The organism is Spartobacteria bacterium UBA695, from assembly GCA_002298145.1.
In the GTDB taxonomy this organism is placed as follows: Bacteria; Verrucomicrobiota; Verrucomicrobiia; order Chthoniobacterales; family Chthoniobacteraceae; genus UBA695.
On the sequence record DBMP01000013.1, the window covers coordinates 513,164 to 599,470 of the forward strand.

Consider the following 86,307-nt stretch of genomic DNA (forward strand, 5'->3'; position numbering starts at 1 on the left):
CCAGACCACCGAGCCGCGCAGCCTTAACCGCTTTCAGCAGCTCAACTCGGCGCGCATCCAGGGGGTAATCCCGCCCGGGGTCCCGCTCGACCGCGCGCTCAAGCTCATCGAGGAGAAGGCCGCGAAGATCCTGCCCAAGGGCTTCACGATCGACTACGCGGGCGAGGCCCGGCAGCTTCGCGTGGAGGGGAACAAAATGAACGTTACCCTGGGGCTGGCGCTGATCCTGATTTTCCTGGTGCTCGCGGCGCAGTTTGAGAGCTTCCGCGATCCGTTCATCATTCTGCTCGGGTCGGTGCCGCTGGCGCTTTCGGCCTCGCTGCTCTTTACGTTCCTCGGGTTCACCTCGATCAATATTTATAGCCAGATCGGGCTCATTACGCTCGTGGGGCTGATTGCGAAGAACGGTATCCTGATCGTGGAATTCGCCAACGCGCTCCAGGAGGAGGGCCGGACGAAGCTTGAGGCGATTGTCGAAGGGGCTGCGACGCGGTTGCGGCCGATTTTGATGACCTCGACGGCGACGGTTGTGGGCCACTTGCCGCTGGTGTTTGCCAAGGGCCCCGGCGCGGGTTCCCGCAACAGTATCGGCATCGTGCTGGTCTCCGGCATGTTGATCGGGACGGTTTTCACGCTCTTCGTGGTGCCCGCCATCTATATGCTCCTGGCCAAGAACCGCAAGGGGCGCCCCGCCGACGCGGAGCGCGACGAGAAGCCGGAGAGCGATCTGGAGCTGGCGGAGGTCTAACGCCGGTCGTGCGCCTTCGGCAAGAAGGGAAACGAAGTTTCCAGCAAGAGGTGCAGGAGGCGAAGCCTCTTGCCGGAGGGTTTGGGAGGCAGCGCCTCCCTTCTCTGGTGGTAAGGCGGGTTTCACCCCTCATCGCAGAGCGGCGCTTCCCGCTTCACTGCCGTGCTTTATTTGCGAAAATCCCGCCTTGCCGCCCCGAAAAGAGCGCAGCGATTTTTCGGGGACGGGCCACCCCAAGACGTAGCGGGACCGTGATACTGGCTTCCATCGCCAGTCATCTTATCTGCCAGTAATATTTGCCAAAACTTGCGCCGCCTCGGCCGGTATATGTTTGTCCTCCGAGGATGTGGGAACCAACTTGGCGCTTGCGTTCTTTGGCAATTCGATGCCCGTGGGAGTCACCTTGCTTTCGGTCAGTATTTCCCCGACAAGATTCTTCGTGTCCCATAGTTTTGGGAATACGATGCGGTGGTAGAATTTCAGGATGTCACCTTTTTCCCAACCGTAGGTAATGGTCAGAACACCGCGGTTGTCGCGGTCTGATTCGTAGGCGGGATAAACTGCCTTCAGAGCGCTATCGACAATCGGCAATGTCATTACATCCGGCAGACACTTGTCATCCATCGTCCGATCATATTTGGGGTTGCGAACCGCACCGTGGGCGGTAATGACGCTTCCGTCACGCAACGATAATACCCACACATTCCATGCGTAATGGCCGTAATGGTTATCGACAGCCACATATTTACCCGACGGACTCCAGTAAACCGAGCTGAAGTAGCTTTCGAATGGATAGCGGGCAATTTCTTTGCCGCGCCGCCTGAGTATCAGCCACTGCTTGTCAGCCCAGGACACCGTTGCCGAAAGCGTATAATTGCCTGAAGGAGACCTCTTCGTGGAATATTCACCTTCCGCAGCGATGGCATCGGCGCGTTGGTCGGCGAGGCGGTCGGCGCGTGCGGTGATGCCGTTTGCGAGCAATATTGCAAACAGACAAGCCTTCATCTTTTTGCCGAATCTCATAAATTTAATAAATCCACGGCGCTCATACTACTGCCAGAGCACCATATCGACTGGGATTACCCATTTGGCTTCCTGCCCCACGGTTGTCCAGGGATTGGGGTTCGCCATTTCCTGGTCGTTCCATAATTTTTCAAATTTGAACAGGCGCGGGTTCGAAATTGATCCCAATGGCTTCAGAGGGGAAGTAAATTTTGAGCCAATACTGGTGGCCGGAAGGTCGGTGATCGACTCGGGGGATGTTCACCGCACTGTCGGAACCGGTGTATTCCGTAATGGTAATCTGGCCCGGCTTGTGTTCGCCTTGCCGCCCCGAAAAGAGCGCAGCGATTTTTCGGGGCTCCGGGGGTTCTTGGATAAGCGCCTGAGGCGCTTGGCGGATTCGCTTCGCGCTCCATACGGGGGCAAGGCGGGCGTGGATGCTTTTTGGGAAGCTTCGGATTTTTTGGGGCCCGCTTTGCCGATGGTTTTGGATTCCGGGGCTCCGCCCCAGTCCCCGGCAAGGGGCTTGCGCCTTGCATCCCGTGGAAACTGCGTTTCCTTTAAAAGGTATACCAGTGCTTTAGGGGAAAACCCGGGGCTTGATCCCGGAGGCCAAAGGGCCCACATTTGATCCTTATGCGTATTAACCGATTTTTGGCTTCGGCGGGGCTCGGCTCGCGGCGGAGTTGTGAAGAGCTGATCCTCGCCGGGCAGGTGACGATCAACGGAGTGGCGTGCGAAAGCCTCGCCACGACGGTCGAGCCATCCGATGTGGTCAAGGTCGGTAATCGCGTGCTGCACACCTCCGCGCCGATGACGATTGTCATCAACAAGCCGCCGGGAGTCCTCTGCACGGCCTCGGATACCCACGCTCGCCAGACGGTGTTCGATCTGCTCCCGCCCCGTACGCCGCGCCTTTTTCACGTGGGCCGTCTCGACATGGAGAGCGAGGGGCTCCTTATTCTGACCAACGACGGCGATCTTTCCCTCAAGCTGACCCACCCGCGCTACAAAGTTTCCAAGGAATACGAGGTGGTGCTTAATCACCCTTTCGACGTTGAACTGGTGCCCAAGCTGCTCCATGGCATGAGCCTGGAGGAGGGCTGGGCCAAGGCGGAGGCGGTCTACAAGCTCGCGCCGAACAAGGTCAAGGTGGTGCTGCGCCAGGGGCTCAAGCGCCAGATTCGCAACATGTTTTACACGCTCGGTTACGAAGTCGTCAAACTGGTGCGCACGCGCATCGGGCCGCTCACCCTCGGCGACATGCCACCGGGCGCCTTCCGGGCGGTGACGCATGCGGAGATCGACGCTTTGCTCGAAGAGGGGGCCAAGACGGCTGCCGAAACTCCGGAACGCCCACGGCGCGCTTACAAGCCGCGTCCGGCTTATGGGCACGGAGGAAAGGGGGGCCCAGGAGGCCATGGACGCGAAGAACGGCCTTCTAAAGAGCGCCGTTTCTCGGATGAGCGGCCTCTCCGTCATGAATCGCGGGAACCGGAACGCTCCGGCGAAAGAAGGCCCTTCGGGGCGCGCCCCGGTGCTTCGCGCGGAGGGAAGGCGAAGGTGGAGGAAATTCCATTCGTGCCCCGGTCCCGGCGTGCTGATGCGAAGCCGGAGGGGGACGCCTGGGAGCGCAAGCCCCGGACGGTCGAGCACAAGCCTTGGCTTAAGAAGAAGCATACGGGCGCTGAACACGGCGGCCCCAAAGCTGCCCACGGGCCCAAGAAGCCCCATCCGTTTGCGAAGTTCGCGCGGCGGGAGCGGGATTTCTAGAGGGGGCGCTTGTTGTCGACAGAAGGGTGAAGTTCAACTTCCCCCCCTCGTTACAAATCTCCAGATTCGTAACGTTCTTGTCTGGGAATCTCTGATTCCATAGCCGTACGGAACGAATCAGGAGATTCGCAGACAGCTTTGCATTCCCAATCTGGAGATTGGGAACGAGGCAAAACGAGTCAAATGAGCCTGGTGTGCACCGCTGGCTTTGCTGTGGGCTACAGCGTTCCCTTGGTGCTGGGGACGCCCTGGACGCGTGGGTCGATCTGGACGGCTTGGTCGATGGCTTTGGCCAAGGCCTTGAAGATGGCCTCGGACATGTGGTGGGCGTCGCGACCGTAGAGGATCTCCGCGTGCAGGTTCACTCCGGCGTGGACGGAGAAGGCGCGCAGGAATTCTTCCACCAGTTGGAAGGGGAAGTGGCCGATCGGGTCCACGCTCTTGGGCACGCGGTATTCCAGGAACGGCCGTCCGCTGAAGTCGATGACGACTCGGGCGAGGGTCTCGTCCATGGGGAGGTAGGCCCAGCCGTAGCGCCGGATGCCCCGTTTGTCCCCCAGCGCCTGGGTAAAGGCTTTGCCCAGGCTGATGCCGACGTCTTCCACTGTGTGGTGGTAATCCACCTCGATGTCGCCATCCGCCTGTACCGTCAGGTCCACCAGGCTGTGGCGCGCGAAGAGCGTCAGCATGTGGTCGAAGAACGGGATCTTGGTCGAGCACGTGCTTTCCCCGTGCCCATCCACGTTGAGCTGGATGGAGATGCGGGTTTCGGCGGTGTTGCGTTCGACGGTGGCGGTGCGGCTCATGGTTGAGGTGTGAGGAAGGTTATTTTTTGCCCTTTTTATCTTTGCCGTCCTGCTCGGGGCTGGCCGCGGGCGTTGGGGTGGGAGTGGGTTTGGGCTTTTTCAGCAGGGCTACCTGGGCGCTCAGTTCCCGGGCCTTTTCGTTGGCGGGCCAGAGTTTCCCGGCTTCGTTGAGCTTGGAGGCGGCGTCATTGAGTTTCTTGTCGGAGACGGCCGTTTCGGCTTCCTGGGTGAGGTTGATGCTGGAGCGCATGTTGGCCAAGGGGAGGGCGGCGAGGCGGGTCTTTTCGGCGCTGTAGGTGGACTTGAAGGCTTCGAAGCTCTTGGGGGCTTTGTCCAGAAGCGGCTTCCATTTGAGGGCGTCGTTCTTGGAGGCGGCGGCCAGCGCTTGTTCGGCGGCGGCGACCTGGCTCTTCCAGGCCTGGATCATCTGGCTCTTCTGCGGCTCGGGGACGTAGTTGATGTTGGCGTTGAACTGCGCTTCCTGGTTTTTCCCGACGGCTTGCAGGCGGTCGGCCTCGGCGGCGGCGGCGGGCAGGGTGTTCTGGGCGAGTTCGACGGCTTCGGGGTAGACCTGGGCGCCGGGGTAGTCTTTTTCAAGAAGGGCGAAGGTGTTGAGCGCGCCGATGAAGTCGCGGCGGGCGGCCTGCGCTTTCATCTGGCCCAGGCGCATCGCCGCGCCGAGCTGATATTTGTTTTTCTCGGCTTCCTCGGCGGTGTACCAGCGGTTATCCCACTTGAGCTCGCCCGCTTTGACGCGCTCTTCCTCGGCTTTGAGCGTGTCGAGCATGGTCTGGACGGCTGGGGCGTGTTCGCTGGAGGCGTGTTCGCGCAGGAAGGCTTCGAGCGGTTTCTCAAGAGCCGGGTAGGCGCTGGCGGCGAAGGAATACGGACCTACGCTGTAGGATTTGAGGGTTTCGAAAAGCTGCGAGTCGGCTGTGGTCTTGGAAAAGCTTTCCAGGTCGGCCTTGGCAAAGGTCTTTTCGTCGGTGATGCCGGCGGCCACGATAACGTCCATGACGACTTCGGTGTCACTTTCCCGAAGGATTTTGCCGCTGTAAGACTCGCCGGATTTCAGCTTGACCGTGTCGGCCAAGGTGGAGGAGAGAAGCGCTCCGGCGGTAATAAGTACGAGGAGGGTGGGGGAAGATACCTTCATAAAGCTGGGCAATTAAAGCGAACTTGGGCTTCGGGCGCAAGCATAGTTCCAGTCAGGGGGGAGGGGTGAGAAAATGAATCCTTTGCTTTGAAATGGATAATAGCTTAAGTTCCCCCTCCGCGTGAAAATCGATCCCTCACTTCACCAGGCCCGGAAACCTGACTGGCTCAAAGTCCGGTTTCCTTCCAGCCCCGTCTTTCATTCCACCAAGAACTTGGTTGCTGATCTGCACCTTACCACGGTGTGCGAGGAGGCCCAGTGTCCCAACCGATGGGAGTGTTGGAGCGCGGGTACGGCGACCTTCATGATCGCGGGGGAACGGTGTACGCGCGCCTGCGGGTTCTGCGCGGTGGATACGGCGAAGCCTTTTCCGCTCGATCCCGATGAGCCTCGCCGGGTGGCGGAGGCGATTTCCCGGCTTAAGCTGCGGCACATTGTGGTGACTTCCGTGACGCGCGATGACCTGGAGGACGGCGCGGCGGAACATTTTGCCCAGACGATCCGGGCCGTGCGGGCGGTGGACCCGGCGATTATTATCGAGGTGCTCACGCCGGACTTCAACGGCCGCGAGGCGTCGCTCCAGACCGTGGCCGACGCTGCACCGAACGTTTTTAATCACAACCTGGAGACCGTTGAGCGGCTTACCCCGCTGGTGCGCTCCCGGGCCCAGTACCGCCTTTCTCTGGAGGTGCTGCGGCGCTTCCGCGAGATCGCCCCCGGCATCCCGACCAAGAGCGGCTTGATGCTCGGTCTGGGGGAGGAGGAGCCGGAGATCCTCGCCGCTCTGGATGACCTGCGCGCGGCGGGGGTGGAAATTCTGACGCTGGGCCAGTACCTGCGCCCCTCGCCCAAACATCTTCCCGTGGTGGCCTATATTCACCCGGATAAATTTAAGGAGTACAAGGAGATCGCTTTCCAGAAGGGGTTCGTCCATGTCTCTAGCGGCCCGCTGGTTCGCAGTTCCTACCATGCGGCCGAGTTCAACCCGAAAACCCCACAATCGTAAGCCTCGAACCTTGCCGCTCCGAATGTCGTCTGAAGATCCAAAAATCGCCGCTTTAATTCCCGCATTCCGCGAAGGCCGCCACATTGGCGAAGTCGTCCAACGGGTCCTCGCTTTGCTTAATACGGTGCTGGTGGTCGATGACGGCTCTCCAGATGATACCGCGCGCGCGGCCCGGGAGGCCGGGGCCGAGGTGATCGTGCATGAAAAGAATGCCGGGAAGGGGGCTGCGATCAAGACCGGCTTTAAGGTGCTGATGGAGAGGGGTTTCGATTACGTGATCATCCTGGATGGCGACGGCCAGCATTTGCCCGAGGAGATCGGGCGCTTCGTGACGGCTGCCAGGGGGGGCTGGGAGCTCTATGTCGGCAACCGGATGCAGGAGACTAAGCGGATGCCTCTGGTGCGCAAGCTGACGAATGTTTTCATGTCATGGGGGATCAGCCGCCTCTGCAGGCAGCCCATACCGGATACTCAGTGCGGTTTCCGGATGGTTCACCGGACGCTGATTCCGAGCCTCTTCTGCGAGAGTAATGCCTACGATTACGAGACGGAGATGCTCCTCATCGCGGCTCGCAAGGGGTGCCGGATCGGGAATGTGCCGGTTTCGACGGTTTACGCGGATGAGACCAGCAAGATCCATCCGCTGCGCGATGGGTTGCGGTTTTTGAGGCTGCTGACCCGGCAGCCGTAGATCTGAGTAATACGCTTTACACAGACAAAAGGCATTAAGGTTCACGCAAAGACGCAAAGGCGCAAAGAAGAGACGCACCTGCTTTCTTTGACGTAAGGGGCCTGGGGATTTCTCGGTTCCCTCCACGGTTGCGAACACACTGGCGTTCCCAATCTGGAGATTGGGAACGAGGAGGGAGGCGGCGCGCCAGTTTAGGCTTCCGCTTTGGGCTGCTTCGGCTTGGGGCGGTAGAAGACGGCGACGTGGCCGACGATTTGGAGCAGGGCGCTGCCGGTGGTTTCGGCGATTTTGGCCGCGAGCTCTTTTTTCTCCTCTTTGAAGTCGGAGAACTTGATTTTGATGAGCTCGCGCAGGGCCAGTTCGCGGTCTACTTCGGCCAGGAAGGATGCGGAGAGGCCTTGGTGGCCTACTTTGAGGGTGGCTTCAAGGCGTTGGGCCGTCCCTTTCAGGCGGCGACGGTCGGCGGGTGTGAGTGTCGGTTCCAAAGGTGTTATTTTTTGTTGAGCGACTGCTCGAATTTCGGGTCGGGGCGCATCCCGAGGTCGAGTGCTTCGCGGTAATGTTTGAAGGCGGCGTCTTTGTCCGCCGGTTGGGCGGTGGAGAGGAGGACGGCCAGGTTGTAGTGGGCGTCGGCGTAGGAGGGGTTCAGTTGGAGGGCGCTCTCCAGTTCTTTCCGGGCGGCTTCGGCCCAGCCTTTTTTCCCTGCGGCGACTCCCAGGAAGTTATGGGCGGAGGCGCTCATCGGGTTGGCTTTGACGGCCTGGGTGAGTGTGGTGACGGCTTCGTCGTAGCGTCCCTGTCCATAATAGATGATGCCCAGGGTGGTCTGCGCGAAGGCGTCGTTGGGGGCGATGGTGTTGACTTTTTTAAGGGTCTCCTCGGCCTGTTTCAGATGCCCGGCGCGGAAGTGGGCTACGCCGAGGTTGGAGAGGGCGTAGACGTTGGAGGGGGCTTTGCTGACGATTTTTTCGTAGAGCCGGACGCTTTCGAGGTATTTCTTCTGGTTGAAGGCGTCCTTGGCCAGGCGGGCGGTCTCCTGGAATTCGGCCGGGACGGGGGCTTTTGCCTCGGTGGCGACCTGCGGGGTGTTCGGCTTGGCATCCAGCGCGCCGCTGGGGGCGGTGGGCAGGCCGCCCTGGGTGGGCAGGGAGCTTTCGGCGGCGTTTGAGCTGCCGGAGCCGGAGGCGGGGGCGGCGATGGAGATGGACATGGCCCCGGGGGTGTTGTCGATGATTTCCATCTGCGGGGTCTTGAAGAGGGCGCGCTCGGCTTCGGTGAGCTGTACGGCGGGCTGGCCCAGGAGGCTGATCTGGTCGACGAGGGCCTGGGAGCGGACTTTCATCCGGTCGAGCTCTGAGAGGACGAGTTTGCGGGATTGTTCGCGGCGGGCCTGGTCTTTCAGCTCGCGCAGGACGATGCCGCGAAGGAGGTCGTTTTCCTGGCTGAGCTTTTTCTGGTCCTCGGTGACGGGGGGCTGCTCTTTGGCGGTGGCTGTGGCGGTGTCGAGCTGCTTCTGGAGGTCGGCGATGGTCGATTTGTTCGTTTCGCCTTCCTTGCGGGCGGCGTCGAGCTGTTCCTGGACGCCCGCGAGCTGTTTCTGGAGCCCGGCGATCTGCTGCTCTTTGCCGGGAAGGGTGGCATTCAGGGTGGCGATGGTTTTCTGCGCTTCGTCGAGCTGTTTCTGGAGGTTGGCGTTCTCGGCGAGGAGTTTGTCGGCCTTGCCTTTCTCCTCCTGGGCTTTGGCGAGCTGGGCGAGGGCGGTGTCGCGCTCGGCGGTGACGCTCTGGATCTGTTTCTGGGATTCGGCCAGTTTCTGGCTCGCGGTGGCGGCTTCGGCGCGGGCGGCTTCGCGCTCCTGGGCGGCGGCGACGAGCTTTTTCTCGGCTTCGGCGAGGTTGTTGGAAAGTTGGGTGGCCTTGGCGGTGGCTTCGTCGCGCTCCTGGGTGAGCTTGAGGGCGCGCTGGTGGATGAGCTCGCCCTGTTCTTCGGCGACTTCGCGGTCGGCCTTGGCGTCTTCAAGCGCGTTGCGGAGCGCCTGCATTTGCTTTTCGATTTCCTTGGCCTTGGCTTCGGCGGCTTCGTCTTTTTGCTTTTGCTGGGTTTCGAGCTGCTGGCCGGCGGCTTTCAGCTGGGCTTCGAGGTCGGTTTCGTTGGTCTTGGCCCGGGTGAGCTGCTCTTTGGCCTTGGCGGCTTCGACCTTGGCTTGCTCGAGCTGGGCCTGGAGGGCTTTCTGGGCGCCGGTGTTGGCCTTGGCGGCGGCTTCGTTGGCGGCGGCGCGCTCGGCTTGTTGCTTGAGGGCGACTTCGGTTTGGCGAAGTTTTTCGGCCTGGTCCTGCGAGAGGGTGGAGGCTTGGTCGAGCTTGTTGGTGGTCTCCTGGAGCTGGCGGGCGAGGCGGGCTTTCTCTTGCTGGACGCTTTCGAGCTGCTGGCGGGAGGCTTCGAGCTGCGCTTTGATGTTGGCCATCTGGGCGCGCATTTCCCGGGCGGCGCGGTCGAAGGCGTCGCCGCCGCCGGTGCTGCCGCTGTCGGCATCCGGGCTGGTGGCTCCGCCGCGCGGGGCGGGGGAGATGTTGGGGTTGATGCCGGGGACGAGGCTGGTATCCAGGCCGGGGGTGGGCGTTGCCACGGGCGGGGCCTCGGCGGCGATGCGCTCTTGGAGGTTCGTGATGGCGTCGGCGACCTTCTTTTTACGGAACTGGAGGACCGGGGGGTTCCAGCCGGGGTTGCGGGCTTCCAACTGGTCCAAGACGCTTCCGGCGAAGCGGTATTTGGCAAGCGCGCCCTTGAAGTTCCCCTGGCTTTCCAGCTTTTCGGCGGCCTGGCAGCTCATATAGGCGCTCAGGAAAATCTGGTCGGGATCGCTCGGCTCCGCAGCGGGCGCGACGGAGGCGGTGGCGACGCAAGCCGCCAAGGGCAGAAACAGGTAGGGGGACCGCAACATAGGTGGTAAATCTTTAGGGGGCTATATTTCCTAGTGGAAAAACTAGGTACATGCAACCCCTGTGCCGCAGAAAGGCACGGGAATTCCATTTTTCTGCCCTCTAGATAAAAATCCGCTTTCCCCCAGGCCAGCGGCACTCTTTAATGCGCGGGTTAATTTTCCATTTTTTCTATGCCTAAAAATCCTATTAAAGTCGCCGTGACCGGAGCCGCCGGTCAAATCGGGTACTCGCTTCTCATTCGCATCGCTTCGGGGGCCATGTTCGGGCCGGACCAGCCCGTTGAACTGCACCTCATCGAGATCGAGCCCGCTCTCCCCGCTCTCCAGGGCGTGGTGATGGAGCTGCAAGACTGTGCCTTCCCGCTTCTCTCCGGCATCGTGCCGACAGCCGACCTCGCCGAAGGGTTCCGTGGTGTGAACTGGGCGCTGCTCGTTGGTTCCGTGCCTCGCAAGGCGGGTATGGAGCGCGGCGATCTGCTCGGCATCAACGGCAAGATCTTTACCGGCCAGGGCAAGGCGATCGAAGCCAACGCCGCCAGCGACGTGCGCGTCCTCGTCGTGGGCAACCCGTGTAACACGAACTGCCTCATCGCGCAGAACAACGCCAAGGGCATCCCGGCCAACCGCTGGTTCGCCATGACCCGCCTGGACGAAAACCGCGCCAAGGCTCAGCTCGCCGCGAAGGCTGGCGTGCACGTTACGGAAGTTTCCAACGTCGCCATCTGGGGCAACCACTCCGCCACCCAGTACCCTGACTTCTACAACGCCAAGATCGCTGGCAAACCGGCCACGGAAGTCATCACCGACGAAGCCTGGCTCAAGGACACCTTCATCCCGACCGTTCAACAGCGCGGCGCGGCCATCATCAAGGCCCGCGGCCTTTCTTCCGCCGCCAGCGCCGCCAATGGCGTGGTCGACACGGTGCGTTCGCTCATCACGCCGACCCCGGCTGGTGACTGGAACAGCGTGGCGGTCTACTCCGACGGTTCCTACGGCATCGACAAGGGGCTCATCGCTTCCTTCCCGATCCGCAGCAACGGCACCGATTACGAGATCGTGCAGGGTGTGCCGGTGAATGAATTCTCCCGCGGCCGCATCGACAAGAGCGTGGAAGAACTCCGCGAGGAAAAATCCCTCGTTGCGAACCTGCTCTAGTTTTAGGCAGTAGCCTCAGGGCTTGATTTGAATGCGGAGCGTCTTTCCAAAGGCGCTCCGCTTTTTTTGGCCCTGAAACGTGGAGGGGCGGTCTAGAACTTCACGTTGAGGTCCACTTGCAGGACCTGGATGGAATTGGCGTCGGCCAGCTTGGCTCCCCGCGTGGCCTGGCCACCGATGAGGTCCTTGCGGAGGTTATCGGCGGTGCTGCCGATGATCGAGCCCGTGACGGCGTCGGTGAAGTTGTAGGTGAGGCTGGCCCTCCAGCCTTTCATATTCAGTCGGCTGAGCGCCCAGTCGGAGTCGTTCAGGTTGGGGTCGATGGAGGCGAGGCCGACTTGCCGGTAATTGACGAGGATCGACCAGTCGCCCTTCTTGATGTTGTCGCCCAGCTGCAGGCCGACGAGCCAGGCGAAATCGTCCTTGGCCGCGTGGGTGCGCACCGGGTCGTAGTCAATGATGTTGCCTTTGTTGTCGTAATTGGGAACCACGTAGATGTCGTTTTCGCGTTTCGCTCCGTCGGTGTTGTAGGCGCCATCCCAGTAGAGCTTGATCTTCTGTTTGCAGAGGGTAAAGGAGATGTCGCCCGGGAGCTGGATAATGGATAGATCGCGCGTTTCGCCCCAGCCCAGAGGCAGGAGGTCGGAGCCGGTGTCGTTGATGACTTGGGCGAAGCCTTGCTGGTTCCAGACGTTGTTGATCTGCGCGGAATTGTACGTCAGGTAGGCCGGGGCGATGGTCAGTTTGACGTCCTTTGTAAATTCGTAGGTGAAGATGAGCTGCTCGACGAAGAGGTAGGCATCGGTGTTGTACCCGGCGGGGCTATACTCAAGGTTATCGTCGAAAATGAACTGGCCCGCCACGAGCGAGAGCGTCCAGGGGCAGGGGATCGGGTCGCATTTGACGGAGAGAACGGTCTTGCCGTCGTTGGCGTATTCGATGGTCTGCTGCTCGCCGCAGCTGAAGAGTTTGTGGAATTTGATGTTCTCCACGAGGCCCGAGGGGTTGATGTCCGGGTCCCAGACGAGGTCTGTGGTGTAGAACGGGTTGGGCTGCTTGCCCGCGATGAGGGTCAGCCAATCCGTGGCGTTCCATCCGACAAAGGCGCGGCTGACGTAGATGGGGTAATTCTGGAACCCGCCGTCAAAAGTCTGGTTGGAGCTGTCGGAGTAGCGGTTGAGCTGTAACTGGACGCCGCCAAACCAGTTGTCGGAAAGCTGAAAATCGGCCCCCAGCCGGAGTCGGAAGCGCCAGCGATCGCGTTGATCGCCGTGGCCGGGATCGTCGGCGTAGGTGCGGGTGGTGGAATTCCATTTCCCAACCTGGGGATCGACGTTGTCATACTGAAAGCGCATGCGGGTATCGCCGTAGAGCTTCAGTTCTTTGACGGGGCTGGTGATTACAATTTTCTCGGCGGAGGATTTCTCCCGTTTTTTTGCGCGCTCAGCCCGCTCCTTTTTCAGCGCCTCGGCTTCCTTTTTGGTGATGATTTTTTTGCCAACCAGGAGGTCGAGCAAATCGTTATCATCCTCGGCGGCGGCAAACCCGGGCACAACGGGGCCAAACAGCACAACCGTTGCCAGCCCTGCCGCAAAAAGGGAGGTCTTTTTCATTGGGAGAGTCTTTCGACTACCCGTTCGCAGGATGGACGAGATTTGAGCGCAGAAAAAATTGCCTGCGAAACCGTGGCTGCGGCTGTTTTTCCTGCTTCCTTTTTGGGAAACGCTTTTTTAAGGTCACGGTTCCGCATTCTCACAAGATGCCGATGTGGCGAAATGGCAGACGCACCGGACTTAAAATCCGTTGGGATTCACCTCCCGTGCCGGTTCGAGTCCGGCCATCGGCACTCTTGAAATGCTCTGAAGGTGGCTGGGCAAGGGATTTCAGAGCGGTTGGGACGAAAAATCGTTCGCTTTTATGCCTGCGCATGTTTCGTCAAAATTGCCGGTTTGCGCGGAGAGTTTTGGCGCTTGTTTGGCACTTGCTCGGGGAGGCCAATGCCTGAAAGATCGCTGAGGCGATCGCCGGATTATGCTACAGGCGAGGACTTTTCGCCCGCTGGGGCTTTGACAAGCGCCACTGGCTGGACTCGCAAAAAGCCCAGGACCGGGTGGGGGGTTACTTCGGCGTCGATGTAGTAAACGGTGCGGAGGCGTTCGGGGGTGAAAACCTCGACCGGCGTGCCGTGCGCTGCGACTGCGCCGTGGTCAAGCATGAGGACGTGGTCGGCATATCGCGCGGCAAGGTTCAGGTCGTGGATGACCATGAGGGTGATCCGCTCAGCCTGTCGCGTCCATGCTTGCAGGTAGTCCAGCATTTCGAATTGGTGGTGAAGGTCGAGGCTGTTGAGCGGTTCGTCGAGGAGCAGGATTTCGGGCTCTTTGATGATGGCTTGTGCCAATGCGACCATTTGCCGTTGACCGCCACTTAGTTCGTCGACCCGTCGGAAGGCGAGATGCTCCATTTCGAAGTCTCTCAGTACGCGCCAGACGGTTTCGGTTTCTTGCTCTCCGACGTGAAGTTGTAGCGTGTCGAGCAATCCGAGCAGGACCATTTCAAATACGGTCAAGCCGCCCGCTTCTGTTGCGAATTGTGGAAGATAGGCCAGTTTTTCCCGCAGAGTTGAGGGGCTGGACGATTTCCCTGAGGGGCATTCAAGCCAGATTGGCGCTTTGATGGGAAGGATTCCCGCAAGGCATTGGATGAGGGTGGATTTTCCTGCGCCGTTGGGACCGACGATGGCGGTGATGCCCGGAGGAAAGCTTGCGGAGAGGTTCTGGAGCACTTCTTCGCGGCCGTAGCTGAAGTGGAGCTGATGGACGGATAGATTCATGAGGTCCTCCGTTTCATGATAATGGCAATGAGAAAGGGCAGCCCGATAAAGGTGGTGGCTATGCCGATGGGGAATACGGCTCCGGGGATCAGCGTCTTGCTTAAAATGGAGGCAAACGAGAGGAGGATGCCGCCCCACAAGGCCGAAGCCCCGGTATAAAAGCGCTGGTCTTCGCCGACAAAATGCCGTGCGAAATGCGGGGCGACCAGGCCGATAAATCCGATGGTTCCCGTGAAGCAAACGGGGATGGCTGTGACGAGCGCGATGAAGATGGAGACTTTAAGCCGCAGCCGCCCGACGTTGACGCCCATGCTGCGCGCCTTGGCATCCCCCAGCCGCAATGCCGTGAGGTTCCATGCCTCGGCTAGTAGAAGCAGTAGCACACCCAGTAATATGACGCCAACTAGCATAGCCCGCGCCCACGTGGCCCCCTGCAAACTCCCAAACATCCAGAATACGATGACGGCTAGCTGGTTTTCTTTGGCGGTGAACTCCATGAATGAAACCATGGAGCTGAACAAAAAGCCGAGGGCGATCCCCGCCAGGATGAGCGTATGGGAGCCGCCTTTGCGGGCTTTTGCAAAGACTAGGATGAGCAGCGATGAAAGGAGTGAAAAAAGAAAGGCGCTCAGCGGAACGGCGTAATCCCGCCCGATGGGCAGCGGCAGCCAGCCGGTGACGATTTCCAAGGCGGCGCCAAACGCTGCGGCCGCCGAAACCCCAAGCGTGTAGGGGCTGGCCAGGGGGTTGTTGAGGATGGTTTGCATTTGCGAGCCTGCCGTCCCAAGCGAAGCGCCGACCAGCACGGCCATGACGGCCACGGGCAGACGCAGCTGCAGGACAATGACGCGCACGCCCTCCGGGCACGAGGCTAGGGGGGTGAGGGCGGAGAGGATTTCGCTCAGCCGGAGCCCCGAGGGACCTGTGCCGAGGTCGACCAGGAAGAGTGCTGCCAAAAACGCCAGTGAGCCTAAAAGAAACAGAAGTTTCTTTCGCACCAAAGCGGCGTAAAGATCCCGGTGAGAAACTACAGCCCCGGGCTCTGCCACGCTCATGCCACCGCCTCCAGCTGGATGCGCTTAAAGCATTCATCCATGGTCTGCAGCGTAACTCCCATCTTCAGCCAGCGGTTTAGGGTGGCCTCTCGGGCGGATTCCATTCCTTCGGGGGCGTCGACGCCATCGTTGGAGCAGAGGCAATCGGATAAGATCGTTACCCGCCCGCCAGCTTGCACAACGCCATTCACCGCGGCGTTGATGCAGCATTCCACGCCGTTGCCGAAGAGAATCCATTCATCGGCTGCCAGTTCACGCACCAGGGCCGCTGCGTTGCCGTTGTCATAAAACATATCGAAGGCGCGGCAGATGGTGTTTTTCTGGGGATCGCCATAGGTTCGTTTTTCCAAGTAGATGAGGCGGTGGTTTGCCAAGCCGTTTTTCCACTCGGTTTGATTGCTATCCAGCGGAACAAAGAGGATGTCTTTGCGCCATTCCGGGCGGAGCAGGGAACCCGAACAGCACGTAGTAAATACCATCGGGTAACCGCTTTCCCGGATGTGGCTGTAAAGGAGATTGAGCCGGTCGCGCATTGGTTTGACGCGCGGACGCAAGTGAAAGGTGCCGTCCGGGGAGGTTTCCAGGCAATCGATGTCGAAGAAAGTAAAACGGATTGGCATAAGTCTAGTTTTGGTTTTCGGTGGGTAGCATCCATACGCCCCGCAGGGGAATCGGCAGGTATTGATCGTGAAAGGCTTTGAAGTCAGCTTCGGGATGTAAGTCCTGGAACGCGGCGGGATAGAAATCCTTGGCGAGGGCTTCGATGCAAACGAATCCAAAAAAGTGCATGGAGAAATTGTGATATATGCCGAAGACTTTCTGCTCGCGGCAGGCGCGGAGATTTGACCAGCCGGGGCGGGTTTGCATTTGGCCGAGCTTGCGCAGTCCAGGCTCAGCGGCGGCGCCGTAGCCCAGGTGCAATGTGCCCGGGTCTTCCCAGCTTTGGCCCGTGATGACGATGATTTGCGGATCGGCTTTCAAGATGAATTCGGGATGCAGCTTTCCCATGTCGGTAACGATCCCATCGGCGATATTTTGCACCCGCAGGCGATGCAGGATCGCCCCCCAGCCTGAGTACCGGGGCGGATGGCCTTCGCCTCCGTAGGTGACGCCGAATTGCGTGGGCGAGCCGCTGGTTTCGAGATAGACCGAAGGGCCCGGCGCGGGGAGCGCTTCGATCCTTGCCAATACGGTGGCGAGCCGCTGGTCAATATCCGAGACGATGGCGTGGGCTCGGCTTTCGGCGTCTTTTCCCAAGACTTTCCCCAGCAGGAGGAGGCTGCGCTGTGGGCCGGAGAAGGGGTCGTCCGAAAGATCCATGCAAAGCAGGGGGAGCCCGGCGGCCTCGATTTGGGCAAGGCACTTGTAGCCGCGCTCAATCATAAATTTGTCCGCAAGCACGAGGTCGGGGCGCAAGTTGACGATCTGCTCCGGGTTGACGGCGTCCTTGAAAATATCGCCCGCTTCGGGGAGCGATGCGAGCGACGGGTATTTTGCGATAAAGGCTTGATAGCCATCGCGGTCGAAGCGGCGCAAATCGGCTCCGATGGCGACGAGCCGGTTGGGAAGCTCGTCGCCCAGCAGCGCTGCCAATTCGTAGATATCCCGCCCCCGGAGAAGCACGATGCGGTGGGCATCGCGCGTGATTTTCACCGGGCGATTCGCCAAATCCGTCAGCGTCTGCCCCGTGGCGTCGGCTTCCTCCGGGAGGCGCGGCTCGGCTCCACGCCTCCCGGCATGCAGCAACCAGGCTGGCAGCAGCGCCAAAACGGCAAGAAGAATCATCCACTTTTGGCGTTGCAACATAGGTCCTTGAGTTACTGCGTAATATTAAAAATTTGCGATGACTAGAACCGGATTTCAGCCGAGCAAATGTAGGTGCGGGGATCGCCCACGTAGACTCGGCCGCCTTGCCAGGTGGTCCAGTACGCTTTGTCGGTGACGTTGGTGACGTTGAAACGGAAGGTCACATCATTGCCGTAGATTTTGCATTGATAACGCGCTCCCACATCGCCCATTACCACGTAGGGAATGGAGAGGGTATTAGTGTTGGCCCCGTCCACCCATTGGCTGCCCACGTAGGAAATGCCGCCGGTCAGCGTCAGCCTGCGATAAAACGGCAGGTTGTATTCGCTGTAGATTCTGGCGATCTGCTGGGGCACGGCGTCCGGGGTTTTTCCGTCGGTTTCATCAATGGAATGGATGGTGGCGTCCTGGAAGGTGAACCCGCCGACGAGCGTCAGGTCTTGGGTCAGTTTGCCGCTGGCCGTCAAGGAGCACCCGTTATGAAGTTCGCGCCCGTTGGCCTTGAACACGTTGTCGCTGGGGTCGGTATAGGCAAAGTTCTTTTCGATATGGAACAGCGCGAGGTTGAGGTTCATGTTCCATAGGGTTGACTTGGCTCCGACCTCCACCTGCCGGGCAATGTAGGGGTCGAGCACTCGATTCGCATTGGCCGCGTCGCTGGGGGCGGTTTCGCCTTCGGTCAACCCTTCCGTGTAGGCCACGTAGGTGGTGATTTTGGGGATCGGCTTGAACATGATGGCGACGTTCGGCGTGACCGCCCAGGTGTGGTTTTTGGAGGTCTGCTCGCCGCTGGCCGGGTCGTATTGATCGTCAAACACCGCCGCGCAGTTGGCCCCGAGCATTACGGACCATTGCTCGGTGATTTTGACGGTGTCGACGAGTAGGGTGTTGAGGTAGTTGGTCTTCTGAATGGTGCGGCTGGGCCCGTCGGTGTTCCACTCCCCTTTGGTGCCCGGGTAGGGGAAATAATAGATGGGGTTGCTTAGCGACGAGATGAAGGTGGACGGGATATTCATGCTTACCGACGTCGCCGAAAAGTCCGAGAGGTAGTAGGTCTGATCGTCCGCAACGCCCACTGATACTTTGTGCTCCAGGAAGCCGGTATCGAAATTCGCGTCCAGGTAAGTGTACCCTTGGTAGGTATAGGCTTCGTAGGGGTTCCAGCCCGCCCAGGAACGGGTTTGGTTGTAGTCGCCTTCGCTATTGAGGAAGGTGTTCTGGATGTTGATCTGCTCATCCGTATCCCGTGTGAACCGGAAGGCGCTCCGCAGGGAAAAGGTCTCATCCAGCTTGGTCTTGAACTCAACTCCGGCGCGCGTCTCCGAGTCTTCGCTGGAGGCGTAGGGCTCGCCGTAGTTCTTGGATGGGTCGGGAGGCGCGGGGAGTTTGGTGATCTTGCCCAGGCGGAAGAAGGCTTGGTAGCCCTTTAGATCCCGCCAGTAGGTGGAGGCGTCGAAGGAAAGAAGCGTGTCCGGCCCGAGGTGCCAATCGATGGCCCCGCTTAGCAAATAGCGCTCGTGGGTTTGATGATCGGTTGCCGTTGCGAAATCGGGTACATAAAGCGCGTTGAAGCGGTAGGCGACTTTCCCGGTCTTGTCCAACGGACCGCCTGCGTCGATATGGGTATAGAGCTGCTCTCCGCCGTAATCGCCAACGGTAATGTCCAGGAAATCGGTGGTGGTCGGCCGCTTGAGGACATAGTTGATCATACCGCCGGGGTTGGTCATGCCGAACAGAAAGCTGTTGGGACCGTCGAGGACCTCGATGCGTTCCTTGTCTTCAACCGGCCCGTCGACGAGGATGCGCATCCCGTCGAGTGCATACTGATTGACAAGGAATCCGCGGATGTTCACATACGAACTCCCGCGGTTTTCCGGCAGGTCGAAGGCGACGGTGGGGTCTGTCTTGAGCGCGCTTGTGACGGACTGCGCTTGTAGGTTTTTGATGAGGTCCGCCGAGGCGACGTTGATGGAATAAGGCGTATCTTGGAGGGTTACTGTTCCCAAAAGCCCAAGGGTAGCCGTCTCCACACGGTACCCCGCCTCCGCTGAACCCTCCTGCGGCGCGCTCCCTGTGACCACGACTTCAGTGATGGTTTCGGAGGTTACACTTGTTCCCGAAGTGGCGACGGTGCCGGAGGTCTGGGGCGCGGAAGCGGCATGAGCCGCCGGAGGGAATCCGTTGGCAATAAGATACGCCACCATGGCTGCGAGGATAAACTTGAGGCCACGACGGACTTCGCTCAACGAGCTTCCGGAAAGCCGTAGACCAAGACGCGAGGCAACATGAGATTGAGACATTGATGGTGATAAACTGGTCGCGGGATGGCCGTTGGTCGGTCCGTATCCGCGCGAATAAGGCTGTTTTTGATCACTCTCCCTGACTTGCCGAAGAAGGCTGTATTCAGCCCGTTAAGCCAGGGAATCACCCAGTTTGTCTGATGTGCAAGTTCCGCTAGTTAGCACAATATATGCCATCGCTGGAACTACTTGATAGTCATAGTGTGTAACTGGTTTGGGGCTAGTGTATTAGGTATGCAAAACTTAGCGCTGCCAGGTATAGCAAAGGCGGGCCATGGGAACGATTCCAGCTCAAGTGGAAAGAAATCGTTCGCATGATGTCTAATTATCATCAGGGAAACCCTGGCGCTATAGGGGGGCGGCAATAGAGACATTAGGGATGCGCCCCCGGGGCTCCAAAAAGAATTGACGGTTCCTGGCGCGTTGCCCTATCGTGCCGCTAGTTCTTTGAAAATTTGGGTCACGTTTTTTTTGTGACCTTCATGAATAAGTGCCCTGGATCACGGTCCAGAGAGAATAGGGAAGCGAGTGAAAATCTCGCACGGTTAGCGCCGCTGTAACGGACGACGAACGCTTCGAATGCCACTGTTGGGACTCCAAAAAGTCTTGGCGGTAAGGCGAAGCTAGTAGATTGACTCCGAAGTCAGAAGACCTGCTTGCTCATGCTCATCAAGTCCCGGACATCCGTCCGGGCGACTGTCGCGCCAAAAGACAGGATGGGGGAATTGAACGAGTTTGTTCTGTTGCCGGTTGGAGCGGGGAGCGCCTAAGGGGTTCCCTAATATCCAGCTTGGCCCTGGATGCCCGCCTTCACTCCCTCGCCGGAGTTGAAAAGCGGGTTTTTTCGTGCCCGCGTTTCGCGCCCGGCAAAGCGGTCACCAACACGGGGCGGCACCCCGCAACAGCAACAAACATGAACATTTTAACGCATAATCTTGGTTTCCCTCGCATTGGCCGCCAGCGCGAGCTTAAGAAAGCCCTGGAAAGCTATTGGGCCGGACGCTCCACCTCGGAAGATTTAATCGAGGCAGGGCGCCAGATCCGCAAGCGCAACTGGCGGCTCCAACAAGCGGCGGGGATCGATCTCATCCCGTCGAACGACTTCAGTTTTTACGACCACGTTTTGGACACCTGCGCCCTCGTTGGCGCGGTGCCGTCCCGCTTCGGCCGTGTCGAAGGCAATGTAGGATTGGACACTTACTTTGCGATGGCACGAGGAAGACAGGAAACGTGGGCGGGTAGCCCCGGCGGCGACGTGTTGCGCAATACGACCGCCAGCGCGTTGCCCGCCCACTCCCTCCAGGCCCTGGAGATGACCAAGTGGTTCGACACGAACTACCACTACCTGGTGCCGGAGTTCCATGCGGGCCAGCAGTTCCGCCTTTCCTCCTGCAAGCCCTTTGACGAATGGCTGGAAGCCCGTGCGCTGGGCATCGAGACCATGCCCGTCCTGCTCGGGCCGGTCAGCTTCCTGCTCCTGGGCAAGAACCGCGAGGAGGCCACGTTCGACCCCCTCACGCTGCTGCCTGCGTTGCTGCCGGTGTATGAGTGGGTATTACAAAAACTTTACATGCTGGGAGCCGACTGGGTGCAGTTCGACGAGCCGGTCCTTTCCTGCGATCTCCCTCCGGCGGCGCAATCCGCCCTGCGTCTGGCCTACGCCACGCTGCGCAACGCCTCGCCGTCATCCCGGATTCTGCTGGCCAACTACTTCGGCGACCTGGGGCAGAATCGCGCCACCGCGCTCCAGCTTCCGGTGGACGCTCTCCACCTCGATGCGGTGCGTGCATCGGCTGAATTGGACGCGGTGGCGCGGGAACTCCCCGGCGCGATGGCCCTTTCTCTGGGCGTGGTGGACGGGCGAAATGTTTGGGCCAACGACCTGTCCACCTCGCTCCAGCTTGTGGGCCGGGTCGGGGAGATCCTCGGCTCGGAGCGCCTCATCATCTCGCCCTCCTGCTCGCTCCTGCACGTCCCAGGGAGCCTGGCGGAGGAAAAGCAGCTCGACCCGGAGCTGAAAATCTGGCTCGCCTTTGCCGAGGAGAAACTTGGCGAGATCCGGACCCTGGCCCGCATCGTGGGCGAGGAGGCGGATCTATCGGAACTGGAGCTGAACGTTCGCGCCATTGCCAACCGCAAATCCAGCCCCCGCCGCCAGAACGTCGTCGTGCGCCAGCGGTGCGAACAGCTCTCCGGCGGCGCGTTCCGCCGTGCGAGCGCCTACCCCGTCCGGCGCAAAGCCCAGGCTCCCCGGTTCCGGCTCCCCGTGCTCCCCACCACGACCATCGGCTCCTTTCCACAAACGGCGGAACTGCGCCGGATCCGCGCGCAATTCAAGCGTGGGGAGATAGGTGTTACGGAATATGAGAGCTGCCTGGAGGAGACGATCCGCGACTGCGTTCGGCGGCAGGAAGAGCTCGGCCTGGACGTCCTGGTGCACGGCGAGCCGGAGCGCACCGACATGGTGGAGTACTTCGGCGAGCAGCTTGATGGCATCGCCATTACCCAACATGGCTGGGTGCAGAGCTACGGCTCGCGCTGCGTCAAGCCGCCCATCATCTACGGCGACGTCTCCCGGCCGCGCGCGATGACGGTGCGCTGGTCGAAGTTCGCGCAATCCCTTACCGCCAAGCCGATGAAAGGAATGCTCACCGGCCCCGTCACCCTCCTTCAATGGAGCTTCGTGCGCGACGACCAGCCGCGCTATCTTACTGCGCGGCAGCTTGCGCTCGCGATCCGGGACGAAGTGCTCGACCTGGAAGCCGCGGGCATCGGCATCATCCAGATCGACGAACCCGCCTTGCGCGAGGGGCTCCCTCTGCGCCGCGACCGCTGGGGCGACTACCTGCACTGGGCTGTGGAAGCCTTTCACCTCGCCGTCTCCGGCGTGGCCGATACCACGCAAATCCACACCCACATGTGCTACAGCGAGTTTGGCGACATCATGCCGTTCATCACCGCGCTCGATGCCGACGTGATCTCCATCGAAGCCGCTCGCTCCGGCATGGATCTGCTGCGGACTTTCGCCCGCTTCGGCTACCCGAACGGCATCGGGCCGGGCGTCTGGGATATCCACTCGCCGAGAGTGCCCTCTACGCTTGAAATCCTCGACGCCATCTACGCCGCCACCGCCGTCCTGCCGCTCGACCGCCTGTGGATCAATCCGGATTGCGGCCTGAAAACGCGCGGCTGGGAAGAGGTTACCGCGTCCCTGCGGAACATGGTGCAAACCGCGCGCCGCCTCCGCGACGACAGCAGCTCCGGGGAAAGCGCCCCGGCGTTGGAAGCCGCGCTTGTTCACTAAAACAACGAACTGCTTATGAGATACTCCACCTTTTTGTTCTTCGGATCGCCCGGCTCCGGCAAGGGAACCCATGGGCGGATCCTCGGCTCGATTCCTGGCTTTTGCCACCTGGCCTGCGGGGACGTTTTCCGTTCGCTTGACATGGAGTCGCCGCTTGGGAAAGCCTTTGCGAGCTATTCCTCCAAGGGGCAGCTTGTGCCTGACACGCTTGTCATGGAGCTTTGGAAATCGCAGATGAAAGCGCTTGTGGCCAGCGGGCGCTTCAAGTCGGAGTGTGATCACCTGGTCCTCGACGGCATTCCGCGCAACGTCGCCCAGGCCCGTTTGCTCGAACCGTTCCTGGACGTCAAGCGCGTCTTTCACCTCACCTGCCCGGACGAGGACCAGCTCGTCGCCCGGATGCGCCGCCGTGCCCTCAAAGACAACCGCCTCGACGATGCCGACGAAAGCGTCATCCGTCGCCGCCTGGCCGTTTACAAAGACGAGACGCTCCCGGTGCTGGACTACTATGGACGCTCGCGGATCTCCACCGTCTACACCACCGAGGCCCCCTACGTCGTCTTCCACGCGATCCTCGAAGCGCTCGGATGCGGCTGTGCGAGCGCCTCCTCCTCCCGCCTCTGCCATGCTTGAACTAGCCGAACCAGCCATGCCACGAATGGGCGAACCGGAGCAGCGCGAAATCACGCGGCTGTGCATCCTCGCGGGCCAGCTCCTCATGCAGCACGGCGCGGAGAGCGCGCTTGTTGAAAGCGTCTCCAAGCGGCTTGGCGCGACGCTCGGGCTCGGGGAGGTGGAGATATCGATTTCCGCCAACGCCCTTTCGCTCACCACGCGCCACGGCGGCCACTGCATTACCACCGTGCGGCGCACCGTCGATCACGGCATCAATATGCACGTCGTCACCGCCGTCCAGCGCACCGTCATCCAGGCCGAGAACGGGCACATCGGCCGCGCCGAGACCCGACGGCGTCTGGAAGCCATCCGGCCCTACCATTACCCCAAGCCGCTCGTGGCCGTGATGATCGGCGTTTCGTGCGCGAGCTTCTCCCGGCTGATGGGGGCGGACTGGGTTTCCGCCGCGCTGGTCTTTGGGGCGAGCGGTGTGGCCATGGCGGCGCGCCAGGTGCTCGCCTCGTGGCACTTCAACCCGCTGGTCAACTTCTTCGCCACGGCGTTCGTCGCAACGAGCCTTGCGGGGCAGGGCGTCAAGCACGGCTGGAGCGCGCATCCCGACATGGTGCTCGCCGCCTGCGTGCTGCTCTTAATCCCCGGCTTCCCGCTCATCAACGCCGTTTCCGACATGGTCAAAGGTTACGTCAATACCGGCGTCGCCCGGTGGACCTACGCCATGTTGCTCATCTTCGCCAGCAGCATGGGGATCATGCTCGCGCTTACCGTCTGGAGGATCAAAGGATGGACGTGAGTCTCCTCTCCCCGCTGCTTGAGGACATGATCACCGCGGCGTTTCCCGCCGTCGGTTTCGCGCTTCTCTTTAACGTCCCCCGGCATGCGCTCGGCTACTGCGCCATGGGGGGCGCGTTGGGCCACGGGCTGCGCTTTGCCTTGATCCACGCCATGGGAATGCCGATCGAATGGGCCACGCTGCTGGCCGCCACGCTGGTCAGTAGCGTGGGCGTCTACTGGGCACAGAAACTCGCCGCGCACCCGAAGGTCTTCAGCGTCGCTGCGATCATCCCGATGATCCCCGGCAAACACGCCTTTACCGCCATGCTGGCGCTCTTTCAAATCAACGAACACGGCATGACCGTCCCACTGCTGGGAACCTTCGTTGATGCATTCCTGAAAATGGCCTTCATCACCAGCGCCCTGGCCGCCGGGCTAGCTATGCCAGGCCTCCTTTTTTACCGGCGCAAACCGGTCGTTTAGTTCCAAACCCAATCCTGCCTATGTCCACGATCCCCGATACCCAGACCGTTACCGCGATGAACCCCGACCTTAATGGCCAGCAGCTCACGCTACCCCAGCTCGATCCGCTGAATACAAAGAGCTTCTTCGTGCTCAAGCGCGATGGGCGCAGGGAGAGCTTCAACCCCGCCCGCATCCTCCTGGCGCTTGAGAGCGCATGGCGCGCGGAGCTGGGCATTGCCGCCGACGCCTCGCTGCCTCCAAGCGCGGCAGCAAAGGCGACGCAAATCGCCGAGGAGGTCGCGCAAAAGGTCATCGCATCCAGTGTGCGCGGCCAGACCATGGACGTCGAACGCATTCAGGACATGGTGGAGGCGCACCTCATGGAAAACGGCGAGCACAACCTCGTGCGGCGCTACATCCTTTATCGTGACGACCGGCGCAAAAACCGCCTCGTGCGCGACGCAGGCGAACCGCTTGTCCCCGCCGTCGGCTCCGTCAACGAATACCTGAGCGCGGCGGACTGGCGCGTCAATGCCAACGCCAACCAGGGCTACTCGCTGGGCGGCCTCATCCTGAACATCTCCGGCAAACTCATCGCCAACTACTGGCTGCATCACGTTTACGGAAAGGAGATCGAACGCGCCCATCGCGAGGGCGATTTTCACATTCACGATCTCGACATGCTCTCGGGCTACTGCGCCGGGTGGTCGCTGCGCGAGCTGCTCTGGGAAGGCTTCAACGGCGTCTCCAACAAAGTCGAGGCCGCGCCGCCCCGGCACCTGCGCACCGCGCTTGGCCAGATGGTCAACTTCCTCGGTACGCTCCAAAATGAATGGGCGGGCGCGCAGGCGTTCAGTTCCGTGGATACCTACCTTGCGGCGTTTATCCGCAAGGACGGGCTCGACTACGACGAAGTGCGCCAGTGCTTCCAGGAGTTCATCTACAACCTCAACGTCCCCTCCCGCTGGGGCACGCAGACGCCCTTTACCAACCTGACCTTCGACTGGGTTTGCCCGGAGGACCTGCGCTCCCAGCACCCGGTCATCGGCAAGCAGGAAATGCCCTTTACCTACGGCGAATTGCAAACCGAGATGGACCTCATCAACCGTGCGTTCATCGAGGTCATGACGGCAGGCGACATCAAAGGGCGCATCTTCACCTTCCCCATCCCCACCTATAATATTACCGAGGACTTCGACTGGGACCACCCGAACACCGAGCCGCTCTTTGCCATGACGGCCAAGTACGGCCTCCCGTATTTCCAGAATTTCATCAACTCGGAGCTGAAACCGAACATGGTCCGCTCCATGTGCTGCCGGTTGCAGCTCGACCTGCGCGAACTCTTGAAACGCGGCAACGGCCTCTTCGGCTCAGCGGAGCAGACCGGCTCAGTGGGGGTCGTCACGCTCAATTGCGCCCGGCTTGGGTACAAATTCCGCGGCGACAAACTGAGGCTTCAGGCGGAACTCGATCGCCTCCTGGACCTGGCCAAGCAGAGTCTCGAAACCAAGCGCAACGTCATCGGCGAGCGGATGAAGGAGGGCCTCTATCCGTTCACCCGCCGCTACCTGGGCCGCTTGCAGAACCACTTCAGCACTATTGGCATCAACGGCGTTAACGAGTGCATCCTGAACTTCACGGAAGGCAAAGAGACCATCGCCACCGAGGAGGGTGCCAGCTTCGGCCTCTGGCTACTGGATCATATCCGCTCGCGCATTGTCGCCTTTCAGCAGGAAACCGGGCACCTCTACAACTTGGAGGCCACGCCCGCCGAGGGGACTACCTACCGCTTCGCCCGCGAGGATAAAAAGCGCTTTCCTCAGATCATCCAATCCGGCACGCCCGAGGCCCCGTACTATACCAACTCCACGCAGCTCCCCGCCGGGTACACCGACGACCCGTTCGAGGCGCTCGTGCACCAGGAGCCCTTCCAAATGCGCTACACCGGCGGCACCGTCTTCCACCTTTACATGGGCGAGCGCCTATCGAGCGCCAGCGCTTGCAAGGAGCTTGTTCGCCGCACGCTGACCCGCTTTCGCGTGCCCTACATCACTGTCACCCCCACCTTCTCCATCTGCCCCGCGCATGGCTACCTGACGGGCGAGCACGCCTTTTGCCCAAAGTGCGACGCGGTCCGCGCGGAGCAAAAGCGAGCCGAGGGCAAGGGGGCTGACTTGGCCGAGGAGGAGCGCCAGGCGTGCGAAATCTGGACACGTGTGATGGGGTACTACCGCCCCGTTTCGCAGTTCAACAAAGGCAAACAGAGCGAGTTCACCGAGCGGACCTTCTTCGTGGAACCGCTGGAGGCGGCGCTCTCGTGAACCCGGGGCCGCCCGCCCGCTCCCGCGATCTCCTCCCCGTGGCGGGGATCGCGCCGCTGACCACGGTCGATTTCCCTGGCCGCCTGGCCTGCGTGGTCTTTACGCACGGCTGCCCGTGGCGCTGCCCCTATTGCCACAACGCCGGGCTGCGCCCCATCAAGAGCGCCGGGAACGTCCCGTGGGCGGAAGTGCTCGCTTTCCTGGAGGCGCGCCGTGGCTTTCTGGACGGCGTGGTCTTCAGCGGCGGCGAGCCGACCCGTAACGCCGGGCTCCCCGAGGCCATCCGCGTGGCCCGGCGGATGGGTTACGCCATCGGCCTGCACACGGCGGGCATCTACCCCAAGCGCCTGGCGGGCGTCCTGCCGCTGGTCGATTGGGTGGGGCTCGATATCAAGGCCCCGCTCGACCGCCGCTACCAAGTAATCACCGGCAGCGCCGGAAGCGCCATGCGCGTCATGATCAGCTTGAATCTCGTGATGAAAAGCGGCGTCGACTTCCAGCTGCGCACCACGGTTTCGCCGGAGTTCACCAGCGCCGCTGATCTCGACGACCTGCGCCGCCACTTGCGCATGGCGGGCGCCCCCGAGCCGGTCATCCAGCCCGTGCGCCCCCCTCCTCTCAATATCTCCTCTTCCCATCATGCTCCTTAACGATACTCAGATTACCCAGCTTGCCCGTGAGGGAATGATCGAGCCGTTCTCCCCCGCGCTGGTCTGCTCCGACTCCCAGGGCCCCATTTTATCCTACGGCCTTTCCAGCTACGGCTACGACCTCCGCCTTTCGCCAAAGGAGTTCAAAATTTTCCAGCACATCCCCGGCACCGTCGTCGATCCCAAGCAGTTCAACCCGGAGAATCTTAAAACCGCGCCGTTATTGCACGATGGCCAGGGCGATTATTTCATCCTACCCAGCCGCAGTTACGGCCTGGGTGTCGCGGTGGAGGAGCTCCATCTTCCCGAAGACGTCAGCGCCATGTGCCTCGGCAAAAGCACCTACGCGCGGTGCGGCATCATCGCCAACGTAACGCCAGCCGAGGCGGGCTGGCGCGGCCACCTGACGCTGGAGTTTTCCAACAGCAGCGCCGCCGACTGCCGGGTTTACGCCGGGGAAGGGGTGGTGCAGATGCTTTTCTTCCGGGGCGAGCTTTGCCGGACGAGTTACCGCACCCGGCAGGGAAAATACCAGCTACAGCCCCAGCGCATCACGCTGCCGAGGGTCTAGGCCCGGGTGGACACGCCCGTGGCGGCGGCAACCCATGATCGACAAAATCAATGGAAGCCGCCCTTTTTTTCAATTCACGGTCCTAGGGGAATCTGTGGCATGCTGTTTCGTATGAAGAACACAGGACACCGCCTTGACTGCCGCCCTCTTGAGGCTGTCCTTCATCACAGCCTCATCTATGTTTAAGCGCCTTCTTTTCTCCAGATCGTTCTCGCCCCTGTTCGGGTGCCAGTTCTTTTCCGCCTTTAATGACAATCTGCTCAAGAACGGGCTCGTGGCCCTGGTGGTCTATGTCCTGGCCAGGAATGACGGCGCTTCTCTGGTGCAACTGGCCGGGGCTGTTTTCATCCTGCCCTCGTTTCTTCTTTCCGGGATCGGCGGTCAACTGGCCGACCGCTATGACAAGGCGCTGGTCGCGCGGCGGCTGAAGTTTGCGGAAATCTTCGCTGCGTTGTTGTCCGCCGTGGGGTTCTATCTCCATTCGGTGCCCCTGCTGATGGGGGCGCTGGGGCTCTTTGGGTCGATTGCCGCGCTGTTTGGGCCGATCAAGTACGGGATTCTCCCGGATCACCTCAAAACCGAGGAGCTGCCTCATGGCAATGCCTTGATCGAGGCCGCCACCTTTCTGGCGATCCTCATGGGGTCAATTTTCGGCACCAAAGCCGTGACGAGCACCTCCAATATGCTGCCGCTTTCGGGCTTGATCGTGGTGCTGTCCATTGCCTGCTGGCTCTCCGCGCGGGCGATCCCCTCCACCAAGGAGGCCGCTCCGAAGTTGGTCATTCAGCGTAATATTTTCGCCTCCACCGCGAGCCTTCTTCAAACGCTATGGCCGTCGAAAAAGCTCTGGTGGGGCGCCATTGCGGTTTCCTGGTTTTGGCTGGTGGGGGCTGTGACGCTGCCTTTGCTCTCGACGCTTGTGAAGAACCACCTTTGCGGCACCGACGATCTCTACGTCTTTGCGTTGACGCTCTTCTCCGTCGGCATCGCCTTGGGCTCGATGGCGGCGGCTTGGATGGCCCACGGGCGCATTATTCTGCTGCCGACGCCGGTGGCTGCGATCCTGATGGGGCTCTTCGGCGTTGATCTGGGGCTCGTCGCCCTGCACGCTCCGCAGGTCCCGGTGACCAGTATCGCGGCTTTTCTGCAAACCTTCTCCGGCGCGCGGTTTGCCGTGGATCTCTTGGGATTTTCTGCGGCGGGCGGGCTCTTCATTGTGCCGGTATTCGCGGCGGTCCAGTCGTGGGCCGGGGTCGAGTGCCGGGCGCGCGTCATTGCCGCGGTCAATGTCCTCTCGGCGGTCTTCATGGTGGCCGGGGCGTTGGGTGCGGCGGCGATTCAATCCTTCGGGGTGAGCGAGCCCGCGGTGATGATCCTGCTGGGAATCGCGAACCTCCTCTTTGCCTTTTTGATTTGCTGGCGGCTGCGCGTCAATGTGCTGGCCGACGCCCTCTCGATCCTTTACCGGGCTGTTTTTCGCATGGAGGTGAGGGGATATGAAAACGTCGCCAAGGCGGGCTCGAATGCTATCTTTGCGCTCAACCACGTCAGCTTCCTGGATGCGGGGCTTGCCTTGTCGCTGACGGATTGCAACCCCGTTTTCGCCATCGACCACAGTATCGCCCAGCGCTGGTGGGTAAAGCCGTGGCTGCATCTGGCCAATGCCATGCCTCTGGACCCCACCAAGCCCATGGCCACGCGCGCGCTGATCAACGCGGTCAAGGCGGGCCATTCGCTCGTCATTTTCCCGGAAGGTCGCCTCACCGTTACCGGCAGCCTCATGAAAGTCTACGACGGGGCCGGGCTCATCGCGGAGAAATCCGAAGCGTTCATTTTGCCGGTCCGCATCGACGGGTTGCACGCCACGCCGTTTTCCCGGCTCTCCCGGCGACAAGTTCGGCGGCGGTGGTTCCCGAAAGTCGTGGTGACGATCCTGCCCCCGGTGAAGCTGGATGTCCCCAAAGGGCTGACGGGAAAGAAGCGGCGGATCGCTGCCGGGGCCGCGCTTTATACCGTGATGTCGGATCTGATTTACCAGACGACGCCCTCGAATCGGACCTTGCCGGAGGCGGTCATCGCGGCGGCTCGCGAGCAAGGCGCTTCGCAAATCGCCCTGGAAGACCCCATCACCGGGGAGTTCACTTACAAGAAGCTGCTCATTTCCGCCTCGATTCTGGGCAAGAAGATCATGCCCTATGCTCAGGAGGGAAAGGCCCTGGGTATCCTGCTCCCCACCTCCAACGTCACGGCGTCGGTGATCCTGGCGACCGCTTCCGCGGGGCGCGTGCCCGCGATGCTCAACTTTTCGGCTGGGGCCGGGAACCTCACCTCTGCATGCCGGGCGGCGAAACTGGAGGCCGTCTTGACCTCCAGGAAATTCATCTCCGAAGCCCGCCTCGAACCGATTCTCTCGGCGCTCCGCGAGGTCGCCCAGGTGGTTTACCTGGAGGACATCAAAGAAAAAATCTCCGCGTGGGATAAGGCTGTGGGACTGCTTGGATGGAACCGCCCCTTGGTTCACCGGAGCCCCGATGACCCGGCAGTGATCCTCTTCACCTCGGGTTCGGAGGGAACCCCGAAAGGCGTTGTCCTGTCGCACCGGAACATCCTGACCAACGCGGCGCAAGCAGCGGCCCGCATCGACTTTGGTCGCAACGACATCGCCTTTAACGTCTTGCCGCTCTTCCATTCGTTTGGGCTGACGGCCGGGTTGGTGTTGCCGCTGGTATGGGGGCTTAGGACGTATCTCTACCCCACGCCGTTGCATTACCGGATCATCCCCGTGCTTGTCTACAACACCAATGCCACGCTGCTGTTTGGGACGGACACGTTCCTGGCGGGTTACGCGAAAAACGCGAACGCCTATGATTTCCGCTCCTTGCGCTATGTCATGGCCGGGGCCGAACGGGTTAAAGACAGCACCCGCTTCCTCTGGATGGAGAAATTCGGCCTGCGCATCCTGGAAGGCTACGGCGTGACGGAGACCTCGCCCGTGCTGGCTTTCAATACGCCGATGTTCAACAAGTTCGGCACTGTGGGCCGTATGATGCCTGGCATCGAGACCCGGCTGGAGCCGGTGCCCGGCATTGAGGACGGGGCGCGCCTTTTTGTGAAGGGGGCCAATGTCATGTTGGGCTATCTGCGGGCCGAAAATCCCGGCGTCATCGAACCGCTGGGGGATGGATGGTATGATACGGGCGATATTGTTTCCATCGACGCGGAGGGGTTCGTCACCATTCGCGGGCGGGCGAAGCGGTTTGCAAAGATTGGCGGGGAAATGGTCTCGCTGGCCGCGGTCGAAGCGCTTGCGGCAACGCTGTGGCCCACCTCCGCCGTCGCCACCGTCGCGTTGCCAGATCCTAAGAAGGGTGAAAGAATCGTCTTGGTGACGAATCACCCGGAGGCTTCGCGTCAGGAATTACTCGATCATATGAGGCATTACGGAGCGACGGAGTTGATGATTCCGGCTCAAATCAAGATCGTTGCGAGCATCCCGCTCTTAGGCAGCGGCAAGACGGATTACCCCGCCGTTGCCAAGCTGGCGGCGGAGCTGTCGGTCTAGATAGGCCGCCTTGCTTTTACGCGCGGTCGATTGCCTCTGCCAGCGCCTGGACTTCCGCGAGAAATTGGCGGCCAATGGGCGAGAGGCTCCCGGCCCACACCACGCCCATCGTCACGGGAGGAAACCCATCAAGCGGGATGCGGCGCAGCTGTGGGTGGCTGCGCATCCCAGGAATCGCGGCGGTCAGCCCGATGCCAAACCCGTTCGCCACGTAGCACTCGATCAAGCTGATGGAGTTGACCTCGATCCCTCCAAACCATTCGACGCCGAGCGCCTTGAGGCCGCGCTGGAACTGGACAAACACCGGCTCCGTGGGCGGGAACGTAATGAGCGGCCCCTCGATTTTGTCGCGCCGCCATAGCTCCTGCGCGTTCGTAAGCGAATGCTTCTTGGGCACCAGTAGGACAAGCGGCAGCTCCAGCAGCGGCTGCGAATGCAATCCGGCGCGCGGCTTTTTCTCGATGCTGGTGACAGCGAGATCGATCTCCTGCGCTTGCAGAAGGCTCTCGACCTCGGGCTGCGTCGCCTCGTGAATATTGAGCCGGAAGGCGGGGAACTTTTCGCGAAGCCGGTGCAATAGCTCGGGAACGTAGTCGTGGAGGACCATCGTGGGCGCGGCGATCCGCAAATGAGGCGTCGCGCTACCGCGAATCTTCTGCGCGACAGCCCCCATGTTTTCAAAGAACGGCTCCACAAACTGGAACAGCTCCTCCCCGGCTGGGGAAAGCGAAAACGGGCGGCGGTTGAAGAGCTTCACGCCCAGGGATTCCTCCAACTTCGCCATCTGCCCGCTGATGGCCGGTTGCTGGATGCCATAGGGGATATTACGCACTGCGGACGCGATGCCGCCGTGCTTTGCGACGTAATAGAACAACTCCAGGTGGTGAATATTCATCGGTTCAGTTGATGATGACCGCAATTTTTATCGATTACCAGAAATCCTGCGGGTCATGCCATCCTTTGTTAACGGAAAGACTCACCTTATGGACCATTCCTTAATCCCCTTTGCCATCATGACCTCCATCCTCCTATGCGGTTGCGCCCCGCTCTGTTCGCACAAACGCCCAGCCTCCCTCGGGGATCCCCCTGCAACCGCTCAAATCCCCGTTCGCTCGGGAGACATCATTTTTATTTCCGTTCCCTATTATCTTTTCCGCAAAGTTTCCACCGCAACCCAGTGCCAGGCCAACCATGTGGGCATCGTCTTCCACGACCCAAAGCGAGGCTGGCTGGTGGCGGAAAGCGCCGTGCCGGTGAGCCGCTATACCCCGCTGGAGAAATTCATCGCCCGCTCGCGGGGTGGCTGGTGCGAGATCCGGCGGCTCAAGACGGGCCTTACCGACGCGCAGTTGGCAGCGCTCCGGGCTCAAAGTGACGCGCGGATGGGGGTCGTCTATCATACCGGCTTTCGCTATGAATCGCGGCGGCAGTTCTGTTCCAAGTTCGTCTACGATGTTTACCAGAGCGCCCTGGGGGTGAAGGTCGGCGAACTCGAAACCTTCTCGCATCTGCTGAATCGCAACCCCGAGGCCGGACTTGGTTTCTGGCGAGTTTGGTTTTTCGGGCGCGTTCCGTGGAACCGAATCACCGTGACCCCCGCCAGCCAGTTTGAATCCGGCCTTCTTAAAACCGTTTGGCGTTCAGAGGACCGCCGTTCTTCATCGACAGAAACGATGAAAAAGCCCTCTATTATCAATTAACGGATTCTTAACGAGTTGTGGCATGATTGCAGCCAAGCTTACTCCTCTCCCCTCCCATCCTAATAACTATGGAAGCCATTGTGATTATTCTGCTGTTGGCGTTTATTGTTCTTCTCGTGCTGCCGTTTGTCGCTGTGTTAAAAGCGAGCTCGGCGCAAACTCGGGCGGAGGCTTTGGCGGCCCAGATCACGACCTTGGAGATCGAGATGCGGCGGGTGCGGCAATCCGCTGAAGCGGACAGTGCGCGCATCCAGGAATTGTCCCGCCAAATCGCCGAGCTTCAGCGGGAACGGCAACCCGCCAAACGCGCGGAGCCGCCGGAGACTAATGCCGAAGAACCTGCCACCGGGGTGGTTGAGCCGCCCGTTCCCGCGCCCGCGCCAGCGGTGGTACAGCCCCAGCCAGAGCCCGCCGAAACCTTTGTTCCGGAATCAAGTGAACCCCGTATCCCGGACCTTCCGGCGGCGGTTCCGACTCCCGCTGTACCGCCTCCATTGCCAAGGATCGAAAAAGCCCCGCAACCAGCGCCCCTTCCACGTCATCCGCAATCCCATTCCGAACCGGCCCAAAAGCCCCCCGCACCCGCATCGCCCGGCATCAACCTGGAGCAGTTCATGGGGGCCAGACTCTTCGCCTGGGTCGGTGGGTTGGCTTTGTTCTTTGGCATCGCATTCTTCATCAAGTATTCGTTTGAGCAGAACCTGATCCCGCCACAGGTACGCGCGGCATTTGGCTTCCTCGCGGGCATTGGCCTCTTGATTGGCGGTCTCGTCATGAAGCGCAAGGAAACTGCCGTGACCGCGCAGACCCTTTGCTCCACGGGCGTGCTGGTGCTTTATGGCGTGACGTTTGCCTGCAAGGCGCTCTATCACTTCCAGTATTTTGGAACGGGGCCGACCTTCCTCTTAATGACCTTGATCACCACCGTGGCGTTCCTGCTTTCGGTGAGGCTTAATGCCATGGTGGTCGCGGTTCTCGGCATTGCGGGAGGCTTCCTGACCCCCGTTCTGCTTTCGACCGGCCAGGATGCGCCGCTCGGTTTGTTTGGCTATATCGCGCTGCTCGACATCGGCTTGCTCGCGGTTTCGCTGCGGCAGCGGTGGGCGACGCTGCCCGTTTTGGGTTCTGTCGGGACCGTGCTGATGCAGGTGGGCTGGATGGCTAGGTTCTTTGTCTCGGGTCACTATTCAACGGACAACAAAGTGCTAATTCCGATGGCCGTGTTCCTCGGTTTCCAGGTGCTCTTTCTTGCGGCCGCCGCGTGGGGGCAACGGCTCGACCGGCTCAACCGCTCCCTTTTGTTTGGAGCCGTGTTTCTTGGCACGGTAGCGATGTTGGCCGCCTTCTTCTTTCTCGGCTTTGCGCCGCTGGGGCAGCGTCCGGCGTTGTTGTTTGGCTATCTGCTGCTTGCGGACGTTGGGTTGCTGGCCTTGGCTTTCCTGGATGAGGCGCTGGCCAAGGTGGGAGTCGCCGCTCAATGGGCTGTTTTCGTTCTTTTGGCGTGGTGGACGCACCTCTACTTCGGCCCGGATTATCTCCGCCCGGCCCTCGCGGCCTATCTCGTGTTTGCATTGCTCCATGTGGCGTTGCCGGTGGTTCTGCGCCGCCGCGCCGTGGCCACGCAAGCGTGGTGGCTCTATGCGATTCCCGGGCTCGCGCTACCGTTTTATTTCGGCACCTTCGCCGCCTTTTCCGGCAGCCCGGTGTGGTTCTTCGGGGCGTTCTTCCTGGTTAGCCTGGGAATTCTTTGCACCGCGTTGGTGGATCGCGAATCCGCCTCCACCCACGCCGCGTCAGGACTCGCTGCCTTCTTTTTGCTGGCGCTCTGGACCAGCAACCAATTAACGCAGGCGCATCTGCATGCAGCCCTAGCGTTCTTTTTCCTCTTTGCCCTTTTTCATTCCATCGCTCCGCTGGTCATGCGCCGCTTGCGTGGCACGCCCATTCCGTGGTGGTGCAGCTCCGTTCCGGCGCTGGCATTGGTGCTGATTCTAATTCCGCTCTTTAAGCTGAGCTCGCTGTCCCTCTTGATTTGGCCGCTTGTGCTGGTGATCGACATTCTGGCCGTTGTTTTGGCGGTCATCACTGCCGCGCTAATGCCGATTCTCATTGTCCTGGGGCTCACGCTCCTAGCGATGGGCGCGTGGATATTCCGTATCCCCAGCCAGCTGACTGGCCTGCCCATGACGTTGTGGATGCTGGGCGGTTTCACGCTCTTCTTTATCGCCGCCGCGGTCTGGGCTTCTCGCAAGCTGCTGGCAAGATCGGCAGACTTGGCGGCAAAGACCGCCCCGAGCTTGTTTGGCGATTTCGGCAATCCCGCGAACCTCGCTGTGCAGATCCCGGCGCTCTCCGCCACGATGCCGTTCCTGCTGCTCATCATGCTCACGCTGCGGCTGCCGGTGGCGAATCCTTCGCCGGTATTCGGGCTGGCGCTGTTGCTCGTCGTGTTACTGCTCGGGCTTGCCAAGATGATGGCCTTGGAGGCGTTGCCAGCCATCGGGCTAGCGTGTGTCGTCGCGCTGCAACAAACCTGGCAGCTCGGCCATTTCAATCCCGACCAAGCCGCTCTGCCGCTGGCCTGGCACCTCCTATTCTACGGGGTGTTCACGATTTTCCCGTTCCTGTTTCATCGGCAGTTTGCCAAAAGCGCTCTGCCCTGGGCCGCTGCCGCGCTCGCCGGGCCCGCGCATTTTTATCTGCTGCACCATCTGGTCAGCGCGGCCTATCCAAGCCTGCGGGGCCTAATGGGCTTGTTGCCCGCTGCGTTCTCCCTTCCCGCATTGTTGGGCGTTGTGGCCCTTCTGAAAAACACTCCCTCAGACAGCCCCGCACGCAATACGCAACTAGCTTGGTTCGGCGGCGTCGCGCTCTTTTTCATTACGCTCATTTTCCCCATCCAGTTTGACCGCCAATGGATCACCCTCGGCTGGGCGCTGGAAGGGGCTGCGCTCTGTTGGCTTTTCCATCGCGTGCCGCACCCCGGGCTGCGCCTCACCGGCGTCGGCCTCCTGGTTGTGGCGTTCGCACGGCTTGCGCTCAATCCCGCCGTGCTCAGCTACCATGCGCGTTCGGCGATGCCCATCCTCAACTGGTATCTATACGCCTACGGCATCACTGTCGTCTGCCTGTTCGCCGCCGCCCGGCTGCTCGCTCCGCCGCGAAATCAAATCGGGGGAATCAGCGTCCCGCCGCTGCTCTGCGCCCTCGGTACCGTGCTTGGATTCCTGCTCGTGAACATTGAGATCGCCGACTTCTTTAGCCAACCCGGCGTCTCCGTGCTCACGTTCCAATTCTCCGGCGACTTCGCGCGCGATATGAGCTACAGCATCGCGTGGGCGCTGTTTGCGCTCTTTTTGCTCGTCGTCGGAATCGCAAAACGGCTCGCGCCCGTTCGCTATGCGAGCATTGCCCTTCTCGCTGTCACGTTGTTGAAACTTTTCCTCCACGACCTCTCACAACTTGAGCAGCTCTATCGCATCGTCGCGTTCGTCGTGGTTGCCGCGATCGCCATGCTCGCGTCCTTCCTCTATCAGCGTTTCCTGGGAACCCCAACGAAATGAAACCGATCTCATTCTATAAGCTTTCACTAGTCTTTGCCGCCCTCTCGTGCCTCGCCACATCGCTCCACGCCCTTTCGCCTAGCGCATGGCGTCACCGGCAAGCGCTTGACGTTCCCGCTGGCGGCTTTGTTCGCACCGAGTTGCCGCCGGAGACGCTTGACGCCGCGCGCAGCGGCCTGGAAGACCTGCGTCTGCTGGATGCGGCGGGCAACGAAGTTCCCTATCTCGTCGAACGCCCCGAGCCTCGCTCCGGTTCAAGCGTCATTCCAAAAAACTTCCGCTACACCGCCGATCCGGAGAGCCAAACAACCACCCTCTTCATCGAGACCGGAGTGGCCGAGCCCCTGGTGGGCGTGAGCCTCGAAACGCCCGCGTCCAGTTTTCTCAAGCCGGTGCGCGTGGAGGGCTCGAACGACGGGCAGATCTGGCAGGAGCTTGCGGCGGATCAACCGATCTTTCGGCAGCCGGGCGGCGCGGAAAATCGGCGCATCACTTTGCCCCAGGCGGGGTATTCCTTCCTGCGCCTCACGCTCGACGACCGCCGTTCGGCACCCGTGCCCTTCACCGGGGCGCGGCTTCACATGCCTGGCGCGTCCGCTCCCTCGCAGCCCCTGCCGGTTACGATCAAGTCGCGCGATGAAAATCCCGGTGTCACGCGGCTGGCCCTCGATTTCGGCGCAGCCAATCTTCCCGTTGCCTCTGTGCGGATCGAGACCTCCGAACCGCTCTTTACGCGCGATGTCACCTTTGCCGTGCCCGAAGTCAGTGGTGAAGGCATCTGCGAGCGAACCCTTGGCCATGCGGTGATTTACCGTGTTGGCGTTGAGGGGAAGAGCGAAGCGCGCCTCGACCTTCCCATCGAAAAGCAAATCCGCAGCCGGGAGTTGATCCTCCTCATCCGCAACGAAGACAGCCCGCCCCTGGTCATCACGGGCGTCAGCGGCGAACGGCGGCTTACGCGGCTGGTCTTCTTCGCCCGCGAACCAGGTCGCTATACCGTGCTGACCGGTAATGGGCAATGCCCCGCGCCACGCTACGATCTCGCCGCGCTCGGCCCCCAGTTGCGGAAGAAGACGGAAACATATCCAGTACCGCAACCGAAGCTATCGCCCTTTGTCGACAATCCCGATTACCAAACGCCCGAAGCCCTGGGTTCGCTGGCTCCGGCGGGCGCGCCGCTGGATGTAACCGGTTGGAAATTTCGCAAGCTAGTGCAACTTTCCACCGCCGGAGTCCAGCAACTGGAACTCGATCCGGAGACCCTCGCGCATGCCGCCCGGGATTTCAGCGATTTGCGGCTGGTGCGCGACGGGCAGCAGCTTCCCTTTCTGCTTGAGCATCCGTCGATCGCGCGCACCGTCGCCCTCAACGCAGCCAGCGTCGTCGTCCCCAAAAGCCCGGCGCTTTCGCGCTGGTCGATCAAGTTGCCCCAGGCCGGGCTCCCGATCACTCAATTGGGCTGCGTCTCGCCCTCGCCACTTTTCCTGCGAGAGATGCGGCTGTGGGAAGAACAGACCGGCTCTCGCGGCGAAAAATACCCGCGCGAACTGGGCCGCGCGGCTTGGCGGCAAACGCCGGGGATCCCTTCGCGCGAACTGACTATCGCGCTTGCCCAACCTCCGCAGACCGACACCCTGTTTCTGGACACCGACAACGCAGACAACCCCGCCATCGAGTTGCGCGAGTTCCATCTTTCCTATCCCGTTACACGCGTGGTCTTCAAAGCCGCGCCCGGGGTGGCTCAACCGCTTTGGCTCTATTACGGCAACCGCACAGCAGGCACACCAAGCTACGATTTGGCGTTGGTCTCCGGCCAAATCCTTCGCGCGGAGAAATCCCGAGCCAGCGCCGGAGCCGAAGAGGCAACCCACGCGAAGCGTCCCGCGGGCGAAGAAACTGCGGAGACAGGAGGCATCCTCTTCTGGTGTGTACTCGCAGGGGTTGTCGTGGCCCTGCTAGCTATCGTCTCGCGCCTCCTGCCCAAGGGGGACCACGAGGCTTAAAAAAGCGGAGGCGAACCTCGCTAACGGAGGCGTCCCTTTGCGGGCCTATTCCCCGCGCATGAAATTTCCCTTGCAAGGCCATATACTTCGTGTAAGAGTGACACGAACAAATCCAATCCACGGACATGGCTCACACACCGATCATCAAAGACCTTTGCGACACCGACCTTTACAAATTCTCGATGGGGCAGGTCGCCTTCCACCAGTTTCCTGACGTTCAGGCGGTTTACCGCTACACGAACCGCGCGAAGGAAAAGGGATACCGTCCCGGATTCGCGGCGGAGGTCAGGGAGCAGGTCGAGCTGATGGCCGGATTGCGCCTGAGCGAGGAGATGTTCGAGTTCTTTCGCCTACGCTGCCCCTGGATCAAGCTGACTTACCTCCAATGGCTGCGCCAATACCGGTTCAATCCCGAGCAGGTTTTGCTCTCGCAGGAAGGGGGAGAACTCCAAGTGGAAGTGCGCGGTCCGTGGTTCGAGACAATCTACTGGGAAGTGCCGCTGCTGTGCATCATCTCGGAACTCAGCCGCAAGAACCCCGCCACTGAGGCGATGATTCCGAGGTCGGCGGATTGGGCGGAGCGCATCACAGCCAAGGCCAAGGCGATGGCGAAGGGCGAAATTCACTGGATTGATTTTGGAACACGCCGCCGGTTCGACTTCGATACGCAGAACGAAGTGTGCAAGCGGATGAAGCCATTTGCCCCGTATTTTCGCGGCACCAGCAATCCCTATTTGGCCATGCGCCACGGCATCAATGTGTTTGGTACCTATGCCCACGAGCTGGTCATGGCGATGCAGGCCATCTATGGGCTCCAACGCAGCAATGAGCGGGCGATGGAACACTGGGTCCGCGAATATCGGGGCGACTTGGGCATCGCGCTAACAGACACCCTGACCACGGATGTCTTTCTGCGGAGCTTCGACCGATTCTACGCCAAGCTCTTCGACGGCATCCGCCAGGATTCGGGCTGCCCGTTTGCCGTCGGCGAAAAATACATTGCTCACTACGAAAAGCTGGGCATCGATCCTCGGAGCAAGGTTATTGTTTTCTCGGATAGCCTCGACACCCAAAAGGCGATCGCCCTGGCCCAGTGTTTCAAGGGACGCATCAAGACCACCATGGGGATTGGCACCCACCTCACCAACGATGTCGGGCACCCCGCGCCCAACCACGTCATCAAGCTCGTCGCGCTGGATTGCGGCAACGGCCCCGTCTCCCTCTTGAAGCTTTCGGACGATACCGGCAAGGTCACCGGGAACGAGGGCTTGGTGGCCGACGCGATACGTACCCTCAATATTCAACCCGCTGCATAACATGCATCTTGTAAAACTTGGCGCGGCTGCGCTCAACCAAGTGCCTCTGGATTGGCGCGGTAATCTCCAGCGCATTCGGCTTGCTATTGCCGAAGCGCGGGGGCAGGGGGTTAACCTTCTGTGTCTGCCGGAACTATGTATTACCGGGTATGGGTGCGAAGACGCCTTTCACTCCCATCACACCCTCGACATGGCATGGAAGAGCCTGGAGACACTGCTTCCGGATACGCTGGGCATGGTGGTCACTGTGGGCCTCCCCGTGCTTTTCCAAAACGGAGTTTTCAACTGCGCTTGCGTCATTGCCGACGGTCAAACCCTGGGATTGGTGGCAAAACGGTTTTTGGCCGGAGACGGCATTCACTATGAACCGCGGTGGTTCAAACCTTGGAGCGAAGGCACCGTCAGAACGCTTGAACGAGGGCCCGCGTCCTTCCCTATCGGCGACCTCTGCTTTGAGGTGAACGGCGTGCGGTTCGGGTTCGAGATTTGCGAGGATGCGTGGGTGGCCAATCGCCCCGGAGCGGCACTTTCACTCCAAGGCGTCGATGTCATTCTGAACCCCAGCGCAAGCCACTTTGCCTTTGGAAAACTCGACGTTCGCAAGCGCTTTGTCCTGGAAGGTTTGCGGGCTTTCGGCGTCAGCTATGTTTACGCCAACCTCATGGGAAACGAATCCGGACGCGCGATCTATGACGGCGGCACGATGATCGCCACAGGGGGCAAGCTGATCGCGGTCGGCCAGCGCTTAAGCTTCCAGGATTTCTATGTCACCTCGGCGGTTGTGGATGTGGATGCGACCCGGATGAGTCAGGCCCGCACGGCGAGTTTCCGTCCCGCGCTCGATGACCGAAGCCAGGAAGTGATTCGCAAAACGTGCAACCTCGCCCCGGTTTCTTTAGCGGCTCGCATTTCGGAGCCGAGCGGCGAGGGATGGGAGCTGAGCGCCAATCTTAAAGCTGAGGAATTCGCCCGTGCGGAGGCCTTAGCGCTCTTTGATTACATGCGCAAGAGCCGCTCGAATGGCTTCCTCATCTCGCTGAGCGGCGGGGCGGATTCGGCGGCTTGCGCCGTCTTGGTTTCGCTTATGGTATTATTCGGTGTTCGAGAATTAGGTTTGGAGACTTTCAAACAAAAACTTGCCTATATCCCTGGCGTGGCGGACGCGGATAGCGTTGATGCGCTGCGGGAGAATTTGCTCGTTACCGTTTACCAGCCCAGCGAAAACAGCGGGAGCGTCACGCGCGGCGCTGCCGAAACCATGGCAAAGGCATTGCGCGCCCGGCACTACGTGTTTGACGTTACCCAGCTCGTGAAGGGCTATGTCGACATGGTCGAAACTGCCGTGGGTACGGGATTCTCCTGGAAGGAAAATGACATCGCGCTCCAGAATATCCAAGCGCGGGTGAGGTCCCCCGGCGCCTGGCTCCTGGCTAATATTCGCGGCGCACTCTTTCTCTCAACAAGCAACCGCTCAGAAGCGGCGGTCGGTTATGCAACGATGGATGGGGACACCAGCGGCGGCCTGAGCCCCCTGGCGGGTATCGATAAAGCATGGCTGCGGGAGTGGCTGCGCTGGATGGAGCAGGTCGGCCCCGAAGACATCGGCCCGCTCCCCGAATTGAGCGTCATCAACGAGCAGCAACCGACGGCCGAACTGCGCCCCAAGGCTCAGGCGCAAACGGATGAAGACGACCTAATGCCCTATCCTCTGCTGGACGCCATCGAAAGGGCGGCGATCCGCGACAAGCAGCCCCCTGTAACGGTTTTCGAACTAATGCGCGTGGCGTTCCCCGAGTATGCCATCGGCCAACTGCACCTCTGGGTGGACCGTTTCTTTAAACTGTGGAGCCGCAATCAGTGGAAGCGAGAGCGTTATGCGCCTTCGTTCCATTTGGACGACGAGAACCTCGACCCCAAGACCTGGTGCCGCTGGCCCATTCTCAGCGGCGGGTTCGAGGTCGAGCTCCGGGAACTGAATGCCTTCGTCAAAACCGTTGAAAAATAGCCCATGCCCTACACCTACGAATACCCCCGCCCCTCAGTAACCGTTGATGCCGCTGTGTTCGGCTTCGACGGCGCGGAATTGCAGATCCTGCTGATCGAGCGGGCGCTCGAACCGTTCGCCGGATCGTGGGCCATTCCTGGCGGATTCGTGGACATGAATGAATCGGTGGAAGCCGCCGCGCTCCGGGAATTGCAGGAGGAAACCGGCATCTCCCGCGTTTTTCTGGAACAACTCTACACCTTTGGCGAGGTCCTGCGCGATCCCCGGGGACGGGTCATCAGCGTGGCCTACTACGCACTGGTGAAACCGAGTGAGCACCCCACCTCCGCCGCCAGCGATGCCCGGCAAGCCCGATGGTTTCCCGTTTCCGCACTTCCACCGCTCGCCTTCGACCACGAAAAAATCGTGGCTGTCGCCCTCGCGCGCCTTCGCGGCAAAGTTAGGTATGAGCCAGTAGGATTCGAATTGCTTCCGCCAAAGTTTACGCTCTCCGAATTACAGGCGCTGTACGAGGCGATCCTCGGGACCGCGCTCGATAAGCGCAATTTCCGCAAAAAGATCCTTGGCATGGGGCTGCTCATTGCCCTGAGCGAACGCCGCCAGGGGGGGCAACATCGCCCGGCTCAACTCTTCCGGTTTGACCAAAAAGCCTACAAACAACTCCGCAAAAACGGGTTCAATTTTGAATTATGAAACAGCTACCGGCCACCCATGCCTTGATCGTCGTTGATGTGCAAAACGATTTCGTGAGCGGCTCCCTTTTGGTCCCGAACGCTGCCGAGATCGTCCCCGTGGTCAATCGCATCCGGGAAGCGTTTGCCACGGTTGTTTTCACCAAAGACTGGCATCCTGCAAACCACGGCAGCTTTGCCGTCAATCACCTCGGGAAGCAGGTCCTCGAACAAATCGACCTGAACGGGCTCCCTCAGACGCTCTGGCCGCCTCATTGTATCCAAGGCGAACCGGGTGCGGAACTCGTTGCTGGGCTTAATAGCGAGAGGGCCTATTTATTCGTCAAAGGCACCGACCCCGGCATCGACAGTTACAGCGGTTTCTTTGATAACGGCCACCGCAAAGCGACCGGCTTGGGCGAGTTTCTCAAAACCAATGGAGTCACCGATGTCTACGTGTGTGGACTCGCAACTGACTATTGCGTCAAAGCCACCGCCATCGATGCCGTGCAGCTCGGTTTCAATACTTACCTGATTGAAGACGCAAGCCGTGGCGTCAATATCCAGCCGGACGACGTTGCCAATGCCATTAAAGAAATGCAGGCCGCCGGTGTCTGCATTGCGACCAGCGTGGACGTGCCCGGCTGCTAAAACAACTTTCGCCTGCTGCCGCCATACGCTTGACGCAATAGCGTGCTTTGCGCTTGATACCGCAACGGCAGTGACGCCAATCTCTCCTCTCGCATTTCTTCCAAGTATGGCAAACCTCGATCCTCTCCGCGCGGCCTTGGCTGTCTCTCCAGACAACGTGCCACTTCTCCTCTTGTTTGCCCAGGGCTGTCTGGACGAATGGGCTTTCGATGACGCCCGGGGGGCCTTCGACCGCGCGCTGAAGGTGGCCCCGAACCAGCCGGAAGCCAAGCTGGGTATCGCGCGAACCCTTCATCTGACCGGTAAAACTTCCGAGGCGCTGGTGCGGACGGAGGTCGTCACACAGGATCACCCCGCTTTCGCTGCCGCCTGGGTTTTCCTGAGCCAACTAAACCTCATGGAGGGCAATCGCGAGGCGGCGCTTGCCCAGTATGCGCATGCGCTGGAGTTGGAGCCCTCGGCCAGAGATGAGGCGTTTGAAACGGAACTCTACCTTCAAGGTAAACGGCCCGCCGCCGAACCCCATGAACCGGAAAAAGTTCCGGTGGGCGTGAGCGACTGGAACGCCCCGGCGCAGGAGGCGGATCCCGCGGGGAAAACCGCAGACATCGAGCGTCCAAAATCCAGCTTCAGCGATGTTGGCGGGATGGACGCGGTGAAGGAAGAGATTCGGATGAAAATCATCTACCCGATGAAGAACCCCGAACTGTTCCGCGCCTATGGGAAAAAGATCGGCGGCGGCGTGCTGCTGTACGGCCCTCCGGGGTGTGGCAAAACCATGCTGAGCCGGGCGACGGCGGGCGAGATCAACGCCAATTTCATCTCGGTGGGCCTTCACCAGATTCTCGACCTCTATCTGGGCAACAGCGAAAAGAACCTGCACGAGCTTTTCCAGTTGGCGCGGGATAACGCCCCCTCGGTGCTCTTCTTCGATGAGGTGGACGCGCTCGCGGCCGATCGCAATGACCTCAAGCGCAGTGCGGGCCGGACCCTCATCAACCAATTCCTCGCGGAAATGGACGGCCAAAATGCCAGCAACGACGGTCTCTTGATTCTCGGGGCAACCAATGCCCCCTGGCATATTGATCCGGCTTTCCGGCGGCCCGGGCGCTTCGACCGCATCCTGTTTGTCCCGCCTCCGGATGAAGCCGCGCGGGCCGCAGTAATCCAGGTGATGGCCAAGAACAAGCCCATCAACCAGTTGGATGCGGCGGCTTTGGCTCGCAAAACCAAGGATTTCTCCGGAGCCGACCTGAAGGCCGTATTCGACATTACCATCGAGCGCTCGCTGGCCAAGGCCATGCGCGAGGGGCGCATCATCCCCATCACCACCTCGGATTTGCTGGAAAGCGCCAAAACGCTCAAGCCCTCCACCCGCGCGTGGTTTGATAGCGCCAAAAACTACGCCATTTACTCCAACCAGGGCGGGTTCTACGACGAGGTCCTGACGTTCCTGGGGATCAAAAAATAATGGACGCGCTCGACGAACTCCATTCCGGCCACTTCCGGCGCGGCCTTTTGCTCAAGGAGCAGGGGCGCTATCCGGAGGCCGAGCCATTTTTCCGCGATGCCTTGGGGCAAAACCCGCGCGATGCTGCCTCCTTCCACCATCTGGCGGGCTGTCTTTTCCAGATCGCCGGGAGGGAGGCCGAGGCGCTGCCCGTCGTGGACGAAGCCATCGCCCTGGAACCGGAGGAAGCGGGGCACCACGCCCTACAGGCTCATATTCTATGCTTCTTGGAGCGCCCCAAGGAGGGACTCGCGGCGGCCCAGGCGGCGGTGGAACTCGAACCGGATAACGCGTTCTGTTTTGTAGCCGAATCTCAGGCCCTTCTTTGTTTGGAACGCTGGGCAGAGGCGGAGCGCGCCGCCCGCTGCGCCCTGGGCCTCGACCCGGAAAACCTGGCGGCGGCCAATCAGCTCTCCCGGGCCTTGCGGCTCCAAAACAAGATGGAGGAAAACCGGGAGCAGCTCGTAAGCATGCTGGCCCGAGATCCCGAGAACGCCTACACGCACGCCAACGCCGGTTGGTCGGCCCTGCAAAGCGGGAACCGGCGTGAGGCCGAGGCGCATTTTCTGGAATCCCTGCGGCTGGACCCGGAAAGCGAGTGGGCTCGCGAGGGGCTGCTCCAGAGTTTTCGCGCCCGTTCGCCCTTCTACCGCGCTTACTTGAGTTACTCCTTCATGATGCAGCGCCTGAGCGGCAAAGCGCGCTGGGGGATCATCCTCGGGCTCTACTTTGGCGTAAGATTTGCGCGCGTTCTCTTCAGCGGTCCCTATGCGCCCATTGGGTTGGGCATCGGCCTGCTTTATGTCCTTTTTGTGCTGTGGGTATGGGTGGCCCGGGGAGTGGGGAATTTCATCTTGCTGCTCGACCGCTTCGCCCGGCACGCCCTACGGCGGGAAGAACGCTGGGAAGCCGTGGCCGTGGCTGGTAGCCTGCTCTTGGGGACCGCCCTGGCTGGCACGGCGTTTCTGACAGGCCCCCAGCACCTCATCATGTCCGCCATCGCCCTCTGCGCCGCGTCGATTCCCCTTTCGCTGGTCTTTACCAACCGTTCCGTGCCGGGGCGCGTGCTTTTTGGGGCCGTTGCGCTTTTTGGGCTTTGCACGGGCCTGTTGGCTGGCGTTCTTGGCCCGGCAGGGAGCATTCCCGGCTTGGTCGTCATCGCGGTCATCGCCGCGGGCTGCTGCACCTGGCTGGGGAATGTTAGTTTCTTCAAAAAGAGGTAACGGACAGCTCGCCGTGGATGGCCACCGGATCTCACGGGGTTGATGTCTGACTGATTTTCGGTGATGTTAACCCCATGAAATTCGCCCTTAATCTTCTCTGGTTTCTATTCGGTGGCGGTATCTTTGCCGCCGCTCTGTGGATCCTTGCTGGCGGGTTGCTCGCGCTGACCGTGGTCGGCCTGCCCTTTGCCGTGGCAGCCTTCCGCATTGCCGGATTTACCGCCTTCCCCTTTGGTCGCCGGTTGGTTGACGCCGAGCTGATGGGTGAAACGGTGGTGCCCGGGACCGGGGTGGCCAACGTTCTCTGGATCATCCTGGCGGGGATCTGGCTGGCCATCGCCCACGTCCTTGCGGGGCTCGCCTGCCTGACCTCCATTGTCGGGATTCCCTTTGGCCTGGCTCACTTCAAGCTGGCCGGGATTTGCTTTGCCCCGCTGGGGAAGCGGACGGTTTCCTCAGAGGTCGCAGAGGCGCTCCAGCGGGCGCAGGCGGACCGAATCGTGCGTGGCGATTAGGCGGCTTTTTGCTAACTCGGAATCCCGAGCTGCGTTTGCGATATTCCTTCGCGTAGAAGCCCCGCGAACGTTTTTCCATCGGGGGGCTCACCTTGGTGCGTATTTATAGCGAAGTTACAGCGAGGGTGGAATGGCCTTCCTCGGTGTACCAAGGAAGATCCGCTGCCCTCCAGTCCCACGGGAAAAGACTTATCTACCCTCTTGCATCGTGGGGAAAATCAGGCATTCTCGGCCTGTAAACGAGCTGGATGGCTCGCTTGGTAAAACCGTCAATCCATCAAGCATACAAGCAATTTAGAGTAGATACCTATGGCTTACGAACTTGCTCCTCTTCCGTACAGTTTCACCGCGCTCGAACCGTACATCGACGCCCGCACGGTGGAAATCCACCACGATAAACATCACGCGACCTACGTTGCCAATTTCAACAACGCGGTTAAAGACAAGCCGGAGATCGAGGGAAAATCGCTCGACGATCTGCTCCGCGATCTGCCCGCCGTTCCGGAGGCCTACCGCACGCCGATTCGCAATAATGGCGGCGGGGTGTGGAACCATAATTTTTACTGGAAGGTGCTCGGCCCCAACAGTGGCGGCAAGCCCTCCGGCCCGCTGGCGGCGGCTATCGATGCCACCTTCGGCAGCTTCGAGGCGTTCCAGGAGAAGTTCCAGACCGCCGGGGCCACGCGCTTTGGCAGCGGCTGGGCTTGGCTGATCGTGAAGGCAGACAGGTCTCTTGCCATCGTCTCCACGCCGAACCAGGATAGCCCCATCATGACGGGCATTACCGACGTGCCCGGTACGCCCATCCTGGTCGTGGACGTCTGGGAACACGCCTATTACCTGCTCTACCAGAACCGTCGCCCGGATTACCTCAAGGCCTGGTGGAACGTGGTCAACTGGCCCGTGGTGGAGGAGCTCTACGCCGCCGCGGTGAAGTAGAAGTTAACGTCCAATACCGACGCTTTTTGCGCGCAGGGGGAGGGGAGAGCCCTTCCCCCGTTTTGTTTGTACGGGGCGGGGGAGAGAAAAGCCGCTATTTCTTCGCGGTCTCGCCGCTCGAAGGCTGGCACTCGGACTGGTGCTCCTGGCGCTTGATCTCGTCCCAGATCAGGTCCATTTCCGCCAGCGTGCAGTCCTCGGGCTTACGGCCTCGTTCTTGGAGGGCGGTTTCGAGGGCGCGGAAGCGGCGGCTGAATTTACCGGTGGCCCGGCGCAGGGCGACTTCCGGCTCGACCTTGAGCTTGCGGGCGAAATTGACGGCGGCAAAGAGCAGGTCGCCCATTTCCTCCTCGATCTTCTCCGGATCGCCCAGGCCGATGGCCTCCTCGGTTTCGGCCAGTTCCTCGCGGATCTTGCCGACGACCTGCACGGGGTTCTCCCAGTCGAAACCGGCTCGCGCGGCGCGCTTGGTGACTTTCTCGGCGTGCAGCAGCGCCGGGAGCCCGCCGGAGACGCCGTCGAGCAGCGAGGTCTGCGTGTTGCCCTTCTCCTGACGCTTGATCTCGTCCCAGTTTTTAAGCACCGCCTCGGAGTCGGCGGCCTCGGCGTCGCCAAAGACGTGCGGGTGGCGGCGGATCAGCTTGGCGGAGATGCCCCGGGCCACGTCGTCGAAGGTGAAGCGGCCCTCCTCGGCGGCCATCTGGCTGTGGATGACGACCTGGAGCAGGACGTCGCCAAGCTCCTCGCAAAGGTGGGCGTCGCTGGCTTCCTCGATGGCCTCCACGGTCTCGTAAGCCTCTTCGATCATATCGCTGCGCAGGGAAAGGTGGGTCTGTTCGCGGTCCCAGGGACAGCCGCCGGGGGCGCGGAGCCGGGCGACGATCTGGCGGAGTTCATCAATGGGTGTGCTCATTTTAAAAAAAGAGTGGATATTACGAAGTAACGGGGACGGGCGCGGCGGGCGAGGGTCGGAGGATATCCTCTTTCTCAAAGGCGGCCAGGATGGCTACGGCGAGGTCGCTGCGGATCTGCCCGCAGGCTTCGATGCGGTCGGTCCAGGCGGTGAGCTTGAACTCCAGGCTGTCGGTCTTGAGGTCGCTCAGAAGGGCGCTCGGGGCCGGGAGACGGGAGACGAGCGGGTGCTCGGCGGCGAGTTTTTTCAGCAGTTCCATGACCCGGCACGGTTCGGTGCCGTAGGCCACGCAGATGGTGATGTCGAGGCTCCGCTGGCGGTTGGAGAGGGTCCAGTTGATGACTTGGTCGGCGATGAGCTTGCCGTTGGGGAGAATGATCTCTGAGCCCGAGCCGGTGCGGATGACGCTCGCGCGGATGCCGATACGGTCCACGATGCCGGAGGTGGTGTTGTCGAGCTGCACCACATCTCCCACTTTCACCGGGCGCTCGAAGAGCAGGATGATGCCGGAGACGAAGTTGTTGATGATGTTCTGAAGACCGAAGCCCATGCCGACGCCGAAAGCGGAGACGAGGATGGTGAACTTCGTCATGTCGACGCCCACCTTCGAGGCGGCGAAGGAGAAGCCGACGAGCAGCACGGTGTAGTGAAGCATCGTCGAGACGGCGTAGGAAAGGCCCCGCTCCATTTTCACGCGGGGGTAGAAATCCTCCTCCAGGACAAACCGGATGAAGCGCGAGCAGAGGAACGCGGCCCAGATGACCAGCCCGAAGAGGACGACCTGCCCCACGGTAGTGCCCTCGCGGCCGATGCCAAAGACGCTCTTAATGGCCTCCATCACCCGGGCGCGCATGGTGAGCAGCTCCAGGGTTCCCATGACCCAGAGGACGACGGCCCCGGCTTTAACCAGGAAGTGGGTGCGTCGCCAGATGAGCGTCCGGTGATGGCGGATGGCCCCGAGGGTCGAGAGCGGCTCCATCGAGAGCGCGCCGATGGCGAAGCCGTCCACGATGCGGGTGGCAGCGTAGAGGATGACGGCTAAATACGCGCTGCCCAGCGCGGCGTTGCCAACCAAGTTGCCCAGGTCGACGCAGCCGATGGCGTTGGCAAAGAGGGCTGCGCTAAAGACCGCCAGTTCCAGCTTTACCGCGGTGATGGGGGCGCGAACCTGCGCGGTGGGCACGAGGCATTCGGGGGCCTTGCGGTCGTTCCATAGCATCCAGCCCAGGAAGCCGCAGCCCGCGGCCATTTCGGCTAGGAAGAGAAGCCGCGCGGCGATGGGGAAGCTGCTGGCGACGGTGCGCAGCTGGTCGACGAAGTAGAAGACGACGAGCAGGTTGAGGACCGGGAAGAGGTGGCGGTCGATGAGGCGGCGCAGGATCACGATGGCCGGGATGAGCGCGGCGGCCCCAATGATGGCGGTGAGGAGTTGCGGGGGCTGCGGGTAGGCCCACGGGAAGGCCACGAGCGAGAAGGCGAGGGCCATGGCGGTGGGCACCTCGAAGACGGTGGTCGCGGCCTTGAGGCTCGGCTCGTCGTCGGCCCAGGCGTTGACCCGGCGGCGCGCCCACCAGAGCCCGATCAGCAGCACGGCGAACCCGGCGGCATGGACCAGGAGCCGGTCCGACTGGTCCTGGACGTAGGCGGCGAGCGCGGCGCACTGCTGGTTCCAGGCGGCGTGCATTTCCTGGCCGAAGTTGAGGCCCGTGGCCATGCGCTTGGACTCGCTCCAGATGGGGATCCGCCAGACGGGCACGCTTTCGCTTAAGAAAAGGCGGGCGGCAGCCTGGGGCTCGGCTTCGTTGAGGGCGGCGAGGGTGGCGTTGAGCTTGATCTCTTGCTCGTGGACGGAGGCGAGCGGGACGGTGAGGGCGGAGAGCTGTTTCTGGACGGTTTCCCGGTTATGCGCGACGGCTTTTTTCAGGTCCTCAAGGCGTTTTTTCCATTCGGCGGGCAGCGTGGGCGGCGGGCCGTCGGCGGTGAGCTTGGTCCACTCATCGACGCTGGCCTTGATGCGGTCGAGCGCGGCGGCCTGGTCCCGGTAGCCATCGCTGCGCCGGGTGAGGTCGTTTTTGAGGGAGGCAAGGGCCTCTTTGCGCTGCTGCCAGCGGGCTTGCAGCTCCCGGACGGTGTTCAGCGAGGGCTTGGCGGCAAGGGTCTGGGCGGTTTCGGCGCTGGCGCTCCCGAGCTCATGGCTTTTTGTCGCGGCGGCTTCGGCGAGGGGGGCCACGGAGGTGTCGGCCTTGAGGTCGGCTTCGATTTTGCCCCGTTCGTCCTCGGCGGCGACGATCTTCGCCGTGTAGTCGACGCGCGGGGTGGGGCTCGGCGTTACGGATTCCGCCGGGGATGGGGTGGCGGTGGGCGTCTGGGCCGGGGCCGTTGCGCAGGCCAGCAGGGTGGCCAAGATGAGGACTTTTGGGATAAGCTGCATGGGGTGTTGGCGTGTATCCGGTGATCCCGGGCGGATGTCAACCGGCAATCCGCCTGCGGACGCTGCTTTTTATGCGCTCCAGACGGTCTTGCCGCTGACGATGGTGCGCACGGCGCGGCCCTTGAGCTCCCAGCCGTGGAAGGGGGTGTTGCGCGAGCGGGAGCGGGTGGTGGTTTTGTCGTAGGTCCACTCCAAGCCGGGGTTGATGACAGTGACGTCGGCCACGGCTCCCGCGGAGAGCGTTCCCCGGTCGAGCTTCAGGAGCCGGGCGGGGTTGAGGGTGTACATGGAGATGAGCTTTGGCAGGTCGACGACTTTCTTCTCGTGCACGAGGATCTTAAGGAAGAGGGCGAGCTCGGTTTCGAGGCCGATGATGCCGAAGGGGGCGTGGTCGAACTCGACTTCTTTTTCAAACGCGCAATGTGGGGCGTGGTCGCTGGCCAGGATCGAGAGGGTGCCGTCGGCGATGCCTTCCAGGAGGGCGTCAATGTCGCTCTGGGCGCGCAGCGGCGGGTTCATTTTGAAATCGGTGTTGTAGCCGCGCACGGCTTCGTCGGTCAGCGCGATGTGGTGGGGGCAGACTTCGCCGGTGATCGGGATGCCCCGGCTGCGCGCGCGGCGCAGGATGTGGACGCTCCCCTCGGCGGAGACGTGCTGGCAGTGGACGGGGGTGCCGGTGAGCTCGGCGAGCTGGGCGTTGCGCTGGACGATGACTTCCTCGCCGATGGAGGGCCAGCCCTGGAGGCCCAGCAGGGTGCTCCAGTAGCCTTCGTGCATGACGCCTTTGCCGGTCAGGTTGATGTCCTGGCAGTGGTCCATGACGGGGAGGTCAAACATTTTGGCGTATTCCAGGGCGCGGCGCATCAGTTCGTGGTTTTGGACGCAGCGGCCGTCGTCGGTGAGGGCGACGATGCCCGCCTTGGCCATGGAGCCGATAGGGGAGAGTTCCTCTCCGCCGAGCCCTTTGGTGATGGCCCCGGCCACGAAGACGTTGACGGCGGCTTCTTCCCGGGCCTTGTCCTGCACCAGGTTGACGACGCTGGCGTGGTCGATGGTGGGGGAGGTGTTCGGCATGCAGATGACGCTGGTGAACCCGCCCGCGGCGGCGGCGGCGGTGCCGGTGGCGATGGTTTCCTTGGCGGTCTGGCCGGGTTCGCGCAGGTGGACGTGGAGGTCGATCAAGCCCGGGGCGATGATGAGGCCAGTGCAGTCGATTTCCTCGACGTTTTTGCGAGAGGTAACTGTGGCGGGATCGGCGATGCGGCCGTCGACGATGAGGACGTTGCCGACTTCGTCGCGCTGGTTGGCGGGGTCAATGATGCGGCCGTTGCGCAGAAGGGTAGTGGAGGACATAAAGCTATGGTTTGTAGGGTTGGAGGAATATCTTGAGGCCTTCGCTTGGGCTCCTGAGAGGGATGCGGGAAGAAAAATCCCGGTAGTCTTTGTGCCGGGCTATCAAGGTTATAGATGTGGGCGGGTCGACTGCTCCTAGGAATACGACCAGTTCGCGATGTTTGTGTTCGGGAAGGCTAAAATCTCCCTTTCCATCTGTTCTTGCAGCAATCTGTGGCAATCCCGCAAAAGTTACCGTGGCTTCGGAAACTGGCATTTGTGTTTTTTTGTCATAAACACAGCCGGTTACTTTGGGTGAAGTGTAAATATTAACCGGGAGAACACAGCCCGAAAACCCCGTTACCAAAAGCAGGCCTGCTGTCAATCTAGGAGCGGTCTGCAACCACGTACTGTCCATAAAACACTCTCTCGTTACGAATCTCCAAATTGGAAACGAGGGGAAAAGAATTTTTCTCACGCAAAGACGCAAAGGCGCAAAGAAAGGCAGGATTTCCTTCCCTTTGAGGCTTTGAGGCTTTGCGTGAGTCATTTTAGTTCCCCTCGCGCTCCGGCGCAGAGGTAGAGGACGGCCATGCGGACGGCGAGGCCGTTGGTGACTTGATCCAGGATGACGCTGCGGCCGCTGTCGGCGACTTCGCTGTCGATTTCCACGCCCCGGTTGATCGGCCCCGGGTGCATGATGATGGCGCTCGGTTTGAGCTTCGCGGCCCGCTCTTTGGTGAGGCCAAAGAAGGCGGTGTATTCGCCCAGGCTCGGGAAATACTCTTTGCGCTGTCGCTCATGCTGGATGCGCAGCATGTTCAGGACGTCGAGGTCGGGCAGGATGTCGTCGAGCTTGTGCGTGACGGTGACGCCCATGCGCTCAAAGACTTTTGGCACGAGCGTGCTGGGGCCGACGAGGGTGACTTTCGCGCCGAGCTTGAGGAGCCCGTGGATGTTGCTGCGGGCGACGCGCGAGAAGAGGATGTCGCCGCAGATGGCGACGTGCAGGCCTTCGATGGTGCCGAGCTGCTCGCGGATGGTAAAGAGGTCCAGCAGCGCCTGGGTCGGGTGGGCGTGGGCACCGTCTCCGGCGTTGATCACGCTGGCGGAGAGCCGCTCGGCCAGGAACTGCGCCGCGCCCGCTGAGGAGTGCCTCAGCACGATGATGTCGGAGTGGAGCGCCTGGAGGTTCAAGGCGGTGTCCTTGAGGGTCTCACCTTTGGTAAGACTGGAGGTGGTGGCGGTGATGTTGACGACGTCGGCGGAGAGGCGCACGGCGGCGAGTTCAAAGGAGGTGCGCGTGCGGGTGCTCGGCTCAACGAAGAAGTTGACGAGGGTTTTGCCCCGCAGCGAAGGGACTTTTTTGATGTTGCGTGTGCCGACTTGTTTGAAGGCGGCGGCGGTGTCGAGGATGTGGGTGATCTCGGCGGCGGAGAGCCCCTCCAGCGCGACGAGGTCTTTGCGGTTCCAAGCGTTCATGGTTGAGAGGGCCCGGGTTATGCGGGTTTGCTGATCCAGACGGCGTCGGGTTGATGGTCGAGCGCCTCCAGCCTCACGAAGACCCGTTCGCCGGGCGAGGTGGGCAGGTTTTTGCCGACGTAGTCGGCGCGGATGGGAAGTTCACGGTGGCCGCGGTCGATGAGGACGGCGTATTGGATGCGCGGGGGGCGGCCGAAGGAGGAGATGGCGTCCATGGCGGCGCGGCAGGTGCGCCCGGAGTAGAGGACGTCGTCGACGAGGACGATGGTGCGCTCTTCGAGGTCGTCGGGCAGGTGGGTGGGGGCGACGAGCGAGAGCCGGGGCCTCAGGTTGAGGTCGTCGCGGTGCATGGAGACGTCGATGGCGCCGGTGGTTACGGGGTGGCGCTCGAATTGCTCGATGTAGTCGGCGATGCGGCGGGCCATTTCGATGCCGCGCGATGGGATGCCGACCAGGGCGACTTTATCCAGGTCGGGGTTGCCCTCGATGATTTCGTGGGCGATGCGGCGGAGGATGCGCTGGATGGCGGGGGCGTCGAGGATGACGCTCGCGCCGGGGGCCGGCGGCGTTGCAGATTCGAATTTGGGCATTTGGGTTTCCTTGGCGACCTCGCGGGATCGCGGTTAAAGGAGGGTGGATTAGAGTCTACTGCGGAGGCTGTGTCGGGGGTTGTGCCGGGGGCTGAGGGGTCGTCGGGTGGGGTTGGGAGGCCGTTTCGGTGCGGCGGGCGTCGCGCCAGGCGGAGCGGTGTTTCACGATCCAGTCGAGCAATGCGCGCTCGAAGCCGATGTCGTGCCCCGCTTTTTCGCTCTCAAGCCATTTGTGGACGAGGATCTCTTCCCTCTCGGCAAGGAACTCCTTGTACAGGACGGAGTTTTTGACGAAATCCGAATTATCGGGGTCCGGGTGATCCATGTTGGAATCACTTTTCCTAAGAAAGGCCCGGGCGTCAATTCTGGACCTGGAAAATTTTTGGATAAACCGGGCGCTGGAGGAGGAGGCGAGGGTGTTCATTTGGAGGAAACCGCCGAGCAAATCTGCTCTGCGGCATGGATAAATGCTTGGGAAACAGGGGACTGCGGGTCTGCGCGAACGATGGGGACCCCTCGGTCGCCCCCTTCCCGGGTAGCGATGTCGATGGGGATTTCCCCCAGGAGTGGCACATTTAGCCGAGCGGCCTCGCGCTGGCCGCCGCCGGTGCCAAAAATGTCGTAGCGCTTGCCGTCGCTGGGACAAAGGAAGTAGCTCATGTTCTCGATGATGCCCAGGAGGGGGACGTTGACTTTGCCGAACATGGAGGCGGCTTTGCGGACGTCAATCAAGGCGACTTCCTGCGGGGTGGTGACGAGCACGGCCCCGGCCAGGGTGACGGTCTGGACGATGGTAAGCTGGATGTCGCCGGTGCCCGGAGGGAGGTCGAGGACGAGGTAGTCGAGGTCGCCCCATTCGACTTGGCGCAGCAGTTGCTGGGTGGTGCGGGTGACCATCGGCCCGCGCATGACGGCGGGCGAGGTGTCGTCCAGGAGGAAGCCCATGGACATGACTTCGAGCCCGGCGACTTCGATCGGCAGGATCTGGTCGTCGGCGGTGGCCATGGGGCGCTCGTTGCTGCCAACCATGAGGGCGATGGACGGGCCGTAGATGTCGCAGTCGCACAGGCCGGTTTTCGCGCCGGTTTTGGCCAGGGCGAGGGCGAGGTTGACGGCGACGGTTGATTTGCCAACGCCGCCTTTGCCGCTGGCGACGGCGATGACTTTTTTAACGCCTTTGATGGGGGCGGGCCCGGGAGCGGCGGCGTTGCCGGTGGGCGAGGCGGGGAGGTGGACCTCCAGTTTAACCTCGACGTTGCCGATGCCGGGCAGCTCTCGCAGCGCTTTGCGCGCTTCTTTTTGGATCTGCTCGGGGATGGAGGTGTCCCGCGCGGTGACCTCAAGCACGACGGTTGCGTCGTCGCCGTTGACCTGGATACTCTTGACGAGGCCAAACGAGACGATATCCCGGCTAAAGCCCGGGTACTTAATCTTGGATAGGGTGGAACGGATCAGGTCTTCAGAAAGTGCAACCATGACGCAATCCTCCCTTTATATCCCCAATTGCCGTTGGGGGCAACCCCGATTCAGCGGAAAGGGCTGCCTATTTTTGTATATAAGCGGACCTTATTGCCCGATGGGCCGGTCAGGTTTCGGGGAAGAGATCGGCTTCGAGCATGATGCAGAGGGTGTGGTAGATGGGGAGGTGGTATTCCTGGATGAGGTAGGTTTCCTGCGAGGGGACGCGGATGGAGGCGTCGGCGATTTGGGCTGCTTTGCCGCCGCCTTCGCCGGTGAGGGCGATGGTGTGGAGGCCGAGGCGCTTGGCTGCTTCCAGGGCCGGGGCGACGTTGCGGGAGTTGCCGGAGGTGCTGATGCCGACCAGGGTGTCGCCGGGGCGACCGAAGGCCAGGGTGAGCTGGGCGTAGACGTAGTCCGGGTCGCAGTCGTTCTGCCAGGCGGTGCGCAGGCCGAGGAAGCCGGTAAGGGGGATGCAGGGGAGGGCTCCCTGGAGCTTGCCCGCGAGCTCTGGGCCGAGTTTGCCGAGCAGTTCGCCCCGAATCGGGCGGCGGCTCTTGAAGCCTTTGAGGAGTTCGCCGCCCCAGTGTTCCGCATCCGCGCCGCTGCCGCCGTTGCCGCAGATGAGGAGCTTGCCGCCCGCCGCGAGGGACTGGTGCATGATGGTGTAGGCACGCTGGATGTCGTCGATACAGGGGGCGAGCGCCGGGACGCGCTGGAGGAGGCAGGCGAGGTGGGTATTCATGGAGAGGCTGGTGAAAATACGAGTTGCGCGACGATAAATGGGTTTTTCCCCGCTGGCAAGATAGGCGTACACTTTGCGCCATGAACCTGAAATGGCTTATTGGCGGTGTGCTGGCTCTGCTTTTTGCGGGGAATGCGCTGGCGTGGGACGAGGGGGGCCATTTGCTGATCGGCGAAATCGCCGCCCGGCGGCTCCGGCCCGAGGTGGTCGAGGAGATGCGGCCGCTGATTGCGCTGCTCGATCGGCAGTTCAACGGCGGGGCTCCATACAACTTGGTGACGGCGGGGGTGTGGCTGGATGACCAGAGGGGCCTCGGGCAGGCGAACCCGTGGGGACGCTGGCATTTTGTTGATTTCGAATGCGATGGGGGGAAAACCCCGCCGGAGCCGCCGCCGCCCCACGCACTTTGGGGGCTGGACCAGGCGACGGCCGTGCTGGGGGACCGCCAGGCACCGCCGCGGGACCGGGCCGTGGCGTTGGCGCAGGTGATCCACATCGTGGGGGATATCCACCAACCGCTCCACGCGGCGGACCGGCATGACCGGGGCGGCAATATGGTGACGATTGCCCCGCTCTTTGACGGCCTCTGGAACCCTCGTAATTTGCATGCGTTCTGGGACTCGGCCTACCGGATCGACGTTCGGGAGGGCCGCCCCGTGGAGCTCTGGCAGCTGCCGCCTCGCCCTGCCTGGCCGGAAGCGCCCGGCGCGCCAGGGGTGGTCTCGCGGGAGGCCGGGGCGGCGATGGAGTGGGCCTCGGCAAATGTCCGCAGGGTTGATGGGGAGAGCGCTTCAGGCACCCGTCCGTGGGAAGCCTGGGCGCGGGGGACTTTTGCATTTGCCCGGGAAAAAGCCTGGCCCTCCGATGGCGGGACGCTTTCCCCGGCTTTTATTCACGAAGCCCACTTCCTTGCCATGGCTCAGATCGTAAAAGCCGGGGAGCGCCTGGGCGATCTCCTCAATGCCCGCCTGGCTCCTCCAGCGCGGGAGGCTGCGGCGGCTTCCCCTGCGGCTCCAGCCGCAGCCGGGCGATAAGGAGCGGGCTGACGGTGCGCACCCGCCGGGCGAGTTCCTCCGGGTCGGCCGTTTCCGTGACGGTTAGCTCGCGCTTCTCCGCAGCGTCGAGGCCGTCGAGCTTTGCCAGCCGTTCGAGGAGCTTGAGCACCGTTGCCGCCGCCTTGAGCCCGGCCTCCAGCGGCTCCTCGTCGATCACCGGCCCGGAGCGCCCCTCCTTGCGCAGCGCCAGGTCGGCCGAGGCCGCCACGGGCACCCAGCGCTCCAGCAGCTTAAAGCAGATGCCGCGCTGAGCTTCCCGGCGCTCGTCGGTGAGGTCGCGGGGTTTGCGCCGTGCCGTCATAAGCCCACCTCCTTTAGTGTGCCGAAGCCGCCCTGCCAGATGAGCCGGAAGCCGCCCGGGTTCCAGAAGGAGCCCGAGACGCGCCAGATGCGGTCGGCCCGGGCGGTGATGGCTCCCCAGGTCGATTCCCGGGCCCAGGCGGGGTGGATCCACGTGACGCCGTCCTCGCGGGTGATGGGAGCGTAGAACGTTACGGTCTCCTCCCCCTTGCCCCATTCTTCGCAGACGAATTCGCGGCTTTCGGCGATCGTGCTGTGCGAGGTCTTCATGCCAGCGCCGGTTCCTTTTCCTCCCAAGCCTCGGGGGCGCCCGCTGCCTCGGTTTCCTCCGCCTCGTCCTCCAGCGGGTCGGCTTCGTCTTCGGGCAGGATGACGAGTCGGGTTTTAGGCCGGTAGACGGTGATCTGGTAGCGCCCCGTGGCGACCAGCAGGGCGTCGGGGAGCTTGGCGATCCAGTCGGCGAGCAGCTTGCCCTCGCCGTGCTCGAAAATCGTGGAGACCGGCGCGTGCGTTCCCTGTTTTTCCCACGAGTCGATGAGTCCGGCTTGTTTGGCTTCGTGAATCCCGAGGCACTGGAATGTGTAGACGGGCCCTCTCAATGTGACATCTCTCATGTTTGATTCTTCCTTGGTTGATCGTTTCCCGCACTGGCCCTGCCGTTTGTATGGCAAAGGCCTCTGTGCTTATTCCTTTTCTCTATGGTGTATTACACCAAGGCAAGCATATTTTATAAAAATGTTCGAATTGGGGGCGGGGGGCCGGGCCGGGAGAGGGCGGAGCGAGCGAGATCTCTAGCTAGAAGGCGTAGGAGATATCCCAGGTGATCATGTTCTGGCTGTAGCCGTCGTCGGCCTGGTCGGCGAGCTTTTTCAGGTAAGTGTACGAAAGGTGGGTATCGAGCTTCCGGGAGAGCCGGTATTGCGTGGAGAGCTGGGCCCGGAGCATCCGGTAGGGGGAGGTGTCGACGATGTTGCCGAGGCTCCCGCCGTTGCCCAGGTAGGTGGTCTGGTCGATGCCGATCGTGCCGTTCAGGGTGATCTTGGAGTTCATGCGCCATGAGCCGTTGTAGCGCACGTAATCGACCTGGGTCTGCGCGCCGAGCAGGGAGAGCGAGAGCTGGCGGCCGACCGAGAGGGTCTGTGTGTAGTATTGGTTGAAGCGGTTGACGAGCGAGGCGTTGGCGTATTCGCTGGTGGTGGAGGGGCCGTTGCTGGGGATGGATTCGGAGATGCCCGCGCTGGTGTCGAGCGAGGTGTAGTCGCTGAGCTGGAAGCTCGCCGTGGGGCCGTAGGCAATGGTGGTGCTGTCCTGGTCGGAGGCCGAGGGGAAGGTGGTCTTGCTCACGGAAGCGCCCATGCCGAGGGTGAGGAAGGAGAGGACGCGCGAGTTGATGCTGCCCGAGACGGTGTCGACGTAGTTATTAAAGGCGCTCGTGCCGATGTTGGTGGCGTTGCCCGAGGAGTCGAGGCTGACGATGCTGAGGGCCCAGAGATTGCGGTGCGAAACGTCCAGGTGCGCGTTGGTGAGGCTGTTGATGGGCCACTCGGCGTTGGCCCCGATGGTGTTGGTGAAGCGCCGGAACTGAGCGACGTTGGAGAGGCTGCCGTCGCTGCCGGAGTCGCTTTGCATGGCCATCTGATCGTAGACGCGGATCTTTACCGGGCCCGCGAGAATCCGGAAGGCGATCTGCGAGTCGGGCGCGACGTTGAGGTCGGTGTTGTTCCGGTTGAGCGTCGGCTGGAGGAGGTGATACTCGTAACCGAGGTTCATCGAAAGGCTCAGCGTGGTCCGCTCGATGTCATCCCGCTCCCGGGGGAACATCTGGAGCTCGGACAGCGCGGTGAAGCCAACGCGGGGCGTGATGATCAGGTCCGAGAGAATCGGGCTGTCCTTGCCGTTGGAGAGGTTGACGTTGTCCGTGTACTGCGTCTGGACGCTGGAGTTGAGCGTGACGTAGACGGGGCCTGCCTTGATGTTGTAGTAGCGCTGAGTCTCGCCGCCGCCAGGCAGATCCTGGGCCCGGGCCTCTGGGTGCGCGAGGAGCATGACGGCGCCCGCCAGGGCTGCGGCAATATGTCGGCGAAGCTTCAAAAAAACAGGGGTGGGATTTCTCTGACCAGGTGGGTCGGGGGACTATACGGGCAGGTCCCGCGCTTGCGCCAATAAAAAAACACCCTGGGCGGCTGCTAAACCGCTAAAGATCCTGACCAAACGCCAGGAAGGGCCGGTACTCCTCCAGAATGCGGTCGAGCGCGGCGACGGCCGCCTCCACCTGGAGATCCAGCGCGGCATCCTGGGGCGTCTCAAAGATCAGCTCAAAGGGGGCCGGGTTAAGCTCCCTCGGGTTGCTCAGCACGCCGTGGTAGCAGGCGTCGCGGATGAGCGCGTCGCAGGCGGGGAAGCCGTCAATGACAGCCCCGGCTGCCCGGGGGAGAAACGACTCCGCCGCCCGGAGCGCCGGACGCGCCAAGGCCTCGGTGAGCGTCGCCCCGCGCACGTAGGCGTAGACGCCCTCCGTGGTGTTGTCGGCATGGAGGGCCACGACGCCCGAAAAGGCGCGCGCGGCCAGTTCGCGTTCCAGGAGGTGGACCTCCTGCTCCGGCGACTGGTTCCAAAATTCGCGGTTGAGATCCGCGCCGGTGCGGGATTGGCGGGTGCCGTCCTCCAGGCCCGTCGGGTTGCAGACCGGGTAGACGTAGACCTCGTAGCCGCGGGCGCGCTCCGGTTCCTGCACCAGGCGGCGCAGGAACTCCAGGGCAGCGTAGGCCGTCTCGTGCTCATCGCCGTGGATCGCCGCAAAGATGCCGATGCGCACCGGGTCGACCCCGGCATCCGGCCCGCGCAGGAGCAGCCGGGGAATGGCGTAGAGCCGCCCGCCCGAAAGGAAGCGCCCAATCTCGCCACACATCAGCGTTTCCTCGGCTTGGAGATCCTCGATCTGCCGTAGCAGATCCCGGGAAACGAAGGTGGCTGATGATGAGGTCTTAGAGGTCTGCATGGTTTGTCGCTAATCCCTATTGAGATTATGTAGAATCAAATACGCCCGTTTTTTTCCCATGGCAATCCGAAATTTTGTCTCCGGCGTTTTCTTTTGCGTAGGGACCATGGTATAAGAGAGACGGTTTTATACGATATTCCCCATGCAGACCCGCGAAATCGCAACGCATCTGGCCGAGGCAGCCCGGGATTTCCCGTGGCTGGGACCGATCACCGCCGAGGGCCTGATGGGCCTCATCCGCGCCGAACTCGGCTACGAGGACGCCCTGGACGTCTTTCACCCCTACGGTGGCCACGCCGCCCGGGCGCTCGGGCCGTGCCTGATCCTGCACGTGGTCAGCGGCAATACCCCCCACGCGGGTCTTCAGAGCCTCATCCGAGGGCTGCTCCTGGGTGCGCACAACTGGGTAAAAGTGCCCACGGGCGGGCTGCCGGAGGTGGTGCGCTTCCGCGAGCAGCTCCCCTTTGAGCTGGCGCGCCGGGTGACGATCTCCGAGGAACTCCACGGCGATTGGCTCGACCAGGCCGATGCCGTGATCGTGTTTGGACGTGACGAAACGGTAGAACATTTCCGTAAACGGGTTCGCGCCGACCAGCGCTTTTTGCCGCATGCCCACCGGATTAGCTTCGGGGTGGTGTTCGACGACCCCGGGTTTACCTCCGTGGCCGACGCGGCGCGCTCCGCCTCGCTCTACAACCAGCAGGGCTGCCTTTCGCCGCATCTCTACTACGTCGACCCGAAGATCGCCCGCGAGTACGCCGAGCGGCTGGCCGGGGCGATGGCCGATTTTGAAAAAGAGAACCCGCGCGGGCCCGTCAGCCTCGCGGAGCAGAGCGAGATCGCCGCGCTGCGCAAAGACTTCGCCTTCCGCGCCGCCGTGAACCAGTCCGAGCCGCCCGCGCTGTGGGAAAGCCCCGGCTCGACGGCCTGGACGGTGCTCTACGACCCGGAGCCGCAGTTCATGGCCTCGTGCCTTAACCGCGTAATCTACGTCAAGCCGCTTCCCGAGGACCTGCCCCGCGCGGTCATCCGCGTCTACAAACACCTGAGCACCGTCGGGATCCACCCGGCCACGCCGGAAAACGCCGACCGCGTGGTGCTCACCGGGGCTTCGCGCATCTGCCCCATCGGCCAGATGCAGTTCCCGCCCCTGACGTGGCACCACGACGCGCAGCCGGTGCTCCTGCCGCTGATCCACTGGGTGGACTTTGAGACGGAGTGACGAGAGGCGTCGCCTCGGGCTATTTCCCTTCGATCCAGTCGCCCAGGAATGGCTGATGCTTCACCGGGATGAACTCGATGAAGCGGTGCTGGCCGACGCCTTCGGTCTTGTAGGGGTCCCCGGCGAAGTAGGATTCAATCGCATCGAGCGACTCAGCCCGGGCGATAATCATCCCGCCGGTTTTCGGGTTTTGCGGGCCCGACATAAGGAGCAGGCCCGCCTCGTAACCCTTTTGCAGGTAGGCGCGGTGACGTTCCAGAACGGCGGCCACGGCCTCACTCGGAGCCGTGTAGGTAATTTCGACGACAAAATGTTTCATTAGTCGCCTAGTAATACGAATTTCGCAGGCCTCCGCCAGGAAATAGCTGGTCTTTTTGCCGCGCTCCGTGCTCATACTGGGGGTGATGACACGGACGATTCACGACCTGCCGGAGGGGGACCGCCCCAGGGAAAAGCTCGCCGCCCAAGGCGCGCAGGCGCTCAGCGACAGCGAGCTCATTGCCATTCTGCTGCGAACGGGGCTCCCCGGCGCGAATGCCGTGGAGGTGGCCCGCCAGCTCCTCGCCCGCTACGGTTCGCTCGGGCGGCTGGCCCGGGCCTCGGTCAAGGAACTGGCTGCCACAAAGGGCGTGGGGCCCGCCAAGGCCGTGCAGCTATGCGCGGCGTTCGGCCTCGGGGCGAGGCTGGCGCGGGAGACGTTTAACCGGGGTGAAAAACTGACCCGGCCGGAGCTGATCTATGATTTCCTCGGGCCCGAGATGCGCACGCTCGCGCGCGAATCCTTTCGCGTGGTGCTGCTCGACACCCAGTACCGCCTGCTGCGGGTGGAGGAGGTTTCCCTCGGGACGCTCGACCAAAGCCTGGCCCATCCGCGCGAGGTTTTCCGGCCCGCGATCATCCACAGCGCCTATGCGATGATTCTGGTCCATAATCACCCATCCGGCGACCCTCGCCCAAGCGAATCAGACCGGCGCTTGACGCTCCGGCTGAAGGAAGCCGCCGCGCTGCTGCAAATTCCGCTGCTCGATCACGTAATCATTGGGGCACCGGGCCCCGGCGGCGCGCCTGGTTATACCAGCTTCAGGGAGTTAAACGCTCTCTAAATAAGGTGTTTCAGATTGACTAACCCAGCCCTGTGAGAATAATGCGCGGGAACCAGAGTACCCACGGATATGATATTCAAGAATATTGGCGCACTCCTATCGATGATGGCTCTGGCCGGAGCGGGTTATGTTTATCTCTCGCCCTCGGGGTCGCTGACGATGCCCTCTTTTTCCGCCCCCAAAGCGCCCAGTTCGTATTCTGTACTCAGGCTGGCGAATTCGCGCGACCTCCACGACGTCAAGGTGGTCCGGCTGGATACGGACGGCTTCGTCGTCTCCTGTTTCGAGGGGACCTTCAAGCTCTGGAACTACCAGCTGACCCCGGACGCCTACGGCAAGCTCAAGCGGGTCTCGCCCGAGCCGACGGCCACGCCGGTGAGCAAAAGCCTCTTTGACCAGACGCCCACCCCGACGCAAAAGACGAAGGAAAAGGACTCGGGCCTAAACACCTTCAAAAACTGGATGAATTAAGGAGCGCGGCGACGCCCCCCTTGCTTTCCAGCCCGTCTAGTCCGGCTCTAGTCCACGAAGCGCTGGGCGATAGGCATCCGGCGGCCCATGCCGAAGGCGCGACTGGTGACTTTCAGCCCCGGCGAGGCTTGTTTGCGCTTGTATTCGTTGAGGTCCACCTTGCGGGCCACCCAGCGGACGGTCGCCTCGTTGAAGCCCTGGGCAATGATGTCCCGGGCGGTCAGGTTTTCCTCCACGTAGAGTGCCAGGATGCGGTCGAGCAGATCGTAGGGCGGCAGGGTGTCCTGGTCCTTCTGGTCGGGCTTGAGTTCCGCGCTCGGCGGTTTCTCGATGCTGGAGCGGGGGATGATCTCGTGGTCGCGGTTGATGTAGTGCGCGAGCGCGTAGACCTGCGTTTTGGGGACGTCGCTTAAGATGGCGAGGCCGCCCGCCATGTCGCCGTAGAGCGTGCAGTAGCCCACCGCCAGCTCACTCTTGTTGCCTGTGGAGAGCAGCAGCGAGGCGTGTTTGTTGGAGAGGGCCATGAGGATAAGGCAGCGCAGGCGGGGCTGGATGTTCTCCTCGGTGGTGTCCTCGCCCAGCCCGGCGAACTCCGGCGCGAGCAGCGTGCGGAATTTCTCGAACGGCTCCTGGATGGAGAGGATGGGGCAGCGGATGCTGAGGTTGTGGGCGAGCGCGAGGGCGTCGTCGATGCTCCCCTGGGAGGAAAACTGCGTCGGCATGGCCACGCCGAGGACGTTCTCCTTGCCAAGGGCATGGACGGCGATGGCGGCGGTAACGGCCGAGTCGATGCCGCCGCTGAGGCCCAGCACCACGCGCTTGAAGCCGCATTTGCGCAGATAATCCCGCAGGCCGAGGGAGAGGGCTTCGAAGAGTTCCTGCGCCTCGTCGCTCTTGCGGCATTCGGCGGCAGAGTGGCTCTCGGAATCGACAATGCCGAGCGCCTCGGTGAAGGCGGGGAGCTGCGCGAGGGGTTCGCCCTGGGCCGAGAAGGCCAGCGAATTGCCGTCAAAGACAAGCTGGTCGTTGCCGCCGACGGTGTTGCAGTAGAAAATCGGTACGCCGTGCTTGCGGGCAAGGCCGGAGAGCATTTCGCAGCGGCGCAGCGGCTTGCCGACGCAGAAGGGAGAGGCGCTGATGTTGACGATTAGCTCCGCCCCGGCCTGGACGAGGCTCGCGAGCGGGTCGAAGTCGTAGAGGCGGCGGGGCAGGTATTTCTCCGTCCAGATGTCCTCGCAAATGGTGACGCCGATCTTGCGGCCGTTGATTTCCAGCGGGGCGACGCTTTCCGCGGGCTGGAAGTAGCGGTCTTCGTCAAAGACGTCGTAGGTGGGCAGCAGCGATTTATAGACGCTGCGAGGCGGCTGGCCGCGCTGGAGCACAAAGGCGGTATTGCGGAAGGGGCGGCCCGCGCCGGGGTTGTAGTCGATGGCGCCCACCACCAGGGGCACGTCGCCGACCTCGCCTTGCAGGCGCTCGATGTATTCCAGGTTGAGCGGGACGAAGCGCGATTTGAAAACAAGATCCTGCGGCGGGTAGCCCGTCAGCGCCAGTTCCGGCGTCAGGACGAGTTCAGCTCCCCTGGCGCTCAGCTCGTGGTAAGCGCCGAGGATTTTTTCATAATTGCCCTTCAGGTCGCCGACCGTCGGGTTGATTTGAGCGAATCCGATCTTCATTGAGAATTTTTTTGAGGGAAGGAGCGTGGGAGATGCTACCGGGGCGTATCGGCGGGGGTGGCTTTGGGCGTCGTATGGCTGGCGCTCTGCTGGGCGCTCAAGAGAAATCCCTCGTACAAATAGACGTAGGCCCCCGCCACCAGCGCGGCTGCCAGCAGGACCAGGAACAGTTTTTGGAAAAACGAATGTTGCATTGGGATTCTCCTCCACGATAGCGATCCGGCCGCCGATGTCACCAGAAACCCCACTGGCGCGTGGCCATCACGTAACCGCCTAGGAGCAGATTGGTCACGGCATGGGCCACGACGCAAGCCCCAAGGCTGCGGGTGCGTACGGCTAGCAGGTTGTAGAGCGCCCCAGTGAAGAGGGCCGCCGGGTAGTCCGCCGGGGAGTGTTCCAGCGCGAAGGCCACCGTGACGATGCCAAACGAGCGCCAGGAGAAGGTGCCAAAAGGGACGTTCACGAAATCCTCGCGGATCAAATAACGCAGGAGGAAGCCGCGCCAGAAAATCTCCTCCACCAGCGGCACGACGACGACCAGCCGCAGGAACCGGAAGGCCACCGTGCCCCAGTAAAGCGGGGTGCCTGGGGCGAAAAACTCCGGGTTGAAGCCCTCCATCCGGGGTGCTTGGCCCAGGAACGCCTGCGGGGCGATCCAGACGAGAAACGTAGCGGCGGCTGCGAGCAGCGCCAGCCCAAGCCCCTTAAACCAGTCAAAGCGGTAATGGCTGCGCCACCAGAGGAGCGCCGCGGCGCATCCCACGGTTTGGAGCGGGTAGACCCAATATTGAGAATGAGTGATGCCCGCGCCTTTGCAAAGGTCCACGAGCCCCAGGAAGAGGAGAAAAAGCCCGAAAGGGCCGCAGTAGGCGAGAATGGATCGGTTTTTCACAGGAAAAAGGGCGCGCCATTTGAAGCAAAAAATGCCAGGATCGGGAACTCTTATTTTGATTTGCCTCCCGAATGGCACTTATTCTGCTAAAAATATCATTCCGAACCTTGAGGGCACCTCTGGAAACCGAGGCACGTCATCCTTTGTGGCTGCCATACCCCGGTTTCCAGCGGTACCCTTTAATCCCTTTTTTTTAACGCTCCATCCTCATGGCGAAACTTCCATCCTCGGCGATCGGCATTGATGTCGGCAGACATTCCCTCAAAGCCGTCCGCCTCCAGCGCCGCGGTCGTCGGCTTGCCCTGACTCACTTTGCCGTAAAGGAGGCCCCGGAGGCTCCCGCGGAGGCGCTGGCCGAGAATCTCAAAGCCCTTTTGCACGACCTCGGCGGCAGCGCCAAGGCCTGCGGCATCGCGTTTTCGAGCCCCGAGGCCCTGGTGCGCATCATTGAGCAGAACACCATCCCGCCCGAACTGCTGCGCGACGCCCTGCGCATCAACGGCCCCATGCTCCTGAGCCAGGATTGCCGCGATTGGGTCATCGACTGCCAGCCCATCGTCCCCGCCTCGCCTGCGGCTGCCCCCGATCCCAAGCCGGAAGCCGACACGCCCAAGGACGCCGCCCCGAAGCAGGAGATGCAGCACTACCTGGTGGGCGGCCTGCCCCGGTCGGTCGTGCAGGCGGTTCACGACGCGGCGACGAAAAACAAGCTTCCCGACACGCTGCTGCAACTCCCGCCGGTTGCCCTCTTCAATGGCTTTGAGTACGCAAACCCGGAGGTTTTCGCCAGCGAAGCCTTTGTGCTGGTGGACGTCGGCTGCCGGGCCTCCACGGTCATCGTGGGGGTGAAAGGGGAGCTGGTGCTGATCCGGACGATCGAGTACGGCGGGGAGTCCTTCATGGAGCAGCTCATTTTACAGGGGGCGGCCAATTTCGAGGAAGTCATCGCCTGCATGGCCGAGGAGGAGGTCCTTACGGTGGAAAACGCCCGCGTTTCGCTCTCGGAACTCATCCACACCGTCAGCTCGTCCATCGGGTTCTTCGAAGCCCAACGGGACGAGGCGATCCCCAAGATCTACGTCTCGGGCGGGCTCTTTAAAATGGCCATGACGCTGAAGCTTTTTAACGAGGAACTGCGGTTGCCCTGCGAGTTATGGGACCCGTTTGCCGCCTGCGAACTGACCCTCCCCCGGATGCGCTCGGCGGCGCTGGGGGAATCGACGGCTCTCCTGGCGACGGCCTTTGGCGTGGCAGCGGAAATCCTTAAAGGGCGATAAACCATGGCGCTGCATCTTAATTTCTACCACGAAGTTCACAAAAAGGCAGAGCGCGAGGCCCGGGACCCCTTCAAGATCGCCGGTCTCGTGGCGCTCGTTATCGGGATCATGGCCACCATGTGGTACTTCTACCGCATGGCCGAGGTCTCAAAGCTGGAGGGGCAGCGCCGGAGCTTGCAGTCCACATGGGCCTCGGTGGAGCCGGACCTCAAGCAGGTTGAAGCCAATAAAGAAGCGGTGCTGGCCCGGCAGAAAAGCAACAAGCTCTTGATTGAACGCCTGCAGGGCCGCTTCTACTGGGCCCCCGTTCTGGAGCGCCTGGTGGACAGCACCGGGTCCAACGTGCAGCTGCTCTCGGTGGCCGGGGACCTGACCGAGCAGGGGGATGTCAAGTCGATCAGCCTCTCGCTGAAAGGCGTGGCTGCCGGGGAACAGGCCCGGACGGCGGCGGAGGCCTTCCGAAAGACGCTCCAGGAGAAGTTTACCGACGCCTATGGCTCGGCCTCGGCGGTTTTCGACGCCAACTCGCTTGAGGACGAGGCGGAAACCGTCAATCTCAATGGGCAGACCCTTGGGATGGCCGCCTTCCGCATCCGCGTGAAGTTCGCCGTTGCCTCTCCGTCCACCTCGCCCAGCCCCGCTGCGAGCCCGGCTCACAAACCCTCTCCGAAAGCCGCTTCCAAATGAAACTTTCCAAAGAGACCTTTCAGAAAATTTTCCTGGGGACGCTGCTCGTGGCCGGGGGCGTCTACTACTACACGAGTGAACTCGTCGGGCCGCTGAACCTGAGGGAGACCCGAGCCAAGGGCGAGATCAAGGCCCTGGAGACCAAGATCAAGGAGGGAAAGGCGAAGATCTCCCAGCAGCGGGCGCTCGAAGCCTCCGATCCCTACTCGGAGCAAGCCCAGAAGGTGCTTGCGGCCATGCAGAGCGCGATTCCCAGCGCCCCGCCGGTCGCATGGCTGCCGACGCGGCTGGGGGCGTTTTTCAAAAGCGAGGGGATTCCCAAGCAGAGCTACAAGCCCGACTCTTCGGCTCAGAACGACCTGGGGCTGAGCGGCTATCAGCTATCCTCCTGGAACGTCGAAATTCCCGCCGTTGCCTACGGTGTTTTCGGGAAAGCCCTGGCGGGGTTTGAAAACCAGGATGGCCTCAGCCAGGTCACGGCGCTCCGAATCGACGCCGTGGCGAAGGACCCGGAAAGCCACAATGCACAGATCACCTTTTCCACGTTTGTTAAAAGTGAAAAGTAACGCGCTATTTACCCTCATTCTCTGCCTCGCCGCTGGCGGTGGCGCCGCCGCCCTGGGCCAAAGCGTGGAGGTGCTTGGCGTGGGCAAGCCCTCTGCTTTCCAATACATCGAGGGGGACCGCGACCCGTTCTGGCCCATCGGCTGGACCAAAAAGGTGGTGGCGCTCAGCGGGACGGGAGCCACGGCCACGACGGTCGTGGTGGAGGAAGCTCCGAAGCCGGAGTTGTTTTACGTGAGCAGTATTTCGCTCGATCGCATCCCGCTGGCGGTGATCAACGGGAACGCATACGGGATCGGCGATCGTTTTATTTCGAGCATTCCCGTTGAAAAGGCGGAGCCCAAGACGTTCCGCATGCAGGTGACGGCCATCCGGGATGGCCTGGTGGTCCTGCGCTACGGAACGGTGGAGATCAAATGCCCGCTGCGGGTGGTCGGAACGCCGGTTTCAGGAGCGAAACCGGCGTCCAAATAACCCATAACAGCATCGGCGCGAGCCTACTGGGCGTCCCACCACTTGGAGAGGCGGGAACTCGGTACCGAGGGAATGGCCAGGCCGGTGGCGGTGTAGTGCGAGGTGTCGTTGAAGAGCGTCAGTCGGGAGTGTACGCGGTCTTTAAAGTCGACGATATTCAGCGCGGCCGGGCTCTGGTCGAGGTTATCCCGGTAGCGCCGGGGATCGAACCCCAGGATGGAGCTTAAGAGCAGGCGGATGGTGGCTTTGTGCGAGACTACGAGCACGGTCTGGCCGATGTGGTTGTGCACGATGTCCATTAGGACGGGGAGCGAGCGGGCGGTGACGTCCAGGCCGCTTTCGCCGCCGACAGGGGCGAAGGTGTACGGGTCCTGTTCCCAGGCGACGGATTCCTCGGGGAATTGCTTTTCCACCTCGCGGCGGGTGAGCTGTTCCCAATGGCCGTGGGAGATTTCGCGCAGACCGGCGCGCGGCTCGACCTCCAGGTGGTGGGGCTTGGCGAGGATGCGGGCGGTCTCCAGGGTCCGGTTGAGCGGCGAGGCGTAGACGGCCGCGATGGGCTGGCTGGCCAGGCGCTGGGAGAGCTGGTGGACTTGTTCGCGTCCTTCGCCGGAGAGCGGGACGTCGGTGGCTCCGGCGAAGCGGTCTTCAGCCGTGAGGGGGGTGGCGCCATGGCGCACCAAAAAAATACGAGTGTTCATGGCTAAATCTGCCCCAAAGGCAATTGGCTTGCCAAGCCTTAGGTTGTGACGAATCGGCGGATTTCGGGCCGGTTTTCACATGGAGGGCGTGTTTTTTATATGGCTGTTTTTGCCGTTGGACAACGGGGGCTTCCTGGGGTAGGGAGGTGGGCGATGAAAACCAAAGCGGCGGAGGAAATACGCTACGGCACGGGAGAAAGCTCGTTGGGGCTGGTCCTCGTGGCGGAGTCGGCAAACGGGGTCTGCGCGATCCTTTTGGGCGAGGCGCTCCCGGTGTTGCTGGGTGATCTTCAACGGCGCTTCCCCAGAGCCTGTTTGACGGAAGGCGTCTCAAGAGCTGTGGTGCGGGCGGTGTTGCGGCTGGTGGAGACGCCGGGAGAATCCTGGACGCTGCCGCTGGATGCCCGAGGGACGCTGTTTCAGCAGGCCGTCTGGCAGGCGTTGCGGGGGATTCCCGCCGGGGAAACGGTGAGCTATATGGAGGTGGCCAGGCGCGTGGGGCGGCCCGATGCGGTGCGGGCGGTGGCCCAGGCGATTGGGGCGAATCCGCTGGCGGTGGTGGTGCCGTGCCATCGGGTGATCGGCTCGGATGGCAGCCTTACCGGGTATCACTGGGGGCTGGAGATTAAGCGGGCGCTGCTCGCGCGCGAAGCGGAGGGTTGAGGCGCAAGAAGGGAAACGAAGTTTCCAGATGGGATGCAAGGGGCAATGCCCCTTGCCGGAGGGTTTGGGAGGCAGCGCCTCCCATCTCCCCAGCAAGGCGGGCCTCAACTCAACTTTCCGAAGCGGCCCTCGCTGATTAACCCCGCGTTATCTTTGTCATAAGTGCCCGCCTTGCCTCCCCGAAAAGAGCGCAGCGATTTTTCGGGGACGGGACGCCCAGAGCGCCCGAAGATAAGCGCCCACGGCGCTTGGCGGATTCGCTTCGCTCTCCAGCGAGAGCAAGGCGGGGCGATGGAGGCCTCTACACAAAACACCGTTTTTTTGCGCCCGCCTTGCCGATGGTTTTGGATTCTGGGGCTCTGCCCCAGTCCCCGGCAAGGGACATTGTCCCTTGCATCCCTTTTGGAAACTTCCGTTTCCTTTTTGAATTCGTGAACGCGGCAACTGCCTTTTATCTGTGTAAATCATCATAAAACCAAAAAGGCACGAAGCGCTGGGCTCCGTGCCTTTTTGTAAGATTTGCTGCTCGGGCGGGGCTATTTCTGCTCCTGCTCGGGCGAGGTTTCGTCGTTGGACTCCTCCTCGTCTTCGTCGGCTACCACCGGGGCGATGGCTTGCAGTTTTTCGCCGGAATGCAGGTCGATCAACTTGACGCCCATGGTGTTGCGGCCCGTCTCGCGGATCTCGCGCACCCGGGTCCGGACCATCTGGCCCTTGTTGGTAATGAGCATGAGTTCGTCCTTGTCCGTGACTGCGAGGGCCCCCACTACGTCGCCGGTCTTGTCGCCGGTTTTCATGGTGATGATGCCTTTGCCGCCGCGTGCCTGGACGCGGTAATCGTCAAACGGGGTCCGTTTGCCAACGCCGTTTTCGCCTGCTACGAGGAGCTGGGCGTCCGGGTTGACGAGCGCCATGGCGACGACTACATCCCCCTTGCCGGGACGGATGCCCCAGACGCCGACGGTGTCGCGGCCCTGGTCGCGGAGTTCCTCTTCGTGGAAGCGCAGGCTGATGCCATCCTTGGTGATGAGGACGACTTCGTTTTGGCCCGTGGTCAGGTTGGCGTCAATCAAGCGGTCGCCCTCTTCGATCTTGATGGCGATGATGCCGCCCTTACGGATGTTGGAGAAGTCCGACAGGTTCGATTTTTTGACGATGCCCGAGCGGGTGACAAAGACGATGTGGAGATCGGGGTCCCACGTGTTGTCGATGGCCGCGGGGCCGGTGCCGACGCTCTTGGCCTGGATGCGGATGGTCGCGGCGATGTTCTCCTCGGGGCGCAGCTCCAGGAGGTTCGCGATGGAACGGCCTTTGGCGGCGCGGCCCATTTCGGGAATCTCGTAGACGCGCTCGATGTAGCAGCGGCCGGTCTGCGTGAAGAACATCAGGTAATCGTGCGTGGTGGCCGTGAAGAGGTGCTCGACGAAATCGTCTTCCTCATCCTCGGTCGCTCCCTCGCGGGTGATCATGCCTTTGACGCCTTTGCCTCCGCGGCGCTGGGCGCGGTAGGCGCTGACGGCCGTGCGTTTGATGAAGCCCTTGTGGGTGATGGTGATGATGGCGCCTTCGTTGGAGATCAGGTCTTCGAGCGAGATTTCGCCTTCGTCGGGGACGATCTGCGTCATGCGCGGCGTGCCGTGCTTCTGAACGATGGCGTGGAGCTCGTCCTTGATGATCTGGAGGACGCGGGATTCGCGGGCCAGGATGTCCAGGAGGTCTTTGATCTTCTCGGTGAGGGCTTTGTATTCCTCTTCGATCTTGTCGCGTTCGAGGCCGGTCAGTTGATACAGGCGCAGGTCGAGGATGGCGTTGACTTGCGCTTCGCTGAAGCGGTACTGGCCTTCCTGGATGCGGGCGGGGTCGCGAATCAAGATGCCGAGGGACTTGACGTTGCTTTCCGAAAACTCGTAGGCGAGCAGTTTGACCTTGGCTTCGTCGCGGTTGGATGATCCCCGGATGATCTCGATGAAATCATCCATTTTGGAGAGGGCCAGCAGGTAGCCTTCGAGGGTTTCGGCGCGGTCTTCGGCCTTGCGCAGTTCGAAACGGGTGCGGCGCAGGACGACTTCGCGGCGGTGCTCGATGTAGGCGACGTTGGCGTCCTTGAGCGTCAGGAGCTTGGGCCGTCCGTGGTCGATGGCGAGCATCGTGACGGCAAAGGAGCTTTCAAGCGAGGTGTGCTTGTAAAGGTTGTTGATGACGACCTTGGGGTTGCCGTCGCGCTTGAGCTCGATGACGACGCGGGTGTTTTCGTCGGATTCGTCGCGGATGGCGCTGATGTCGGTGAGCACCTTTTCGTTGACGAGCTCGGCGATGCGTTCGACCAAGACGGCGCGGTTAACGTTGTAGGGGATCTCCGTGATGACGATCTGCTCGCGACCGTTCTTGATTTCCTCAACGCCCGCTTTGCCGCGCACTTTGATGCTGCCACGGCCGGTCTCGGTGTAGTCTTTGATGCCCTTGGTGCCGCAAATGGTGCACCCGGTGGGGAAGTCAGGGCCTTTGATGTACTGGCGCAGGCCTTCGTTGGTGATCTCGGGGTCGTCGAGCTGGGCACAGATGCCTTCCACGACTTCGATCAAGTTGTGGGGGGGCATGTTGGTGGCCATGCCGACGGCGATGCCGGTGCCGCCGTTGACGAGAAGGTTGGGGAAAGCCGCTGGCAGGACGACGGGTTCGGTAAGGCGCTCGTCGTAGTTCGGGACGAAATCGACGGTGTCCTTGTCCATGTCGTCCATGAGCGCGGAGCCGAGGTGGGTCATGCGGGCCTCGGTGTAACGCATGGCGGCGGGCGGGTCGCCTTCGACGGAGCCGAAGTTGCCTTGCGGGTCGACCAGCGTTTCGCGCATGGCCCAGGACTGGCCCATGTGGACGAGGGTCGGGTAGATGACCGCTTCGCCGTGGGGATGGTAGTTGCCGCTCGTATCGCCGCAGATCTTGGCGCACTTCATGTGCTTGCGCCCTGGGTAGAGCGAAAGCTCCTGCATGGCGAAGAGAATGCGGCGCTGGGAGGGCTTCAGGCCGTCGCGGGCGTCGGGAAGAGCGCGCGAAATGATGACGGACATCGAGTAGTCGAGGAACGACTTGCTCATCTCCTCGGCCACATTGATCGGCTCGACTTTTTCGTTAAGGGTATACATCGGGAAAGTGTTTGGGGCTAGAGGGTGCGTGCCGGGACGCCACTTTGATGGGCCTCACGCAAAGACGCCAAGACGCAAAGGACGGAAAATTCTGTCTTTCTTTGCGGCTTTGCGGCTTTGCGTGAGAAAAAATCCATCTGCGTCCTTGGCGTAAGGGTTACACGTCCAGGTTGCGCACGTTGAGCGCGTTGTCTTCGATGAAGGCGCGGCGCGGCTCGACGACGTCGCCCATCAGGATGGTAAACATCTTGTCGGCTTCGACGGCGTTGGTTTCGTTCAGCTCGACTTTGAGCATTTTGCGCTTGTCCGGGTTCATCGTGGTGTCGAAGAGCTCTTTGGCGTTCATTTCGCCCAGTCCCTTGAATCGCTTGATCTGGACGCCACGGCGACCGATGTCTTTGACGTTCTGCAGGATCTGCGGAATGGCAAAGATGGGCGTGGTGCTGGCTTTGTCGCCGTCGCCTTCGACGAGCTCGAAAATGGGGTGGTCGCTGTCGGCGTAGTGCTCGATTTTGAGCCCCCGGCGGGCGAGTTCGGCGATGAGTTTTTGGAGCGCGGCGGTTTCGTGGAGTTCCACAAGCCGTCCCCGGCGGTGCGAGCTGCTGTGGCCGTTGCCACGCGTGGTGGGCGTGGGGGTGGGGGCAGCGCCTTCGGCGTCGGCTTCGGCGTCGGCCTCCGGTTCGTCGTCGAAGAGGGCGAGGTCGAGGTTTTCCAGGTGGTAGCCGCGGACTTCGTCTTCGTTGTGGAAGTAGGAGACGTATTCTTCGTTGCCGTCGCGTACTTTGACGATGTAGGTGGGCAGCTGGCCGCTCTTGATGTCGCGGTGGCCCAGGTAGGTCTCGAAGTCGCCGCCATGACGGCGCACGGATTCGGCGAATTTGTCGAGCCGCTCCAGGAGCTCCAGGATTTCCTTGAGCTGGGTGGAGCTGAACTCTTTCTGGTCGGAGAGGCTGCGCAGGCGCAGGTCTTCCAGGGCCAGGGAGATGAGAATTTTGTTGAGCTGTACGTCGTCGTCCACGTACTCCTCGCGCTTTTTGCGCTTGATTTGGTAGAGCGGCGGCTGGGCGATGTAGATCTTGCCCGCGCGGACGAGTTCGGTCATCTGGCGGTAGAAGAACGTCAGCAGCAGGGTGCGGATGTGGGAGCCGTCGACGTCGGCATCGGTCATGATGATGATGCGGCCGTAGCGGAGGCGCTCCATATTAAAGGAGCCCTCGAAGTCGCCGCCGCCGATGCCGGTGCCGATGGCGGTGATCATGGTCTGGATTTCGCGGTTTTGCAGCGCTTTATCCAGGCGGGCTTTCTCGACGTTGATCAGTTTACCGCGGATCGGGAGGATGGCCTGGTAGCGGCGGTCGCGGCCTTGTTTGGCGGAGCCACCTGCGGAGTCGCCCTCGACGATGTAGAGTTCGGTCAATTCTGGGTCGCGCTCGGAGCAGTCGGCCAGTTTGCCGGGGAGGCCGCCGCCGGTAAGGGCGCTCTTGCGGACGGTTTCGCGGGCGCGCCGGGCGGCTTCGCGGGCGCGGGAGGCCATGAGGGCCTTTTCGATGATCTGCTTGGCGATCTGCGGGTTCTGATCGAAGTGGGTCATCAACTGTTCGTACACGATGGACGAGACGATGCCGTCGACTTCGGGCGTGACGAGTTTGACCTTGGTCTGCGATTCGAAGCCCGGGTTCGGGTGCTTGACGGCGATGACGGCGGTGAGGCCTTCGCGAACGTCGTCGCCGGAGATGGAGGGGTCCTTTTCCTTAACGAGGTTGTTGGCCTTGGCGTATTGGTTGATGGCGCGGGTGAGCGCGCTGCGGAAGCCGGTCAGATGCGTGCCGCCGTCCGGGTTGGGGATGGCGTTGGTGAAGCAGAGGATCTGGTCGTTGTAGGAGTCGTTGTATTGCAGGACGACGTCGACGTACATGTCGTCTTCGACTTCGGTCTGGTCTTTGGTGCGGAAGCTGACTTTGCGTTTGCCGCCGATGACGATGGGCTTGGCGTGGACGAGGGTCTTGTTTTCGCCGAGCTGGCGGACGAATTCCTCGATGCCGAGCTTGTAGACGTAGATTTCCTGTTTAACGGGGTCGAGGCGCTCGTCGCGAAGGATGATTTCGAGGCCGGGGTTCAGGAAGGCGAGTTCCCGCAGGCGCGTGGAGAGCTTGGCGAACTGGAACTCGGTGGTGATGGTGAAGATGGTCGGATCGGGCAGGAAGGTGATTTTCGTGCCGGTCTGCTTTTTGTTCTTGGCCTCGCCGATGATGGTGAGCTTCTGCGTGGTGACGCCGCGCTCGAAGGCCATGTGGTAGATCTGGCCGTTGCGGGCTACGTCGACTTTGAACCAGTCGGAGAGGGCGTTGACGCACTTGGCGCCGACGCCGTGGAGGCCGCCGGAGTATTTATAGGCGCCCTGGCCGAATTTGCCGCCCGCGTGCAGGTTCGTCAAAACCAGCTCGATGGCCGGGATCTTGAACTTCGGGTGCATGTCGACGGGGATGCCGCGTCCGTTGTCACGGATGGAGCAGGAGCCGTCGGCGTGAATGGTGATCTCGATCCGGGTGCAGTACCCGGCGAGGTGCTCGTCAATAGAGTTGTCGAGCACTTCGAAGACGCAGTGGTGGAGACCGCGTTCATCGGTTGGCCCGATGTACATGCCGGGACGCTGGCGAACGCCCGCGAGACCTTCCAGTTTGTCGATCTTTGAGGCGTCGTAAAGCTGGTCGGAGGAGACGTGTCCCGAATTGTTGGATTCTTCGAGGTTAGTGGGCGCGGTGGCGTCAGGTTCTGACATAGGCAAAATTCAGGGAAACTTAGAGGTGAAAGTCTAGTTGGGGAAAAAGAAAACAACAATCATTATCTTTGCCCGGCTCAACGCCTTGGGGTGGGCTGGGGAGGATGGGCACAAGATGTGGGGGAGGGATGGCTTTTTTAATGATTCTGTAGCTGGGCGAATACGGCTTGGGCGGCGGCCTCGGGGGTAGGGGCGGAGGCGTCGGCTTCCCGGGGGGCTTCGCCGGGGGCTCCGAAGAGGATGGCTCTCATGTGGATCGCGCCGGGGGCGACCTCTGTGGCGACGCCTACGGGCAGGGTGCAGTCGCCGTTGAGCAGAAGCATCAATTCGCGCTCGGCCCGGATGGCCGCCCAGGTGGGCTCGTGGTTGAGGGCGCTGAAGAAGGGGGCGTCGTCCGCGCGGCATTGCAGGGCGATGGCTCCCTGGCCGATGGCGGGGAGCATCGGGGCGGCGGTGGCGTGGAATTCCCCCTCGTCGGTGATGAGCTTGCCTGCTTCGATTTTGTAACCGAGGCGGTCGAGACCGGCGCGGGCGAGGATGGTGCCGTCGAAAAGCGGGTTTTCGTGCAGTTTGCGCAGGCGCGTGGCGACGTTGCCCCGGATTTCCTCGATGACGAGGTCGGGCCGCAGGTGGGTGAGCTGCCGGGCGCGCCGGATGCTGCTGGTGGCGACGTGGGCCCCGGGGGGGAGCGGGCCCGGGGTTTTGGTGACGAGGATGTCGGCGGTGTCGGCTCGGGGCAGGACGGCGGCCAGGACGAGGCCCTCGGGCATGGTGCCGGGCATGTCTTTGCAGCTGTGTACGGCGACGTCGATTTCCTGGCTGAGGAGGGCCGTTTCGAGCTCCTTGGTGAAGAGTCCCTTGGCTCCGGCCGGAGTGGCGCGGGCCAGGGAGTGGTCGAGCTTGCGGTCGCCGGACGTGGTGAATTTCCGGATGGTCACGGCGCTTTCCGGCCAGACGCGGGCTAGTTCTTCCAGGACGAGCTGCGCCTGGGCGAGGGCGAGGGCGCTGCCACGGGTGCCGAGGGTAAGGTGTCTCATAAAATTAGCCGCAAAAAGGCGCAAAAAACGCAAAGAAGCTGTTGCGGAGGTTCAAGTCGCCGGTTCTGTTCTCTCTTCTTTTCCTGAGTTCCTGAGTTCCTGATGAATTCTTCCCGGCTCCCCGGGCCACACGGGGGCTTCGCCCAGCCATTGCACGTATTCCGTGACGTGATGGCCCAGGAGCGCTTCGCAGCGGGTGACTTCCTTTTTGCGCTCGTCCATGCCCCGGCGGGCGATGGTCTGGAGCGAGTCGATGTCGTAGAGGTAGGCCCCCTCCATGTCGTTGACGGCGGGCTCGACGTCGCGCGGTACGGCCAGGTCGATGACGAAGAGCGGGCGGCCGTGGCGCTGGGCCATGATCGGGATCATTTTTTCTCGGGTGACGATGTAGTGAGGGGCGGCGGTGGAGGAGATGAGGATGTCGATCTCGGGGTAGCGCTTTTCGCATTCCTCGAATCGGATGGCCTCGCCGCCCATTTCCGCCGCGAGGGCCGCGGCCCGCTCGTAGGTGCGGTTGGCCACGAAGATGCTCTTTACCCCGCGCGAAAGGAGCGCCCGGGCGGTCAGTTCGCTGGTCTCGCCCGCGCCGAGGACCATGGCATGGCACTCGGCTAAGCGGCCAAAGATCCGCTCCGCCAGTTCTACGGCCACGGAGCCGACGGAGACGGGGCCGCGCGTGATGGCGGTGCGGGTGCGGACTTCCTTGGCTACGTTGAAGGCGCGCTGGAAGAGTTTATTGAGGTGCCGGGCGGTGGTCTGGGCGGTGGTGGCCGCCGCGTAGGCTTTTTTCACCTGGCCGAGGATTTCCGTTTCGCCCAGGACCATGGATTCCAGCCCGCTGACGACGCGGAAGAGGTGCCGGACGGCGTCGTCGTCTTCCAGCAGATAAAACGGGTCTGGGACGACGGGGGCGACGCCGCTGTGCGCCTCGGCAAAGGCGAGGAGGGCGCAATAGGCCGCCTGGGCGTCTTCCGCTGCCGCATAGAATTCGACGCGGTTGCAGGTGGAGACGATGACGGCCTCGCTGATGGCCTCCATGGCTTTAAGGTCGGCCAGGCTGCGCCCGAGCACGGATTCGGCGATAGCGAACGGTTCCCGGACCTGAACGCTGGCCGTCTGGTAGCTGACCCCGAGGCAGATGATCTTCACAAGGCGGCCCCTCCCATGGATGCGCCCGTGCCGAAGTGCCCTACCAGGCAGAGGGCCGTCACTGAGATGACGAAGGCTGCCGCTGAAAGCAGTGCCAGGCGCCGGGGACTCCAGCGGCGAGCTAGCGGCAGGAGCAGGTAGAGGAGCCAGAGCGAGCCGCCCCAGATCCAGATTTTCGCCGAGACCTGCGGGTGGAGCGCCCAGGCGCTGGCCAGCCCCACGGTGAGGAGCACGGCGCCCGCCCAGATGAGGCGGAGATTGACCGTGGCCAGCGCGGTGATGGAGGGCATTTCGTAGAATCCCGGCCCGAGGCGGCGGGTTTTAAGCCGGTGCTCCTGGGCCAGGAACATTACCCCGGCGACTCCGGCGAGCGCGAAGGCGGCGTAGGCCATGATGCAGAGGGCGGCGTGCCATTCGACCCAGGCCGGGTGCGGCAGGAAGCGGGGATGGGGCGCGTCGGTGACGGCGAGGAGGGCGGTGAGTTGCAGCAGGGCGACCAGCGGGCCGGTAAAGGTGCCTAAAAGTGAGATACGGTAGCCGTGGCCGATGACGAAATAGAAAAGCGTGATGGACCAGCCCAGGAAGATGAGCACTTCGAAGAGGTTCGTGAGCGGGCAGTGGCCAATCTCCCGGCCCCGATGGATCAAAAAGAGCGTCTGAAAAAGAAACCCGGCGGCGATGGCGCTCCGGTTCAAGAGACGCGGATAGGCGCGGCCCGCCTTCAGAAAGGCCAGCGTGAGGGCTGGCCCGAGCAGGAGGCAAAGCGTGGAGAGATATAATAGAATTCGGCCCATCGGGAAAAAAATAGGCTAGCGAACCTGCCTCTCGAATGCAACCTTCCCGCGCCTGCCGTGTGACACAACTGTTAACATCGCAACATTTTTAATTTTTCCCGAGACAACGCACAAAAATATTTTATCGTTTTGCTATGATCCACTCCTCAACGCCTTACGACCGCCATACGTATCCCGACGGTTTTATTTCCAAAGCGGGGAAGACCCTTGCTACGGAGAAAATCGAGGTGGAGTACAAGACGTTTTTCCTGGATCTCCAGGAGAACCATCGCGGGCGTTTCCTGCGGATTACCGAAGACGCGGGCGGCCGCCGGGAGACGATCATCATCCCGATTGAGAATGCCCCGGAGTTCACCGCGGGCGTCAAGCGCATCGTTACGGCGGTGCCGTAGAGCCGGGCTCGGGAGCCGGGAAGGAAAAAACAAGGGGGTTGCCAAACCCGGGTTCCTGCGTTAGATCGGGGAATACCGTTATTGGCTCCCATTTCTCCCGCGCGATGAGTCAGGAACTTTCAGAACAGGATTTGTTTTCATTTCTGCTGGAAACGATTCCTGACGAAATTTATTTCAAAGACCGCCAGGGGCGGTTCTTGCGCCTTAGCGACGAGGTGGCGCGGAAATTCGGGGTGAGCAGGCCCGAAGAGGTGATCGGGAAGAGTGATTACGATTTTTTGCCCAAGGCCTTTGCCGACGAGACCGCTGCCGATGAGCACCGGATCATGGAGACCGGGTGTCCGATGGTCGGCAAGATCGAAAAAGTGACCGATGCCCGGGGACGGGTCAGCTGGGGCTATGCCACTAAGGTACCGCTGCGCAACCGCGCCGGGGAGATCATCGGCATTTGCGGTATTAATAAGGACTTTAACGCGGTGCATGCGATGGAGGAGGCGCTCCGGAGCGAACGCAACCGGCTTCTGTCGCTCACCGAGGAGCTGCAGGCGAAAAACGCGCAGATGGCGGCGGATCTGGAGATGGCCAAGGAGGTCCAGCAGGCGCTGCTGCCCCAAAGCTACCCGAGGATCTTCGGAGCCTGCGGCGGGTTTGAGTTTGCCCACGATTACCGCCCGGCGGCGACGGTGAGCGGCGATTTCTTTGACTTTTTCCAGCTCTCGCCCACTCGGGCCGGGATCTTTGTCTGCGATGTGATGGGCCACGGGGTGAGGGCATCCTTGATTACGATGATGATCCGCGGGCTGCTGGAGGAGCTGCGCCCCGCCATGGACGACCCCGGCCAGTTACTGCAACAGCTTAACGCCCACCTCTGCGCGATCCTCAAGAACACTGAGGACGCGCTGATGGCCACGGCGTTTTATGGGGTTTTCGACGCGGATCGCAGGGAGATCCTCTTCGCCAATGCCGGGCACCCGCAGCCGGTTGTTTTGCGGGCCGTGGGCCGGGCGGTGGAGACGCTCGGGGAGGGGACGGCTCCGCAAAAGACGGCCGCCCTCGGGCTCTTCAGGGGCTTTGAGTACCGGACCAGCCGGTGCGTTTTTAGCCTGGGCGAGCGGATCGTGCTCTTTACGGACGGGCTCTTTGAGATCGAGACGGCCCAGGGGGAGGAGTTCGGGCGCAACGCGGTGGTGGAGTCCCTCAACCGTAATGCCGGGCTGCCCGCGCGGCGGCTTTTGCGGGAGGTGCTGGGCGATGCGCTTTGCTTTGCGGGCCGCAAGGAGTTCGAGGACGATGTCTGCCTGATATCGATCGAGCGCGTGGACGAGTCCGCCTGACAGGGGTGCAAAGCGGGGATGACATGTGACAACTAAAAGGAACATTTTGGTCCTTTTGGTGGTCGTTTTCCTACATTAACGTAGGCTAAGGGGGCCGGGAAGGCAGCGGGTTGAGGGCCGGTGGTATTTTTATCAGGGAAGGGTTAGGTGGTGTAAGGGGTTTGGGAGGAGCTGGTTGGGTGGTTATTCCGAGCGGAGTAAAGCGCGGCTGACAGGAATGGAGGGCGCACATGGCACGGGGATTGCATTAGGGGCCTGCCAACAGCGATGCAAAACGACCTTCCATTCGATATCGAGAAACATCCGTGCTTTAGCCGCGATGCGCAGCACAAGTTCGGACGGATTCACCTTCCAGTCGCGCCCCGGTGTAATATCCAGTGCAATTTCTGCAACCGGAAGTTCGACTGCATGAACGAGAGTCGGCCCGGGGTGACGAGCAGCGTGATGAAACCCGAGGCGGCGATGGAGTACATTGAGGAGGTGATCTCCAAGCGGCCAGAAATCGCCGTGCTGGGCATTGCGGGTCCGGGCGATCCGTTTGCGAACCCGGCGGAGACGATGGAGACGCTGCGGCTGGCCCGCGCGCGCTTCCCGGAGCAGATGCTCTGCCTGGCCAGCAACGGCCTGGAGATCGGGCCGCACATCGACGAGATCGCCGAGCTCAAGGTCAGCCACGTAACGATCACGATGACGGCTATCGACCCGGCCATCGGGGGGCAAATTTACGCCTGGGTACGCGATGGGCGTACGCCGCTGCGGGGCGAGGAGGGCGCAGCGCTCTTGATCCAACGGCAGATCGACGCCATTACCCGCCTGAAAGCGCGCGGTGTGGTGGTGAAGGTCAACTCGATCATCGTGCCCGGGGTCAACGATGCGCACATCCCGGAGATCGCCAAGTTCGTGGCGGGTCTCGGCGTGGATATCATGAACTGCATGCCGTTGGTGCCGGTGCCCGGGGCCGCGTTTGAGGAACTGCCGGAACCGGACGCGCTGATGACGGCGCGGGTGCGCCTGCAATGCGGGGAGTTCCTGAGCCAGATGGGGCATTGCTCCCGCTGCCGAGCGGACGCCGTGGGGCTCATCGGCGAGCAGATGACCGTGGAGCAAATGGCCACCGTTGACGCCTTCTCCGGCGGCAAGGCGAACCTGGGCCGCAAGCGCCCGTACATCGCCGTGGCCTCAAGGGAAGGGGCTCGCGTGAACCTGCACTTGGGCGAGGTGGCCAGTGTGTTGATTTTTAAAGAGGACGCCTCGACGGAGTCCGGCTTCAAGTTCAAGGAAATCCGCCGCGCTCCCGAGCCGGGCGGCGGGGCGGCCCGCTGGACGGAGCTGGCTGACATGCTCCACGACTGCCGCGCGTTCCTGGTCAGCGCCTCGGGCTCCACGCCCAAGTCGATCCTCCAGGCCCGCGGCGTCAAGGTCGTGGAGATGGAGGGAATGATTGAACCGGCGCTGGCCGCTGTGTTCGCTGGGCAGCCGTTGCCCAAGGAGCTGCGGCGGAAGTTCGAAGGCTGCACCCCGGGGTCCTCCTGTGGCGGAACCGCCGCCGGGTGCGCCTCGGCATAAATATCCAATACGATCCCATGTTTAAGCCGAGCACCCAGATTTTTGTTTTCGCAACGGCCACGGCCCTCGACGCCGATGGAGCGCGGGTCTGCACGTGCGAGAGCGAAAAGGCGCTCGATATTCTGCATTACCTGCGCGAGCAGGTCGAGGAGAAGGAAATGCACGGGGTCGTGGTCACGGCCTGCGAGTGCATGGACCTCTGCCAGTACGGACCGGCGGTGGCGGTCTACCCGTGGGGGGATTGGTATAGCGAGGTGGACCACGCGGCGGCCGATGAAATCATCAAGGCCGTCTGGAACAATACGATTTTGAAAAGCATCTCGGGATGTTCCGGGTGCAAAAAGTGAGAAGCAGACACAAACCATGAAATTAAGCGCCCGGAATAAGATTGAAGCAAAGGTCAAGTGCATCACTCGCGAAGAGGTCGTCGCGGAGGTGATCCTGGATATCGGCGGGGGAAAGGAACTCGTTTCCCACATTCCCGCCGAATCCGTTGACGGCCTGGGGCTGGCGGTGGGCAAGCCGGTCTACGCAGTCGTCAATATGAACAACGTCATGATCGCAACTTAAGTAAAGTTTTCTCAAAGCTATGAAACATCTAAACTCGATTTGGCTCATTGACACAACCCTGCGGGACGGTGAGCAGGCCGCGGGGGTGGTGTTTTCACGTGAAGAAAAAATCGCCATCGCCCAGGCCCTCGCCAAGGCGGGCGTGCCGGAGCTTGAAGTCGGCATCCCGGCCATGGGGGAGAGCGAGATCGAAGATATCAACGCCGTCGCGGCCTCGGTGAGCGGCTGCAAGATCGAGACATGGTGCCGCGCGTCGCTGGAGGACCTGGAGCTGGCCTCGCGCTGCAATGTCAACGGCGTCCATATTTCCTGGCCGGTTTCCGACGTGCATCTGCGGGCGTGGAAGAAAGACGCGGCGTGGGTGTTTCGTACGCTCGCGGAGGTGGTCCGGGAGGCCCGCAACCGGTTCGAATACGTTTCGGTGGGGGCGCAGGACGCTTCGCGCGCCGATCCCGAGTTTCTCGCGGATTTCGCCCATGCGGCCTGCCATGCGGGGGCGATCCGCATTCGCCTGGCCGATACCATCGGCATTCTGACGCCCCGGCAGACGGGAGCGATGGTCGAGCTGGTGCGCCGCGCGGCCCCCGGCATCAACGTGGAATTCCACGGGCACAACGACCTCGGCATGGCGGTGGGCAACACGATTGCGGCCATCGAGGCGGGCGCGCGCTCGGCGAGCGTGACGGTCAACGGCCTGGGCGAGCGGGCGGGCAACGCGCCGCTGGAGGAGGTCGTGATGGCGCTGCGCCTGAGCTGCCACATGGAGTGCGGGGTGGACCCGCGCGGATTTTATGCGCTCTCGCAGCTCGTCGAAAAGGCCTCGGGACGGTCGCTTTCCGACTCGAAGCCGGTGACGGGCAAGGCGGTTTTTCAACATGAATCGGGCATCCACTGCGCGGGTCTGCTGCGCGACCGTGCCACCTACGAGGCGTTTGCGAGCACGGAGGTGGGGCGGCCCGGTTCGGAGTTTGTTATCGGGCGGCATTCCGGCACGGCTGCTCTCCTGGAAGCCTGCCGGAATGCCGGATTTTCCGTGAATCCGGACGAAGCTGGAATGTTACTGGATGCGATCCGGCAGCTCTCGCGAGATCACAAAGGGGCGATCGACCCCGTCGCGCTGAAAACCCTTCTGGACGCCAAGCGCGCCACGGGAAGCTAGCGGGCGGCGGCGGTCAAGCCCACGAAGGTTTTCCACTTAACTCGAAGTAACCCCATGGAAAACGTAAAAACCACGACGATGACGGCGAACGCGCCGGAGGCCCCTCGGTCCCGGCAGCGTGAGGAGCGTCCGGTGGCCGGGCAACCGGCGGCGGCTTTGCAGAAAGATAAGGCCCGCCATTCGTGCGTTTCCGTGCGCCGCTTGAGCCTGTTTCTGCGCGTTTCGCGGATTATCAAGCAGAGCCTGGAGCTGGAGGGTGTGCTCCAGCCGCTGGCGGATTGCCTGGGGCTGACGCTGGGCTTGCGCCGTGTGGAAACGCGTGTGCTGGAGCCGGAGGGCGGTGCGCTGGAAAGCGCCTACCGCGCGGGCGGGGGCCGGAGCAGCGGGGTGGATGTCGGGGGCCTGGCGGATCTGCGCGAATGGGTGGAACGCACGGGCAAACCGGCGGCGACGCTTGGGGAAGCGGAGGGGGCGCTCGGGGTGACGCTCCTCTGCGTGCCGGTGCTGGTGGCGGGCCGCGTGGCGGGGACGCTTTTCGCAGAGCGGGTGATCGACCCGGAGAAGCCGGTGCACGAGGATCTCGATACGCTGACCCGGGTTGCCTCGATCCTGGCGCAGGCGGTGCTCTTTCGCCGCTCGCTGATGGGGATCGCCGGAGATCTGCACCGGGAAAATCACGCGCTGCGCGAGCATATTCATAATCATTTTCGCCCGGCGGGCATGGTGGGGGATTCCCACGCCATGCAGCGCATGTATTACCGGATCATCCAAGCGGCCCCGCTGGAGCTGCCGGTGCTGGTGGTAGGGGCAAAGGGGGCGGGTAAGAATTGCGTGGCGCGCGCGCTGCACGCCGGGAGCGCCCGGAGCGAGGGGCCGCTGGTGGAGGTCGATTGCGCGGAGCTTGCGGGGCCGAGGGTCATCGGCAATGCGAGCGGATCGGAGCTGGAGGCCTTTGTGAAAAAAGCCCGGGGCGGCACGCTTTTCCTGGAGCGCGTGGAGGCGCTGGCCCCTGCCGATCAGGCCCGGCTTCTGGGGCTCCTGGAGGTTTCGGATTCGGACCTGGGCTACGTTTCGGAAGCCGTGGGGGAGGATGTGCGGGTGATCTGCGCGACGGGCGCCTCGCTGGAGGCCTTGGTAGACCAGGGGCGCTTTTGCCGCGAGCTTTTCCAAATCCTCGGCGCGTACACGATCCGCATTCCCTCACTGCGCGAGCGCCGGGGGGACCTGCTGCAATTGGCGGACTATTTCGTGGAGAAGTTCGCCGCGCATCACCACAAGACGATCCGGCGTGTCTCGGCGGCGGCGGTCGATCTGCTGATGGCCTACGACTGGCTGGGCAACGTCGGGGAGATGCGCGAGTTATTTGAAAAGGCCGTGGCCACGTGCGGGGACGGGGTCATCCGGGCCAATCATTTTCCGCCCCGGCTCTACGCGGCGGTGGACCCGCAGGGGGCGGGGGGCAGCGTGCTCGAATGCGCGGTGGCGGCTCTGGAATACGAGCTGGTGGTGGACGCACTCATCAAACAGCACGGCAACATCGCGGCGGCGGCCCGGCAACTCGGCACGACGGAACGGATCATGGGTTGCCGCGTAAAAAAGTACGGCCTGGATATGAGCCGCTTCACCGGCATTTCCGCCAGCAGCGTGGCTGCATAAAGTGTAATACGATTTAAAGGTATTAAGACTCACGCAAAGACGCAAAGGC

General features: G+C 61.9%; 76 protein-coding genes, 1 tRNA gene and 1 riboswitch (1 of these 78 running past the window's edge). Of the genes, 41 read left to right on the forward strand and 36 right to left on the reverse strand.

Annotated elements, in window-relative coordinates:
• Positions 1–748, forward strand: partial view of an efflux RND transporter permease subunit gene (locus tag B2828_RS08505; protein ID WP_479633290.1) — the 3' end only. The gene continues 2,336 nt to the left of window position 1, outside the view; only the last 748 of its 3,084 coding nucleotides appear in the window; the start codon falls outside the window, past its left edge; the stop codon is at positions 746–748.
• 279 nt (positions 749–1,027) lie between these two features.
• Here B2828_RS08505 and B2828_RS08510 read toward each other — a convergent pair whose 3' ends face one another.
• Positions 1,028–1,771 carry a hypothetical protein gene (locus B2828_RS08510; RefSeq protein WP_479633291.1) on the reverse strand — a complete coding sequence of 248 codons (744 nt, stop codon included), beginning with the start codon at positions 1,769–1,771 and terminating at the stop codon, positions 1,028–1,030.
• A gap of 615 nt (positions 1,772–2,386) precedes the next feature.
• On the opposite strand from B2828_RS08510, the gene B2828_RS08515 reads away from it, so the two are divergent.
• Positions 2,387–3,523 carry a pseudouridine synthase gene (locus B2828_RS08515; protein ID WP_479633292.1) on the forward strand — a complete coding sequence of 379 codons (1,137 nt, stop codon included), beginning with the start codon at positions 2,387–2,389 and terminating at the stop codon, positions 3,521–3,523.
• A 218-nt stretch (positions 3,524–3,741) separates the two neighbouring features.
• Here B2828_RS08515 and hisB read toward each other — a convergent pair whose 3' ends face one another.
• Together hisB and B2828_RS08525 are read right to left on the reverse strand one after the other, a co-directional pair.
• Positions 3,742–4,329 (reverse strand): imidazoleglycerol-phosphate dehydratase HisB, encoded by a 588-nt coding sequence (hisB, locus tag B2828_RS08520; RefSeq protein ID WP_479633293.1) that lies wholly within the window; start codon positions 4,327–4,329, stop codon positions 3,742–3,744.
• Between the two features lie 19 nt (positions 4,330–4,348).
• Positions 4,349–5,485 carry a PTPDL family protein gene (locus tag B2828_RS08525; protein WP_479633294.1) on the reverse strand — a complete coding sequence of 379 codons (1,137 nt, stop codon included), beginning with the start codon at positions 5,483–5,485 and terminating at the stop codon, positions 4,349–4,351.
• Positions 5,486–5,606: 121 nt separating this feature from the next.
• On the opposite strand from B2828_RS08525, the gene lipA reads away from it, so the two are divergent.
• Both lipA and B2828_RS08535 read left to right on the forward strand, forming a co-directional pair.
• Positions 5,607–6,491, forward strand: coding sequence for a lipoyl synthase (gene lipA, locus B2828_RS08530; protein ID WP_479633295.1), 885 nt, complete (start codon positions 5,607–5,609; stop codon positions 6,489–6,491).
• 22 nt (positions 6,492–6,513) lie between these two features.
• Positions 6,514–7,182: a glycosyltransferase family 2 protein gene (locus tag B2828_RS08535; RefSeq protein WP_479633296.1), complete on the forward strand. Its 669-nt coding sequence runs from the start codon at positions 6,514–6,516 to the stop codon at positions 7,180–7,182.
• Between the two features lie 191 nt (positions 7,183–7,373).
• On the opposite strand, the gene B2828_RS08540 is transcribed toward B2828_RS08535, so the two are convergent.
• Together B2828_RS08540 and B2828_RS08545 are read right to left on the reverse strand one after the other, a co-directional pair.
• Entirely contained in the window at positions 7,374–7,667 is a 294-nt protein-coding gene (locus B2828_RS08540) for a YhbY family RNA-binding protein (RefSeq protein ID WP_479633297.1), read from the reverse strand.
• Positions 7,668–7,672: 5 nt separating this feature from the next.
• Entirely contained in the window at positions 7,673–10,123 is a 2,451-nt protein-coding gene (locus tag B2828_RS08545; RefSeq protein ID WP_479633298.1) for a tetratricopeptide repeat protein, read from the reverse strand.
• Between the two features lie 171 nt (positions 10,124–10,294).
• Between B2828_RS08545 and B2828_RS08550 the strand changes: the two genes are divergently transcribed.
• Entirely contained in the window at positions 10,295–11,278 is a 984-nt protein-coding gene (locus B2828_RS08550) for a malate dehydrogenase (RefSeq protein ID WP_479633299.1), read from the forward strand.
• A gap of 92 nt (positions 11,279–11,370) precedes the next feature.
• Here B2828_RS08550 and B2828_RS08555 read toward each other — a convergent pair whose 3' ends face one another.
• Positions 11,371–12,891 carry a putative porin gene (locus tag B2828_RS08555; protein WP_479633300.1) on the reverse strand — a complete coding sequence of 507 codons (1,521 nt, stop codon included), beginning with the start codon at positions 12,889–12,891 and terminating at the stop codon, positions 11,371–11,373.
• Positions 12,892–13,039: 148 nt separating this feature from the next.
• Here B2828_RS08555 and B2828_RS08560 point away from each other — a divergent pair.
• Positions 13,040–13,124, forward strand: a tRNA-Leu gene (locus tag B2828_RS08560).
• Between the two features lie 183 nt (positions 13,125–13,307).
• Here the strand turns inward: B2828_RS08560 and B2828_RS08565 are convergent.
• From B2828_RS08565 to B2828_RS08585, 5 genes are all read right to left on the reverse strand, one after another.
• Positions 13,308–14,111: an ABC transporter ATP-binding protein gene (locus B2828_RS08565; protein WP_479633301.1), complete on the reverse strand. Its 804-nt coding sequence runs from the start codon at positions 14,109–14,111 to the stop codon at positions 13,308–13,310.
• Positions 14,108–15,067 (reverse strand): FecCD family ABC transporter permease, encoded by a 960-nt coding sequence (locus tag B2828_RS08570; RefSeq protein WP_479633302.1) that lies wholly within the window; start codon positions 15,065–15,067, stop codon positions 14,108–14,110. The genes B2828_RS08565 and B2828_RS08570 overlap by 4 nt, the downstream gene beginning before the upstream one ends.
• A 95-nt stretch (positions 15,068–15,162) precedes the next feature.
• Complete coding sequence (locus tag B2828_RS08575; RefSeq protein WP_479633303.1) at positions 15,163–15,786, reverse strand: isochorismatase family protein; 624 nt, start codon at positions 15,784–15,786, stop codon at positions 15,163–15,165.
• 4 nt (positions 15,787–15,790) lie between these two features.
• A complete protein-coding gene (locus B2828_RS08580) occupies positions 15,791–16,972 on the reverse strand; it encodes an ABC transporter substrate-binding protein (RefSeq protein ID WP_479633304.1) in 1,182 nt (393 codons plus the stop codon).
• Between the two features lie 41 nt (positions 16,973–17,013).
• Entirely contained in the window at positions 17,014–19,272 is a 2,259-nt protein-coding gene (locus tag B2828_RS08585) for a TonB-dependent receptor (protein ID WP_479633305.1), read from the reverse strand.
• 471 nt (positions 19,273–19,743) lie between these two features.
• Positions 19,744–19,946, forward strand: a riboswitch (cobalamin riboswitch).
• A gap of 239 nt (positions 19,947–20,185) precedes the next feature.
• Between B2828_RS08585 and metE the strand changes: the two genes are divergently transcribed.
• From metE to B2828_RS08625, 8 genes are all read left to right on the forward strand, one after another.
• Positions 20,186–22,576 (forward strand): 5-methyltetrahydropteroyltriglutamate--homocysteine S-methyltransferase, encoded by a 2,391-nt coding sequence (metE, locus tag B2828_RS08590; protein WP_479633306.1) that lies wholly within the window; start codon positions 20,186–20,188, stop codon positions 22,574–22,576.
• A 15-nt stretch (positions 22,577–22,591) separates the two neighbouring features.
• Positions 22,592–23,209: an adenylate kinase family protein gene (locus tag B2828_RS08595; RefSeq protein ID WP_479633307.1), complete on the forward strand. Its 618-nt coding sequence runs from the start codon at positions 22,592–22,594 to the stop codon at positions 23,207–23,209.
• Positions 23,202–24,002, forward strand: a complete 801-nt coding sequence (locus B2828_RS08600; RefSeq protein WP_479633308.1) for a threonine/serine exporter family protein — start codon at positions 23,202–23,204, stop codon at positions 24,000–24,002. Before B2828_RS08595 ends, B2828_RS08600 begins: the two co-directional genes overlap by 8 nt.
• Positions 23,993–24,466 carry a threonine/serine exporter family protein gene (locus B2828_RS08605; RefSeq protein ID WP_479633309.1) on the forward strand — a complete coding sequence of 158 codons (474 nt, stop codon included), beginning with the start codon at positions 23,993–23,995 and terminating at the stop codon, positions 24,464–24,466. Before B2828_RS08600 ends, B2828_RS08605 begins: the two co-directional genes overlap by 10 nt.
• A 20-nt stretch (positions 24,467–24,486) precedes the next feature.
• Positions 24,487–26,769: a ribonucleoside triphosphate reductase gene (locus B2828_RS08610; RefSeq protein ID WP_479633310.1), complete on the forward strand. Its 2,283-nt coding sequence runs from the start codon at positions 24,487–24,489 to the stop codon at positions 26,767–26,769.
• Positions 26,766–27,419 (forward strand): anaerobic ribonucleoside-triphosphate reductase activating protein, encoded by a 654-nt coding sequence (locus B2828_RS08615; RefSeq protein ID WP_479633311.1) that lies wholly within the window; start codon positions 26,766–26,768, stop codon positions 27,417–27,419. The genes B2828_RS08610 and B2828_RS08615 overlap by 4 nt, the downstream gene beginning before the upstream one ends.
• Positions 27,409–27,990 carry a dCTP deaminase gene (dcd, locus tag B2828_RS08620; protein WP_479633312.1) on the forward strand — a complete coding sequence of 194 codons (582 nt, stop codon included), beginning with the start codon at positions 27,409–27,411 and terminating at the stop codon, positions 27,988–27,990. The genes B2828_RS08615 and dcd overlap by 11 nt, the downstream gene beginning before the upstream one ends.
• Before the next feature lie 178 nt (positions 27,991–28,168).
• Positions 28,169–31,552: an acyl-[ACP]--phospholipid O-acyltransferase gene (locus B2828_RS08625; RefSeq protein WP_479633313.1), complete on the forward strand. Its 3,384-nt coding sequence runs from the start codon at positions 28,169–28,171 to the stop codon at positions 31,550–31,552.
• 16 nt (positions 31,553–31,568) lie between these two features.
• Here B2828_RS08625 and B2828_RS08630 read toward each other — a convergent pair whose 3' ends face one another.
• Entirely contained in the window at positions 31,569–32,447 is an 879-nt protein-coding gene (locus B2828_RS08630; protein ID WP_479633314.1) for a LysR family transcriptional regulator, read from the reverse strand.
• Positions 32,448–32,535: 88 nt separating this feature from the next.
• Between B2828_RS08630 and B2828_RS08635 the strand changes: the two genes are divergently transcribed.
• From B2828_RS08635 to B2828_RS08685, 11 genes are all read left to right on the forward strand, one after another.
• The gene (locus B2828_RS08635) at positions 32,536–33,252 is read left to right on the forward strand and encodes a YebB family permuted papain-like enzyme (protein WP_479633315.1); all 717 of its coding nucleotides are present in this window, start codon (positions 32,536–32,538) and stop codon (positions 33,250–33,252) included.
• 68 nt (positions 33,253–33,320) lie between these two features.
• Entirely contained in the window at positions 33,321–36,815 is a 3,495-nt protein-coding gene (locus B2828_RS08640; protein WP_479633316.1) for a DUF2339 domain-containing protein, read from the forward strand.
• Positions 36,812–38,818 carry a DUF3999 family protein gene (locus B2828_RS08645; RefSeq protein ID WP_479633317.1) on the forward strand — a complete coding sequence of 669 codons (2,007 nt, stop codon included), beginning with the start codon at positions 36,812–36,814 and terminating at the stop codon, positions 38,816–38,818. Before B2828_RS08640 ends, B2828_RS08645 begins: the two co-directional genes overlap by 4 nt.
• Before the next feature lie 125 nt (positions 38,819–38,943).
• Positions 38,944–40,134, forward strand: a complete 1,191-nt coding sequence (gene pncB / locus B2828_RS08650; protein WP_479633318.1) for a nicotinate phosphoribosyltransferase — start codon at positions 38,944–38,946, stop codon at positions 40,132–40,134.
• 1 nt (position 40,135) lies between these two features.
• Complete coding sequence (gene nadE, locus B2828_RS08655) at positions 40,136–42,139, forward strand: NAD(+) synthase (protein WP_479633319.1); 2,004 nt, start codon at positions 40,136–40,138, stop codon at positions 42,137–42,139.
• A gap of 3 nt (positions 42,140–42,142) precedes the next feature.
• The gene (locus B2828_RS08660) at positions 42,143–42,832 is read left to right on the forward strand and encodes an NUDIX hydrolase (RefSeq protein ID WP_479633320.1); all 690 of its coding nucleotides are present in this window, start codon (positions 42,143–42,145) and stop codon (positions 42,830–42,832) included.
• Positions 42,829–43,461: a bifunctional nicotinamidase/pyrazinamidase gene (gene pncA / locus B2828_RS08665; RefSeq protein ID WP_479633321.1), complete on the forward strand. Its 633-nt coding sequence runs from the start codon at positions 42,829–42,831 to the stop codon at positions 43,459–43,461. The genes B2828_RS08660 and pncA overlap by 4 nt, the downstream gene beginning before the upstream one ends.
• Positions 43,462–43,567: 106 nt before the next feature.
• Positions 43,568–44,932 carry an AAA family ATPase gene (locus tag B2828_RS08670; RefSeq protein ID WP_479633322.1) on the forward strand — a complete coding sequence of 455 codons (1,365 nt, stop codon included), beginning with the start codon at positions 43,568–43,570 and terminating at the stop codon, positions 44,930–44,932.
• Entirely contained in the window at positions 44,932–46,194 is a 1,263-nt protein-coding gene (locus tag B2828_RS08675; protein WP_479633323.1) for a tetratricopeptide repeat protein, read from the forward strand. Before B2828_RS08670 ends, B2828_RS08675 begins: the two co-directional genes overlap by 1 nt.
• 74 nt (positions 46,195–46,268) lie before the next feature.
• Positions 46,269–46,709 carry a YccF domain-containing protein gene (locus tag B2828_RS08680; RefSeq protein ID WP_479633324.1) on the forward strand — a complete coding sequence of 147 codons (441 nt, stop codon included), beginning with the start codon at positions 46,269–46,271 and terminating at the stop codon, positions 46,707–46,709.
• 309 nt (positions 46,710–47,018) lie between these two features.
• Positions 47,019–47,648, forward strand: a complete 630-nt coding sequence (locus B2828_RS08685) for a superoxide dismutase (RefSeq protein ID WP_479633325.1) — start codon at positions 47,019–47,021, stop codon at positions 47,646–47,648.
• Between the two features lie 94 nt (positions 47,649–47,742).
• On the opposite strand, the gene mazG is transcribed toward B2828_RS08685, so the two are convergent.
• The 9 genes from mazG to B2828_RS08730 all read right to left on the reverse strand — a co-directional run bounded on the left by mazG (position 47,743) and on the right by B2828_RS08730 (position 56,599).
• Entirely contained in the window at positions 47,743–48,561 is an 819-nt protein-coding gene (mazG, locus tag B2828_RS08690; protein ID WP_479633326.1) for a nucleoside triphosphate pyrophosphohydrolase, read from the reverse strand.
• Between the two features lie 19 nt (positions 48,562–48,580).
• Positions 48,581–50,992 (reverse strand): mechanosensitive ion channel family protein, encoded by a 2,412-nt coding sequence (locus B2828_RS08695; RefSeq protein ID WP_479633327.1) that lies wholly within the window; start codon positions 50,990–50,992, stop codon positions 48,581–48,583.
• A 69-nt stretch (positions 50,993–51,061) separates the two neighbouring features.
• Positions 51,062–52,345 carry a dihydroorotase gene (locus B2828_RS08700; RefSeq protein WP_479633328.1) on the reverse strand — a complete coding sequence of 428 codons (1,284 nt, stop codon included), beginning with the start codon at positions 52,343–52,345 and terminating at the stop codon, positions 51,062–51,064.
• A 4-nt stretch (positions 52,346–52,349) separates the two neighbouring features.
• Positions 52,350–52,874, reverse strand: a complete 525-nt coding sequence (locus tag B2828_RS08705; RefSeq protein WP_479633329.1) for a hypothetical protein — start codon at positions 52,872–52,874, stop codon at positions 52,350–52,352.
• The gene (locus B2828_RS08710) at positions 52,871–53,806 is read right to left on the reverse strand and encodes an aspartate carbamoyltransferase catalytic subunit (RefSeq protein ID WP_479633330.1); all 936 of its coding nucleotides are present in this window, start codon (positions 53,804–53,806) and stop codon (positions 52,871–52,873) included. The genes B2828_RS08705 and B2828_RS08710 overlap by 4 nt, the downstream gene beginning before the upstream one ends.
• Before the next feature lie 17 nt (positions 53,807–53,823).
• Positions 53,824–54,396, reverse strand: coding sequence for a bifunctional pyr operon transcriptional regulator/uracil phosphoribosyltransferase PyrR (gene pyrR, locus B2828_RS08715; protein ID WP_479633331.1), 573 nt, complete (start codon positions 54,394–54,396; stop codon positions 53,824–53,826).
• 55 nt (positions 54,397–54,451) lie between these two features.
• Positions 54,452–54,721, reverse strand: coding sequence for a DUF4032 domain-containing protein (locus B2828_RS08720; RefSeq protein WP_479633332.1), 270 nt, complete (start codon positions 54,719–54,721; stop codon positions 54,452–54,454).
• 95 nt (positions 54,722–54,816) lie between these two features.
• A complete protein-coding gene (locus B2828_RS08725) occupies positions 54,817–55,872 on the reverse strand; it encodes an Mrp/NBP35 family ATP-binding protein (RefSeq protein WP_479633333.1) in 1,056 nt (351 codons plus the stop codon).
• A gap of 109 nt (positions 55,873–55,981) precedes the next feature.
• Positions 55,982–56,599, reverse strand: a complete 618-nt coding sequence (locus B2828_RS08730; protein ID WP_479633334.1) for a D-sedoheptulose-7-phosphate isomerase — start codon at positions 56,597–56,599, stop codon at positions 55,982–55,984.
• An 80-nt stretch (positions 56,600–56,679) separates the two neighbouring features.
• Here B2828_RS08730 and B2828_RS08735 point away from each other — a divergent pair, with 80 nt between their 5' ends.
• Entirely contained in the window at positions 56,680–57,633 is a 954-nt protein-coding gene (locus tag B2828_RS08735) for a S1/P1 nuclease (protein WP_479633335.1), read from the forward strand.
• Here the strand turns inward: B2828_RS08735 and B2828_RS08740 are convergent.
• The 5 genes from B2828_RS08740 to B2828_RS08760 all read right to left on the reverse strand — a co-directional run bounded on the left by B2828_RS08740 (position 57,557) and on the right by B2828_RS08760 (position 60,952).
• Positions 57,557–57,955: a hypothetical protein gene (locus tag B2828_RS08740; protein ID WP_479633336.1), complete on the reverse strand. Its 399-nt coding sequence runs from the start codon at positions 57,953–57,955 to the stop codon at positions 57,557–57,559. The genes B2828_RS08735 and B2828_RS08740 overlap by 77 nt on opposite strands.
• Positions 57,952–58,224 (reverse strand): hypothetical protein, encoded by a 273-nt coding sequence (locus tag B2828_RS08745; RefSeq protein ID WP_479633337.1) that lies wholly within the window; start codon positions 58,222–58,224, stop codon positions 57,952–57,954. The genes B2828_RS08740 and B2828_RS08745 overlap by 4 nt, the downstream gene beginning before the upstream one ends.
• Complete coding sequence (locus B2828_RS08750; RefSeq protein ID WP_479633338.1) at positions 58,221–58,568, reverse strand: hypothetical protein; 348 nt, start codon at positions 58,566–58,568, stop codon at positions 58,221–58,223. The genes B2828_RS08745 and B2828_RS08750 overlap by 4 nt, the downstream gene beginning before the upstream one ends.
• Positions 58,569–58,749: 181 nt before the next feature.
• Positions 58,750–60,045 carry a hypothetical protein gene (locus tag B2828_RS08755; RefSeq protein WP_479633339.1) on the reverse strand — a complete coding sequence of 432 codons (1,296 nt, stop codon included), beginning with the start codon at positions 60,043–60,045 and terminating at the stop codon, positions 58,750–58,752.
• A 103-nt stretch (positions 60,046–60,148) separates the two neighbouring features.
• Positions 60,149–60,952, reverse strand: a complete 804-nt coding sequence (locus B2828_RS08760) for a M14 family zinc carboxypeptidase (RefSeq protein ID WP_479633340.1) — start codon at positions 60,950–60,952, stop codon at positions 60,149–60,151.
• Between the two features lie 142 nt (positions 60,953–61,094).
• Between B2828_RS08760 and B2828_RS08765 the strand changes: the two genes are divergently transcribed.
• Entirely contained in the window at positions 61,095–62,174 is a 1,080-nt protein-coding gene (locus tag B2828_RS08765; protein WP_479633341.1) for an acyl-CoA reductase, read from the forward strand.
• Between the two features lie 19 nt (positions 62,175–62,193).
• Here the strand turns inward: B2828_RS08765 and B2828_RS08770 are convergent, their stop codons facing one another.
• Positions 62,194–62,493: a YciI family protein gene (locus B2828_RS08770; protein WP_479633342.1), complete on the reverse strand. Its 300-nt coding sequence runs from the start codon at positions 62,491–62,493 to the stop codon at positions 62,194–62,196.
• Between the two features lie 85 nt (positions 62,494–62,578).
• Between B2828_RS08770 and radC the strand changes: the two genes are divergently transcribed.
• Both radC and B2828_RS08780 read left to right on the forward strand, forming a co-directional pair.
• Positions 62,579–63,277, forward strand: a complete 699-nt coding sequence (gene radC / locus B2828_RS08775; RefSeq protein ID WP_479633343.1) for a RadC family protein — start codon at positions 62,579–62,581, stop codon at positions 63,275–63,277.
• 69 nt (positions 63,278–63,346) lie between these two features.
• A complete protein-coding gene (locus B2828_RS08780) occupies positions 63,347–63,748 on the forward strand; it encodes a hypothetical protein (protein ID WP_479633344.1) in 402 nt (133 codons plus the stop codon).
• A gap of 47 nt (positions 63,749–63,795) precedes the next feature.
• Here B2828_RS08780 and B2828_RS08785 read toward each other — a convergent pair whose 3' ends face one another.
• From B2828_RS08785 to B2828_RS08795, 3 genes are read right to left on the reverse strand one after another with little or no spacing between them, the layout of a single operon-like run.
• On the reverse strand, positions 63,796–65,424 hold the full coding sequence (locus B2828_RS08785) for an NAD+ synthase (protein WP_479633345.1): 1,629 nt from the start codon (positions 65,422–65,424) through the stop codon (positions 63,796–63,798).
• Positions 65,425–65,459: 35 nt separating this feature from the next.
• Positions 65,460–65,618, reverse strand: coding sequence for a hypothetical protein (locus tag B2828_RS08790; protein ID WP_479633346.1), 159 nt, complete (start codon positions 65,616–65,618; stop codon positions 65,460–65,462).
• Between the two features lie 38 nt (positions 65,619–65,656).
• A complete protein-coding gene (locus B2828_RS08795) occupies positions 65,657–66,316 on the reverse strand; it encodes a CAAX prenyl protease-related protein (RefSeq protein WP_479633347.1) in 660 nt (219 codons plus the stop codon).
• 209 nt (positions 66,317–66,525) lie between these two features.
• On the opposite strand from B2828_RS08795, the gene pilM reads away from it, so the two are divergent.
• From pilM to B2828_RS08815, 4 genes are read left to right on the forward strand one after another with little or no spacing between them, the layout of a single operon-like run.
• The gene (gene pilM / locus B2828_RS08800) at positions 66,526–67,593 is read left to right on the forward strand and encodes a pilus assembly protein PilM (RefSeq protein ID WP_479633348.1); all 1,068 of its coding nucleotides are present in this window, start codon (positions 66,526–66,528) and stop codon (positions 67,591–67,593) included.
• 3 nt (positions 67,594–67,596) lie between these two features.
• Positions 67,597–68,280 (forward strand): PilN domain-containing protein, encoded by a 684-nt coding sequence (locus B2828_RS08805; RefSeq protein ID WP_479633349.1) that lies wholly within the window; start codon positions 67,597–67,599, stop codon positions 68,278–68,280.
• Positions 68,277–68,846, forward strand: coding sequence for a hypothetical protein (locus tag B2828_RS08810; RefSeq protein ID WP_479633350.1), 570 nt, complete (start codon positions 68,277–68,279; stop codon positions 68,844–68,846). Before B2828_RS08805 ends, B2828_RS08810 begins: the two co-directional genes overlap by 4 nt.
• On the forward strand, positions 68,836–69,318 hold the full coding sequence (locus B2828_RS08815; RefSeq protein WP_479633351.1) for a hypothetical protein: 483 nt from the start codon (positions 68,836–68,838) through the stop codon (positions 69,316–69,318). Before B2828_RS08810 ends, B2828_RS08815 begins: the two co-directional genes overlap by 11 nt.
• Positions 69,319–69,341: 23 nt before the next feature.
• Here B2828_RS08815 and B2828_RS08820 read toward each other — a convergent pair whose 3' ends face one another.
• The gene (locus B2828_RS08820) at positions 69,342–70,019 is read right to left on the reverse strand and encodes a histidine phosphatase family protein (protein WP_479633352.1); all 678 of its coding nucleotides are present in this window, start codon (positions 70,017–70,019) and stop codon (positions 69,342–69,344) included.
• 153 nt (positions 70,020–70,172) lie between these two features.
• Between B2828_RS08820 and B2828_RS08825 the strand changes: the two genes are divergently transcribed.
• Complete coding sequence (locus B2828_RS08825) at positions 70,173–70,682, forward strand: methylated-DNA--[protein]-cysteine S-methyltransferase (RefSeq protein WP_479633353.1); 510 nt, start codon at positions 70,173–70,175, stop codon at positions 70,680–70,682.
• A gap of 536 nt (positions 70,683–71,218) precedes the next feature.
• On the opposite strand, the gene gyrA is transcribed toward B2828_RS08825, so the two are convergent.
• The 5 genes from gyrA to ccsA all read right to left on the reverse strand — a co-directional run bounded on the left by gyrA (position 71,219) and on the right by ccsA (position 79,581).
• Entirely contained in the window at positions 71,219–73,822 is a 2,604-nt protein-coding gene (gene gyrA, locus B2828_RS08830; protein WP_479633354.1) for a DNA gyrase subunit A, read from the reverse strand.
• 157 nt (positions 73,823–73,979) lie between these two features.
• A complete protein-coding gene (gene gyrB / locus B2828_RS08835) occupies positions 73,980–76,601 on the reverse strand; it encodes a DNA topoisomerase (ATP-hydrolyzing) subunit B (RefSeq protein ID WP_479633355.1) in 2,622 nt (873 codons plus the stop codon).
• 137 nt (positions 76,602–76,738) lie between these two features.
• Positions 76,739–77,638, reverse strand: a complete 900-nt coding sequence (gene hemC, locus B2828_RS08840; RefSeq protein WP_479633356.1) for a hydroxymethylbilane synthase — start codon at positions 77,636–77,638, stop codon at positions 76,739–76,741.
• Between the two features lie 51 nt (positions 77,639–77,689).
• Complete coding sequence (gene hemA / locus B2828_RS08845) at positions 77,690–78,787, reverse strand: glutamyl-tRNA reductase (protein ID WP_479633357.1); 1,098 nt, start codon at positions 78,785–78,787, stop codon at positions 77,690–77,692.
• Positions 78,784–79,581 (reverse strand): cytochrome c biogenesis protein CcsA, encoded by a 798-nt coding sequence (gene ccsA, locus B2828_RS08850; RefSeq protein WP_479633358.1) that lies wholly within the window; start codon positions 79,579–79,581, stop codon positions 78,784–78,786. Before ccsA ends, hemA begins: the two co-directional genes overlap by 4 nt.
• A gap of 134 nt (positions 79,582–79,715) precedes the next feature.
• Between ccsA and B2828_RS08855 the strand changes: the two genes are divergently transcribed.
• From B2828_RS08855 to B2828_RS08885, 7 genes are all read left to right on the forward strand, one after another.
• The gene (locus B2828_RS08855; protein ID WP_479633359.1) at positions 79,716–79,973 is read left to right on the forward strand and encodes a PUR family DNA/RNA-binding protein; all 258 of its coding nucleotides are present in this window, start codon (positions 79,716–79,718) and stop codon (positions 79,971–79,973) included.
• A 104-nt stretch (positions 79,974–80,077) separates the two neighbouring features.
• The gene (locus B2828_RS08860) at positions 80,078–81,307 is read left to right on the forward strand and encodes a PP2C family protein-serine/threonine phosphatase (RefSeq protein WP_479633360.1); all 1,230 of its coding nucleotides are present in this window, start codon (positions 80,078–80,080) and stop codon (positions 81,305–81,307) included.
• 267 nt (positions 81,308–81,574) lie between these two features.
• Positions 81,575–82,873: a radical SAM protein gene (locus B2828_RS08865; protein WP_479633361.1), complete on the forward strand. Its 1,299-nt coding sequence runs from the start codon at positions 81,575–81,577 to the stop codon at positions 82,871–82,873.
• A 17-nt stretch (positions 82,874–82,890) separates the two neighbouring features.
• On the forward strand, positions 82,891–83,220 hold the full coding sequence (locus tag B2828_RS08870) for a (2Fe-2S) ferredoxin domain-containing protein (RefSeq protein WP_479633362.1): 330 nt from the start codon (positions 82,891–82,893) through the stop codon (positions 83,218–83,220).
• Between the two features lie 16 nt (positions 83,221–83,236).
• The gene (locus B2828_RS08875) at positions 83,237–83,443 is read left to right on the forward strand and encodes a TOBE domain-containing protein (RefSeq protein WP_479633363.1); all 207 of its coding nucleotides are present in this window, start codon (positions 83,237–83,239) and stop codon (positions 83,441–83,443) included.
• 19 nt (positions 83,444–83,462) lie between these two features.
• Complete coding sequence (locus tag B2828_RS08880) at positions 83,463–84,602, forward strand: homocitrate synthase/isopropylmalate synthase family protein (protein ID WP_479633364.1); 1,140 nt, start codon at positions 83,463–83,465, stop codon at positions 84,600–84,602.
• A gap of 54 nt (positions 84,603–84,656) precedes the next feature.
• Positions 84,657–86,258, forward strand: coding sequence for a sigma 54-interacting transcriptional regulator (locus tag B2828_RS08885; protein WP_479633365.1), 1,602 nt, complete (start codon positions 84,657–84,659; stop codon positions 86,256–86,258).
• Positions 86,259–86,307 lie beyond the last annotated feature (49 nt).

What these genes read in the sequence shown, in the direction of transcription:
- pncB (WP_479633318.1), top strand. Translation starts at nt 38,944, where the DNA reads ATGGCTCACACACCGATCATCAAAGACCTTTGCGACACCGACCTTTAC.
- B2828_RS08595 (WP_479633307.1), top strand. Translation starts at nt 22,592, where the DNA reads ATGAGATACTCCACCTTTTTGTTCTTCGGATCGCCCGGCTCCGGCAAG.
- B2828_RS08630 (WP_479633314.1), bottom strand. Translation starts at nt 32,447, where the DNA reads ATGAATATTCACCACCTGGAGTTGTTCTATTACGTCGCAAAGCACGGC.
- B2828_RS08740 (WP_479633336.1), bottom strand. Translation starts at nt 57,955, where the DNA reads ATGACGGCACGGCGCAAACCCCGCGACCTCACCGACGAGCGCCGGGAA.
- B2828_RS08545 (WP_479633298.1), bottom strand. Translation starts at nt 10,123, where the DNA reads ATGTTGCGGTCCCCCTACCTGTTTCTGCCCTTGGCGGCTTGCGTCGCC.
- B2828_RS08745 (WP_479633337.1), bottom strand. Translation starts at nt 58,224, where the DNA reads ATGAAGACCTCGCACAGCACGATCGCCGAAAGCCGCGAATTCGTCTGC.
- B2828_RS08820 (WP_479633352.1), bottom strand. Translation starts at nt 70,019, where the DNA reads ATGAACACTCGTATTTTTTTGGTGCGCCATGGCGCCACCCCCCTCACG.
- B2828_RS08875 (WP_479633363.1), top strand. Translation starts at nt 83,237, where the DNA reads ATGAAATTAAGCGCCCGGAATAAGATTGAAGCAAAGGTCAAGTGCATC.
- B2828_RS08515 (WP_479633292.1), top strand. Translation starts at nt 2,387, where the DNA reads ATGCGTATTAACCGATTTTTGGCTTCGGCGGGGCTCGGCTCGCGGCGG.
- B2828_RS08675 (WP_479633323.1), top strand. Translation starts at nt 44,932, where the DNA reads ATGGACGCGCTCGACGAACTCCATTCCGGCCACTTCCGGCGCGGCCTT.
- B2828_RS08765 (WP_479633341.1), top strand. Translation starts at nt 61,095, where the DNA reads ATGCAGACCCGCGAAATCGCAACGCATCTGGCCGAGGCAGCCCGGGAT.
- B2828_RS08855 (WP_479633359.1), top strand. Translation starts at nt 79,716, where the DNA reads ATGATCCACTCCTCAACGCCTTACGACCGCCATACGTATCCCGACGGT.
- B2828_RS08785 (WP_479633345.1), bottom strand. Translation starts at nt 65,424, where the DNA reads ATGAAGATCGGATTCGCTCAAATCAACCCGACGGTCGGCGACCTGAAG.
- B2828_RS08575 (WP_479633303.1), bottom strand. Translation starts at nt 15,786, where the DNA reads ATGCCAATCCGTTTTACTTTCTTCGACATCGATTGCCTGGAAACCTCC.
- B2828_RS08705 (WP_479633329.1), bottom strand. Translation starts at nt 52,874, where the DNA reads ATGACTCACGCAAAGCCTCAAAGCCTCAAAGGGAAGGAAATCCTGCCT.
- hemC (WP_479633356.1), bottom strand. Translation starts at nt 77,638, where the DNA reads ATGAGACACCTTACCCTCGGCACCCGTGGCAGCGCCCTCGCCCTCGCC.
- B2828_RS08710 (WP_479633330.1), bottom strand. Translation starts at nt 53,806, where the DNA reads ATGAACGCTTGGAACCGCAAAGACCTCGTCGCGCTGGAGGGGCTCTCC.
- B2828_RS08730 (WP_479633334.1), bottom strand. Translation starts at nt 56,599, where the DNA reads ATGAATACCCACCTCGCCTGCCTCCTCCAGCGCGTCCCGGCGCTCGCC.
- pyrR (WP_479633331.1), bottom strand. Translation starts at nt 54,396, where the DNA reads ATGCCCAAATTCGAATCTGCAACGCCGCCGGCCCCCGGCGCGAGCGTC.
- B2828_RS08860 (WP_479633360.1), top strand. Translation starts at nt 80,078, where the DNA reads ATGAGTCAGGAACTTTCAGAACAGGATTTGTTTTCATTTCTGCTGGAA.
- B2828_RS08770 (WP_479633342.1), bottom strand. Translation starts at nt 62,493, where the DNA reads ATGAAACATTTTGTCGTCGAAATTACCTACACGGCTCCGAGTGAGGCC.
- B2828_RS08550 (WP_479633299.1), top strand. Translation starts at nt 10,295, where the DNA reads ATGCCTAAAAATCCTATTAAAGTCGCCGTGACCGGAGCCGCCGGTCAA.
- mazG (WP_479633326.1), bottom strand. Translation starts at nt 48,561, where the DNA reads ATGAGCACACCCATTGATGAACTCCGCCAGATCGTCGCCCGGCTCCGC.
- B2828_RS08885 (WP_479633365.1), top strand. Translation starts at nt 84,657, where the DNA reads ATGGAAAACGTAAAAACCACGACGATGACGGCGAACGCGCCGGAGGCC.
- nadE (WP_479633319.1), top strand. Translation starts at nt 40,136, where the DNA reads ATGCATCTTGTAAAACTTGGCGCGGCTGCGCTCAACCAAGTGCCTCTG.
- B2828_RS08625 (WP_479633313.1), top strand. Translation starts at nt 28,169, where the DNA reads ATGTTTAAGCGCCTTCTTTTCTCCAGATCGTTCTCGCCCCTGTTCGGG.
- B2828_RS08670 (WP_479633322.1), top strand. Translation starts at nt 43,568, where the DNA reads ATGGCAAACCTCGATCCTCTCCGCGCGGCCTTGGCTGTCTCTCCAGAC.
- B2828_RS08865 (WP_479633361.1), top strand. Translation starts at nt 81,575, where the DNA reads ATGCAAAACGACCTTCCATTCGATATCGAGAAACATCCGTGCTTTAGC.
- metE (WP_479633306.1), top strand. Translation starts at nt 20,186, where the DNA reads ATGAACATTTTAACGCATAATCTTGGTTTCCCTCGCATTGGCCGCCAG.
- B2828_RS08660 (WP_479633320.1), top strand. Translation starts at nt 42,143, where the DNA reads ATGCCCTACACCTACGAATACCCCCGCCCCTCAGTAACCGTTGATGCC.
- B2828_RS08695 (WP_479633327.1), bottom strand. Translation starts at nt 50,992, where the DNA reads ATGCAGCTTATCCCAAAAGTCCTCATCTTGGCCACCCTGCTGGCCTGC.
- B2828_RS08585 (WP_479633305.1), bottom strand. Translation starts at nt 19,272, where the DNA reads ATGTCTCAATCTCATGTTGCCTCGCGTCTTGGTCTACGGCTTTCCGGA.
- dcd (WP_479633312.1), top strand. Translation starts at nt 27,409, where the DNA reads ATGCTCCTTAACGATACTCAGATTACCCAGCTTGCCCGTGAGGGAATG.
- B2828_RS08780 (WP_479633344.1), top strand. Translation starts at nt 63,347, where the DNA reads ATGATATTCAAGAATATTGGCGCACTCCTATCGATGATGGCTCTGGCC.
- B2828_RS08565 (WP_479633301.1), bottom strand. Translation starts at nt 14,111, where the DNA reads ATGAATCTATCCGTCCATCAGCTCCACTTCAGCTACGGCCGCGAAGAA.
- B2828_RS08645 (WP_479633317.1), top strand. Translation starts at nt 36,812, where the DNA reads ATGAAACCGATCTCATTCTATAAGCTTTCACTAGTCTTTGCCGCCCTC.
- B2828_RS08880 (WP_479633364.1), top strand. Translation starts at nt 83,463, where the DNA reads ATGAAACATCTAAACTCGATTTGGCTCATTGACACAACCCTGCGGGAC.
- B2828_RS08680 (WP_479633324.1), top strand. Translation starts at nt 46,269, where the DNA reads ATGAAATTCGCCCTTAATCTTCTCTGGTTTCTATTCGGTGGCGGTATC.
- B2828_RS08510 (WP_479633291.1), bottom strand. Translation starts at nt 1,771, where the DNA reads ATGAGATTCGGCAAAAAGATGAAGGCTTGTCTGTTTGCAATATTGCTC.
- B2828_RS08805 (WP_479633349.1), top strand. Translation starts at nt 67,597, where the DNA reads ATGGCGCTGCATCTTAATTTCTACCACGAAGTTCACAAAAAGGCAGAG.
- B2828_RS08605 (WP_479633309.1), top strand. Translation starts at nt 23,993, where the DNA reads ATGGACGTGAGTCTCCTCTCCCCGCTGCTTGAGGACATGATCACCGCG.
- B2828_RS08610 (WP_479633310.1), top strand. Translation starts at nt 24,487, where the DNA reads ATGTCCACGATCCCCGATACCCAGACCGTTACCGCGATGAACCCCGAC.
- B2828_RS08750 (WP_479633338.1), bottom strand. Translation starts at nt 58,568, where the DNA reads ATGAGAGATGTCACATTGAGAGGGCCCGTCTACACATTCCAGTGCCTC.
- B2828_RS08720 (WP_479633332.1), bottom strand. Translation starts at nt 54,721, where the DNA reads ATGGATCACCCGGACCCCGATAATTCGGATTTCGTCAAAAACTCCGTC.
- gyrB (WP_479633355.1), bottom strand. Translation starts at nt 76,601, where the DNA reads ATGTCAGAACCTGACGCCACCGCGCCCACTAACCTCGAAGAATCCAAC.
- B2828_RS08790 (WP_479633346.1), bottom strand. Translation starts at nt 65,618, where the DNA reads ATGCAACATTCGTTTTTCCAAAAACTGTTCCTGGTCCTGCTGGCAGCC.
- B2828_RS08760 (WP_479633340.1), bottom strand. Translation starts at nt 60,952, where the DNA reads ATGCAGACCTCTAAGACCTCATCATCAGCCACCTTCGTTTCCCGGGAT.
- B2828_RS08825 (WP_479633353.1), top strand. Translation starts at nt 70,173, where the DNA reads ATGAAAACCAAAGCGGCGGAGGAAATACGCTACGGCACGGGAGAAAGC.
- pilM (WP_479633348.1), top strand. Translation starts at nt 66,526, where the DNA reads ATGGCGAAACTTCCATCCTCGGCGATCGGCATTGATGTCGGCAGACAT.
- B2828_RS08810 (WP_479633350.1), top strand. Translation starts at nt 68,277, where the DNA reads ATGAAACTTTCCAAAGAGACCTTTCAGAAAATTTTCCTGGGGACGCTG.
- B2828_RS08640 (WP_479633316.1), top strand. Translation starts at nt 33,321, where the DNA reads ATGGAAGCCATTGTGATTATTCTGCTGTTGGCGTTTATTGTTCTTCTC.
- hisB (WP_479633293.1), bottom strand. Translation starts at nt 4,329, where the DNA reads ATGAGCCGCACCGCCACCGTCGAACGCAACACCGCCGAAACCCGCATC.
- gyrA (WP_479633354.1), bottom strand. Translation starts at nt 73,822, where the DNA reads ATGTATACCCTTAACGAAAAAGTCGAGCCGATCAATGTGGCCGAGGAG.
- radC (WP_479633343.1), top strand. Translation starts at nt 62,579, where the DNA reads ATGACACGGACGATTCACGACCTGCCGGAGGGGGACCGCCCCAGGGAA.
- B2828_RS08700 (WP_479633328.1), bottom strand. Translation starts at nt 52,345, where the DNA reads ATGTCCTCCACTACCCTTCTGCGCAACGGCCGCATCATTGACCCCGCC.
- B2828_RS08725 (WP_479633333.1), bottom strand. Translation starts at nt 55,872, where the DNA reads ATGGTTGCACTTTCTGAAGACCTGATCCGTTCCACCCTATCCAAGATT.
- pncA (WP_479633321.1), top strand. Translation starts at nt 42,829, where the DNA reads ATGAAACAGCTACCGGCCACCCATGCCTTGATCGTCGTTGATGTGCAA.
- B2828_RS08635 (WP_479633315.1), top strand. Translation starts at nt 32,536, where the DNA reads ATGGACCATTCCTTAATCCCCTTTGCCATCATGACCTCCATCCTCCTA.
- B2828_RS08525 (WP_479633294.1), bottom strand. Translation starts at nt 5,485, where the DNA reads ATGAAGGTATCTTCCCCCACCCTCCTCGTACTTATTACCGCCGGAGCG.
- B2828_RS08600 (WP_479633308.1), top strand. Translation starts at nt 23,202, where the DNA reads ATGCTTGAACTAGCCGAACCAGCCATGCCACGAATGGGCGAACCGGAG.
- B2828_RS08685 (WP_479633325.1), top strand. Translation starts at nt 47,019, where the DNA reads ATGGCTTACGAACTTGCTCCTCTTCCGTACAGTTTCACCGCGCTCGAA.
- ccsA (WP_479633358.1), bottom strand. Translation starts at nt 79,581, where the DNA reads ATGGGCCGAATTCTATTATATCTCTCCACGCTTTGCCTCCTGCTCGGG.
- B2828_RS08870 (WP_479633362.1), top strand. Translation starts at nt 82,891, where the DNA reads ATGTTTAAGCCGAGCACCCAGATTTTTGTTTTCGCAACGGCCACGGCC.
- B2828_RS08555 (WP_479633300.1), bottom strand. Translation starts at nt 12,891, where the DNA reads ATGAAAAAGACCTCCCTTTTTGCGGCAGGGCTGGCAACGGTTGTGCTG.
- B2828_RS08535 (WP_479633296.1), top strand. Translation starts at nt 6,514, where the DNA reads ATGTCGTCTGAAGATCCAAAAATCGCCGCTTTAATTCCCGCATTCCGC.
- B2828_RS08735 (WP_479633335.1), top strand. Translation starts at nt 56,680, where the DNA reads ATGAACCTGAAATGGCTTATTGGCGGTGTGCTGGCTCTGCTTTTTGCG.
- B2828_RS08580 (WP_479633304.1), bottom strand. Translation starts at nt 16,972, where the DNA reads ATGTTGCAACGCCAAAAGTGGATGATTCTTCTTGCCGTTTTGGCGCTG.